Origin of the sequence: Streptomyces sp. NPDC048361, assembly GCF_040651795.1 — a bacterium.
GTDB lineage: Bacteria > Actinomycetota > Actinomycetes > Streptomycetales > Streptomycetaceae > Streptomyces.
The window spans coordinates 1-110,329 of sequence record NZ_JBEZKW010000022.1 but is presented as its reverse complement, the minus strand read 5'-3'; the positions used below and the strand labels follow the sequence as shown (position 1 = coordinate 110,329).

Here is a 110,329-nt window from a genome sequence, read left to right as displayed (position 1 = left end):
CCCCAGGGAGCCGCACCCTCAAGTCGCCGCACGGGTGGGTGGGTGGGAAAACACGCCGACGGGACCCCCAGGGGGCAGCCGGCTGGCACGCTGGGCAACTGCAACCCCGTACCCCGCACACCCCGCCGGAGGTATTCGCATGAGCCTCACCAGACGCACCCTGCTGACCGCCACCGCCGGCACCGCGGGCACGGCCAGGCTCCGCGACAACCCCGCCGCCCCGCCCAAACCCACCCGCACCGGCTTCGACCACCTCGCCGCCACCCACTACGCCCCCCTCGCCGGCCAGGCGACCGGCATCGTCACCAACCCCACAGGCGTGACCCGCGACATCCGCCACGTCGTGGACGTCATGCACGCCGACCCCCACGTCGACCTCACCGCCGTCTTCGGCCCCGAGCACGGCTTCCGCGGCACCGCCCAGGCCGGCGGCTCCGAGGGCCGTTACGACGACCCTGCGACCGGGCTGCCCGTGTACGACACGTACACCAAGAGCGGTCGGGCCCTCGCCGACATCTTCACGGCCTCCGCCGTGGACACCGTCCTCTTCGACATCCAGGACGTCGGCGCCCGCTTCTACACCTACATCTGGACCCTCTACGACTGCATGGAGGCCGCCGCCCTCGCCGGCAAGCGGTTCGTCGTCCTCGACCGGCCGAACCCGGTGACGGGCCGCGCGGCGTACGGCCCGGTCCTCGACCCGGCGTTCGCGACGTTCGTCGGGCGGCAGCCCATCGCCCAGGCGCACGGCATGACCGCGGCCGAACTCGCGCGGCTCTTCAACGCCGAGTTCCTGGGCGGCAAGGTGCGGCTCACGACCCTCCCCATGACCGGCTGGCAACGCACGGACTTCTTCGACGCCACCGGTCTGCCCTGGGTGCCGCCGAGCCCCAACATGCCGACCCCCGACACCGCTCTCGTCTACTCCGGCACCTGTCTCTTCGAAGGGACCAACCTGTCGGAGGGACGCGGCACGACCCGCCCCTTCGAACTGCTCGGCGCCGAGGGGATCGACGGCCGCTGGGCAGCCGCGCTCAACGAACTCGCCCTGCCCGGCGTCCGGTTCCGCGAGGCGTACTTCGCACCGACGTTCTCCAAGTTCGAAAGCCGGACGGTGGGTGGCGTTCAACTACACGTCCATGCACGGGATTTGTTCGACCCGGTGCGCACCGGCATCGCGCTGCTCGTGACCGCGAAGCGGGTGTGGAGCGGCTTCGCCTGGCGGGCGGACCACTGGATCGACAAGCTCACGGGCTCGGCCCTGGTACGCACGATGGTCGACGCGGGGGCCGGCACGGATGAGATCGTGGCCGCCTGGCAGCCGGGGCTCGCGGCGTTCCGTACCGTACGCGCGAAGTACCTGCTGTACCGCTGAGCTGCGAAGTACCTGCTGTACCGCTGAGCTGCGAAGTACCTGCTGTACCGCTGAGCTGCGAAGTACCTGCTGTACCGCTGAGCTGCGCGGTACCGCCGCGCCGGGCCGTGCCCGCACCGCGCCGCCGCACATCCGTGCCGTCCGGCATATGGCCAGGTCCGTGCTGCCGCAGGACGATGGGGACGCTCATCGTCGAGCGGACCGGAGGTCGGGTCATGACGGACATCGGGGTCGAGCCGTACCGGGAGATCACCTTTGACGCGGACGGCGACGCCGATCCCGCCGAGCGCGCCGCCCTCACCGGCGTGGACGCCACGGATCTGGTGCTGTTCGCGCACGGCTGGAACAACACCCCCACCACGGCACGGAACCTGTACCGGGCGTTCTTCGCCGTGTTCCCCCCGCTACTCACCGCCGCGCCCGGGGTGCGGCTCGCGTACGGCGGTGTCACCTGGCCCTCGATCCGCTTCACCGACGAGAGCATTCCCGACTTCCCGCACGCCCTCGCGCAGACCGCGGACCCCGGCCTGGACACCGCGACCGTCTCGGCGCTCAAGGGCTTCTTCCCCGGCCAGGACGCGGCCGTCGACACCATCGCCGGCTATCTCCGTGAACAGCCCGACTCCGAAGCAGCGTTCACCGACTTCGGGCGACTGACCCGGCAGCTGGTGACGTCGGCGACGTCGGTGGGTTCAGCAACCCGGGGCCGGCCCGGCGGCGGCGACCTCGCCCTGGAGGACGCCCCCGGCGCCGCGCCCGCGCTCCTCATGGACCCCATCGTGGAGCTGTGCCAACGGTTCACGTCCGCGCTGGCCGAGACCGGCATGGACGTACAGCCCGAGCAGCCCGGACCGCCCGAGCCGCCCGGACCGTCGTTCTCGATCGGTGGTTCGCTCAAGCATCTCTGGAACGGCGCGAAGGAGGTGCTGCGCCAGACGACCTACTACGAGATGAAGCACCGCGCCGGCACGGTGGGACAGAACGGGCTCGGGCCGCTGATCGGTCAACTGGCCACCACACGACCGGACTTGCGCGTCCATCTCGTCGGCCACAGCCAAGGCGCGCGGCTGGTCGCGTTCGCACTGAAAGGGCTGCCGCAGGGCGCGCGCAACCTGAAGTCGGTGACCCTGCTGGAAGGGGCCTTCTCGCACTACGTCTTCGCCGAACGGCTGCCGGACGGGCTGTCGGGACCGGGCGCCCTGAGCGACGCGCAGGCGCGGCTCGACGGGCCGGTCGTCTCCTGCTACTCGCACTTCGACACCGCACTCGGCGTCATCTACCCGCTGGCCTCCGCGCTCTCCGGCGACTACGCGAGCGAGCTGCCCGGCCTGGACAGACGGTGGTGGGCGATCGGCCACGACGGGATCCAGGCGGTGAGCCCCTGTACCATGCTCACCCTCGCCGAGGCGTTGCGCGACGGCGTGCCCGACTCGGGGTGTGTGAGCGTCGACGTGGCCGCCGTGGTGAAGAGCGGCGGGCCGCCCACCGGCGCGCACAGTGACATCTGCCACCCGGAGCTCGCCCGAGTGGTGCTGGCCGCGGGCCGGATCGTCTCGGTCTGACCCGCGGCCGGGCACCGTCTAGCGGTGACTCGGGAACTCGACGACCTGCTGGTAGGTCGGCCGGTTCTGCCAGTTGATCGCGGACTGGGTGATGCCGCCGAGCGGGCGCTGCACGATGGAGTCGGCGCACCACTGGTCACCGGCCGTGCAGCCCGCGTCCCCCGGGTAGACCTGGGCCGGGGTCTTGGCTGCGGCCTGTTTCAGGGTGCTGAGCAGGCTCTCGCGGCAGGCGTCCACCTGGCCGTTGCCGCAGTACGCGCGGGCCAGCGGGCCGGCGACGGGCTCCCCGAGCACCGTACGCAGGTCCTTGTCGACATAGCTCCACCAGCCGTACTGGAAGGCGGATCCGGCGTGCGACCCGGTCGGGCCGTGCCCGGCGGAGGGCGCCTCGTCGATGCCGAGGTTGGCGGTCAGGGCCGAGTAGAGGGGGTCGCCGAGTCCGGGACGGAACTCGGCCTCGACGAGCAGCGGCCACCACGCGTCCATCAGGCGCACCGCGTCGGGATGGGTGTAGGTGTGCGAGCCCTGCGCGGTCTCACGGCGCTGTGTGCCGTCGGCCTGCCAGGACTCCAACTGCTGCACCGCGGTGGATAGTTGAGGGTCGGTGATGGGCGCGCTGCGCACCACCTTGAGCAGCTCGGGCAGGACGTCTTCGCCGCGCAGGTCGGTGACGGCGGCCTGCGCCATCGCCCGGGTGAGCGAGGAGCGGGTGACACCGCCCTGGGCGACCAGCGCCTTCACCCGGTCGTCGAGCAGGTTGACCCGGTGTACGGATCCGTCACCGAAGCCGGCCGTCGCATAGTCCTTGGCCTGCTTGTTGTTCCAGGAGACGTAGTAGTCCTGGCCGACGGACTGGGGGTGCTGGGCGGGCGGGGTGTAGGCCGCCGTGTTGGCGGCGGGGTCGAAGCCCTGCCATTCGTAGGCCTGCTGCGCCAGGACGGGCAGCGAGGGGTCGACGTTCGGGTTGCGCACCGGGTTGAGGCCGCTGTTGTAGTAGGCGGCGGTGCGGGAGTCCGCGTAGAACCAGTTGAAGGTGTAGTCGACGGACTGGGCTGCCTGCTGGAAGGACTTGGCGTCCTTGACGAACGTGGGGTCGTTCATCATCTGGAAGCCGATGATCGAGTCGGCGTCGTGCCGGTAGGTGGAGCGCAGCGAGGTGTAGGCGACGGGTTTGCCGCCGACGGTGGCGCGTGCGGTGACGATGCCGTAGTTGGTGCGCCAGACCTGCATCCGGTAGGAGCCGGCCGCGGTGGTGTCGGCGACCGTCGGCTTCCAGGTGTTGGTCTTCTCCATCTTCTCCATGGGCGTGCACACGCCCCGGTAGAGGTAGTGGGTGGCGTCCTGGCAGAGCTCCACGGCGTACGTGTCGGTGATGTCCTGGCCCGCCGACGTGGCCGACCAGGCGTAGTCCTGGCCGCGCCCGAGCTGGACGTACATGCCGACGCCGGCGAACGAGGCGCCGCGGGCGCTGATGCCGGGCCCCTGGATCTCCTGGAGCATCAGCAACTGTGGCGCGAAGTAGCCGGTTTGAGGGCCGAACACCGCCACGGGGTTCCCGCTCGCGGTGTGCGAGCCGGACACGACGAGCGCGTTGGACATGCCGCGCGGCTTGCCGAGGTCGACGCCGGGGAGCGCGCCGGTGTCGTACATGCCCTTCAGCGGCTTCAGTTTCTGCGGGACCTTCACGTCGGCCTTGGCGCCCGTGACCGCCGAGCCCGTGCGGTCGTAGACGAGCTGTTCGGGGACGACGGAGCCCGGGTCGGGCATCGCGGCGCCCTTGGCGTCGGCCGGTTTGCCCGCGTAGGGGAAGCTGGTGCCGTCGTGGACGGTGAGCGCGGCCTCGGGGTCGTTGCGCTCGCGGAAGGACTCCCAGACCTTGGTGCCGTCGGCCAGGCCGTACTTGGCCTGCGCGGCCTGGAGCGAGAGCGCGGCCTGCACCTCGCCGCCCCCGCCGCCGCCGAAGAGACCGCCCACCACGGAGGCGAGCGCGATCAGGTCGGTGAGTTTGAAGGGCTGGATCTCCCCCACGTTGGTGATGGCGTCGATCTTGCCGGTGAGAACGTACTCGCCGGGGAAGTAGCGGCCGTCCTTGGACTGCTTGGCGTAGGCGTTGATGCCGTCCACATAGGCCTGGGCATCGGCCATGGCCTGTTCGCCGCGGGGGCCGTTCGCGGTGCGGATGCGGTCGACCTGCGCCTGGAGATCGGCTTCGGTGTACGGGGCCTGCGGCCAGAATTCCTGCTCAAGCCCCTGGTTGGCGAGGGCGCCGCCGGCGAAGGAGGTGAGTTCGCCGCGCCCGATGTGGCGGAACAGGTCCATGAGCCAGAGCCGGTCCTGCCCGGCCGCGTACCCGGCGCCGTACTCGGTCCCGTACCGCGTGGTGCCCTTGATGTGCGGCACGCCCGTCGCCTTGTCGCGGGTGATGGTGACGTCGGGGCGGGGCGAAGTGGCCGACTGCGCCTGCCCGTTCGGGACGCCGAAGGAGGCGTCGTTGAAGAAGGTGTTGAGCTTGTCGTCGGTGAGCGAGGACTGGCCGGCGACGAGGGCGTCGTACTTGCCGAGCTCGTCGTCGCTGTGGGCGGGGTGGGTCCCGAACACCTTGTTCGCGAGGATCTCGGCGAGGGTGGCGTTGCCGTTGGCGCCGGGGGGCAGGATGTCCGAACACTGCCCCTGGCAGTGGTCGCCGTCGGTCGGCTCGGCGGCGCCGGCCGGCACCACGGGGCCGAGCAGGGCGGCACAGAGGGCGGTCACGGTGGCGGCGCAGGCGGCGGCCCTGCCCCGTCCGATGCCGCCCGTCAGGCGCCGAAGTCCCTTGGATGTGCGGGTGGGTTGACGATCGGTTCTGAGCCTTGCGGTGCGTCGTCGCATGCGCGCTCCTAGTGGGGGCCGATGCGCGGGAGGCTACTCAGGAGTACGACGCTGCGTAAGGTGAACATGCGTCACCTTCTCCGAATCCTTACACGCCCGCACACACCCGTCCGATCACCTCGGGCGGCAGCGGGGCTCCGCGGAGCGGAGGAATACCCAAGATGCCTCTGGTGCCCAAGCACCCCTGGAGAACAGACCGGTTGAAGGGATTCCCGTTGCGCCGGAGGCTTGGTGTCGCGGCGTCCGGTGCCGCCCGGGGATCCGCCCCGAACCCGTGCTCTGCCTGGCGGTTCGGCCGTTCCGGCAGGTCGGCGGGGCGACCGCTGCATATGGGCCACGTTCCGAGGAAGTCGTGAGAAACCGATTCCAATTCTTGGGACAGGGTAGGCGAAACCCCCGTAATGGACGTCATCGGAAATTCGATGGAGCCGGATCGCCTTCGGGTACGTCCATTCCTCGACGCCGAAGTACGAGCGACGGAGGTGGCAGGGCCATGGCTGGATTCCGCAGTCTGGCAAGACAGGTGCGAGACCCGCGCAACGATCTCGCGCTGCGGCGGTACTCGCTGCGCAAGTGCCTTGAGCGGTTCGCCCCTTACGGACACCGGGCGACTTGGGACCATCTGTGCGGCAGGCACCGCATCGGACCCGAGGACCGGGCCCCCGATCCGGCGCGGCTGGTGGCCGCGCTCGACGAGCTGGAGGCGGCGCGGGCCGTCTGGCTCGCCTACGAAGTGGAGTTCGCCAAGCGCAGGAAGCGCGAGAAGCACGCCGGGCTGCGCCGCCCTGGCTCCTTCGACGACTGGCACCGGCGCACCTGGGGCGGTTTCGGGGTGGCATGGTGCGACGACCCCCGGACCCACCCCACCGAACCGCTGGCCGACGTCCTCGGCCGCATGATCTCGGCGCTGCGGGCCGAGCCCGGCACGCACTGTCCCGTGTGCGACGAGAACCGTCTGGTGTGGAGCCAGGACCTGGACCACGATCCCTGGTTCGGACCGGTCTGCTCGGGATGCGGAATCCTGGTCCCGCAACCGGTGCTGACCTGCGAGGCGCTGGCGCGGGCGAAGGCGGCACGGCGCCGAGAGCTGGCATCGGTGGCGTGAGCCGCGCGGGGGCGAGCCGGCTCTCCCCCGCGTGGTCGCCGAGCCATGACACATGACACATGAGCCATGACGCAGATCCGCCCCCACGGGGTGCGAGGCGCGGAGGACGGCACTGGGCCGCCCGCAGGAGGCGGCGGGCCGTGCGGGCGGGGCCCCGTCAGGTCTTGCGCTCCGCCAGGAGTCGGGAGCCGGCCAGCCCGGTGCCGAATACGTCGTCCGGGTTGGACAGGACGCAGGTGTCCAGGGAGAGGCAGCCGCAGCCGATGCAGTCCGTGAGGTGATCGCGCAGGCGGCCCAACTGCGCTATGCGCCGGTCGAGTTCGGACCGCCACGTCTCGGAGAGCCGCGCCCAGTCCTCCCTCGTGGGGGTGCGCTCCTCGGGAAGCTCGGCCAGCGCGTCCCGGATCGTTGCCAGCGGAATTCCCACGCGCTGCGCGGCCCGCACGAAGGCGACGCGGCGCAGGGTGTCCCTGCCGTAGCGGCGCTGGTTGCCCGAGGTGCGGCGGCTGGTGATGAGGCCCTTGGACTCGTAGAAGTGCAGGGCGGACACGGCCGCCCCGCTGCGTGCGGACAGCTGCCCGACCGTGAGTTCGTGGATCTTCTCTGGAATCTGCGGCACCCCTCGAACCCTACTGGCCGCGCCCGCGCCGCCCACCGCCTCCTTACCGCTTCCCCGTCCCGTACGTCGGGTCCCGTACGTCGTTGACAGGACAGGCGGCCCCAACCATGCTGAGGTGGCTGAGCAAGCGCTTGGACATGACCGCGAGAGCGTCGCGAGAGGCAGGGACCAGGGACATGGCAGAGCCGAGGATCTTCACGTCCGCCGAGGAGCTGAAGGCCGGTGTGGGCGAGCAGCTCGGGCACAGTGACTGGCTGGAGATCGACCAGAAGCGGATCGACCTTTTCGCCGATGCCACCGGCGACCACCAGTGGATCCACGTCGACCCGGAGCGGGCCGCGGCCGGACCGTTCAAGACGACGATCGCGCACGGCTACCTCACGCTCTCGCTGCTGCCGACGCTGGTCCCGCAGGTGCTGCGCGTCGAGGGCATGAAGATGGGCATCAACTACGGCACCGACAAGGTCCGTTTCCCCGCGCCCGTGCCGGTCGGCTCGCGGCTGCGCGCCACGGCCGAGCTGACGCAGGTCGTGGAGGCCGGCGGCGGCGTCCAGGTCACCGCGAAGGTCACCGTGGAGCGCGAGGGCGGCGACAAGCCGGTGTGCGTGGCGGAATCGGTCTCGCGCTACTTCTTCTGAGCCGACTTCTTCTGCGCGCACTTCATCGGAGCCGACTTCTTTGGCGCGCACTTCCTCGGAGCGGACTTTTTCTGCACTAACCCGTCGCCTTCGCCCGAGCCGGCCCCTCGGGCCCGGTTCGCCCGCTCGGGGCGGCCGGGCCCTGCTCCGTCACTTCTGGACGCCCACCATGCGCAGCACGAGGTCGGCGTAGAGCGCGCCGACCTCGTCGGGTGTGCGTCGGCCCTCGGTGTTGAACCAGCGGGCCACGTCGATGCAGAGCGAGAGCACGGCGAGCGTGGTGCCCGGTACGTCCGGCACGTCGAACTCGCCCGCCGCCACACCCTCGTTGAGGATGCGGCGCACCGCGGCATCGCTCCGCCTGCGCAGCTCCACGATCTCGGCCCGGTGCTCGGCGCCGAGCGCGTCGAGCTCGTACTGGACCACACGGGCCGTCATGTGATGGCCCGCGTGCCAGCGGACGAAGGAGCGCACCGCGGCGGCGAGCCGGTCGGCGGCGCCGCCTTCTCCGTCGGCCGCGGACTCGAGGATCTCCAGTGCCTTGTCGTGGCCGATCCGGCTGATCCGGTGGAGCAGCTCTTCCTTGGTCTTGTAGTGGATGTAGAGCGCGGCCGGGCTCATGCCGGCCCGGCCCGCGATGTCACGGGTCGTGGTGGCGTGGTAGCCGCGCTCGGCGAACGCCTCGACGGCGGCGACGAGCAGCCGCCTGGCAGCCTCGGGCGTGACCTCGCCCCACGGCTTCTCCTCGCCGCCGGCCGTCTCGTCAGTCACGTCAGCCATGCCCATCGCTCGCCCCTCTCGTCCGTCCGCGCTTCGTCCAGCAGGACGAACACCATACCCCGAGGGTGAGCAAGCGCTTAGAGCTTCTGGAACGGGTCGTGCTCGGCGAGGAGCTTCTCCAGGCGTGCCTGGTCGACGCGGCTGACGATCTGGCCGGCTTCCTGACGGTCCCTGATCACCTTGGCCAGGGTGAAGGCGGACGTCACGAGGTAGAGGACGGCCATGGCGAGAAAGGCGCGGACCCAGGCGTCGGCCTGGAGACGGAGGATGCCGACCGCGGTGGCGCCGAGCGCGATGGCGAAGGCGGCGACGGCCTGCCCGTAGTAGGCACCGGTGTTCTGCTGCTTGACCTGTGTCTCACTCATGGCAGACAGCATCGGGCGGATGTGGCACGCGCCACATCCGCTCTCGTACTCACTTCGTACTCAGACGGGTCGCACTCGGACGGGCCGGTTCAGAAGGCGGAGACCCCGGTCTCGGCGCGGCCGATGATCAGCTTCTGGATCTGGCTGGTGCCCTCGTACAGGGTCATCACACGGGCGTCGCGCAGCAGCTTCCCGACCGGGTACTCGTCGATGTAGCCATAGCCGCCGAAGACCTGGAGGGCGTTGTTGGCGGCGCGGACCGCGGCCTCGGAGGCGAACAGTTTCGCCTTGGACGCGGCGGTCGCGAACTCCTGGCCGCGGTCGACGAGATCGGCGACCCGCCAGGTGAGCAGCCGGGCCGCGTCGACGTCGACGGAGATGTCGCTGATCAGCTCCTGGACGAGCTGGTAGTGCGCGATCGGCTTGCCGAACTGCTCGCGTTCGCCGGCGTACCGGACGGCCGCGTCCAGGGCGGCCTGGGCGATGCCGACACAGCCGGCCGCCACCGACATCCGCCCCTTGGCGAGTGCGGACATGGCGATGGAGAAGCCCTTGCCCTCCGGGCCGACGAGGGCGCTCGCCGGGACGCGTACGCCGTCGAGGGAGAGCTCGGCGGTGGCCTGGCCGCGCAGGCCCAGCTTGCCGTGGATGGTCCGGCGGGTCAGGCCGGGGGTGTCGGTGGGGACGAGGAAGGCGGAGACGCCGCGGTGGCCGGGGGTGTCGTTGGTGCGGGCGAAGAGCAGCACGACGTCGGCCCAGGTGCCGTTGGTGATGAACATCTTGGCGCCGTCGATGACGTAGTCGTCGCCGTCGCGGACCGCTTTGGTCGTGAGGTTGCCCGCGTCCGATCCCGTGCCGGGCTCGGTGAGGCCGAAGCAGCCGATGGCGTCGCCGGAGGTGAGCCGGGGCAGCCACGCGCGCTTCTGCTCCTCGCTCCCCCAGGACGCGATCGTCTTGGCGACCAGGCCCAGCGAGACCGAGACGATGCCGCGGACCGAGGAGTCGCCTCGGCCGAGCTCCTCGGTGACCAGGCAGTACGCGAGGTGGTCGCCGCCCGAACCGCCGTACTCCTCGTCGATGGTGAGCCCGAGGAAGCCGAGCGCGCCGAGCTTCTTCACGATCGACTTGTCGACGTTCTCGGAGCGGTCCCAGTCGACGACGTGCGGGGTGATCTCACGGTCGACGAAGTCCTTGGCGAGCCGGCGTACGGCTTCCTGTTCCTCGCTCAGCTCCAGGTTCATGTCCCTGCACCCCCAATTTAATTACCACTGCTAGTTTTCGGTTGGCAGGCCTACTATGTGCCGCATGGCCCGACCGCGCAAGCCCCTCCTGAGCACCGACCGCATCGTCGCGGCGGCGAGTGCGCTCGTGGACGCGGAGGGCCTCGCGGCCGTGTCGACGCGCCGTCTCGCGGCCGAGCTGGGGGTCAGCGGACCCTCGCTCTACAACCACTTCCGCACCAAGGACGAGATCCTGGAGGCCGTCGCGGACGCCACATCGGCCCAGGTCGACCTGTCGATGTTCGACGAGGACGACGGACGCGACTGGCGCTCCGCGCTGCACGACTGGGCCGTCGCCTACCGCGCGGTCCTGACCCGGCATCCCCACATCGTCCCGGTACTCGCGCAGGGCCCGGGGCGCCGCCCGGCCGGGCTGCGGCTCGCGGACGCCGTGTTCGGCGCGATGGTGGCGGCGGGCTGGCCGCCCGCCCAGGCCACCCGCATCGGCGCACTGATGCGGTACTTCATCATGGGCTCGGCGCTCGGCTCCTTCGCCCGCGGCTTCGTGGACGACGAGGCGGCGTACGACCCCGCGGCCTACCCGCACCTGGGCCAGGCCCACCTCCTCGCCGAGCAACAGGAGAAGATCGACGAGGGCGCCTTCGAGACGGGGCTCCGGGCGCTCCTCGACGGGCTCGCGCTGCAGTACGAGGCGCTGGGGGCCTGACTGGGTCCGCAGTATGAGGCGCTGGGGGCCCGACTGGGTCCGTGCGGGGGGCATGCCGGGTCCATGACGAGCCGGGTTCGTGGAGCACGGATGAAATTCCGCGAGGGCCAAAGCATCCTGTGCTTACTGTCCTCGCATGACGAACTCCTCCTCCGAGCACCGTTCCGCTCGGCTCGCCCTCGTCGCCGCGGGGGTCTCCGTGGTGCTGTGGGCCTCCGCCTTCGTGTCCATCCGCAGCGCCGGAGCCGCCTACTCCCCCGGCGCGCTCGCCCTGGGCCGGCTGCTCGCCGGAACGGCCGTGCTCGGTCTCCTGCTGCTCATACGCCGCGAGGGACTGCCACCGCGGGCCGCCTGGCCGGGCATCGTGGCCTCCGGTGTGCTGTGGTTCGCCTGCTACATGGTGGCCCTCAACTGGGGTGAGCAGCAGGTCGACGCGGGGACCGCCGCGATGATCGTGAACATCGGCCCCATCCTCATGGCGCTGCTCGCCTCGCGCTTCCTCGGCGAGGCGCTGCCGCCGCGGCTGATCGCGGGCATGGCGGTCTCGTTCGTCGGCGCGGTCGCGGTGGGGCTCTCGATGTCGGGCGACGGGCACGCGTCCGTGCTCGGCGTGGTGCTGTGCCTGGTCGCGGCGGCGACGTACGCGGCCGGCGTCGTGCTGCAGAAGCCGGCGCTGCGCCACGGCAGCCCGCTCCAAGTGACCTTCTTCAGCTGCCTGGTGGGGGCGGTGGCCTGCCTTCCGTTCAGCGGGCAACTGGCGTCGGACGCGGCGCACGCACCCGTGTCGGCGACGCTCAACGTGGTGTACCTCGGCGTGTTCCCCACGGCGCTCGCCTTCACCACGTGGGCCTACGCGCTGGCCCGTACCTCGGCGAGCCGGATGGGCGCGACGACGTATGTGGTGCCCGCGATGGTCGTGCTGATGTCGTGGGCGGTGCTCGACGAGGTGCCGGGGGCGCTGACGCTGGTGGGCGGGGCGATCTGCCTTGCGGGGGTGGCGGTTTCGCGCTCGCGCGCGCGGGCGCGTGCCGCGGGCGGGGGTGCGGTGGTGGCTGGGCCGGCCCCGGTTTCCCCTTCCTCTGCCGAGGGGGGCTCCGGCGAGGCGGCGGGGGTCTCTGGCGAGGAGGCCGGGGAGACGGGTGCGGGACGGGTCAACTGAGGGTGGGCGGGGGCCGGTTGGGGGGAACTGGGTGGGCGAGTGCGGACCGTGTGTTGCTGGGCGCGCAGTTCCCCGCGCCCCTCTTGACGCCGGCCCGCCCCCCAACGGCGGGCCCAGCCCTCGCGCTCCCGCCGGTTTGCTTGTCCGGTGCGGGCCGTCCCTGGCTGAGCGCGCAGTTCCCCACGCCCCTATCGGTGCCGAGCCGCCCCGAAACGGCGGGCCGGCCCCCGGCCCGCCCGGACAGCAACCTCCTAGAACACCACCAGCGCTCGGCCGCCCTTGCCCGCCAGCATGTTGTCGAAGGCGGTCGGGATGGCGTCCAGGGGGATGTGTTCGGAGACCAGGGTGCTCAGGTCCAGGCGGCCCGCTCGGATGTGGTCGGCCAGGATGGGGAGGTCGGTCGCCGGGTCGCAGTTGCCGTAGACGCAGCCCGCGAGGGTGCGGCCCCAGTGGAAGATCTCCAGGGCGTTGAACGTGACCTGCTGGTCCTTGCCGCCGATGCCGACGACCGTCGTGCGGCCACCGCGCCGGGTCGACTCCCAAGCCGTACGGATCGTCACGGCGCGGCCCACGCATTCGACGGCCACGTCCGTGCCGTGACCGCCGGTGAGCCGGCGGATGTCCTTGGCCGTGGTTTCCGACGCGACGACGAAGTCGGTGGCTCCGGCCTTGCGGGCCAGCTCCTCCTTGTCGGGGGAGACGTCGACCGCGATGATCTGCCCCGCACCCGCGATCCGCGCGGCCTGGAGCGTGGCCAGGCCCACGCCGCCCGCGCCGAACACCGCGACCGTCTCGCCCTGGCGCACCCGCGCCGAGTGGTGGATCGCCCCGTACCCCGTGAGCACCGCGCAGCCCAGCAGCGCCGCCTCGGTGAGGGGGACGCCGGCCGGGAGCGGGATCAGGCAGTTCTCGGCGACGACGGTCTCCTCGGCGAACGCGGCCACGTTCAGGCCCGGGTGGAGCTCCGTACCGTCGGCGGTGCGGGCGTACACCGAGGCCGCGCCGTTCAGGGCGTTGACGCAGAGCCACACCTCGCCGAGCGAGCAGGGGTGACAACTGCCGCAGGAGGGTGCCCAGTTGAGGACGACCTCGGCGCCGGGCGCGACAGAGGTGACGCCCTCGCCGACGGCGACGACCGTGCCCGCGCCCTCATGGCCGAGGACGGCCGGGACGGGGACCCTCATGGTGCCGTTGGTGAGGGAGAGGTCGGAGTGGCAGACCCCGGCGGCGGCCAGGCGGACTCGCACCTGGCCGGGGCCGGGCTCGGGGAGTTCGATGTCGGTGATCTCCAGCGGAGAGCCGACGGCGGGCAGTACGGCGGCGCGAACCATGGCGGGCTTGACTCCTGAGCGAGCGGTGGGAAGCGGGGAGGCCTGGAACGGCCTAGAACTGGAGCGACTTCGTCTGGAGGTACTCGGTGAGGCCGTGCACACCGAGTTCGCGGCCGACCCCCGACTGCTTGTAACCCCCGAACGGGGCAAGGGGGTTGAAGCGTCCGCCGTTGATGTCGACCTGGCCGGTGTCCATGCGGCGGGCGAAGGCGACGGCCTCGGCCTCGTCGCCCGCCCAGACCGCGCCGGCCAGGCCGTACACCGTGCCGTTGGCGATCCGCAGGGCGTCGTCCTCGTCCTCGTACTTGATGAGCGAGACGACCGGGCCGAAGATCTCCTCCTGGGCGATGGTCATCTCGGGGGTGACGTCCGCGAAGACCGTCGGCGCGACGTAGTAGCCCTGCTCCAGGGGCGCGTCGGCGCCTCCGGCGACGATGCGGGCACCCTCCCCCACGCCGGTGTCGATGTAGCCGCGCACCCGCTCGCGCTGCTTGGCGTTGACGAGCGGGCCGACGCGGTCGCCGACGGTGTACTTGGCCGCGGCGGCGGCGGCGAGCTCGACGGCCTCGTCGTACTGGTCGGCGTGGACCAGCATGCGCGTCCAGGCGCTGCACGTCTGGCCGGAGTTGCTCATCACATTGGCGACGCCCACGCTGACCGCCTTCGCGAGGTCGGCCGAGGGCAGGATGACGTTGGCGGACTTGCCACCCAGCTCAAGGGCGACCCGCTTGACCGCGGCGCCGGCCGTCGCGCCGATCTGCTTGCCGACGGCCGTGGAGCCGGTGAAGGAGACGAGGTCGACGTCCTCGTGCTCGGCGAGCGCCTGGCCGGCGACCGGTCCGAGGCCCGTGACGAGGTTGAACACACCGGCGGGCAGGCCGGCTTCGTGGACCGCTTCGGCGAAGAGCTGCGCGGTCAGGGGCGTGTCCTCGGCGGGCTTGAGGACGACCGTGCAGCCCGCGGCCAGCGCGGGTGCCACCTTGTTGACGATCTGGTGCAGCGGATAGTTCCAGGGCGTGATCGCGCCGACCACGCCGACCGGCTCCTGGTAGACCGTGGAGTTACCGACCTTCTCTTCGAAGGCGTACGTGGCCGCGAGCTCGGCGTAGGTACCGGCGACCGCGATCGGCAGGCCCGCCTGCACGGCCTGGGCGAACGCGGGCGGGGCGCCCAGTTCGGCGCTGATGGTCTCGGCGATCTCGTCCTTGCGGGCGGCCAGCCGGTCGCGGAGCGCCCCGAGCTTCGCCGCGCGCTCGGCCGGCGCGGTCACGGCCCAGGCGGGCAGGGCGGCGCGTGCGGCGCGAACCGCGGCGTCGATGTCCTCGGCCGTACCGGCCGGGACCTCGGCGATGACCTGTTCGTCGGCCGGGTTCACCACCGTGATGCCGTCATGGCCCGCGGCGGCTCGCCACGCGCCGTCGATGTACATGCCGTCGTGGGCCTTCATCGCGTTTCCTCCCGAGCGGAGCCGGTGTCGTCTTCGGAACCAGTGTCGTCCGTCGCTCAAACTAGCGCTGTTAGTTTTTGGGCGCCAGGGGCAGCCGGCGGGACCGGACCGAGCGAGGAGTCAGATGATGCCGAACAGGATGCCCGATCCCAGTACGACGAGACAGGTCAGGGCCGCCCACTTCACGGTGAAGCGGGTGTGGTCGCCGAACTCCACCTTGGCCATGCCGACCAGGACGTACACCGCCGGGACCAGCGGGCTCGACATGTGCAGGGCCTGGCCGGCGAGCGAGGCGCGGGCGATCTCAAGGGAGGAGACCCCGTGCGCGGCGCCCGCCTCGGCGAGGACCGGCACCACGCCGAAGTAGAAGCCGTCGTTCGACATGAAGTACGTGAGCGGCAGGCTGAGTACCCCGGTGACCAGGCCCATGTGCGAGCCCATGCTGTCCGGCACCACGCCGACCAGCCAGTCGGCCATGTGCTTGACCATGCCGGTGCCGTTCAGCACGCCGGTGAAGACGGCGGCCGCGAAGACCATGCCGGAGACGTTGACCACATTGTCGGCGTGGGCGGCGATGCGGGCCTTCTGGGCCGGGATGTGCGGGAAGTTCACGCTCAGCGCGAGGGCGGCGCCGATGAGGAAGAGCACCGGGATCGGCAGCCACTCCATGATCATGGAGGTGAGCAGGGCGACGGTGAGGGCCGCGTTGAACCAGTACAGCTTGGGGCGCAGGGTCTCGCGTGCGGAGTCCAGGCCCTGGAAGTCGTCGTCGCTCTGGACGCCGTCGCCGCCCTCGGAAGCGTCCGTGCCGGTCGCGCCGCCCGAGAGGCGCGGGGACTCGCCGGAGCCCGCCGTACGCGGGGTCTGGCCGGAACCCCCGACGCCCACGAGCACCGTCTCGGCCTCCGGTGCGAGGACCTTGTCGAGGGAGAGGTGGCCGACGCGCTTGCGCTCGCGCATGCCGAGTACGTACGACAGGACGAGGACGGCGACCAGGCCGACCGCGAGCGCGGGGATCATCGGCACGAAGATGTCGGAGGCGTCCACCTTGAGCGCGGTCGCGGCGCGGGCGGTCGGGCCGCCCCAGGGCAGGGTGTTCATCACGCCGTTGGCGATCGCGGCGACGCCGGTCATCACGACGAGGCTCATCCCGAGCCGCTTGTAGAGCGGATACATCGCCGAGACGGTGATCATGAAAGTGGTGGAGCCGTCGCCGTCGAGGGAGACGATCGCGGCGAGCACCGCCGTGCCGACCACCACCCGCATCGGGTCGGCCTTGCAGAAGCGCAGGATGCCGCGGACGATCGGGTCGAAGAGGCCGACGTCGATCATCACGCCGAAGTAGATGATCGCGAACATGAGCATCGCGGCGGTCGGCGCGAGCGAGCCGACGCCCTTGATCACGTAGTCGCCGAGATGGGCTCCCTTGCCGACGAAGACACAGAAGAGAGCGGGGATCAGAACCAGCGCCGCGATCGGCGACATCTTCTTCAGCATGATCAGGACCAGGAAGGTCGCGATCATGGCGAAGCCGAGGATGGTCAGCATGGAGGACACCTAACGTTCACCCTTGAACTCCCACCAGGGGCTGGCGGTCCGGATGACGCTAGGGGGCCGTTTCCCTCCTTAACAAGACGTTGACACCTGAGCAATACGAGCAAAACTCCAGGTCACGGCAGGGGTGTGAGGGCGACGGGGAATCCGTTGAGCACGGCGGTCCCCGACAGGGGGTCGAGCCGTGAGCCGTCCAGGAGCTGGTTGACGTTGACGCCGGGACGGCCCTCGGCGACCGTGAGCCGGCTGCCGGCCCTGCTGTGTCCCCAGCCGTGCGGCAGGCTGACGACGCCCTCGCGGACGCTGTCGGTGATCTCCACCGGCGCCACGACCGCTCCGCCGTCCGCCGTGATCCGTACGTCGGCGCCGTCGGCGAGGCCGTGCCGGGCCGCGTCCTCGGGGTGGATCTGGAGGGTGCAGCGGTTGGAACCGCCGCTCAGGGCGGGGATGTTGTGCAGCCAGCTGTTGTTGGAGCGCAGATGGCGCCGGCCGACCAGGACAAGCGCGTCGGGCCGTTCACCGAGGGTGGCGCGCAGCCGGGGCAGATCGGCGGCGATGGGGGCGGGAAGGAGCTCGATCCGGCCGCTGCGGGTCCTGAGCACCTGCGCGAGGCGGGGCCCCAGCGGTCCGAGGTCGATGCCGTGGGGGTGGGCGAGCACCCGGTCCAGGGTCAGGCCGTCCGGGTCCGCGCCGAAGCCGTCGCCGTAGGGGCCGAGCCTGAGCATGAGGTCGAGGCGGCGCTCGGGGCCGCTCGCGCCGGTGAGGCGGCCGGCGAGTGAGCCGGCGTCCTGGCCGTGGACGGGCGAGTGGGGGTCGGCGACGGCCTTCGCGAGGGTGCGCTCGACGATCATCGCGTCGACGGCCGCCGGGTCGGCGCCGTGCATGCCGCTGACGGCGAGCACGAGGCGGGCGTGGATCTCGCACTCGTCCATGCGTCCTTCGGCGAGCGGCACGGCCGGCCGGGTGTAACGGACCTGGTTGCGGACGGCGAAGGCGTTGAACGCGAAGTCGAAGTGGGCACTCTGTGAGGGCGGCGGCGGAGGGAGCACGACGTCGGCGTGGAGCGAGGTCTCGTTCAGGTACGGGTCGATGCTGACCATGAAGTCGAGCCCCCCGAGCGCCCGGTCGAGCCGGTCGCCGTCGGGTGCGGAAAGCACCGGGTTGGCGGCGGACGCGATGAGCACGCGGATCTGCCCGTCGCCCGGGGTCTCGATCTCCTCGGCGAGCGCGGCGAGCGGCAGTTCGGACTTCACCTCGGGGTGGTGGCCGACGCGGCTGTGCCAGCGCCCGAGCGCGAAGCCCTTGCCGGGGGCGGCGGGGCGGGGTGCCCGGTCGGTGGCGGAGAGCGGGAAGAGCGCGCCGCCGGGCCGGTCGAGGTTGCCGGTGAGGATGTTCAGTACGTCGACGAGCCAGCTGGCCAGGGTGCCGTGCTCGACGGTGCAGCTGCCGATGCGTCCGTAGACGGCGGCGGTGGGCGCGGCGGCGAGTTCGCGGGCGATGGCCCGGATGTCGTCCGGCTCCACATCGCACCGGGGGGCGACCGCCTCGGGCGTGAACTCCCGTACCACCTCTGCCACTTCGTCGAGCCCCTCGACCTGGGCTTCGAGGTCGCCGGGTGCGGTGAGCTTCTCCGCGCAGAGCACCTGGGCGAGCGAGGCGAGCAGCAGGGCGTCGGTGCCGGGCCGGATCGCCACGTGCCGGTCGGCGAGCTTGGCCGTACGGGTGCGGCGCGGGTCGATGACGGTGAGGGTGCCGCCGCGTCGGCGCAGGGCCCGCAGCTTCCCCGCGAAGTCGGGTGCGGTGCAGAGGCTGCCGTTGGACTCCAGCGGGTTGGCGCCGAGCAGCAGCAGATGGCCGGTGCGGTCGAGATCGGGCACCGGGATGGCGAACGGGTCGCCGAACAGGAGCCCGCTGGAGACGTGCTTGGGCATCTGGTCGAGGGTGCTCGCGGTGAACAGGTTGCGGGTGCGCACCGCGCCGAGCAGGGCGGGCGGGTAGAGGGCGCCGGCCATGGTGTGGACGTTGGGGTTGCCGAGCACCACGCCGACCGCGTTCGGCCCGTACTGCTCGATCACCGGGCGCACCCGGGCCGCGATCAGGTCGAAGGCTTCGGACCAACTGGCCTTACGCAGCACGCCGTCCCGGCGTACGAGCGGGCCGCTCAGCCGGTCGGGGTCGGCGTCGATCTCCCCGAAGGAGGCGCCCTTGGGGCAGATGAACCCCTGGCTGAACACGTCGTCCGCGTCGCCGCGCGCTCCGGTGACCCGGGTTCCCTCGACGGTGAGGCTCAGCCCGCAGGTGGCTTCGCAGAGCGGGCAGATACGCAGGGCGGTGCGGGACATTCGTCCTCCCGGGGCGGCGACGCACGAGCCATCGGAGCATACCGACCGGTAGGCATGTACGGGAGCCCCCGGGCGGGGTCAGTCGTCCAGGGTGCGGGCGAGGTAGGCGTGCAGAAGCTGCCGGGTCTCGGCGACGATGTGCGGGTCGCCCTGGGGATTGGTGCGGAAGGCAAGGCGCAGGGTGGCGTCGGCCGCCTCCACCGCGACCAGGATGGTGCGGCGCAGATCCGCGTCGAGGGTGCGGCCGAACTGTGCCGGCAGGAGCTCGGCGAGGCGTGCGGCCAGGAGGTGGTTGGCGTCGGCGTCCGGGTCGGACACCGGCTGGGGGCCGCCGAAGTCGACCAGGTTGAACCCCGGCACCGTCTGTTTCAGGACGAGGTACTCGTCCAGGACGGCATCGACGGCGCCCCGCCAGTCGGCCGCGTCGATCGCTTCGAGACGCGTATTGATCATGCCGGCGTAACGGTCGAGATTGCGGGCGGCGAGCGCCTCGGCCATGGCGCGCTTGTTGCCGAAGAAGCGGTAGACCGAGCCGATGGGCACGCCCGCCCGCTGGGCCACGGCCCGCGTGGAGAGGTCTTCGTAACCGGTTTCGTCGAGGAGCTCGGCGCAGGCGTCGAGTATCCGGGACAGCCGCTCGGCGCTGCGTTGCTGCACGGGCGCCCGGCGGAGGTTGGCGTGGAGTTCAGGAGCAGGAGACACGCGCCCATCATCCCCCGGGCGGCCGGTTTTCCCGTTGACGCGACCGCATCGTAATCCTACGGTTAAGCATAGGATTCCGGCACGGGAGCAGGAGAGCGCGCGATGACGACATCGACCGGCGAGCAGGCGGGGAAGATCGCGGAGGGCCTTGGCTACTCCCGCGGTTTCGGCAATGAGCACAGCTCGGAGGCGGTCCCCGGCGCCCTTCCGCACGGCCGCAACGCGCCGCAACGCGCCCCCCTCGGCCTCTATGCGGAGCAGCTGAGCGGTTCCGCCTTCACCGAGCCGCGCGCCACCAACCACCGCTCCTGGCTGTACCGGATCCGGCCATCGGCCGCGCACCCGCCGTTCACCCGCGCCGACAACGGCCGCATCCGCACGGCGCCCTTCACGGAGTCCGTGCCCGACCCCAACCGGCTGCGCTGGAACCCGCTGCCCGAGCCCCCCGCCGGTACCGACTGGCTGGCCGGCCTGTGGACGCTCGGCGGCAACGGCGACGCCACCCGGCGCACCGGCATGGCCGTGCACCTCTACCACGCCAACTCTTCAATGGAATCAAGGGTGTTCAGCGACGCGGACGGCGAGCTTTTGATCGTCCCCGAACACGGCGGCCTGCTGCTGCGCACCGAGCTCGGCCTGCTCGCCGCCCGCCCCGGCGAGGTCGCCCTGATCCCGCGCGGGGTCCGCTTCCGCGTCGAGCTGCTCGACGCGAGCGCCCGCGGTTACGTCTGCGAGAACTACGGCCGCCCCTTCGAGCTGCCCGAACTGGGCCCGATCGGCGCCAACGGTCTCGCCAACGCCCGGGACTTCCGGGCACCCCTCGCCGCGTACGAGGACGTCGAGCGCCCGGTCGAGGTGGTCAACAAGTTCTGCGGCAACCTCTGGACCGCGACCTATGACCACTCGCCGCTCGACGTGGTCGCCTGGCACGGCAGCCACACGCCATACGTCTACGACCTGCGCACCTTCAATGTGATCGGCTCCATCAGCTACGACCACCCCGACCCGTCGATCTTCACGGTGCTCACCTCGCCGTCCGACACCCCGGGCCTGGCCGGCGTCGACTTCGTGGTGTTCGCGCCGCGCTGGCTGGTCGGCGAGGACACCTTCCGCCCGCCGTACTTCCACCGCAATGTGATGAGCGAGTACATGGGCCTCATCGAGGGCGCCTACGACGCCAAGACTGCCGGTGAAGGGGGCTTCGTGCCCGGCGGCGGCTCGCTGCACAACATGATGTCGGCGCACGGGCCCGACCGGGAGACCTTCGACCGGGCGAGCGCCGCCGAGTTGAAGCCGCAGAAGATCGACGACGGCCTTGCCTTCATGTTCGAGACGCGCTGGCCGGTCACCGCCACCGGGCAGGCGGCCACCGCCGACCACCTCCAGACGGGCTACGACGACGTGTGGCAGGGTCTTCAGCGCCACTTCCGCTCCTGAGCACCACCTGATACGGAGTCCCTGTGACCTCCTCCTTCGCGCCCGACTCACTGCTCCTGAACCGGAAGCTCCCGCTCTGGTATCAGGTGTCCCAGTCGCTGCGCGCCTCGATACTGGGGCGCTCCCCCGACGCCTCGCTGCGCCTGCCCACCGAGGAACAGCTGGCGGCGCACTACGGGGTGAGCGTGCTCACGATGCGCCAGGCGCTCAAGGAGCTGGAGGAGGAGGGCCTGATCAGCAGGCACCGGCGGCGCGGCACGTTCATCGAGCCGTCCGCCCGCCGGGCCTCCCCGGTCCGGCTGCTCGGCTCGATCGACGCGATCGTGGCCCAGCAGTCGGGCGAGCGCACCACGATCCTGGGCCACGGCACGGAACCGGTGCCGGGCGACCTCGCGGAGTTCTTCCCCGGGTGCGCGGAAGTCGTGACGTACCGGCGGCTGCGCTGCGACGACGAGAGCGGCGAGCCCACCAACTGGGCCTGCAACGCGGTCCGTCCGGAGGTGGCCGCCGCGATCGACCTCGCCGACCTCACGCGCTGGCCGATGACCAAGGTGCTGCGCGACGCGGTCGGGGTGGACATCGCACGCATCACGGACACGGTGGAGGCCCGCCTCGCCGACCCGGTCACCGCCGAACTGCTCCAGGTGCCGCTGCTCTCCCCGATCCTGCACTACACCGGGGTCACCTACGACGGGAAGGGCCGGGTCGTCGACGTCGCCCGGATCCACTACCGCGGCGACCGCTTCTCGTTCTCGATGACGGTCGAGGCCCACTGACCGTTTCTCACAGGGCTTTGCAGACACCCTGCTGCGCCGGCCGGTCATCGGTCCCCAGACGACAAGCCCACCTGACGCAGCACTAATAGCATGCTGGGCGTGAGCGAAGACCTGCCTCTCCTCGACGACCTGATGCCCTGGTCGGTGGCGCCGCTGCGGCTGGGCCGCGGCTGGGTGGTGGCGCCGGACGCGCGGACCCTGCGTACCCGCTGGGATCTGCTCCTGCGCTCCGAAGGGGCCGAGCGGGAGCGGTTGTTCGAGCCGTCCCGCTCCCGGGCGCTCTCGTCCTCGGTCGCCGCGCTGCCCGGCCGCACCGGCGTCACGGGAGCGCTCGCGCGGGAGCGCGGCGCCTGCCCCGACCCGGTGCGTGTCCAGTACGGGCCCTTCGACGAGCAGTGGCTGATACCGGACCAGCGGCTCATCGACGCCGCCCGGCCGGAGCTGTGGCGGGTGGCGGACGAGCGGCAGCTCTTCGTGGTGGAGCAGGGGTATGTGCCTGCGGGAGCGGACGACGCGCTGACCGTCTCGGCGGTGCTGCCCGACGGCCGCTCCCCCGCAGGGCGCCCGGGCCGCATCCGTCCGCTCTACCGTCGCCCCGGCGCTCTCGAACCGAACCTCGCGCCGGGGCTGCCCGCCTTCCTCTCCACGGCGTACGGGAGTGTCGTCACCGCGCCCGATGTGCTCGCCTGGGCGGTGGCGGCCGCCCGTCCCGGCGCGGCGGGATACGTGGTTCCGTTGCCGCGCGACCCTCAACTCTGGGCCGCCGGCGTCGAGTTGGGCCGTCGGCTGACCGCGCTCATGACCCGCGGGGCGCGCGAGGGCGGCAAGCCCCGGCTGCCCGGCGGACGCCGTCCGTACGTACGGGCGGCGCTGCCGGCCCGGCCGCTGGAGCTGCGCTACGACGCGGCGGACGAGGTCCTGTACGTGGGTGAGGTGGGCCGGATCTCACCCGTGCCGCCCGCGGCCTGGGAGTTCCAGGCGGGCGGGGTACGGGTGCTCGCATGGTGGTTCCAGCGGCGCACCGAGCCCGCCGAACCGGGCACGCTCGCCGCGGTCGGACCGGCCGACTGGCCCCAGGAATGGACCTCGGACCTGCTCGAACTGATCACGGTGCTCGCGCTCCTGGGCGAGCTGCGCCCGCAGCGGGCCGAGTTGACCGATGCCGTCACCACACCGCTGACGCGGGGCGAGCTCCGCGCCGCCGGAGTCCTGCCCGTACCGGACGCGGCCCGGCGCCCGGCGTCCGTACTGGATCACCACGAGGAGGGCCCCGGGGGTCAGTTCGCCCTCATCTGACGCGTCACGTACTGGCGCAGGACGCGCAGCCGCTCAGGCCGCGGTCCTGCTCAGGCCGCGTACTCGGTCAGGCCGCGTACTCGGTCAGGTCGATGGAGTGGATGTTGAGGGCGTGCCCGAACACCGGGTGGACCGTCTCGCGCTCCAGCTTCATGCCGAGCTTGCGCATCACGTTCTCGGAGGCGTCGTTGCCCACGCGGGAGATGCTGATGACCCGCTCGAGCCCGCGGTCCTGGAGCGCGAACTCCAGCGAGGCGTGCGCCGCCTCGGACGCGTACCCCTGGCCCCAGAAGGGCTGGCCGAGCCGCCAGCCGATCTCCACCTCGTGCTCGGCCTCGGGCAGGAAGTGGGGCACGGAGAGGCCGGTGAAGCCGATCATCTCGCCGGAGCCGAGGAGCTCGACGGCGAAGAGCCCGAAGCCCTCGTCGTCCCACTCCTCCTCCCACCGCTCGATGTTCTCGGCGGTCAGGTCGAGGTCGCGGACCGAACCGTCGCCGATCCAGCGCATGACCTCCGGGTCGGCGTTGATCTCGGCCATGGGGACGAGGTCGTCGTCGGTCCAGCGGCGCAGCAGGAGGCGGGGGGTGCGGATCTCGGTCATGGGGCCATCCTGCACGGCATGGTGCCCGAGCCGGAAATCGTTCCTGCGCAAGCGTCCTTCGGCTGTGTGATCGAGCGTCCCCTTCGGCGGCCGGTCGCGGCTCTGCGCCGCCACGTCCGGAGGACCGCGACCACACGCCGGCCGGCGGTCGGCGGTCGGCGGTCGGCGGTCGCTGGACGCCGGCCCACAGCCCACAGCCCACAGCCCACAGCCCGCAGCCCGCAGCCCGCAGCCCGCAGCTCAGTAGTACGCGCGCATGATCTCCGTCGCCCACTCCGGCTGTGTCGTGGCCTCGCGTGGGGCGAACTCCGTCATGTAGGGCTTGATGTCGAGGACCGGCGTGCCGTCGACCGCGTCCAGGCCCTGGACGTGGAGGTCGAGCCCCTCGACGCGCACCAGCCGGCAGCGGGAGACCCCGAGCCGGTTGGGCCGGTTCTTGCCGCGCTGGGCGAAGATGCCGACGAGGGGCCAGTCCGTGTTGCCCCGCGGGTGCCGGGCCCCGGTCTCCACCTTGTCGACCGGTACCCGGTCGAAGTGGTAGACGATCTCCACGTGGGAGAAGGAGTCGAGGCCGGCGAGGGCCTCGGGTCCGAACCGCGTTCCGTCGAGGCGGATCACGGCGGACACCTCGCCCCATTCGTCGTCGCGGACCTCGGCCCGGCCGCCCGTCACCCGGCCGACCGGGTCGGACACGACCTCGCTCCGGCTGCTGCTCTCCGACATGTGCTGCGCCTTTCGCGAGACGGGAGCGATCATGATCCACCGTACGCCGGAGGCACGGGCACCCGGTAGGGGCCGGCCTTCAGGCGTCGGGCCGGCCGCGCCCGCCGTCCCGCCGGGGGAACGTCACCCTGCGCACCGGGCCGGGGCCGTCCCGCCTGGTGGCGCCGGGGTGACAAGAGCCGCCCCCGCGCGATAGGTACGGCTGTCATGAGCACACAGCCACTGCCTCTCGAAGGCATCACCGTCGTCGCCGTCGAACAGGCCGTCTCCGCACCGTTCGCGACGCGGCAGCTCGCCGATCTCGGCGCTCGCGTCATCAAGATCGAGCGCATCGACGGCGGCGACTTCGCCCGCGGCTACGACACCGCGGCCCGGGGCCTCGCCTCGCACTTCGTGTGGTGCAACCGCGGCAAGGAGTCGGTGGCCCTCGACCTCAAGGATCCGCGCGGACTCGACATCCTGCGCCAACTCGTCGCGGGCGCCGACGTGTTCGTGCAGAACCTGGCGCAGGGCGCGGCGGCCCGGCTCGGCCTGGACGCGGCCACCCTGTGCGCCGCCCACCCGCGGCTCGTGGCGGTCGACATCTCCGGTTACGGCGCCGAAGGCCCGTACGCGCACAAGCGGGCCTACGACATGCTGGTGCAGTGCGAGGCGGGCTTGGTGTCGGTCACCGGGACGCCCGGGCAGCCCGTGAAGGCGGGTATCCCCGCCGCCGACATCGCGGCCGCCATGTACGCCTTCTCGGGCGTCCTGGCCGCCCTGGTGCGGCGCGGTACGACGGGGCGTGGCGGGCCGGTCGAGATCTCGATGCTGGAGGCGCTCGCCGAGTGGCTCGGTCATCCCCTGCACCATGTGATGCACGGGGGCAGCGAACCGGCGCGCACCGGGGTCGCGCACGCCGTGATCGCGCCGTACGACGCGTATGTCACGGCCGACGGCGGGCAGGTGCTGCTGTCGGTGCAGAACGACCGTGAGTGGCGCCGCCTCGCCGAACTGGTTCTCGGGCGCGCCGAGTTGGCTCACGACGCGGCCTTCGCCACCAATGCGGCACGGGTCGCGCACCGGGCGCGGACGGACGAGGTGGTGGCGGGGGCACTGGCCGGGCTGACCGCGGCCGAAGCGGTGGAGCGTCTGGAGGGCGCCGGGATCGCGTGCGCGAGGCTCAACACGGTCGGCGAGGTCGCCGCGCACCCCCAGCTCGCTGCGCGCGGCCGCTGGCGGGAGGTGGACTCACCGGTGGGGCCGCTGAGGGCGCTGCTGCCGCCCATCAATCTGGGCGGCAGCCAGGAGGCTCGGATGGGTGCGGTTCCCGCGCTCGGCGAGCACACCCGCGCAACCCTGCGGGCCCTGGGAATGACGGACGAGCAGATGGCCGGGTTGCGCCGGGACGGCGTGATCGTCTGAACGAACGCGGTGCGCGTGGCGTCGGGGGTGGGTTCAGCCGCGGCTGCCGAAGAGTGAGCGGCGCAGCCGCCGCAGTGGCGCGAAGAGCGAGACGCGAGCGGTCTTGCTCCTGCGGGTGTGCGCGACGTCACGCGAGGTCAGCTCCCGCATCAGCAAGGTCGCCTCGGCCGCCTCGCGGTGCGGGACGGCGGGACCGCCGAGCACCGAGAGGTGGCGGTCGAGCCGCGAGCTGGTCGCGCCGCTTCCGCAGGTGATCGCAGGGACTCGCGCCCTGCTGCGCACTGTTATCTGTTCCATGTCACTCCCCACCCGTACGAGGGCACCCGGCCCCGGGCAGGGTAACCCTACCGCCCCGGGTTCACACGCGTGTATCCCGGTGACGCGATTCACCTGGAGGGGGCGCAGGTTGACGATGATGCTCCGAATACATGTGATTCCAGGGCGAGTTGGACAGTTCGCCGACTGCCCCTCACGCTCCGTCGCGGCCCGTGTTCGTACTGAGTGTGCAATGCCGTTCAAGGGGGCGGCAACCGTGCGGCCCAGGGTTAACGTGGAAGGGTTTCTCCGCCGCGGATGGGGGGCTCGCCAGTGAGCGAAGTGCCGGGCAGTGAGCGGCGATTGATCGCGGGACGCTACCGGCTCCTCTCCCCTCTGGGCCGCGGCGGCATGGGCGTGGTGTGGCGGGCGCGGGACGAGGTCCTGGGGCGCGAGGTGGCCGTCAAGGAGGTCAGGGCGCCGGCCGGCCTCGACACCCCCGAGGTGCGGCGGTTGTACGCGCGGCTCGAGCGCGAGGCGTGGGCCGCGGCGCGGATCTCGCACCGCAACGTGGTGACGGTGTACGACGTGGCGGCCGAGGACGGGCGGCCCTGGATCGTCATGGAGCTGGTACGCGGCCTCGCCCTGTCCGACGTGCTCGAAGCGGAGGGCCCGCTGGGCCCGCAGCGCGTCGCGCGTATCGGCGCCGAGGTGCTCGCCGCGCTGCGGGCGGCACACGAGGCCGGGGTGGTGCACCGCGATGTGAAGCCGGCGAACGTGCTGCTCGCCAACGACGGGCGGGTCGTCCTGACCGACTTCGGCATCGCGACGGTGGCGGGCAGCCAGACACTCACGATGACGGGGGAGGTCGTCGGTTCGCCTGAATTCCTGGCGCCCGAACGGGCGTTGGGGCACACGCCGGGCCCCGCGTCGGACCTGTGGTCGCTCGGGGTGCTGCTGTACGCAGCGGTGGAGGGCCACTCCCCCTTCCGGCAGGAGACCCCGCTGTCCACGCTGCGGGCGGTGGTCGACGACGCGCCGGCGCCGCCCCGGCTGGCGGGAGCGCTGGCGCCGGTGATCGAGGGGCTGCTGCGCAAGGAGCCCGCGGAGCGGCTGCCGGCCGAGGAGGCGGAGCACCAGTTGCGCCTGGTGGCCGCGGGCGGCAGCGTGGCGGGCCGGACGCAGGCGACGACGATCGTGGCCGGGGCTCCCGGGCCCCCGCCGGATTCCGTCCCGCCGACGTCCGCGCTGCCGTACCCCGCGGCGGAACCCGCCGGCGCCACGGCCGCGACGGCCCGGGACGGCGAAGAGGCGCGGCACACCGGTGCCGTCCTGCTGGCCGGAGCGCTGGTCCTGTTGCTCGTACTGGGGTGGCTGGTCTGGCTGCTCGTGCACGACAACTCCGTTGAGGGGCGGGGAGGTTCGTCGTCGTTGCCGCCGGGGCCTTCCGTGCCGCACTCCTCGCCGGCGACCAAGGCGACCCCCAGCACGGCGAGCAGCGGGCCGTCCACCCCCTCGGCGTCCGCGAGCACCGCAGGGAGCAGCCGCTCTCCCTCATCGACGCCGGCCCAGTCGGTGGAGCTCACCCTGCAGGTGGTGCGCGGGAGTTACCGGGGTGCGTGTCCGGCGCCCGTGGCGTCGGCGCCCGAGGTGGTCGTCGCGTTCACCGTGGGGCGTACGCCGGCTCAGGTGGAGTACCGCTGGGTCACCCGGGACGGCCGCTCGTCCGACCCGGGGTGGAAGACGCTCTCCTTCGCCGCGGACGGGCCGCGGACCCGGCAGGTGGCGCACACCGAGTCACCGGCGCACAGCGGTTCCAACGAGGTCCATGTCGAGGTGCGCGCACCGGTGAAGGGCTCGTCCGACGCGGTGGCGTACTCGGTGACGTGCGATGAGGAGACCCCGACGGGCGGGCCCTCCTCATCGCCGACGCCGACGGGCGCTTCGTCGCCGCCCGCCGGCTGAGCGAGATCGGGCGCGCCCGGATCCGGGCGCGCCGGGTGGGGTGCTGGATCAGGCGGCGCGGGTGAAGGCGGGCAGGTACGCGCCCGACTGACCGGCCGCGGTGGGGTGGTAGGACTCGCCGATGTTGGTCCACATGACGCTGTTGAGCCACGGGCTGCTGGAGCAGATCTCGTGGTTGGTGAAGCCCGCCACGACGTCCGCGAAGCTGAAGCCGTGGTCGGCGGCGCGCTTGGCGGTCACCGAGTTGAGCTCGTCGGCGGCGCCGTTGATGGCCGAGCGGGAGTTCTCGCTGAGTCCGGCGATGCAGCTGCCGCCGATCTTGTAGAAGTGCGGGTAGCCGATGACGACGACGTGGGCGTTGGGGGCCTTGGATCTGATCGCCGAGTACACCGAGTCGAGCAGGCCCGGCAGGGTCGAGTCGACGTAGGCGCGGGCCGCCGCCACCTTGCCGAGGCAGGTGGACTCCGAGTACAGGACGCAGTTGGTCATGACGTCCGAGAAGCCGGCGTCGTTGCCTCCGATGGTGATCGAGACGAGGTCCGTGGTGGAGCTGAGCGGGCCGAGCTGGCTCGCCGTCACATCACCCGTACGAGCGCCCGAGCAAGCGGTGAAGTTGAACGAGGCGGGTGAATGCGCTGCCGCCCACAGGGCCGGATAGGCCTTGGTCGAACGCTTGCAGCTGCCGCTCGAACTGTCGTAACTCCCGGAGCCCACACCGGAAGAGTACGAGTCGCCGAGGGCCACGTAGTGGGACCCGGCCGCCTGGGTTGCCGCTGCCGCCACGCCGGCCCCGGTGAGGGAAAGCGCGACTGCCAGCACGAGCGCCCATGCATATGCCGCGATTCGGGACAGTTTCATGGAACCTCCTTGTAGCGGGTTTTCCGCCACGGCAGTGGTACCAGCCAGTACGTGTCGCGGGAAGTGTCCATGCCAAGAACGTCGGACGGACATCTGTGCTTATCCGGTGATCCGTCAGCAACTCGCGAGTAATCCTTCACCGGAGCGCCACACTCCGCTGACGGACCGTCAATTTACGTTCACCCGGAGCCGATCGCCGTCTTGACGGGACTGTCCGGACTGCGCCACATTGAAGCCTCGCATCCGGCGCATCGGGGGGAACCGTCGCCAATGCAGACCATCAGTGACAGATCGGCAGGGAGTGCGTCGTTGGACGCCGACCTGCTGCCCGTCCTCGCGGGGGCGGCACTCGCCGTTTCGGCCACCGGCGCGGCCCTGGTCTTCTTCGACCCGGACTCCGCGCTGCGCGCCCCGCTCGCGCTCTTCTACCTGGTGGCCGCGCCCGCCGAGGCCTGCGCGTTCCTGCTGCGCCGCCTGGAACCGCTCGCACGGGTGACGGTGTCTTTGTCGGGGGCGGTCGTCATCGACCTCCTGACCGCCGAAAGCATGGCCGGACTGCATCTCTGGTCGGTGCCGGCCGGTGTCACGGCGGTCGGCGTGATCAGTCTTCTCCTTTTCCTGCAGGGGCTTTTGCCCGGCACCCGGCGGGGAACGGAGGTGCCGCGCGGGACCCGATAGGGGAAATTCGGCGCACATCACAGAAAAGTAAGGCTTGGATACAGGCCTTGCTCTACAGTCCCAAGCATCAATACCGTCTACATCCACCCGCACCGGTCCATCAGGCAAAGCGGCACTGGGGGAGGGCTCTCGCGTCGCGATGGATACCGGAACGGGGCGCGGTAGGGGGGTGCCGTAACCGGTCTTCGCCTTGCGGGGACCGGGCCACGGGCCGCGCGGCCGGCAAAGCCAAGCTCACCCGAAGAATGCGGTGTGCCATGCCGTCATGACCGGCGTGAGAACCCCCCTTTCGTCACCGGAAACTCAGCCGGACCGCCCGGGGGCGGGCGGTCCACCGGACGAGAGGGACAGTGAATCACCATGACTCCTTCCGTGCGCCCGGCCATCCCGGGCCAAGATCAATTAATCGGGGAATCCCCGGATCGCGAACCGGCCGTCGCGACGGACAGCCGAATATCCCGTGCTTACCGACCGGTTTCGGCGAATTTCGCCATTGCGCCGCCGGTGAGCGTCGTGATCCCGGCGATGAACGAGGCCGAAAATCTTCCCCATGTGTTCAAGACGCTTCCCCATTGGATTCACGAAGTCGTCCTGGTCGACGGGAATTCGACCGACGACACGGTGCGCGTCGCCCGTGAGCTGCGGCCGGACGTCAAGGTCGTCAAGCAGGTCGGCAAAGGCAAGGGAGACGCCCTCATCAGCGGCTTCGCCGCCTGCACCGGCGACATCATCGTCATGGTCGACGCGGACGGTTCCGCGGACGGCGACGAGATCGTCAGCTATGTCTCGGCCCTGGTCGGCGGCGCCGACTTCGCCAAGGGCTCCCGCTTCGCCAACGGCGGCGGCACCGACGACATGACGCCGATCCGCAGGCTCGGCAACGCGGTCCTGTGCGGCATCGTCAACCGCAAGTTCGGCGCCCGCTACACCGACCTCTGCTACGGCTACAACGCCTTCTGGAAGCGGTGCCTGGACACGATCGTGCTCGACTGCTCCGGGTTCGAGATCGAGACCCTGATCAACATCCGGATCGTCAAGGCGGGACTGCGCGTCCAGGAGGTCCCGAGCTACGAGTACAACCGGATCCACGGCGTCTCCAACCTCAGCGCCGTGCACGACGGCATCCGCGTGCTCAAGGTGATCCTCAAGGAGAAGGCCGTGCCCCGTGCGCTCCGGCGCACCCAGGCCGTCTTCCTCAACGCACGGCGAGGAGAGGTCATTTGACGCAGCGTCGCTTCTCCGTGGTGATCTGTGTGTACACCGAGGACCGCTGGGAGGACATCCTCGCGGCGGTCTCCTCGGTGCGCGCGCAGTCCCGGCCGGCCCTGGAGACGCTGCTCGTCGTGGACCACAACGAGCGCCTCCGCGACCGGCTCGCCCGGGAGTACGGGGAACGCATCGCGTCGGGAGAGGTGCGGGTGCTCGCCAACGCGGGCCCTCGCGGCCTGTCGGCCGGCCGCAACACCGCAATCGCGGTGGCCCGGGGCGAGTTCGTGGCCTTCCTCGACGACGACGCGGTGGCCGAGCGCGACTGGCTGCGCCACCTCGCCGAGGGGTACGCCGACCCCCGGGTGATGGCGGTCGGCGGTCGCACGATGCCGGCCTGGGCCTCGGGGCGCAGGCCCGCGTGGTTCCCCGAGGAGTTCGACTGGATCGTCGGCTGCACCTACCGCGGCCTGCCGCCGGGCCGGGTCGCGGTCCGTAATGTGCTGGGCGGCAACGCGTCCTTCCGCGCCGCGGCGTTCGAGGCGGCGGGCGGCTTCGCCACCGGCATCGGCCGCGACGGCGACAAGCGGCCGCTGGGCTGCGAGGAGACGGAGCTGTGCATCCGCCTGAGCAAGGCACTGCCCGGCGCCGTGCTGCTCATCGACGACCGCGCCGTGATCCACCACCGGGTGCCCGCCGCCCGCGAACGCTTCGGATACTTCCGTACGAGGGCGTACGCGGAGGGCCTCTCCAAAGCCTTGGTCGCGCGAAGTGTGGGCTCCAGCAAGGGACTTGAGTCCGAGCGGCGCTACACCGGGCGAGTCCTTCCGGCCGGCGTGGCACGCGGCGTACGGGACGCGGTGCTCGGGCGACCCGGCGGCGCGGGTCGCGCGGGCGCGATCGTGACCGGCGTCGCGGCGGCGGCCGGCGGCTATCTGCTCGGTACGCTGCGGGCCCGCAGGGGCGGGACGGCGTTCACGGTCGCCCCCATCGAGCGGACGGGGCGGGCGGGCCCCGTCGAGGAGGGCGAGGCGGGCGAGGCGAGCCTGATGAGCAAGCGGCCGGGACCGGACGGAGAGGGCGGGACGGCATGACCGGCACCACGCGCACGCTGCCCGTGCCGATCCTCATGTACCACGCCGTGGCGCACTCCCCCGCGCAGACCGCGTACGGACTCTCCGTCACACCGGAGGCCTTCGCGGACCAGATGGAGCTGCTCGCCGAACTCGGCTGCACCCCGGTCACCACGGCCGGGCTCGCACACGCCTGGCGCACCGCGGGCGCGCTGCCGCGCCGGCCCGTCCTGATCACCTTCGACGACGGCTACGAAGGGGTGCACCGCCACGCCCTGCCGGTGCTCGCCGGATACGGCTTCGCCTCCACGGTGTTCGTCACGACGGGCTGGCTTCGCGGTGCCCACGACGAGGGCGGCGCCCTGGACACCATGCTGGACTGGGACCAGGTGCGCCAACTCGCCGCGGCGGGCGCCGAGATCGGCGCACACAGCCACAGCCACCCGCAGCTGGACCAGCTCACCGATGACCGGCTCCGGTTCGAGACGATGCGCTGCAAGGAGATCCTCACCGAGGAGCTGGGCCGCCCGCCGTCCTCCTTCGCCTACCCGTACGGCTACTCCAGCCGCCGGGTGCGGCGCACGGTGCGGTCGGCCGGGTTCGGCCAGGCGCTCGCCGTGGGCAACGCGCTCGCCCAGCGCCGTCAAGGACCGTACGCGCTTGAGCGGGTGACGGTCCGCCGCTCCACCGGACTCGATGAATTCGAGCGGCTCGTCGCCGGCACCGGCCGCGACATCGCGCGCACCTTCGCCGCGGACCGGGCCCTGACGAAGGGGTACGCCCTGGTCCGCGGGGCCCGCAGGGCCGGACGCGCACTCGGCGGTCCCTGACGAGGGACCGGAACACGACCGACCGGAACCAGAAGGTGAGCGGTACCCGTGAGTGACGTGAGCACCGCCCAAGGGAGCCCCACCGCACCGGCACCGGACGAGCGCCGGGGCCTCCCGCTCTTCCGCAACGCCTACGCGCTGATGCTCAACACCGGGATCAGCGCGGTGCTCGGGCTCGGGTTCTGGCTGATCGCCGCCCGGTACTACACCGACGACGCGGTCGGTCAGGGCTCGGCGGCGATCGCCGCCATGAAGTTCCTCGCCGGGCTGACCGCGCTCACCCTGGCCGGGACGATGGCACGGTTCATCCCGGTGTCGGGCGCCGCCACCGGCCGGCTCGTGCTCCGAACGTACGCGGTGAGCGCGTGCGTCGTCGGTGCGGCCGCGGTGGTCTTCGTGACGACGCTGGACTTCTGGGGGCCCTCGTACCGCTTTCTGCACGGCACGCTCAACGGGCTCGGCTTCATCGCGGCCGTGGTCGCCTGGTCGGTCCTCACCTTGCAGGACGGGGTGCTCACGGGGCTGCGGAGCGCGTTCTGGGTGCCGGTCGGCAACACCGCGTTCTCGGCGGTCAAGCTGCTGCTTCTGGTGGCGATCGCCACGTCGTTGCCGACGAGCGGTGTCTTCGTGTCGTGGGTCGCGGCGATCACCGTGTCGGTGCTGCCGCTGGGCTGGCTGGTGTTCCGGCGCCTGATCCCCGGCCATGTGGAGCTGACCGCGCACATCGCGCGGCCGCCGGCCTACCGGCAGATGGGGCGCTTCCTGGCCGGGGACTGCACGGGGTCGCTCTTCGCGCTGGCCGTGGTCTATCTGGTGCCGGTGATCGTGGCCTCCCGGATCAGCCCGGCCGACAACGCGTACTTCTACATCACGGCGACCATCGGCGGCACCGTCGAACTGCTCGCCGTCAACATGGGAGCCTCGCTGACCGTCGAGGGTGCCCACGATCCCGAGCGCCTGGGGCGCAACGCGCGGGCGGCGCTGGTCCGGATGGTCACGATCGTGCTGCCGGTCTGCACCTTCCTGTTCGTCTTCGCGCCGCACATCCTGCACGTGTTCGGCGAGGGGTACGCCCGCCACGCCACGGCGCTGCTGCGCTGGCTGGTGGTCGGGGCGCTGCTGCGGGTGGTGATCGAGCTGTACTTCGCGGTGCTGCGCGCGCAGAGCCGCACCGCCGGACTGGCGCTGCTCCAGGGCGTGTTGTGCGTGCTGGTGCTCGGTTCCACACCGGCGCTGCTGCACCCGCTCGGCCTCGCCGGGGTGGGCATCGCGGAGGTCGCGAGCCTGTCGGTGATCGCGACGGTCGCGGCGGTGAAGCTGTTCGGGGTGCTGCGCTCCCCCCGCACTCAGCGGGTCAGCCAGCGCACCTCATAGGCGGCCATCGAGAACGACCGGCCGTCGACCTTCGCGTCGATGGCACGGTCGAGGGTGTTGACGACGAGTACGGCCTTGTCGCTCGCGAGCACACGGACGTTCGGTACGTCGTCGGGGGCGACGGAGACGGTGGTGAAGCGGGTGCCCGGCGGGAAGGCGGCGGCGAACGCGGCGATGAGCGCGTACATCGGCAACTGCCGTCCCCCGTCGGCGTGTTGGGTCGGACTCCACAGACAGCCGGGGCACGGTCCGCTCTGCCGTTCGGGGCTCCAGTAGAAGGCGGTGCCGGTCCCGCCGCGAGCCAGGGCGGCCAGACCGGCGGCCTGGGTGGCGACGCGCCGCTGCTCGCTCCAGCCCGACGCGTCGGGCTCGACGTAGTACTCCGCCCACCACAGGGGCAGCCCGCTCTGCTCGCGCACCCAGTCGCTGACGGCCGTCAGCTTGTCGGTGGCGGCAAAGGCGTCGGGCAGCAGCTGGTTGGTGCGGGTGAAGCTGGCGCCGTCGACGACCACGAAGTCGGCGCCCCTCTTGTGCTTGTTCCAGTACGTGAAGGCGTCCAGGACCCGCTGGTCGACCGAGCCCCAGGGGCCCTTGAGCGAGGACGCGTACGACTGGTCCTGCGGCCCGTAACTGTCCATCGCCAGATAGGGGCCGCCGACGAGGTTGGCCTGGTCGGCCTGTTTCAGGGCGTCGTAGACCTGGTTGTACAGCTGGGTGTAGCCCTCGTAGTTCCAGCGCCTGCGGGTGTCGTCGAAGAAACCCTTGAACTCGTTCCACACGACGAAGTGGCGTACGTCCGGATAGCGCGCGGCGACGGTGGCGGCGAGAGCGGCGAAGTCCTTGTAGTGCGCGGGGAGCGGCGCCGTCTCCAGGGACTTCACGCTCCAGTCCGTGCCGCTTGCCCCGGCCTTGCCGCCCTTCATCCAGTCGGGCGCGCAGCACAGGGTGATGACGGGAGTGGCGCCGGTGGAGCGGATGTAGGAGATGCGCCGGTCGAGGTCGGAGAAGTCGTAGCTGCCGGGCGAGGGTTCGGGGTTGCCCGCGCCCCACCCCATGATCGCCTGGTCCTGCGGCAGGCCCCGCCCCGAGAGCAGCTCGCGGGCGCGCGCCACGGCGTCGTCGTCTCCGGTGTCGGCGCTGTACTGGGTGTGGGTGAAGCCCCAGCCGAGCGCCGGATCGGTGTTGCTCGGGCCGGTCGGGCCGGGGCCGGGGCCCGGCCCGCCGGTGTCGCGGTGCGTGCCCGTGCACCCGGTGAGGGCGAGCGCGGCGAGGAGCAGGGCGGCCAGGACGAGCGAGAGCCGGCGCCGCGCCGCAGCGCCCGAGCCGTGCCCGCGCAGGCGGCCGGATGTGCTGCGGGAGCCGCGCCCGTGCCCCGGCCGGCGGTCCGTGCGGCCCGAGCCGGGCCCGGCTCGGCGGCCGGACGGACCGGCGCCCCGGGCGGTGTTTTCACGGTCGCGTTCCATCAACGGCGAGCGTATCGGCGGCAGTTGGCAGTCCGGCCAGTTTTACCGGATCGGGTACGGAACGCCCCCGGGCCATCAACGGGACAAAGCGCGTGCGGGGAAGGGCCCGGTGCCGGATCATGGGCGGCATGTCTGCGAACCCAGAGGCCGCGCTGCCGATTCGGCTGACCATGGACGACAGCGACTCGCCGTCCGACGTCGTCGACGCACTCTTCCTCGGCCGCTTCGCCACGGGCGAGCAGCCGTTCTCGTGCAGCTCCTCCATCGACCGGGTCAAGAAGGGGGTCAGCCTGCTGCCGCCGGCCGCGAAGGTGCTGCGGTCCGCCCGCGACGACGACCGCAGCGCGACGCTGGCCGAGGGCGTGGGCTGGACGCTTTTGGTGTCACGCTGGAACCGGGGCGCGGACGTGACGGTGACCGCGACCAGCGAGGAGCTGGCCGAACAGGTGCTCAAACAGGCCACCGAGGGCGCCGAGGACGAGCCCGAGCCGCAGCCCGAGAACGTCACGATGGGCTTCTGGTACGTGTCGCCGCGGCGCGGCCCGCACCGCACGACGCGGCAGATCGCGGCCGGCACGTGGCAGGAGGTGCGGCCCAACTACACGGCGCCGGTGGCCGACGCGCTCGATCGTCTGATGAAGGTGACCCCGGACGACATCGCGGGCCGGCTCCTGCTGCTGCACGGGCCGCCGGGCACCGGCAAGACGTCGGCGCTGCGCACCCTGGCCCGCTCCTGGCGCGACTGGTGCCAGGTGGACTGTGTGCTCGACCCGGAGCGGCTCTTCAACGACGTCGGCTATCTGATGGACATCGCCATCGGTGAGGACGACGGCAGCGCGAAGGGCCGCTGGCGGCTGCTCCTCCTGGAGGACTGCGACGAACTGATCCGCGGCGAGGCCAAGCACACGGCGGGGCAGGCCCTTTCGAGGCTGCTCAATCTGACGGACGGGCTGCTTGGGCAGGGCCGCAACGTTCTGGTGGGGGTCACCACCAACGAGGATCTGGAGCGCCTGCACCCGGCGGTGGTGCGCCCGGGCCGCTGCCTCGCGCGCATCGAGGTCGGCGCGCTGACCCGGGCGGAGGCGGTCGGCTGGCTGGGCACGGACGAGGGCGTCCCGCGCGACGGCGCGACCCTGGCCGAGCTGTACGCCCTGCGGCGCGGCACGTCCCCGGCGTCCCTGCCGGACCAGCGCGACTCGGACGCGGGTCTCTACCTGTAGCCGCCACGGCCGCCTGACGCCTGCCCCGGGCCACCGATACGGCCCGGAGCCTCGTAGTGCGGGCGGACCGGGGCCATCCCGGGCTGCCAGGGGCGGGGCCGGTCCCGGGATCCCAGGGGCGGGGCCGGTCCCGGGATCCCAGGGGCGGGGCCGGTCCCGGGATGCCAGGGGTGGGGCCGGTCCCGGGCTGCCAGGGGCGGGGCCGGTCCCGGGATGCCGCGGTTGGGGCCGGTCCCGGGATGCCAGGGGCGGGGCCGGGGATTCGCGGCCGCTACTTCCCGTACGTCGCCCGCAGCGCGTCCTCGACCACGGCGCGGGCGGCGTCGCGGGCGAGGCCGAGACGGTGGGCCTCCCTCGCATAGGTGGCCGCGGCGGTCGCGGCGAGCCGCGCCGACGCGTCCCCCGCGGCCGCGACGAACGTCCCGTTGCGGCCCCGGGTCTCGATGACTCCGTCCGCCTCCAGAGCCCGGTACGCCTTGGCCACCGTGTTCGTGGCGAGCCCGAGCTCCTCGGCGAGCCCGCGGACCGTGGGCAGCTTGTAGCCGACGGGCAGTCTGCCGGAACGGGCCCGCCCGGCGATCTGGGCGCGCAGTTGCTCGTACGGCGCGTCGGGCGCGCCCTGGTCAATCACGATCTTGAGGGTCACAGCCCGATTCTCCCCCGCGTCGCGCCCCGCGAAAACGGGAGGCGCCGGCGCGGGGGCCCGGCTTGGCGTGGACACCATGCCCACGAGCTCGGCCGAGAACGGCGCCCTCCTTCATGTCGGGCCGGTCAAGGCAGGCGCACGAAGCTCCGCCTGGACGAGGACGAGTTCGCCGCGAGCGGTCTGGCCGAGCGCGACCCGCGGGCCGCGGCCCGCGCCGTGGCCGCGCTCGATGAGCTCGAACTCCTCGCCGAATTCGGGCACTTCACGGCGCTCATCGAATGAGGCGTCATCCGCCGGCGGGCGCCCCGGCGACCACCACGTACCGTTCGTCGTCCACTTCGCGCCCCCACAACCGCGCGTCCCCGGAGAGCCGTTCATAGCGCGTCTCCGCGGTCAGCGGGGCGAGCGATGCAAGGAGGCGCTCGGCGGGTATGCCGGCCCCGCCCCACACCCCCTCGACCAGGATCAGCCGACCGCCCGGGCGCAGCAGCGACCACCAGCGCCGCAGGGCGGCTTCGGGGTCGGGCAGGATCCACACCACGTGGCGGGCGAGGATCACGTCGAAGGTGCGCCCTTCGACGGGCGGCTTCGCCGCGTCCCCGGTCAGCACCTCGGCGCCGGTGCCGGCCAGCTTGGCGCGGGCCAGCTCCGTCATCCGGGGCGACAGATCGACGGCCGTGACCCGGTACCCCCGCTCGGCGGCGAGCAGCGACAGGCTTCCGGTGCCGCAGCCGAGGTCGAGGAACTCGCCCGCCCGGTCCGGCAGCCAGCCCGCGAGGTGCTCGTCCCAGGCGGCGCGCACCAGGGGGTCGCGCAGCCCGTGGTCGGGGTCCTCGTCGAAGGTGGCGGCGGCCTCGTCCCAGTCGATGGTCATGTCTGCATCCATGTCTCGATCGTGCCGGCCGCCACTGACAATCGGCCGGGCGATCAGTTCCGGTCCGCCTCGCCGTCGCCGCCGGAGGGGCCCAGCACCTTGCGGTAGTGCAGGCGGTCGTAGGGCCCGTCCACGCGGCGCTCGACGAGTTCGTACCCGTACCGCGGATAGATCCGCTGGTTCTCCCACATCAACGCGTTGGTGTAGGGCCGCACTTCGGGCAGGCCGAGGGCGCGCGCGTGCTCGTCGACGAAGTGCAGCAGCCGCCGGCCGAGGCCCGTGCCCCTGGCGGCCGGGTGGACGGCGATCGAGTCGAGGAAGAGATGGCCGGTCTTCGCGACGAGGACCCCCACGACCGGGTCACCGGCGACGAAGACCCGCCCCGCAGCGACATCGGCCGCGTGGTCGGCCTCCATGGGCACCGGCACGACCCCGATGCGCTCGATGTAGGGCCGGTAGGCGGCGTCGGTGACCTCCTTCACCCGGGGCACGTCGGCGGCGTTCGCGGGTCGGATCTCCTCGTTCACGGGGACACGGTACGCCGTGCGGGAGCCCGTTCTTAATCGGCTCTGAGGGGCTCCTTAAACGCACCATAAGGATCACCATCCCCCGCTCCCAGCAGGGGATTTCGCGCTTTCCTGGGGCTAGCGTGCTGATCGCCGGACGGGACATCCGGCCGTTCACCACCCCCACGCCCCCACTTGCCCGTGCACCACCGAAGGAGTACGTCACGATGACCTTCCCCCAGCTCTCCACCGCGTCCGAGCAGCGGGGACCCCGTCGGCGCAGGACCGCCGCCGTCGTCGTCGCGGCCGGCTTCGTGCCGCTCGCCCTGACGGGGCTCGCGGCCGGGCCCGCCGCCGCGCACGGTTCCATGACGGATCCGGTCAGCCGGGTCTCGGCCTGTTACGCGGAGGGCCCGGAGAGCCCGAAGTCGGCGGCGTGCAAGGCCGCCGTCGCGGCCAGTGGCGCGCAGGCCTTCTACGACTGGGCCGCGGTGAACATGGCCAACGCCGCGGGCAAGTCGAAGGAGATCATCCCTGACGGTCAGCTGTGCAGCGGCGGCAACGCCAAGTACAAGGGCCTCGACCTGCCGCGCGCGGACTGGCCGGCCTCCAAGCTGTCGGCGGGCAACCACACCTTCCGCTACAAGGGGACGGCCCCGCACAAGGGCTCGTTCGAGCTGTACATCACCAAGGACGGCTACGACCCGTCGAAGCCGCTCAAGTGGTCGGACCTGGAGGCGATTCCGTTCGTCAAGGTCACCGATCCGCCGATGCAGGGCGGCGACTACGTCTTCGACGGGAAGATCCCGGCCCGCTCCGGCCGCCACCTGATCTACTCGATCTGGCAGCGTTCGGACAGCCCCGAGGCCTTCTACACCTGCTCCGACGTGGTGTTCGGCAAGGACAGCGGCACGGCGGGCGCCCCCGCTCCGACGGCCTCCGCGCCCACCGAGCAGGAGATCGCGGACGGCGCCGGCAAGTCGACGGTCCAGCACCACCACGGCTCCGCCGCCCCGAGCACACAGCCGGGAGCGGCCGCGGCCGCCGGGGCCCAGCCCCCCGCCAACCAGCCGCAGCCGGAAGGCTCCGCGGCGGCCACCCCGGTCGACGCGACCGGCACCACGGGGACATCCGGCACCACCGGCACCACCGGCACGCAGAACCTCGCCGAGACCGGGGGCGACGGCACCACCCCGTACCTCGCCATCGGCGGCGCGGGCGCGATCGCCGTCGGCGCCGCGGCGCTGTTCGCGACGCTGCGCCGCAGGTCGGTGGCGGCCGGCCGGCACGGCCGCTGACCGCACGGCACACCCGCACCGCCCCCTCCCGGCTGCCGGGAGGGGGCGGTGCGGTCGCGTGGAGCGGGACGGGGTGACGGCGGGTCAGCCGATGACGGAGGCGCAGGTGGTGGGGGTGGCGTGCGCCGGGTCGAGCGCGTTGGCCACCTCGTGGTAGGCGACGCGGTCGGTCAGGCCGATCGCCACGTGTTCGGAGAGGTCGAGCGCGCACTTGTCCTGGATGAGGACGTTGTGGACGTCGGGGCCGTTCAGGAACTGCGTGCGGTAGGGGGTGACCACCTCGTCGTACTTGCTCGCGATGACCGTGTAGTGGACGCCGGGGACGGTGTCGCCGCCCTGGTTCAGCTGGGTGACGAAGGGCGAGCCGGCCATCTGGTCCGCGAGTCCCGGGGTGGCGAGCGTCAGCAGGTTCTCGGCGCCGGGGAAGTACGGCAGCAGCTGGGTGAGGCCGTCGAGGGTGGTGCCGTGGTTGTCGGGGGCGATCCCGACGAGGGCGTTGACCTTGGCGGCGCCGCCGAGGAACTTCAGGTACCAGCGCGGCATCATGCCGCCCTGGGAGTGGCCGACCACATCGGCCTTGGGGGTGCCGGTGGCGGCGAGCACCTTGTCGACGAAGGTGGCGAGTTGGGCGGCGGACTTGTCGATGGGGCCGAGCCCGTCGAAGAGGGGCACGCCGGGAAGCTGGCCGTAGTCGAGGGAGAAGACGCAGTACCCGCGGTCGACCAGGTACGGAGCGAGGGCCAGCCAGTTGTCGGTGCCGTTGCCGAAGGTGCCGTGCACCAGGACGACGGGGCGGGGGTGGGCGGCGGAGGGCTTGCAGGAGTAGTTGTTCCAGCCACTGCTCGGCGCGGACTGGGCCTGTGCGGCGGTCGCCGGGGCCAGCGCAGCCGCGGCGGCGAGCAGTAGCGCGGACAGGGGTCTGAGCACACGTTTCCAGGGCAGCATCGGGTGATCTCCTTGCGGCTCAAGGGAGTTGCGATGGGGATGTCGCGATGGGAATGTCGCGATGGGGGAATCGCCCTGCGGCCCGGACCACAAGTGAGGTGCCGTACGAGGTGTGTACGGGGCGTGCTCACGCCAAATTACGCACGGGTAGCGTAGGAGTGAAGTTACGCGTCGGTAAAACTTGTGGCACCGGCCCGGGCCGTACCGATGGCGCGGTGTACGGACGGAGTGCTCGTGCGCCGCGGGGGCGGGACCGGAGGCGGGCTGCACGGAGAGGCTCATGCGGCGGGGGTCGCACCGGAGGCCGGGTGCACGAAGGGCCCGCGCGGGGACGTCTCGCTGACCGCGAACGCCGCGGACGAGGAGCCCGCCAACGGGTCGAAGGGCGGCCGGCGTTGGATCGCCGCCGACGGCCAGAGCGTCGCCGCGGGCGACGGCGCCGCGTCCAAGGTGTCGGTACGCGGCTACGACGGGGCGGGCGCGATCGAGCCCGGCACCTCCCAGCTGCGCTCCGAGGCCTTTGACCTGACGCCACGTCAGGCGAGCGGAGGCGGCACCCTCCTCTACACGGACGCCACGGGGACCGAGAACCGCTGGAAGATCCCGGCCGTCGACTCCGGACCGCGGTCGCCGACGTCAGGAAGGGGTTGGTTGCTCCCTGAGGGCGCTCCGGGCTCGGCTCAGCCCTCGTCACCGCGAGCCCGGGCGGCGCCTTCCAGCCGTGCCGCCGGGTTCGCTCAGGCCGCGTCCGACAGCGAGCCCGGGATGATGGCGCGGGGGCCGAACTTGGCGCGGGCGCGGTCGGCCACCGCCTCGATGCGGCGCGCCCGTTCGTCCTGGGGGTCGAACGTGAGCTGGTGCGCGGCGAGTTCGGCCGTCGCGAGCCCCTCGGCCCGCAGGGAGATGCCGCGCACCCTGGCGCGTTGCAGGCCCAGTGCCGTGTGGAGGGCGTAGGCCAGGTCGGCCAGTGCGGGCGAGTGGGCCGACGGCTCGCGCAGGGCGCGGGTGCGGGTCGTGGTGGACCGGTCGGCATAGCGCACGGTAAGGCTGAGGGAACGGCACACCTGGTCGGCGCCGCGCAGCCGGACACCCAGCTCCTCCGCGAGGGAGAGCAACGCCCTGCGGTGCCGTACCGGGTCCAACTCATCGCGGGGGAAGGTGCGTTCGGCGGCGATGGAGCGGGCGGAGGCGTTCGGGACGACGGGGGTACGGTCGATGCCGCGGGCGCGTTCCTGGAGGTCGCGGCCCTGCTTCGCGCCGAGGATCCGCTGGACGGTGCCGGGCGGGGCGTCGGCGAGACGCCCGGCCGTGTCGAGTCCGTACGCGCAGAGGGTGCGGGCGGTCGATCGGCCGACGCCGTCGAGGGCGCGGACCGGCAGCGTGGCGAGGTAGCGGTCCACCTCGTCGGGGCGGACCGTCCGGGTTGTCCCGGGCCCGGCGTCGCGGGCCGCCATTCTGGCCAGCATCGGGTTGGGTGCGAGCCCGATGGCGCACTCCAGGCCGAAGTGGGCGAGGGCGCGCACCCGCAGGACCGCGGCGAGCTGTCCCGCGTCCTGGCCGAAGTACTTCTCGGCGCCGCCCAGGTCGGCGAGGAGCCCGTCGGGCGGCAGCGCCTGGACGACCGGGGTGAGGTTCTCGGTCAGCGCGATCAGTGGGGGAAGCACCGCTCCCGCGTCCGCGAGGGCGAACCGTGCACAGAGGATCATCCCGCGCTCCCTGGACTTGAGTGCCACAACTTCCGCCCGGTGGGGGCTCCTTCGCCCGCCGGGCGCAGGTCGGCCCAGGGGTTCAGTTCGTAGCCGTTGGCCAGGTGGATGCGGCGGCCGTTGCCGGTGGACGGGCCGGCCGTCGCCGCGGCAGCCGGTTCGGCCGCGCCGCCGGAGCGTCCGGCAGGGTCGGCCGGTTCGGCGGGGCCGGTCCGTTCGGGCGGGGCGGCGAGGCGGGCCGCGACCGCGTCGAGGCCGCCTTCGCGGCGCAGCTCCGCGAGTTCGGCGAGGTTCCAGGCGCGGGCGCCCACCACGCTGAGGCTGCGCGGGCCGCGCCGCTGCACCACACCGCGTACGAGGAGGAGCCAGGAGTGGAAGACGGTGTAGGCGCAGGTGTCGTGGCTGTCCTCGAAGAAGGCCAGGTCGACCAGGCCGGTGCCGTCGTCCAGGGTGCTGAAGACGACGCGCTTGCCGGAGCGGATCGGCGGGGTCTGGGTGGCCGCCTTGGCGCCCGCGACCAGGACGGTCTGCCCGTGTTCGGCGGCGCGCAACCGCTTGGCGGAGACCACGCCGAGTTCGCGCAGGAAGGTGGTGTGGTCCTCCATCAGATGGCGGGAGGTGTCCATGCCGAGGACGCCGAGTTCGGCGCTGAGCCGTTCTGCCTCGTCCAGGTCGGGCAGGCCCGCACCGGCCGTCAAGGCGCCTCCGTCCAGGGGGAGTTGGCCGCCGGCGGCGTGGCGGGTGCCGTGGAGTTCGGAGAGGTGGAGGAGCAGGTCGCGCCGGTTGCCGCCGAACGCGTCGAGCGCGCCGATCCGGGCGAGCCGTTCGGCGACCGGGCGGCTCGGCCTTGCCCGCTGCCAGAAGTCACGCAGCGAGGCGTAGGGCCGGCCGGCCTCGATGCGGGCGCTCTCGGCCTCGCTGATGCCGTGGACGTCGCAGAGCGCGAGCCGCACCCCCCACTTACCGGACACCAGTTCGATTGTGTGGGCGACCGACGATCGGTTCACATCCACCGGCAGGATCGGCACGCCGCGGCGCCGCGCGTCCGCGAGCAGCAGCCGCTTCGGGTACATCCCGGGGTCGTGGGTGAGCAGCCCGGCGTAGAAGGCGGCCGGGTGGTGCGCCTTGAGCCAGGCCGACTGGTAGGTGGGTACGGCGAAGGCGACGGCGTGCGCCTTGCAGAAGCCGTACGACCCGAAGGCCTCGACGATCTCCCAGGTGCGGGCGATCACCTCGGGCGCGTAGCCGCGCTCCCGGGCGAGCTGGGCGAACCAGACCTTGATGCGCGCCTGGGACTCCGGGTCGGAGAGCCCGCGCCGCACCCGGTCGGCCTCGCCGCGGCCGCAGCCGGTCATGATGTTCACGATCTCGATGATCTGCTCGTGGAAAACGACCACGCCGTAGGTGTCGCGCAGCGCGTCGGCCAGGTCGGGGTGGGGGAAGCGGGCCGGGGCCCGCCCGTGCCGGGCCTCGATGAAGGGGCGCACCATGTCGGCGGCGACCGGGCCCGGCCGGAACAGCGAGATGTCGACGACGAGGTCGTGGAAGGTGGAGGGCTGGAGCCGTCCGACCAGGTCGCGCTGGCCGGGGGACTCGATCTGGAAACAGCCCAACGTCTCGGTGGAGGCGATGAGTTGATAGGTCTTGGCGTCGCCCGGCGGGACCTGCGCCGGGTCGTCGAGGTCGAGCCTCTCGCCGGTGGTCCGGCCGATCTCGGTGACCGCGTGGGCCATCGCGGACTGCATCCGTACGCCCAGAACGTCCAGCTTGAGCAGGCCGAGGTCCTCGACGTCCTCCTTGTCGAACTGGGACATGGGGAAGCCCTCGCCGCTGGTGGGCATCACGGGGGTGCGGCGCAGCAGTGAGGCGTCGGAGAGGAGCACGCCGCAGGGGTGCATGGCGATGCCGCGCGGCAGGGCGTCCAGCGCTTCGACGAGCTCCCAGAGCTTGCCGTACTTCTCCATCTCCCCTGCCAGAGAACGCAGTTCGGGAAGTTCCTGCAGGGCGGTGCGGGCGTCGCGGGCCCGGATGTGCGGGAAGGACTTGGCGATCTCGTCGATGACGGCCGGGTCCATGGACAGGGCGGCGCCCACGTCCCGGATGGCGTGCCGCACCCGGTAGGTCTCGGGCATGGAGACGGTGGCGACCCGCTCGGTGCCGAAGCGGCCGATGATCGCGCGGTAGACGTCGAGCCGGCGGGCGGACTCCACGTCGATGTCGATGTCGGGCAGCACCGGCCGCTGCTTGGACAGGAAGCGCTCCATCAGGAGGCCGTTCTCGACGGGGTCGGCGTGGGCGATGCCGAGGAGGTGGTTGACGAGCGAGCCCGCGCCGGAGCCGCGCGCCGCGACCCGGATGCCCATCTCCCGTACGTCGTCGACGACTTGGGCGACGGTGAGGAAGTACGAGGCGAACCCCCAGTGCGCGATGATGTCCAGCTCGTGGTGCATCCGCTCCCAGTACGCGCGCCGGCCTGCGTAGCCGCGCAGCACCATGCCGGCGGCGGCCCGCGAGGCGAGGACGCGCTGCGGGGTGCGGTCGGCCGCGCCGACCAGGTGCGGCTCGGGGAAGTAGGCGAAGGTCTTGATGCCGAGGTCGTCCTGGGGGTCGACGAGGCACTCGGCGGCGGTCTCCTCGGTCATGGCGAGCAGCCGGTGCGCCACCTCGCGCCGCCAGCCGGCCGCCTCGGCGACCCGCTCGGCGATCTTGAACATGGCAGCCGGGTCCTTGAGCCAGCGCTCGCCACTGTCGAACGGCGGCCGCACCGGCACCAGCCGCCGGGCCGCGTCGAGCACATCGGCGACCGGGCCCTGCCCGGGGTCGGCGTAGCGCGCGGCGTTGGTCAGGACGGCGCGTACGCCCTGGTCGGCGGCGAAGCCGACGGTGCGCGCGGCGAGCCGGAGCGAGCCGGGGCCCGTCCCCCGCAGGCCGTGGTGGACCGCTTCGAGGCGGAGCGCGTCACCGTAGAGCTCCCGCCAGGGCGCGAGCAGTTTCGCGGCGCGGTCGGGGCGGCCCGCGCTCAGCGCCCGGCCGATCTCGGAGGCCGGGCCGAGCAGCACGGTGAGCCCTTCGGCGGGCAGGTCGGCGTGGGTGAGGGCCGGGCGGCCCGCGGCGGTGTGGGCCGCGCTGACCAGGCGGCACAGTTCGGCCCAGCCGGCCGCGCCGTCGCGGGCGAGGAAGGTGACACGAGGTGCGGATTCGTCGACGAAGGCGCCGCCCCGTACGGGGGTGCGCCGGGCCTGCCCCCGGGTGGTCTCCGGGACGCCGAGGTGGTCCGGCACGGCGAGGTCGACTCCGAACAGCGGCCGGATGCCCGCCTTGGCGCAGGCCTTGGCGAAGCGGACCGTGCCCGCGAGGGTGTCCCGGTCGGTCAGGGCGAGGGCGTCCATGCCGCGGTCGGCGGCGCGTTCGGCCAGCCGTTCCGGGTGGGATGCCCCATACCGCAGGGAGAACCCCGAAACGGTGTGCAGGTGCGTGAAGCCGGGCATCCGCACCTCCTACCGATCCGTTCTCACCTCCCCCTCCCTTCCACCATAGACCAGTTTCGAACGTACGTGCGACATGTTCGAACGGCCACCTGCCGGACGGCTCCGGCAGGTGGCCGCCGGGGTCAGGCCGTGGCGCTCTTGATGACCGCGAACGGGGCGCCGAACGGGTCGAGCATCATCGCGATCCGCCCCGCGCCCGGGGTCTCCATGGCCCCGATGATGACGGTCGCCCCGAGCTCCTGGGCGGCGGCCACCGCGGCGTCGCAGTCCTCGACCTCGAAGTAGGGGTGCCATTCGGAGTCCGAGCCGGCGTCCAGGTTCTCCCGGGGCAGCTGCATGATGCCGCCGTGCATGGTGCGCTCGCCGCCCCCGGCGGGCCCGGCGATCGAGTAGACGAGATCCCCGCCCATGGGCATGTCACGGGTCTCCCACGACAGGACCGAGCCGTAGAAGGCCTTCACCGCGGCGGCGTCGGTGGTGTAGAGCTCGATCCAGCTGACGCTGCCGGGGTCGTTGACGAGTTCCAGGCCGTCGGTGTCCCGTGGCTGCCACACGGCGAACTCGGCGCCCGCCGGATCGGTGAAGCCCGCCATCCGGCCGGCCGTGAAGACGTCCATGGGCGGGACGCGGACGGTGCCGCCCGCCTGCTCGACCGCCTTGGCGGTGGCGTCGGCGTCGGCGGTACGGAAGTACACCGTCCAGGCCGAGTTCGCGCCCTCCTCGGTCAGCGGGCCGAGCGCGCCGACGGTCCTGCCGTCCTTCTGCAGGAAGCCGTAACCCCCGGCTTCCGGCCCCGCGGGCTGGAACCGCCAGTCGAACAGGCCGGTGTAGAAGGCGACGGCAGCGTCGATGTCGGGGGTCCCCAGGTCGAGCCAGGTCAGTCCGCCCGGTACCTGTGTGGAGGTCAGCATGGGTGCTCCTGTCGCGTACGTCGATCCCGCCCCGGGAACGGCGGCCCCGGGCGCCTGGGTCGTGTCTTCACCGTCCCAGCGTGGCAGCGGGCGCCACCCGCCGACAGCCGAACGGCTCCGCTCAGCCATTCGGCCCCGCCCCGCCTGCGCGGGGGCACGGCACGGCCGAGCGTGGGGGCATGACTTTCGTCGACGAGGTGAAGAACGCCGTCAGTGTGCGGGCCGCTCTGCTGGTCACCGGCGTACTGGGCCTGATGGTCGCTTTCATCGCGTCCTACGCCGGCGCCTTCCACAGCCCCAAGCCGAAGGACATCCCCTTCGCCTTGGTCGCGCCCCAGCAGATCAGCGGGCAGCTCACCCAGCGCCTCGGCTCCCTGCCCGGCGACCCCCTCGACGTACGCACCGCCAAGAACGACGCCGACGCCCTGCGGCAGATGCGCGACCGCAGCATCGACGGGGCGCTGCTCGTCGACCCCCGGAGCACCACCGACCGGCTGCTCGTGGCGAGCGGCGGCGGGGCCTCGCTCGCGCAGGCCGTGGAGGCGATCACGACGGCGGCCGAGAAGGCGCAGCAGCGCACCGTCAAGGTGATCGACATCGCCCCCGCCGCCGAGGGCGACTCGCGCACGCTGTCCGCGTTCTACCTCGTCGTCGGCTGGTGCGTGGGCGGCTATCTGTGTGCGGCGATCCTGGCGATCAGTGCGGGCGCCCGGCCCGCCAACACCCATCGCGCGCTGATCCGGCTCGCGGTGCTCGCGGTGTACTCGATCGCCGCGGGGCTGCTCGGCTCGCTCATCATCGGTCCGGTGCTCGGCGCACTGCCGGGCAGCTACATCGGCCTGGCCGGACTCGGCGCGCTCGTCGTGTTCGCGGTGGGCGCCACCACGCTCGCCTTCCAGGGGCTCGCCGGTGTCGTCGGCATCGGCCTCGCGATCCTGGTCATCGTCGTCCTCGGCAATCCGAGCGCGGGCGGCGCCTATCCGTATCCGCTGCTCCCGCCGTTCTGGCGGACGATCGGACCGGGGCTGCCGCCCGGTGCCGGCACGTGGTCGGCGCGCTCCATCGCCTACTTCAGGGGCGAGGCGGTCACCGGGCCGCTCCTGGTGCTCTCGATCTGGGCGGTGGCCGGCGCCGTCATCACCATCGTCCTGGCCGGCCTGAACCGCGACCGCGCCGAGCGACCGGTCGGCGTCTGAGCCTCCCGCGCCACTCGGCGCTTCGAGCGGCCGGTCGGCGTCTGACCTCCCGCGCCACTCGGCGCTTCGAGCGGCCGGTCGGCGTCTGAGCCTCCGTGCCGCTCGGCGTTCGGCCGGGTCTACTTGCCGTAGTACGCCCGCGTCATGAGCTCCTTCATGTCGTCGATCATCGGCATCCGGGGGTTGGCCGGGGCGCACTGGTCGGCGTAGGCGTTCATCGCCTGGACCGGCAGCGCCTCGATGAAGGCGGTCTCGTCCACGCCTTCCTCCTGGAAGGAGGCGGGGATGCCGCACTTGGTACGCAGTTCCTCGACGGCACGGGCGTAGGACTCGACGCCCTCGGCGGGGGTCGCGGCCGGCAGGCCCAGCATCTTCGCGATCTCCTGGAAGCGTTCCGGGGCCCGGTAGACCTCGGCCTTCGGCCACGGGGTCGCCTTGCCGCAGACCTGGCCGTTGTGCCGGATGACGTGCGGCAGGAGCAGCGCGTTGGTGCGGCCGTGGGCGACGTGAAAGGTGTTGCCGAGGGTGTGCGCCATGGCGTGCACCAGGCCGAGGAAGGCGTTGGCGAAGGCCATGCCGGCCACCGTGGAGGCGTTGTGCATCTTCTCGCGCGCCTCGGGGTCGGCCGCGCCGTCCACGACGCAGCGCTCCAGGTTCTCGAAGATCAGCTTGATGGCCTGGAGGCAGAGGCCGTCGGTGTAGTCGTTGGAGTACACCGAGACGTACGCCTCGGTGGCGTGGGTCAGGGCGTCGAAGCCGGAGTCGGCGGTCACGGTGGCGGGCAGGTGCAGGGGGAGCACCGGGTCGACGATCGCGACGTTCGGGGTCAGCGCGTAGTCGGCCAGCGGGTACTTCTGCGCGGCCTCCGGGTCGGAGATGACCGCGAACGGGGTGACCTCGCTGCCTGTGCCCGACGTGGTCGGGATGGCGACCAGTTGCGCCTTCTCGCCGAGCGCCGGGAAGGTGTAGGCGCGCTTGCGGATGTCGAAGAACTTCTCCTTGGTGTCCGCGAACTCGACCTCCGGGTGCTCGTACATCAGCCACATGATCTTGGCGGCGTCCATGGCCGAGCCGCCGCCGAGCGCGACGATCGTGTCCGGCTCGAAGTCGCGCATCATCGCGGCCCCGGCCCGCACGGTCGACAGCTCCGGGTTGGGCTCGACGGTGTCGATGACCTGGAGGACGACCGGCTGGGGGCGGGTCTGGAGGATGTCGGTGACCTTCTGGACGAAACCGAGCGTGCCCATCGTCTTGTCGGTGACGATCGTGACCCGCTTCAGGCCGTCCATCTCGCCGAGGTAACGCAGCGAGTTGCGCTCGAAGTAGATCTTCGGCGGGACCTTGAACCACTGCATGTTGTTGGTGCGCCGTCCGATCCGCTTGATGTTGATCAGGTTGACCGCGGAGACGTTGTCGGACACCGAGTTGTGTCCGTACGAGCCGCAGCCGAGGGTGAGGGAGGGCAGGAAGGCGTTGTAGACGTCGCCTATGCCACCGAAGGTGGAGGGCGCGTTGACGATCACGCGGATCGCCTTGACGCGCCTGCCGAACTCCTCGGCGAGCTCGTCGTTCTCGGTGTGGATGGCGGCGCTGTGGCCCAGACCGTGGAACTCGACCATCTGCGCGGCGAGTTGGAGGCCGTGCTCGGTGGAGCCGGCCTTGAGGGCGGCGAGGACCGGGGAGAGCTTCTCGCGGGTCAGCGGCTCGGCCTCGCCGACCTCCGCGCACTCGGCGAGCAGGATCGAGGTAGCCTCCGGCACCTCGAAGCCGGCCTGTTCGGCGATCCACTGCGGCGACCTGCCGACCACGTCGGCGTTGAGCTTGGCGCCGGCGCAGTCGCTCGCGAAGGCGGTGGTGCCGAAGACGAACTCCTCCAGCTTGGTCTTCTCGGCCGCGCTCAGGACGTACGCGCCCAGCCGCTGGAACTCGGCGAGGCCCCGCTCGTACACCTCCTGGTCGAGGATGACGGCCTGTTCGGAGGCGCAGATCATGCCGTGGTCGAAGGACTTGGAGAGCACGATGTCGTGCACGGCCCGGGCGAGCTTGCCGCTGCGGGTGACGTACGCGGGGACGTTGCCCGCGCCTACGCCGAGGGCGGGCTTGCCGCAGGAGTAGGCGGCCTTGACCATCGCGTTGCCGCCGGTCGCGAGGATGGTGGAGACACCCTCGTGGTGCATCAGGAGACCGGTGGCCTCCATCGACGGGGTCTCGATCCACTGCACACAGCCTTCGGGCGCCCCGGCCTCGATCGCGGCGTCGCGCACCACGCGGGCTGCGGCGGCCGAGCAGTGCTGCGCGGAGGGGTGGAAGGCGAAGACGATCGGGTTACGGGTCTTCAGGGCGATCAGCGCCTTGAAGAGGGTGGTGGAGGTGGGGTTGGTCACGGGGGTCATCGCGCAGACGACGCCGACCGGTTCGGCGATCTCGGTGATGCCGTTCAGCTCGTCGCGGCTGATCACCCCGGCCGTCTTCAGACCCCGCATCGAATGGACGACGTGCTCGCAGGCGAAGAGGTTCTTGACGGCCTTGTCCTCGAAGAGGCCGCGGCCGGTCTCCTCGACGGCGAGCCGGGCCAGTTCGCCGTGCTCGCTCAGCGCGGCGAGCGAAGCCTTCTTGACGATGTGGTCGACCTGCTCCTGGGTGAACGTCTCGAACCGGGCGAGGGCCTCCTGGGCGCCACGCACCAGCCGGTCGACCATGTCCTCGGTGTTCGTCGCCTCCATGGCAGGAACTCCTTCTGTCGAGCACGGGCATCGCGTGTGTCGCGCTGCTTTCCGATGTCTCCATTCGACATCCGTTCACCGTGCCCGCGGGCCCGACAAAGCCCTGTCCCCGAGGGTCGAACGTCCTGCCACATGACCGCATGTCACCGAAAAAACGTCGCTGAGCTGCACCTATGCTGGGTGGCTTTCGCCCTCTGCGCGCTTGTGAAAACTTTCACAAGTTTTCCGGCGGGGTGTGCCCCTCCCCCATGACCTCCGAGTGCGCCTGCGCCGGAGGGACGGCCGGAGCGGCCGGTGTTCCGGGGGGTTCGACGGGCGTCGCTTCCGGTGCGGGCCGCGTCTCGCCCGGTGCGGGCCCCGCCTGCTGCGCGGCGCGTTCCAGGAACCTCAGGAGCTCCACCGGGAACGGCAGTACCAAGGTCGAGTTCTTCTCGGCGGCCACCGCCACCACCGTCTGCAACAGCCGCAGCTGGAGTGCGGCCGGCTCCTTCGACATCACCCCGGCCGCCTCGGCCAGCTTCTTCGATGCCTGGAGCTCGGCGTCCGCGTTGATCACCCGTGCCCGCCGCTCACGGTCGGCCTCGGCCTGGCGGGCCATCGAGCGCTTCATCGTCTCCGGCAGCGACACGTCCTTGATCTCGACGCGGTCGATCTGCACACCCCAGCCGATGGCCGGGCTGTCGATCATCAGCTCAAGGCCCTGGTTGAGCTTCTCCCTGTTCGACAGGAGGTCGTCCAGGTCGCTCTTGCCGATGATGGACCGCAGCGAGGTCTGCGCCATCTGCGCGACCGCGAACTGGTAGTCCTCGACCTGGATGACAGCGTCCGTCGGCTCGATCACCTTGAAGTAGATCACCGCGTCCACCCGGACCGTGACGTTGTCCCGTGTGATGCCGTCCTGGGCGGGCACCGGCATCGTCACGATCTGCATGTTCACTTTGTGCAGACGGTCGACGAAGGGGACGATCATCGTCAGGCCGGGCCCGCGCACCGCGTGCTTCAGCCGGCCAAGACGCAGCACCACTCCCCGCTCGTACTGCTTGACGACCCGGGCCGCCGCAAGCAAGTAGACGACGCCGGCGGAGCCGACGGCGATGCCCGCCGTTACGAGTGCCTCGACCATCACGGCCCCCAAGGGTGGGCGAATCGGGCGTGTCCTTCGACGGTAACTCCGCTCGACGCCCAGAGGGGAGCCCCCGGGAGGCGCCCTCTCACCCCCGGCGCCGTGCGAGGGGGCGGTGGCGCGACGGTCAGAGGGGTCAGGGACGGTTGGCGGCCATCCAGACCGCCGCGTGGTCGACGGCCGCCCGGATGGGGAAGAGCGCCGCCTCACCCCGGCCCAGGGCGCCTCGGCGTACGTGCCGGGCGGGGAAGTCCGCGCCGATGCGGGCGAAGTCGCCGTCGTCGAGCGCGGCGTCCTGATAGGTGAACCAGACGGCCTCGCCCCGCTCGTCCCTGATCACCGCCCGGTACGTACGCACCGGGCGCGGCGGCACCCGATATTCGGCGACGTGGAAGGCGGTGCACACCTCGAACCCCACGTCGACGAGGAGGACCTGCGCGTCGGCGGCGATCAGGCGGGCGAGGGGCGAGTCCTCGCCGAAGTGACAGTCGAGGGCGTGCCCCTTCATGAACTCGGCGGCCCGGGCGCCGAGCGCCGCGAAGGAGGTCTGGGGGTGGTCGCTGCGGGCGGCGCCGGGGGTGGTCCTGACGCGTTCGGCGAGGCGGCCCATCCCCGGGCAGGGGGTGCGGTCGGGATCGAACGGCGCCATCGCGGCCCGGAAGGCAGCCGCGTCGGGGGCCCGGCTCACCAGGGCGAGGTGGGCCGGGGAGGTGTCGGAGTTCTCGGGGGTGAACGCGGGGACCACCAGCGTCCCCCAGGGCCCCAGCACCGTACGCAGCGCGCCCAGGAGCACGCCGTCGCCCAGCCCGGTGCCGCGCAGGGAGGCGTGGACGAGGAGGGCCCCGCCTTCCGCGACCCCCAGGGCCCGCAACTGCGCGACCGGGTCCGCCCCGCCCCCGGCCCGGGTCACGCCCTCGGCGCCGATGCCGGCGGTGTCCTCGGCCACGCGCGTCCCCTTCTCATTCCTGCCCGCTCGCCACACGGCCCCCGCCGGACCGGCCGCCCAAGGGGGAGCATGGACGTCAACAGCCGCTCCTGTGCGCGGAGTTGTGCCCCGTTGCAGTGTCGGCGGGACGACTTTACTCTCGTCCCCACCGGCGGATGGACCACACGAACGAGGCGCACACCTGCCATCCCCCGGCACGAAGGAAAACAACCGCAGACGGGGGTGCACGTGACGGCGATTCCCGGCCCATCGCAGAGCATGGTCTTCCGGAACGCGGATCTGCCGGGCCTCTTTCACCACGCGGACACGCTGGCGGTCGGCCGCCGGCAGTCGGCGGTCAAGCTGACCCGTACGCAACTCTCGCTCCTGGTGACGGGCGCCCTGGCGGCGGCGCTGCCGCAGGTGCGCGTCGGCCAGGACTTCCAGCTGCTCAGCGCGGTCAGTGCGTTCGCCTACGCGGGGGTGCTGCTCACGAGTTTCGGCGCGGCCCGGCGCCATGCCGCGTCGCACTGGCAGCTCAACCGGTCCGCGGCCGAGTTCATCAAGTCGATGTGCTGGCGCTACGCCGTGCATGGCGTTCCCTTCGATCTCGCCTCCCCCGATCCGGACGCGCTGTTCGTCACGCGGGTCGAGGAGGGGCTGCGGGAGCTGCGGAAGGTGGGCTGGCGCGACCCGCGCGACGGGGCCGGCGCCGAGGCACAAGGCCTGATCACCCCGGGCATGCGGGAGTTACGGGCCAAGCCGTTCGCCGTACGCAAGGAGACGTACGTACGCGACCGGCTGATCGAGCAGCGCAACTGGTACCGGCGCCGCCAGGAGACCTCGCGGCGCGCGACCCGGCTGTGGTCGACGGCGATCACGCTGCTGACCCTCCTCGCGCTCGTCTTCGCGCTGCTGCAGAGCTTCTCCGTCGCGGAGCGGCTGAACATGGCGGGCGTGCTGTCGGCGTCGGCCGCGGCCTGCCTCGCCTGGAGCGAGATCCGCCGCCACCAGCCGCTGATATCGGCCCACGCGCTGGTGGAGCAGGACCTCATGGAGATGCATGTGGCGATGGAGAACATGGTGACCGAGCGGCAGTGGCCGCAGGCCGTGTACGAGACCGAGCGCGTGGTCTCGCCCCAGCACACCGACTGGCTGGCCCGGCTGCGGAGTTGACCCGGCACGATCCGTGGAGCGGGTGAGCCGCCGGGCCGGGCCCGGCGGCTCACGCCCTGCGGCTGCCCTCGCGCCAGACGACGGTAACCGGGCGGCCGAGACTGCGGGCGTACTGCACGATGTCCCCGGTGCCGCCGAGTCCGCGGGCCGGCAGGCCGTCCCAGACGGCGACGAGACGGTCGCAGTTGTCCGCGATGTAGGCGCCCGCCGCGTAGTACGCCTCGTCGGTGGAGTGCGGGTAGCCGAGCGCCACCTCCTGGCTCGCCCGGCGTTTCAGGCCCCGGTAGCGGGCCAGTTCGGCGGCGTCCGCGAAGTCCGTCTCGTAGTCGCCGCTGGGGACCACCACGGTGAGGGCGGCGCCGCAGTCGAGGGCGATGCCGGCGAAGAGCTGGTCGGCGCCGGTGGCGAGGCTGGAGAGCGCTTCGAAGGAACCGTCGTGGCCGCGGAGCAGCGTGCGCAGCCGGTCGCGGATCTCCTCGAAGGCGTCGGGCGGGATGTCGCGGTGGCCGGTCACTCCGATGCGCTTCAATGCGTCTCACCCCGTGTGTCCGGCGCCGGTCACCGGCGGACCCGTCGAGCGTTCCGCCCCTTGCACATCCTCTCAAATCAGCGCAACACGTCCAGATGGAAAACCCCCGTCCGGTTCTCCCGGACGGGGGCCCGGCCGCGGTGGGCCGACGTGCGTCATGCCCTCAGAAGAGGCTCACGCCATAGGCGTTCATGGCTTCGAGCACCGGCTGGAAGAACGTGGTTCCGCCGGAGGAGCAGTTGCCGCTGCCGCCCGAGGTCAGTCCGAGCGCGGTGGAGCCGGAGTAGAGCGGGCCGCCGGAGTCGCCGGGCTCGGCGCACACGGTGGTCTTGATGAGGCCGGAGACGATGTCGCCGTTGCCGTAGTTGACCGTCTGGTTGAGCGCGGTGACCTTGCCGCTGTGGACGCCGGTGGTCGAGCCGCGCCGGGTGACCGTCTGGCCGACCGTCGGGTTGGCGGCGCTGGAGATGTGCTGGCTGCCCACCGCGCTCGGGTGCGCGAGCGAGGTGTTGGTGTACTGGACGAGCCCGTAGTCGTTGCCGGGGAAGCTGGTGCCGACCGTCGGGCCGATGCTCGTCGAGTCGGAGGAGTTGGTGTAGTAGTTCGGGTAGCCCTCGGTGCAGTGACCCGCCGTCAGGAAGTAGTACGTGGAGCCCTTCCTGACGTTGAAGCCGAGGGAGCAGCGCCAGCTGCTGGTGTAGATGGCGTCGCCGCCGGAGAGCAGCTTGGTGAACTTTCCGGGGGTCCGCTCGACGCGTATCGCGTCCGCGTTGGCCCCGGCCGCGTGTCTGATCCTGGCGAGGTCCGCCGCCGAGACGGTCGAGTCGGCGGTGAGGAGGACCTTTCCGGTCGTGCTGTCCACGCTCCAGGCAGTTCCCGCGACATCGGCGCCGCGGACGGCGTCGCTCGCGGCGTTCAGGGCGGCGGCGCTGAAGGTGTGGGTGGGCGCGGCACTGGCGTTGGGTACGGCGATGGCCACGGCGGCGAGCAGTCCGGTGGCGACGGCACCGATCTTGGCGCGTCTCGCCAGACCGGAGGGGGATGTGGGGGTGGTGCGCTTGATCCTCACTTCTTTTCCTCCCGAGGGGAATCGAGGGGCCCGTGAAATGGGGGGACCCGTGAGGCGCAGCCAAGGGTCACGGCAGCACAGAAGGACGCCGACCGTGCTCCTGACAAGCGCTGCGGAGGAGTATTCGGGGGGCCGGCCGGGGCGCGCAAGGGCGCCTTCTGGCCGGATCCCGCAGGGCCGCGCACGCCGGTGCGGGTCGGCGCGCACGGAGCGCTCCCCCGGCCCGCGCCCGCCACCTGCACCGCGGCACCCCGTACGGCCGGAGAGGGCCGGGCGGTCCGCCCCGCGGAGGAGGAGGGTTACACGGCCGAGAACCACCGGGAGATGACCTGAGGATCAACTACACGTGACATTAAGGAGGTTGAGCCCATTACTGCGTCAGCAGCTGGCGCAGCTGAGGCACTCGCAGCACTCACAGCACTGGCATGCCTCGCAGCAACCGCAGTCACAGTCGCAGTCGCAGTCGGCACAGCAGCCCTCGCGCCGCTTGCGCGACCAGGGGCCCTCGTACTCGTCGGCGCAGCACATCTTGCAGGTGCAGCACAGCCCGACGAAGGCGGCGCAGCCGGCGAGGAAGCCGCGGCCCTCGGGGGCCGGCGGTTCGGGGGCGTAGTGCTTGCGGAAGGGGTCGTCGCGCTGGGGCGGCTGGGCGTGCGAGCCGTGCTGTTCGTGGGGGCCGTGCTGCTCGTGAGGGCCGTGCTGCTTGTGAGGGCCGTGCTGCTCGTGAGGGCCGTGCTGCTCGTGGGGGCCGTGCTGCTCGTGGGAGTCGTGCGCGGCTTCCTGCCCGGCGCCCTCGGTGTCGGTGTGGCCGCAGGCCGTCGTGCGGAACGAGCGGTTCACCGACTGGTCGAGCTCATGGGCGAGCAGGACATGTGCGAGGCGTGCGTCCACGAAGTCGACCTCGCGCAGGGCGAGCCGGATGCCGTGCACCGCGTCGTCGGCGAGCCTGCGGGCCTCGGCCAGGCTCGTGCCGGTCGCCGCAAGGGGGTTCCAGGCGCCCGACGCGGCGTCAGTTTCCCGGTCCTCCACGGCGTCCAGGAGGTGCGCGAGCCGCCCGAAGAGCCGGCCCGCCTCGGCGAGGGGCTCGGCGTTGTGCGGCTTGCCCGCCAGCACGGCGGTGTGCGCGAAGGCGGCGGCGGTGGCCGTCTCGGTGGGCTCGGTGACCGTGAGGAGCGGGGTGCCGGGCCCTGCGAGCGCCTCGATGCCGGCCTGCCGCCCGACGGCGTCGACCAGCACGGCGGTGTCGAAGCCGAGCGAGGCGCCGGTGCGGGCGCCCGCACGGTCCCAGCCACGGGCCACCCGGCCCGCGGCGAGCGCGACCGGCTTGCGCCGCAACAGGCCGTCCCCGTCGGCGACGTGGTCGCGGACCTTGGCCGACGCGAGGACCAGGGAGACGGCGGCGGCGAGACGGGCTCCCTCACCCCGGGCGACCGGGGCGGTCTTCATCGCGCGCAGGGGGCAGGGGCCGGCCGTGCGCCGTCCGTCGGCGGTGCGCTCGGCCTGAGCCTCCGTCAGAACCGAGACGATCAGGCCGTCGTAGTTGGTCGCGACCCGGGCGAGCTGCCCGTGATCGGCACGAAGTGCCAGGCACAGCCCGCAGAGATGGGCCATCCACTCGGTACGCAGGCCCTCGGTGAGCCGGTGCGAGCACGGCCTGACCATTCCGAACACAGCTCTCCCCGCGTGCCGTCGAGCACGGGGCTCGCGCGTCGTTCTTCAGTGCGCCACGCATCGTATCGAGTGATCCGTTCACCCGTACGACCCCCGCTTCACTCATGTGGAGGGGGATTCGTCATTTTGTTACACCGGACTTCCCGTACCGGCCGTATCCCAGAAGTTTCCTGACGAATCGCCACATCCTCTGTGCCAGTACCGTCACGAATCACCTGCGCGGCGACTATCCACTTGGCGCGGGATCCGCATCATGGACGACCATAGGGATAGGGAACAGAAGAAGTCGCAAGAAGAAGACCGCTGCGAGAGGAGGCGTCCATGGGATCGGTGCGCAAGGCGAGTGCTTGGCTGGGACTTGTCGAGGACAACGACGACCGCTACTACGACGACGAGTACACCGAAGGTGCCGCCGCCGAACCCGGCCAGGCCTGGGTGACGGACCCGCGGGTGCGGGTGGCCTCCGAGTCGGCCGAGGAACAGGGCCGCCGGATCGCCACCGTCACGCCGGACGGCTTCCGGGATGCGCGGGGCATCGGCGAGCTGTTCCGCGAGGGCGTCCCGGTGATCGTCAACCTGACGGCGATGGACGCCGGGGACGCCAAGCGCGTCGTCGACTTCGCCGCGGGTCTCACCTTCGGGCTGCGCGGCTCCATCGAACGCGTGGCGACCAGAGTCTTCCTGCTGACCCCCGCCGACACCGAAATCGTCAACGGTGAGGCCGCCGGCCGCCAGACCGGCGGTTTCTTCAACCAGAGCTGAGCTCTTGAGCCGATCCACCGATGAGCTGATCCACTGAAGACGCCTCCCGGTCGGGGGGCCGGACCACGGCGTGATTCGCCGTGGGGCACGGCACCCCCGGGAGCCGACCGCGCGCGCCGCCCGACGGGGCGGGCCGGATCGGGCCGACGGGGGCGGCCGGGTCGGAACGGGCCGCTCAGCGGAAGGCGTCGAGTCCGGTGAGCGCCTTGCCGAGCACCAGCTGGTGCATCTCGACGGTGCCCTCGTACGTGAGCACCGATTCGAGGTTGGTGGCGTGCCGCATCACCGGGTACTCCAGCGAAATCCCGTTCGCGCCGAGGATCGTGCGCGAGGTGCGGCAGATCTCGATCGCCTCCCGTACGTTGTTGAGCTTTCCGAAGCTGACCTGTTCCGGGCGGAGCCGGCCCGCGTCCATGCGGCGGCCCAAGTGGTGGGCGAGCAGGATGCCCTTGTGCAGTTCGAGCGCCATGTCGGCGAGCTTGGCCTGAGTGAGCTGGAAGCCGCCGATGGGCCTGCCGAACTGCTCGCGGGTCTTCGCGTAGTCGAGCGCCGCCTCGAAGGAGGAGCGGGCCGCGCCCATCGCGCCCCAGACGATTCCGTACCGGGCGTGCGAGAGACAGCTGAGCGGGCCCTTGAGGCCGGTGACGCCGGGCAGTACGGCGTCGGCGGGCAACCGGACCTCGTCCATGACCAGTTCGCTGGTGACGCTGGCCCGCAGCGACCACTTGTGCTTGATCTCGGGGGCCGAGAAACCGGGGGCGTCGGTCGGCACGGCGAAGCCGCGGATGCCGTCGTCGGTCTGGGCCCAGACCACGGCGACCCCCGCCACCGAACCGTTGGTGATCCACATCTTGCGGCCGCTCAGGACCCAGTCGGCGCCGTCCTTCTTGGCGTACGTGCGCATGCCGGCCGGGTCGGAGCCGTGGTCGGGTTCGGTCAGGCCGAAGCAGCCGATGATCTCGCCCGCCGCCATGCCCGGCAGCCAGCGCTGCTTCTGCTCCTCGGAGCCGAACCGCCAGATCGCGTACATGGCGAGCGAGCCCTGCACGGAGACGAGGGAGCGGATGCCGGAGTCGGCGGCCTCCAGCTCCAGGCAGGCGAGCCCGTACTGGACGGCGGTGGCGCCGGCGCAGCCGTAGCCGGTGAGGGACATGCCGAGCGCGCCGATCGAGCCGAGTTCGCGGGCCAGTTCATGGATGCCGGGCAGCTCGCCGTTCTCGTACCACTCGGCGATGTGCGGCAGGACCCGGTCGGCGGCCCAGGAGCGCACGGTGGCGCGGATCGCGAGGTCTTCGGGGCTCAACAGGTCGTCGATGCCGAGCGGGTCGGCCGGTTCGAAGGGGGGCAGCTTGGAGGAAGGAGCGGACATGGGGGCGCCTCCGCGGCTCTCGCTCAACTAAAACTAGCAGTGTTAGTTATTACTGAGCGCTGACGTTACGGGTCAGTGTCGCGTGCGTCCAGACTCCACGGCCGCCACATCACCCGGCCGCGCCGGGGAGGGCAGCTTCATGCCGAGCTGCTGCTGCGACGGGCTCTGCTCGGGGCGGGTGCCGGGGTGCGGCTCAAGGCGGGTGCCGGGACTCTGCTCAGGGCGGGTGCCGGGGGGCGGCTCGGAGTGTGTCTCGGAGCGCGGCTCGAACTCGGGCTCGCACCCGCGGTCCTGGCCTGCCACCGAGCAGTCCATGATGCGGGGCAGCCGCAGCCCGGCCACCGCGCCGAGGAGCAGCATGCCGGCGCTGACGAACAGGGTGACGTGCAGGCCGTGGACGAACGAGTGGCGTGCCGCGGTGCGCAGCGCGGTGCCGGCCGGGCCGCCGAGGCGGGCGGCCACCTCGTAGGCCTCGCCCAGTGAGTTGGACGCGGCGCCCGACGCGGGCGCGGGGACCCCGTTGACGGAGGCGAGGCCGGGCGCGTAGGCGGCGTTCATGACGCTGCCGAGCAGGGCGATGCCGATACCCGCGCCGAGCTGGTAGGAGGTCTCGCCGATGGCGGCCGCGCCGCCGGCCCGCTCGGGCGGGGCTTCGCTGAGCATCGATTCGTACGCGGCGAACAGGGTGGTCTGGAGGCCGAAGCCGAGCACGACGAACGAGACGGTCATCAGCATCGGCCAGTCGGTCTGGCCCATCGGAACGAGCAGCAGGACGGCGGCCGCCACCAGGACGAAGCCCGTGCAGACCATCCGGCGCGGGCCGAGCCTGCGCAGGGTGTACGAGCCGGTCGCGCCCGCCGCCATCGCGGCGAAGGTCAGCGGCAGCATGCGCAGACCGGTCTGGAGCGGGGAGAGGCCGAGGACGAGCTGGAGGTACTGGACGGCTATGAGTTCCAGACCGACCAGCGCCAGCATGGCGATGATGATGCAGCCGACGGAGGTCGCGAAGGCGGGCCGGGAGAAAAGCCGGATGTCGATCAGCGGATGGGTGCGGCGGCGCTGCCTGCGGACGAAGACGATGAGCAGCGCGGCGCCGACGCACAGGGCGGCCAGGGTGGGGCCGTCGAGGACGCCGTCTCCGGCGCCGAGCCGCTTCACGCCGAAGACGACGGCGAGTATGCCGCCGGCCGCCATCAGCGCACCGAGCACGTCCCAGGGCCCGTCGGAGCTGCCCTTGGACTCGGGCAGGATCCAGCGGCCGAGCGGCAGCATCAGCGCCATCAGCGGGATGTTGACGAGGAAGACCGAGCCCCACCAGTAGTGCTGGACGAGGAAGCCGCCGAGCACCGGCCCGACGGCGGCGCCGATCGCCGCCACCGCCGTCCAGATGCCGATGGCGGTGGCCCGCTCCCGGCGGTCGGGGAAGACGACGCGCAGGATGGAGAGGGTGGCGGGCATGATCATCGCGCCGCCGATGCCGAGCAGCGCGCGGGCCACGATGAGCACCGGTGCCGAGTCGGCGAGGGCGGCGACCGCGGAGGCCGCGCCGAAGATCGCGTAGCCGAGCAGCAGGACGCGGCGCCGGCCCACCCGGTCGCCCAGCGTGCCGAAGAGGATGAGGAGCGCGGCGCAGACCAGGGGGTAGGCGTCGACGACCCACAGCAGTTCCACGGGGCCCGGCCGCAGGTCCTCGGTGACGGAGGGGATCGCGACGTGCAGGACGGTGGCGTCGAGCGCCACGAACAGCAGGCTCACGCAGAGGACGACGAGGATGACCCAGCGGTTGGCGCCGCCTGCGGCGGCACGCGCTCGTGCACCGGCCGTGGTCGTCCCTGTCATGTAGGTACCTCCCAGTACTGCGGGCTCCGCGGCCCGGGACGGCTCTGCCGCCGCGGACCGGTGCGTCACCGCTCTCGCGGTCGGCGGGCCCGGGGACCCGGTGGCTCGCGGCCAGGACCTGAGCGGAACGGTCCGTCCGGGGGCCGGCGTCGACGGGCGAGTGATTGGTCAGCGTACGCGAGTTCGTGCGGGTGGCGCGTGGTCCACCTCTCACCGCACGGCCACCCCGGGTGTGGTGTACGCCACGCGGGGGGACCCCGGAGTGATCTTTACGCTGCGTACCGGGCCGGTGACTGAAGGATTAATTCCACTCCCCCGCCCGGCAAAGGGAATTCTTCGGCATACCGAAAAATGCGTTCCGGAACGGGCGTGGACGAATGGAACGGGCGGCCCGGGGGTATTCTGCGGCGCCAGGAATAAAAGGCCGGGTGAGACATACTCCACATCACATCGTCATCACGAAGATCCTGGATCGGCCTGGACACTCTCTCACTCGCTGTAACGTCGATTGAGTGCGTACTGACCGAATCTTCGCCCGCCTGGACCGGGAGCCCGAGCCACCGAAGATAGAGATCCCGCGGATGAGCCGTCACCGCGTGGTCCTCTTCGGCGCGACGTTGGCGTTCTACCTCGCCATCGTCGTGGCCGTGCTCGGGTCGTCCTGGCTCGTCGAGCTGGACTGGAAGGTCATGCTGTTCCGGCCGTACGAGCGGTGGCCCCAGCTGCACGCCTTCCTGGACTACTTCGTGGTCCTCGGCCAGCGCGGGCCCACCGCCGTGATGGTGATGGCCTGGCTCGGCTGGCGCTCCTGGCGCCAGCACACACTGCGGCCGCTCCTGAGCCTCGGGGCGGCCCTTCTGCTGCTCAACATGACGGTCGGTTCGGTCAAGCTCGGTCTCGGCAGGCTCGGCCCGCACTACGCCACGCAGATAGGGTCCGCGGAGCTCTTCGCGGGCGGCGACATATTTCCCTCGGGGCACACCGCCAACGCGGTCGTGACCTGGGGCATCCTCGGCTATCTCGCCACCACCCCGCGCGCGAGACGCTGGCTGTCGGTCACCTCGGCCATGGTCGCCCTCGGCGTGGGGGCGACCACCGTCTACCTGGGCACCCACTGGGTGAGCGACGTGTTGCTCGGCTGGGCGGCGGGGCTGCTGATCCTGCTGGCGCTGCCCTGGTTCGAGCCGCTGATCGCCCGCGCCGAGGCCTTCGTCTTCGCGGTGCGCGAGAAGATCCGCGAGCGCCTGCGCTCCCGCGGCGTGGCGCTCCCGGTCCCGGTGCCGGCGTCGCCGGTGCCCGCGATGGTGCCCCCGCGCGGCCACGACGAGGACGTCGAGGCGCCGCTGCGCGAGCCGGTCGGCGTGGCCGGCGGCCGCGGCTCCACCCGCCCCATGCCGGCCAGGCCCCACCAGCCGGCCCGCTCGGAGCGACCCCCGGTCGTCCCCGCCGGCACCCGGCGCCCCCCGCACACCGAGCGGACCCCGCGCACCGCGCCGGCCCGGCCCCTGGGCGGCTGACGGCGCGGGCCCACGGCCCGGTACGCGACAGCACGAAGGCCCCCGGTATGCCCCGGGGGCCTTCGTCGTATCCGCGCCAGGCGTGGGCGGTACAGCGGCTCAGCCGTGCCAGCAGCGGGTCACGGTGCCGGCTTCGACCTCGAAGTTCAGCCGCCCCGCCATGTACTCCATCGTGATGACCGAGCCCGGTGGCAGTGACCTGACGGTCGACCAGCCGCGGGCGGCAGCGATCCGCTCGGCATCGTGGGAGTCGAGTCCGACATAGGACTCGGGGGCGTCGTCGGGACGGGCGGGCTGGGACGGTGTCGGTGCCATACGACCCACCGTAGGCGGAGCCGCCGGGTGACGGAAGTGGGGCTCCCGGCGGCCCGCAGGACCGGCGCGCGACCCGCTGGTTGTCCGCCCCCGGTGCCCCGCCAGTCACACTTCTGTCACAGGATCCGGGTCCGGTCCCGGCTCGAACTCCGTCACTCGTACGGGCAGTTCCTGACCCCTTGCCCGGTTATCGCACTGGGCTGTTCCGGCAGGTGGAACGCATTTCAAGGAGGACCACAATTCTTTCACGCAATCCCGGCCGAATTCCAACTCCATGGTGCTCCGCACGGAATTGACGAGGCGTGGGGAATTCACCGTCCCGGTCCCCGTTCGCGCTCCCGCCGTCTCACGGCCGTACCCCCTCGGCGGCCGGCCGGATCGCGCAGGCCCTCTGTTGCGGCGGCCCGAGGCGCGCGCATCATGGCCCCTGGCCCGACGCCGAGGACCCCTGGGGACGCCATGGACACGCAGACGGAGACCCCCGCGGCACGGCCCGCACGACCCGGCCGGCGGGGTGCGGTGGTCGTGGAGTGGCTGACCACCACGGACCACAAGAGGATCGGCCACCTCTACCTGATCACGTCGTTCGTCTTCTTCCTCGTGGCCGGACTGATGGCGCTCCTGATGCGGGCCGAACTGGCCCGCCCCGGGCTCCAGGTCATGAGCAACGAGCAGTACAACCAGCTCTTCACGCTGCACGGCACGATCATGCTGCTGCTCTTCGCGACGCCGACCTTCGCCGGGTTCGCCAACGCGATCATGCCGCTGCAGATCGGCTCCCCCGACGTGGCCTTCCCGCGGCTCAACATGCTCGCGTACTGGCTCTTCCTCTTCGGCGGGCTGATCGTGCTCGGCTCGGTGCTGCTGCCGTCCGGGCCCGCGAGCTTCGGCTGGTTCGCCTATGCCCCGCTCAACTCGCTGAACCACTCCCCCGGCGCCGGCGCCGACCTGTGGATCATGGGCCTCGCGCTCTCCGGGTTCGGCACGATCCTCGGCGCCGTCAACTTCCTGACCACCATCATCGGCATGCGCGCGCCCGGCATGACGATGTTCCGGATGCCGGTCTTCACCTGGAACGTCCTGTTCACCTCGATCCTGGTGCTCATCGCGTTCCCGGTGCTCGCGGCGGCGCTGCTCGTCCTGGAGGCGGACCGCCGGTTCGGCGCGGTGGTCTTCGAGGCGCAGAACGGCGGCGCGCTGCTGTGGCAGCACCTCTTCTGGTTCTTCGGCCATCCCGAGGTCTACATCATCGCGCTGCCGTTCTTCGGCATCATCACGGAGATCATCCCGGTCTTCTCGCGCAAACCGATCTTCGGCTACACGGCGCTGATCGGGGCGACGGCGGCCATCACCGGGCTCTCCATCGTGGTGTGGGCGCACCACATGTTCGCCACCGGGGCGGTGTTGCTGCCGTTCTTCTCGTTCATGTCGTTCCTGATCGCGGTGCCCACCGGAGTGAAGTTCTTCAACTGGACCGGCACGATGCTGCGCGGCTCGCTGAGCTTCGAGACGCCGATGCTGTGGTCGGTCGGCTTCCTCGTGAGCTTCCTCTTCGGCGGCCTGACCGGCGTCATCCTCGCCTCGCCCCCGCTGGACTTCCACGTCACGGACTCGTACTTCGTGGTCGCCCACTTCCACTACGTGGTGTTCGGCACGGTGGTCTTCGCGACCTTCGGCGGCTTCTACTTCTGGTGGCCGAAACTGACCGGGCGGATGCTCGACGAACGGCTCGGCAAGATCCACTTCTGGACGCTCTTCATCGGCTTCCACACCACGTTCCTGGTCCAGCACTGGCTGGGTGCGGAGGGCATGCCGCGCCGGTACGCGGACTATCTGGCGGCGGACGGCTTCACGGCGCTCAACACGATCTCCTCGATCGGGGCGTTCCTGCTCGGCCTGTCCACGCTGCCGTTCTTCTACAACGTCTGGAAGACGGCGAAGTACGGCAGGAAGGTGGAGGTCGACGACCCGTGGGGGTTCGGCCGCTCGCTCGAGTGGGCCACGTCCTGTCCACCGCCGCGGCACAACTTCGTGACGCTTCCCCGCATCCGCACCGAGTCCCCCGCCTTCGACCTGCACCACCCGGAGTTCGCCCCGTTCCGCGACGATCTGGTGCCCGGGGAGGAACCGGTCGCGATGCCGTCGTCGTCACGAGGGCCGGGCGGCACGGAGGTCGCGGACGGCGCGGGCGGCGGCTGAGCGGGGCGGGCGGCGGCTGACTGAGCCCGGCGCGTCTACTTCCGTACCGCGTCGACCCGGACGCTCAGGTCGTTGGTGCCCGTGTAGTACGGGCGGACCACACCGGGGCCCACCGTCGAACCCGGGTACACGAAGATCACCTGCTTCATGGGCACGTCGTCCAGGAGCCGGGCGAGGCGGACCGCACCGCCCTCGGTGCCGGTGAGCAGCCACAGGTCCCACAGCCACTCCTTCGCGTCGAGCCCGTCGCAGAGCGGCGCGTACGGCAGCGTGAAGGTGAAGCCGCCGCTCTCTCCGTCGGCGGTCGCCGGGACGCGGTGGACGCGGCCGCCCCCGCCCCGCCGGCGCGCCTCGACCACGGCGGAGGGGCCGAGCGTCGTTCCGTACAGCCGTCCGTGCACCGTGACGGTGTCCGCGCCGAAATTGATCGTGCCGGTCTCGGCGTGGGGTCTGCGCAGCCAGCTGCGCACCACGAGCGCTCCGGACCCATCGGCGTGGGGGATGCGGACGGCCACCCCGTCGGCGTCGGGCCCCGGCTCCCGGTCGACCAGCGCGCGCAGATCCCGTACGCCAGGCTCAAGGCGCTGCTCGGCGCCCTCGCCCAGGCGCAGATGCGCGTCCCAGAGGCCTTCGGGGAGGCCGACCGTGCTGGGCAGCACCGCCCTGAGCACCCCCTCGGCGGCCGGGGTGAGGGGCAGCAGCACATCGGCGCCCGGGTCGGCGGCGCGCCGGCGAAGGACCAGCGTGGCGCCCGGCTGCCCGGCGCCCGTGACGTCGAAGGTCACCCCACCCGCGGAGTCGGCTATGCAGTGGGCGCGCGGCGCCGCGGGGGCGTTGCCCGTGTCGGGGGACTCGGCGGTGGTGGTCATGCGGTCTGCCCTTTCCGGAGCACGGAGACGGCCTTGCGGCGCAGGGTGTACGCCCCGTCGAGGGCGGTGCTGCGGGCCCGGTGCAGGGAGCCGCGCAGCAGCCCGGCGGAACGGCCCGCGCCGCCCTGGGCGTACAGCGCCTCGAAGAGCGTCTCGTGGTGTTCGGCGGTGCCGACGGGGTCGAACCGTGCGGAGTTCTCCAGGGCCGCCTTGGCCATGCGGTGGCGCAGTGCGTCGTCCTGGATCAGTTCGAGCAGGGCCGAGGCCACAGCGTCGGCGTTGCCCGTCTCGACGAGCCGGCCGTCCACGCCGTCGTCGATGATCTCGCGTGGCCCCTGGGGGCAGTCCGTGGAGACGACGGGCAGCCCGCAGCGCATCGCCTCGACGATGGTCATGCCGAAGGACTCGTGGCTTGAGGTGACGGCCGCGACGGAGCCCTTGACCCACTCGCTGTCGAGGTCGCCGGCCAGGCCCATGAGGAACACGTTGTTGTAGAGGCCGAGATCGTCGATGAGGTTGCGCAGGGCGTCGCGTTCATTGCCGAACGCGTCGCCCGAGCCGTAGATCCGCAGCCGCCAGTCGGGGCGCACGGCGGCCACCTGCGCGAAGGCCCGCACCAGCAGGTCGTACCGCTTGACCGGGGTGAGGCGGCCGGCCGCGACGACCAGCTTGCCGTCGCCGGAGGCGGGTTCGACGGCCGGGGCGGGCACGGCGTTGGGTATCGCGTCGATGCGGACGCCGGGCAGCTTCAGCTCCTGGTAGGCCGCCGCGTCGGCGCGGGTGACCGTGGTGATCGCGTCGAGCAGGGGGTAGGAGTGGGCTATCTCGCGGCGCAGCCGGTAGTTGTGCCCGTCGAGGGTCAGGTGTTCCTGGCCGACGCGGATCACGCCGGGCCGCGTCTCCTGAGCTATGTGCACATTGAGGCCCGGCCGGGTGCCGATGACGACGTCCGCCTCGGTGCCGCGCAGATGGGCGCCTATGCGGGCGTCGGTGAGCCGGCTGTACTGGCGGTGCCGGCCGTCGCCGCGCGGGAAGACCCTGGCCGGCTGCTTGTGCTGGGGGTGCTCGCCCTCGTAACCGGGGCTGTGGGTGCGCAGGTCCACGAGGTGCCGGATGCGGACGCCTTCGGGCGCGGCCAGGGTGGGCTCGTCGCGGTGGCGGAAGACCGAGACGATCTCGACGTCGTGGCGCCGGGCCAGCTCACCGGCGAGGTTGAAGGTGGACCGGATGGTTCCGCCCAGGCTGTACGCGTTGTGCAGCAGGAAGGAGAGGAGCATGCGCCACGCGTCCCTTTGGTCGTTCGGTCGTTCCGTCGATCCCACGCTTGATCATCCGGCCGACCGGGTCGGTCGGATTCGAAACCCTTCGGTCTCGAACGGACTGTACTTGGGTTGGCCGCGTCCGCGCGCCGACGGGGTATCACCGCTGGTCAGGGCGGGGTCCTCCGTACCGGCGGAGAGCGTGTCACCGCCCCTGACGGTGTACGAGCCGGCCGGCGACGACGGCGCGCTTCCGGTGCACGGCTGAGCGGTGTGCGCTTCCATTCCGTTCGCCCTCGCGCGTGACCCCGGCCGCGGATCGTCCGTTGTCGTTCGTACGAGAGAAGCCGGGAACCGCCCGGCGCATCCACTCAGTTCCTAGGAGCCACCCGTGCCGCGCATGCTCGACGTCAGTGAGGACGTCCGCGCCGAGATCGGCGACGAAGAAGCCGAGCGGCTGCTCGCCGGCGAGAACGCCCCGGGCAGCTACGACTGCACCTCCTGCCGGACGCCGGGCGACTCCGAGCAGGAGCGCACCAGCACCGTCCTGTTCGTCGGCGAGGAAACGGCCGTCCTCGCCTTCGCCCATGCCAGCTGCATCCCCTCGCAGGTCGTCCAGGTCGCCGAGGAGCAGCTCCAGGGCGCCGTACGGTCGATCACGGGCGAGGAGCCGGCCGGCGGATCTGAGCAGGCGGTGCTCGGCATCACCAGCGGTCTGGTGCTGATCGAGGGCGATCTGCATCCCGCGCTCGTCGTGGAGCCGACCGCCCCGATCGCCCGCCCGGGCTCGGGCGGCACCAGCGACGAGTTCCTGCCGCTCCTCATCGAGCAGGGCTTCGTGCCGGTCACCGACATGGGGCGGCTGCCCTCGGTGCTGCCGGGCTGGTCCGTGCTGCTCGCGATGGGCCAGCTGCACGCCGTCCTGCAGCCCGGCACCGGTGGCAGCGGCTCGGTCTCGTGGTGGCAGGCGCACCAGCCGCTCCAGGTGACCGACGGCTGGCGTGCCGCCGCCAACAAGTCGCAGCGTGTGCTGGTCTTCGCCGTTCCGGTCGGCGTGATCGGCCAGCAGCCCCGCGAGGACCTGCTGAGGGACGCCCTGGAGAAGGCCGCCGCCGACGGCCGCCTGGTCGCCGCCGCGATGCCGCTGGCCGGCACCTGAGACCACGCGGGGGAGCGCGGGGCCCTGGCCCCGACCTGGCCGCCCCCCGAGCCCTCAGACCGACCGCCGAGCGGCCCCCCGAGCCCTCAGACCGACCGCCGAGCCGCCCCACGGGGCCGCAGGCCGACCACAACCGAGTCTCCCCGTGCGACCCCGTGGTGACCCGAACCGCCCGTGCGACCCCGGGATCCGGCCCGCCGCACGGCGCCGCCGCTCTGCGCCGCTGGGAACCACGCCCGACGCGCCCCTTCCGTGCTCTGCCGGGCCCTCCGAGGGTCCGGCGGGGGCCGAGAGGGGCGTGTGGCGTTTCCGTGCCGCGCTACCGATAAGCGGAAATACCCCGCAACCCCGGCCCCACGGGGTCGTTGGCACAGACGTGCACTCATACGACCCCTCCCGCCAGCAGTACCAGTCCCAGATCCCCGCGATGCGCCCTTCGGGCGACGCATCGGGAGCCCACTCCCCCACGCCGATCTACGACGCGCTGTACTCGGAGTACCTCCGGTCCTTCCGCGCCCTGCCCGGCGACCGGTCGGGCGAGGAGGATCTCGGGTTCGTCGGCTTCGGGGCGCTCGGCACCGGTTTCGTCCCGGTGATGCACGGCTCCCGCACCGGCCAGCCGAGCCACCAGACCCAGCACTTCCCGGCGACGTACGCGGGGAACTGGCATGTGCACCCCGCGATGAACGCGAACGGGCGGCAGTACGCCGGGCAGCATCAGCTCCCGGCGGCCCTGCCGCCCGGGCCCCGCAGGGGGCTCTGAACCTCTCGCGTACGGGCTCGCTCCCGTGAGGACGTCACACCCTCACGGGCCCCGTACCGGCGTTACTTCTTGCGCCCGCGCTTCTCGCGCACCCGCACCGAGATGTGGATCGGGGTGCCCTCGAAGCCGAACTCCTCGCGCAGCCGGCGCTCGATGAAGCGCCGGTAGCCGGCCTCGATGAAGCCGGAGGCGAAGAGCACGAACCGCGGCGGCTTGGTGCCCGCCTGCGTACCGAACAGGATGCGCGGCTGCTTTCCGCCGCGGATCGGGTGCGGGTGGCCGGCCACGAGCTCGCCGAGGAAGGCGTTGAGGCGGCCGGTGGGGACCCGGGTCTCCCAGCCCGCCAGGGCCGTCTCGATCGCCGGGACCAGCTTCTCCATGTGGCGGCCGGTCAGCGCGGAGACATTGACACGGGGCGCCCAGGCGACCTGCTGCATCTCCGTCTCGATCTCGCGCTCCAGGTAGTAGCGCCGCTCCTCGTCGAGGGTGTCCCACTTGTTGTACGCGATGACGACGGCGCGCCCGGCCTCGACGGCCATGGTGATGATGCGCTGGTCCTGCACGGAGATCGACTCGCTGGTGTCGATGAGAATGACCGCGACCTCCGCCTTCTCGACGGCGGCGGCGGTACGCAGCGAGGCGTAGTAGTCGGCGCCTTCCTGGAGGTGGACGCGACGGCGGATGCCGGCCGTGTCGACGAACTTCCAGGTGATGCCGCCCAGTTCGATGAGCTCGTCGACCGGGTCGCGGGTGGTGCCGGACTGGGCGTTGACGACGACGCGGTCCTCCTTCGCGACCTGGTTCAGGAGCGAGGACTTGCCGACGTTCGGACGGCCGATGAGGGCGATGCGGCGCGGGCCGCCCACCGCGGTGCCGAAGCGCTGCGCCGGGGCCTCGGGGAGCGCCTTGAGGATTTCGTCCAGCAGGTCGCCGGTGCCGCGGCCGTGCAGCGCGGAGATCGGGTACGGCTCGCCGAGGCCCAGCGACCACAGGGCCGCGGCGTCGGACTCGCCGGACATGCCGTCGACCTTGTTGGCGGCGAGCACCACGGGCTTGCCGGACCGGCGAAGGAGCCGCACGACGGCCTCGTCGGTGTCGGTGGCGCCCACGGTGGCGTCGACGACGAAGACCACGGCGTCGGCGGCCTCGATGGCGTACTCGGCCTGGGCGGCGACGGAGGCGTCGAGGCCGAGGACGTCCTGCTCCCAGCCGCCGGTGTCGACGACCTTGAAGCGGCGGCCCGCCCACTCGGCCTCGTAGGTGACGCGGTCACGGGTGACGCCGGGCTTGTCCTGGACGACGGCCTCGCGGCGGCCGATGATCCGGTTCACCAGGGTCGACTTGCCGACATTGGGGCGGCCGACGACGGCGAGGGCCGGGAGCGGGCCGTGGCCGGCTTCGTCGAGGGCGTCCTCGATGTCCTCGGCGTCGAAGCCCTCCTCGGCGGCGAGCTCCATGAACTCCGCGAACTCGGCGTCGCCGAGTGCTCCGTGGTCGTGCTGGTCGTTCATGAAGTCCGTACCTCGTTCATCGTCGTGATCGGTGGACCGCGATCGAGCGGTCCACTACTGAAAGTCTGGCCTAGCGCCCGGTCAGGCGCCTGGCGTTCGCCAGGTGGCCGGTGAGCCGGTCCTGGATGCGGACGGTGGCCTCGTCGAGCGCCTTGCGGGTCCGGCGTCCGCTGCCGTCCCCCGCAGGGAAAGGGTCTCCGAAGACCACGTCGACGCGGCTGCGCAGCGGGGGCAGCGCCTTTATCAACCGTCCGCGGCGCTCGGTGCTTCCCAGGACGGCCACCGGGACGATGGGCGCCCCCGACCGTACGGCGAAGTAGGCGAGGCCTGCCCGCAGCGACGCGAAGTCGCCGTCGCCGCGGGTGCCCTCGGGGAAGATCCCGAGGACGCCGCCACGGTCGAGCACGGCCAGCGCGTCGGTGATCGCGGTGCGGTCGGCGACCGTCCGGTCCACCTTGAGCTGGCCGATGCCTTCGAGGAAGGGGCCGAGCGGCCCGATGAAGGCTTCCTTCTTGATCAGGAAGTGGGTGCCGCGCGGGGCGGTGCCCATGACCATCGGGCCGTCGATGTTGTGGGAGTGGTTGACGGCGAAGATCACCGGACCACCCGCCGGAACGCGCCAGGCGCCGAGCACCCGGGGCTTGAACAGCCCGTACATCAGACCGACACCGATGCGGCGCCCGATCTCGGCGCCTCGGTTCGAGGGAACCGTCACTTGGCGGCCCGCTTCTCCTCGATGAGGGTGACGACGCACTCGATGACCTGGTCGAGCGTGAGCTCGGTGGTGTCCACCTCGACGGCGTCGTCGGCCTTGGCGAGCGGGGAGGTCTTACGGCCGGAGTCGGCCGCGTCCCGCTTGATCAGGGCCTGCTTGGTGGCGGCCACGTCGGCGCCCTTGATCTCGCCGCTGCGGCGGGCCGCGCGCGCCTCGGGCGAGGCGGTGAGGAACACCTTGAGGTCGGCGTCGGGCAGCACGGTCGTACCGATGTCACGGCCCTCGACCACGATGCCGTGCCCCGCGCCGGCCGCGATGTCCCGCTGGAGCTGGGTGATCAGGGTGCGCACCTCGGGGACGGCGCTGACCGCGCTGACCTTGGAGGTGACCTCCTGGGTGCGGATCGGGCCCGACGCGTCCTCACCGTCGACGGTGATGGTCGGCGCCGACGGGTCGGTGCCGGAGACGATCACGGGCTTGGCCGCGGCGACGGCGATCTCCGCCGGGTCGGCGATGTCGATCCCGTTGGTGATCATCCACCAGGTGATCGCCCGGTACTGGGCTCCGGTGTCCAGATAGTTCAGCCCCAGCTTGGCGGCGACCGCCTTGGAGGTGCTGGACTTGCCGGTGCCGGAGGGGCCGTCGATGGCGACAATCACTGCTGCCGGAGCGGTCCGGGCGGCGGTTTCCACGGTGACGGACACCTTCCTTGTACGGGGCGGGGATGCTCGGGACGCAAATCCGCCCCGTACAAGGTTACTGGCTCGTGCGGGCCCGCCGTCCCGCCCGGTCGGGAGTACCGCCTCACCGCGTGACCGCGCCACCGCCTGACCGCGTCACCATCTGACCGCGCCACTGCCTGACCGCGCCACTGCCTGACCCCGTCACCGCCTGACCGCGTCACCATCTGACCGCGCCACTGCCTGACCCCGCCACTGCCTGACCCCGTTTCTGCCTGACCGCGTCACTGCCTGATGGACCAGCCCCGCTCGCGCAGCGCCGCGGTCAGGCCCGCGGCCGCCGTCGGCTCGACCATCAGCTGGACCAGGCCGGCCTGCTGACCGGTGGCGTGCTCGATGCGCACGTCCTCGATGTTGACCCCGGCCCGGCCCGCGTCCGCGAAGAGCCGCGCGAGGCCGCCCGGCTCGTCGCTGAGCAGCACGGCGACGATCTCGTACGTGGCGGGGGCCGCGCCGTGCTTGCCGGGCACCCGGACCCGGCCGGCGTTGCCGCGCCGCAGCACGTCCTCGATGCCGGCCGCGCCGCCGCGCCGCTTGTCCTCGTCGGCGGATTCCAGGGAGCGCAGGGCGCGCACCGTCTCGTCGAGGTCGGCGGCGATGCCGGACAGGACGTCGGCGACCGGGCCCGGGTTGGCGGAGAGGATCTCGACCCACATGCCGGGATCGGAGGCCGCGATGCGGGTGACGTCGCGGATGCCCTGGCCGCACAGGCGTACCGCCGTCTCGTCGGCCTCCTCCAGACGGGCGGCGACCATCGAGGAGACCAGCTGCGGGGTGTGCGAGACGAGGGCCACGGCCCGGTCGTGGGCGTCGGCGTCCATGACGACCGGCACGGCACGGCACAGCGCGACCAGTTCGAGCGCGAGGTTGAGCACCTCGGTGTCGGTGTCGCGGGTCGGGGTGAGCACCCAGGGCCGGCCCTCGAAGAGGTCGGCGGTGGCGGCGAGGGGACCCGAGCGCTCCTTGCCGGCCATCGGATGCGTACCGATGTAGGAGCCCAGGTCGCAGCCGAGGGCGAGCAGCTCGCGGCGCGGGCCGCCCTTGACGCTGGCCACGTCGATGTAGGCGCGGGCCACCCCGTCGCGGATCGCCCCGGCCAGGGTGGCGGCCACGTGCGCGGGCGGCACGGCGATCACGGCGAGGTCGACCCGCCCCTCGGGCGCCTCGTCCGTGCCGGCGCCGAGCGCGGCGGCGGTGCGGGCCTGGCCGGGGTCGTGGTCGGCGAGGTGCACGGCGATCCCGCGGCTCGCGAGGGCCAGCGCGGCGGAGGTGCCGATCAGGCCGGTACCGATGACGAGGGCGGTTCTCACTGGGCGATGTCCTTGCGGAGGGCGGCGGCGGCGCCGAGGTAGACATGGGCGATCTCGGACCGGTCGAGATAGGTCTCGATGTGCGCGAGGACGCGCACCACGCGGGGCATGGCACCGGCGATGTCCAGCTCCTGCGCGCAGATCAGGGGTACGTCGGCGAGACCGAGCCGGCGCGCGGCGGCGGCCGGGAAGTCGCTGTGCAGATCGGGGGTGGCCGTGAACCAGACACTGATGAGGTCGTCCGGGGTCAGCCCGTTGCGCTCCAGGATCTCGGTGAGGACCTGGCCGACCTGCTCGTCCATGTGCGCGGCCTCGTCCCGCTCCAGCTGGACGGCCCCGCGGACCGCTCGTACCGCCACGACGTACTCCTCGGACTCCGGCCATCGATCGTTCTTCCCGTCCAGCGTAGTCAGCGCCGCCGTCGCCCGGACGCGGCGGCCGCCCCTCGGACGGGGGGGACCCGGCCTGGTCGGCGATGTGACGGAGGGTGTCGCCGGTGAGCGCCTGCTTGACCTGTCCGCGCCGGGCTTGCGGTGGACCGGGCGTGCGGTGAACCGGGCATGCGGAAGGCTGGGCGTGCGGTAGAACCGACGAATGATCCTGCATGTGGTTCCCCTGGACGAGTGGTCGGCCGCCCCCGGCCGGCCCTACGCGCCGCGCTCGTTGGCCGCCGAGGGTTTTGTGCACTGCTCGGCGGACGGGCTGTCGGCGCTGGCCGTCGCCGATGCCCACTACCGGGAGGTGCCGGGCCCGCTCCTGGTGCTGTGCGTCGAGGAGTCGGCGCTCACCGCCGAGGTCCGCTGGGAGGGCCCGGGAGAGGTGCTGTTCCCGCATGTGTACGGGCCCGTCGAGCGGGCGGCCGTCACGGCCGTCCTCGAAGTGCGCCGGGACGCCGCGGGGCGGGCGGTGGAACTCACCCCCTGGCTGTGACGCGCAAGGGACGCGGGGGGACGCGGGGGCACGCGGAAGGACGCGGGGGCACGCCTGCGCTCAGCGGTCCGGGCCGCGCCGCGCGGACTCCGGGACGCGCAAACGGGGACACCGGCCCCGTCGGTGCTTCGTCCCGGGGGCCGTGGGCGCCAGGATGCTCCTGCCGCGCGTCCTTCCGATGCCGGCGTGACGACCTTGTTCCGATCTGAGGAGCACACAATGGATGCAGTCAACAGCCGCCGGACGGTACTCGTGGCCGCGGGCGCCGCGGCCCTCGCGGGATGCTCCAACTCCGGAGACAGCGGCGGGAGTTCGACCCCCGCCCCGAACACGCCGAACACCCCGGGTACACCGAGCGGCGCATCCTCCGCCACGCCGGGCCAGTCGAGCCCGCCCGCGCGGTCCGGTCAGGTTCTCGGCCAGACCTCGGACATCCCGGTCGGCGGGGGCAAGGTGTTCGCCGAGCAGAAGGTCGTCGTCACCCAGCCGCAGGCCGGCACCTTCAAGGGGTTCTCGGCGATCTGCACCCACCAGGGCTGCACGGTCTCCAGCGTGTCCGACGGCACCATCAACTGCCCCTGCCACGGAAGCAAGTACCGGATCGCGGACGCCTCGGTTGCCCGCGGCCCCGCTCCACGCCCGCTGCCCGCCCGGCAGATCACCGTCGATAAGGATTCGATCCTGCTCCCCTGACCGGCGACGATGGGTGTCATGACGCCCGAGGAACTCGTCGCCGGCCACACCGTCTACTCCTGTGTCATGGGCTCGCGCGCCTTCGGGCTCGCGACCGAGGACAGCGACACCGACGTCCGCGGGATCTATCTCGCGCCGACCCCGCTCTTCTGGCGCTTCGAGAAGCCGCCGACCCATGTGGAGGGCCCGGCCGACGAGCAGTTCAGCTGGGAGCTGGAGCGGTTCTGCGAACTGGCCCTGCGCGCCAACCCGAACGTACTGGAGTGTCTGCACTCCCCACTGGTCGAGCACATCGACGCCACCGGGCGGGAACTCCTGGCGCTGCGCGGGGCGTTCCTCTCCCGGCAGGCACACGAGACCTTCGCACGCTACGCGCTGGGCCAGCGCAGGAAGCTCGACGCCGACATGCGGCAGCACGGTGTGCCGCGGTGGAAGCACGCCATGCATCTGCTGCGGCTGCTCATGAGCTGCCGCGACCTGCTGCGCACCGGCGTGCTCACGATCGACGTAGGCGCCGAGCGCGAGCGGCTCCTCGCGGTCAAGCGCGGTGAGGTGTCCTGGCCCGAGGTGGAGTCCAGGATGGCCCGCCTGGCGGCCGAGTCCGACGCGGCGGCCGCCCGCAGCCCCCTGCCCGCCGGGCCCGACCGGGCCCGGGTCGCGGAGTTCCTGTTCCGGGTACGCCGCGAGTCGGCCCTGACGCGGGCGGTGTAGGCCGCCGATCACCGCGCGGGTGTACGGGCCGGTGGCTCAGGCGTCCCAGAGCGCCCCCAGGGTCAGGAGTTCGCTGCGGTACTCGATGCGCTCGGCCCACTCCTCGGGCCAGGCCCGGGCCCCCAGGTGGGCGCCCGCGAAAGCGCCGGCCAGGCAGGCGATCGAGTCCGAGTCGCCCTGGGTGCACGCGGCCCTGCGCAGGGCGGTGAGCGGCTCGTCGGGGAAGAGCAGGAAGCAGAGCAGGGCCGTGGCGAGGGCCTCCTCCGCCACCCAGCCGTCACCGGTGTCCAGGCACGGGTCGGTTTCGGGCGAGGGGGCGCGGAGCGCCTTGAGCACGCGGTCGAGTGCGTCGAGGCAGTCGTCCCAGCCGCGGGCGATGAAGTGCGCCGGGCTCGGGTCCTGGGCGTGCGTCCACAGGTCGCCGAGCCAGCGCTCGTGGTACCGGGTGCGGTTCTCGTACGCGTACGACCGGAGCAGGCCGACCAGGGCCGCCGGGTCGGCGCCCTGGGCGAGCAGGTACACGGCGCGTGCGGTGAGGTCGGATGCGGCGAGCGCGGTCGGGTGGCCGTGGGTGAGCGCGGACTGCAACTGGGCGGCACCCGCCCGCTGCTCCTCGCTCAGGCCCGGCACGAGCCCGATGGGCGCGACCCGCATGTTGGCGCCGCACCCCTTGGAGCCGATCTCGCTCGCCCGCTGCCAGGGCAGCTTGCTGTCGAGCCGGGCGCACGCCACCAGGCAGGTGCGGCCGGGCGCGCGGTTGTTCTCGGGCGAGTGGTACCAGTGGACGAACTCGGCGCGGACCGGCCCTTCGAGGCGGCTCGGGTCGAGCAGGCCGCGGGCCATGGCGGTGCGGATGCCCCGGCCGAGCGCGAGCGTCATCTGGGTGTCGTCGGTGACGATCGCGGGGTCGGGCAGCGTCATCGCGCGCCATGGGCCGCACTTGGCGAGGATCGCGGGTACGTCGTTGAACTCGGTGGGGAAGCCGAGGGCGTCCCCCAGGGCGAGGCCGATCAGGGCTCCGGTGGCGGTTCGTTGCGCGGCACGGTTCATGTCTGTCGTCCTTCCGGGCGCAGCAGGGGCGGGTGCAGCGCGGTCGCGGGGCCCGCCCGGTGGAGCGCGGCCGGTTTGCCCCGGCCGCCGGTCAGCCGCGACGCGCCTGCCACCTGCTCGACGAAGCCGGGCGTGGCGAGGACCTTGCGGCGGAAGTTGGGGCGGTCGAGGACGGTGCCCCACACCGTCTCGTACACCTGCTGGAGCTCGCCGAGGGTGAACTCGGGCGGGCAGAACGACGTGGCGAGGCAGGTGTATTCGAGCTTGGCGCCGATGCGTTCGTGGGCGTCGGCGAGGATGTCGGCGTGGTCGAAAGCGAGCCGGCCCTCGCGGCCGAAGGCGACCCATTCGGCGTGCGCCGCGTCGCCCCCGCCGCGCGGTTCGGGCAGGTCGGGCACGAGCGCGGTGTACGCCACCGACACGACCCGCATCCGGGGGTCGCGGTCGGGCTCGCTGTAGGTGCGCAACTGTTCCAGGTGGAGCGTCGCGACGACGTCCTCGGCGAGCCCGGTCTCCTCGGCCAGTTCGCGCCGGGCCGCGAGTTCGGCGGACTCGCGCGGCAGCACGAACCCGCCGGGCAGTGCCCACGCCCCCGCGTACGGGTCCTGGCCGCGCCGGATGAGCAGGGCGTGCAGGGCGCCGTCGCGCACGGTGAAGACGGCGAGGTCCACGGTGACGGCGAACGGCTCGAAGGCGTGCGGGTCGTATCCCTCGGGCACGTTGGCCGCGGGCACGGTGGCCTCGGGCACGGTGAGCTGGGGCGCCGCGGCATCCGGCACCGCGACCTCCGGCGACGCGCCTTCCCCAGCAGGGCTCTTGGGCCTCCCGCCACCAGGGCCGTGCACCTCCCCCCGCGCGGGCCGGGCGCGGTCTGCCTCCGGGCCGCGGGCCCCGGCCGTGCTCACCGTCGCTCCGGGAGCGGGTCGGCGAGAGCCCAGCCGCGGTCGAGGAGGGCGTCCACGGCGGCGACCGCGGTGGCCAGGCGCTCCTCGTGCGGGCCGTGCAGTTCGATGAACTCCCGCCCGGTGCGGGTGAGTTCGGACCGGAAGCGCTCGGTCATCCAGGGCCGCAGCTCCTCCCCGTCGCGCAGCCCGTCGTCCTCGAAGGGCACGCCGGCGTGGTCGGTGAGCAGCCACAGGTGGTGGGGTGCGGCCCGCTCGGCGACCGCGTCGACGCGCGGGTTGCGCCCGCCCATGTAGCGCTCATGCCAGACGGTGGTGGCGAAGGAGTCGGTGTCGCAGAACAGCACGGGCGAGCCGAGCCCGGCCGCCGCGTTCTCGCGCTCGTTCTGCCGCTCGGCGATCACCGGGAACTCGTCCGAGCCGAACTCGGCGTCCTCCCACTGGGCTTCGGGGAAGCGGGCGCGCAGCGCGGCCAGCTTGCCCTCGCTGTACTCGCGCCCGTACTCCTCGACCCACCGGGTGCCGGCCCAGACCCCGCCGCGCGCCCGGTAGTGCTCGGCGAGGGCGCGGGCCATGGTGGTGGTGCCGGTGGACTCGGCGCCGAGCACGACCACGCGCCGGGCGAGCCAGGCCCGTACGGGCTGTTCGAGGAAGTCCCAGCTGCCCGCGGGGTCCTTGCGCACGGCGGTGCCGGAGACCGGGAAGGCGGTGCGGTCGAGGTCGACGAGGACGTGCTCGGCGCCGAAACGCCGGGCCAGTTCATCGCCGTACGGCTCCGAGGTGAAGACGGCGTCGACGCGCTCGGGGACGGCGCCGTGGAAGACGGCCATGTGCGCGTCCCATATCGCCGGGTCGTTCAGGTCCATCTCGGTGTCGTCGACGGCGCCCACGATCCGCGCGTCCGGGTGCACCTGCCGCATCCACCGCACCCGCTCGGCCAGCGGGATCGTCTCGACGGAGGCCGCGCACACCAGCACGGTGAGCCGTTCGCAGTGTTCGGCGGCGGTACGCACCAGGTGGTGGTGGCCGGCGTGCGGCGGGTAGAACTTGCCGAGGACGAGGCCGTGTTCGTGGCTCTTCACGCCGTCGCCTCCACGAGCCGCGCCGGATGTGCGCCGAGCTCACGCCGCCAGCCCCGCAGGCCGATCAGGCACAGGGCGAGGAATCCGACGTACAGGAGCGAGGTCAGATAGAGCCCCTTGGAGGCGTAGAGCGGGATGTAGACCACGTCGGCCGCGATCCACAGCCACCAGGACTCGACGAGCTTCTTGCACTGTCCGTACGTCGCCGCCAGGGAGAGCGCGGTGGTGAGCGCGTCCCAGAACGGGACGGTCGAGTCGGTGGCCGCGCCGAGCAGGAAGGTCAGTGCGACGGTCCCCACCGCCCCCGCCGCGAGCAGCCACAGCCACTCGGTGCGGGTCGTCCGCCGCACCGGCAGCGTGCCGGGACCTGGTCCACCCCCGTGGGCCCAGGTCCACCAGCCGTACACGGCGAGGGCGATGAAGACGACTTGGAGTCCGGCGTCCGCGTACAGGCCCGCCTGGAGGAACAGCACGATGAAGAACACGTTGTTGGCAAGCCCCACCGGCCAGTTGGCGATGTGCTGCCGGGCCACCAGCCACACGCAGAGCGCGCCACTGGCGAAGCCGAGGATTTCCGTCCAGCTGAGGCTCACGCCGGTCTCCTTAATGGTCACCCTGACTATAAAGGCCCCCGGGGCCGGCGCACAAGCCCGTTCGAACGGGCGCACGGGGATTCGGGGGGCGCATACGACGACAGAGCCCGGCTCCCCGTACAGGACGGGAAGCCGGGCTCTGTGTTAGGCAGGTGGTGAGGACTAGAGGTCGACCTCGCGCATCAGCATGCCGACCTCGGTGTTGGTGAGGCGGCGCAGCCAGCCGGACTTCTGGTCGCCGAGGCCGATCGGGCCGAAGGCGACGCGTACAAGCTTCTCGACGGGGAAGCCGGCCTCGGCCATCATGCGGCGCACGATGTGCTTGCGGCCCTCGTGCAGCTCGATCTCGACGAGGTAGTTCTTGCCGGTCTGCTGCACGACCCGGAAGGCGTCGGCGCGTGCGTAGCCGTCTTCCAGCTGGATGCCCTCCTTGAGCCGCTTGCCGATCTCGCGCGGCAGCGGGCCCGTGATGGCGGCCAGGTAGGTCTTCTTCACGCCGTACTTGGGGTGGGTCAGACGGTGGGCCAGCTCGCCGTGGTTGGTGAGCAGGATGATGCCCTCGGTCTCGGTGTCGAGCCGGCCGACGTGGAAGAGCCGGGTCTCGCGATTGGTGACGTAGTCACCGAGGCACTGGCGGCCGTCGGGGTCCTCCATGGTGGAGACGACACCGGCCGGCTTGTTCAGGGCGAAGAACAGGTGCGACTGGGTGGCGACGGTCAGGCCGTCCACCTTGATCTCGTCCTTGTCGGGGTCAACGCGCTTGCCCTGTTCGAGCACGATCTCGCCGTTGACCTCGACGCGGGACTGCTCGATGAGCTCCTCGCAGGCGCGGCGCGAGCCCATGCCGGCCCGGGCGAGCACCTTCTGCAACCGCTCGCCCTCCTGCTCGGCGCCGGGGAAGGTCTTGGGGGTCTTCACGTCGGGCTTGTCCGCGTACCGGTCGCGGTTGCGCTGCTCGATCTTGGCGTCGAGCTCGCGCGGGCGGGCCGCGCCGAGCCGCTGGCCGTGCGGGCCGCGACGGACGGGGGTGCCGCCCTGCGGCGCCTTCGGGCCACCCTTGGCGCCGCCGCGCGCGGAGGCGCCGCGACCGCTGCGGGGTGCGCCTCCCCTGTCGTCGAAGCCCACGTCGTACGTGCGCTCCTCGGGGCGCAGGGGACGCGGCTTGCCGCTGCCGCTCTGGCGCGGACCGCCGCTCTTGCCCTGGCCGTCCCGGCCGCCGCCGACGCCCCAGCCGCCGCCACCGCTCTTGCCCTGGCCGTCGCGGCCACCGCCGCCGGCGGGCCGGCCGCCGCGCTGGTCGTCGCGCCCGCCGCCACCGGCGCCCCGGCTGCCGCCCCGGCCGCCGGCACCACCACTGCTGCCGCGGCCGCCGCTGTTGCCACCACGGCTCCCGCCGTTGTTTCCGCTGCTGTCCCTGCCGCTGCTGCTTCGCATCACATTTCCGTCTTGTCGTCTGCGTGGGTTTCCGGCGCGTCAGGCGCGTCCGGGTCGAACGACGGAACACCCTCCAGCGTCTCGGCCTCGATCGCCTCCGCCTCGGGGAGGAAGGGCGCCAGCTCCGGGAGCTCGTCCAGGCCGCGCAGGCCCATCCGCTCCAGAAAGTAGTTCGTCGTCCTGTACAGGATCGCACCTGTTTCGGGTTCCGTGCCCGCCTCGTCGACCAGACCCCGCTGGAGCAGGGTCCGCATGACCCCGTCACAGTTGACTCCGCGCACCGCGGAGACCCGCGAGCGGCTCACCGGCTGCCGGTAGGCGACGACCGCCAGCGTCTCCAGGGCCGCCTGGGTGAGCCGGGCGTGCTGGCCGTCCAGGACGAAGCCCTCGACGGCGTCGGCGTACGCCGCCCGGCTGTAGAACCGCCAGCCGCCCGCCACGAGCCTCAGCTCGAAGCCGCGGCCCTGGACGGTGTACTCGTCGGCCAGCTCCCGCAGGGCGTCCGCCACGGCATGTCTGGGGCGTTCCAGGATCTTGGCGAGGTGTTCCTCGGTGGCCGGCTCGTCGACGACCATGAGGACGGCTTCCAGGGCCGGCTTGAGCGCCAGTTCCGCAGTCACTCCCCTCGCTCACGCCTGCTCCTCCGTCACCACGTGGTCGAATTCGTCGGTCACCTTGGGCGTCCCGTCGCCCTCGCCGCCGCTCCAGCGCACCATCAGCTCCCCGAGCGCCTCGTCCTGGTCGAGGACGACGGCCTTCTCGCGGTACAGCTCCAGGAGCGCCAAGAACCGGGCGACGACGGTGAGGGTGTCCGGGGCGTCCTCGGCGAGCACCCGGAAGCTCACCTCCCCGGCTTCCCGCAGCCGGGCCACCACGATCTCCGCCTGCTCGCGCACCGAGACGAGCGGGGCGTGGATGTGGTCGACGTACACCTGAGGTTTGGCCCTGGGCTGCATGGCCTTGACGGCCAGCTTGGCGAACCCCTCGGCGCCGACGCTGATGACGACGTCCGGCAGCAGCTCCGCGAGGTGCGCCTCCAGGCCGACGGTACGCGGATATCTGCGCCCCTCGGTGTCGAGCCGCTCGCTGAAGATGTCCGCGATGCGTTTGTACGCCCGGTACTGGAGCAGCCGCGCGAACAGCAGGTCCCGGGCCTCCAGGAGCGCGAGGTCGGCCTCGTCCTCCACCTCGGCGGCGGGCAGCAGCCGGGCGGCCTTGAGGTCGAGCAGGGTGGCGGCGACGACGAGGAACTCGGTGGTCTGGTCCAGGTCCCAGTCGGCGCCCATGGCCCGGATGTGCGCCATGAACTCGTCGGTGACCTTGGAGAGCGCGATCTCCGTGACGTCCATCTTGTGCTTGGAGATCAGCTGGAGCAGGAGATCGAAGGGCCCCTCGAAGTTGGCCAGCCGAATGGTGAACCGGCCGTCGGATGGCCCGGTCCCGCTCGGGGGTTCCTCGGGGCCGGCCTCGGCCTCTTCCGCGCCGGCTGAAGGAAGATCGGTCTCTCCGGCGCTGGACGGGCAGGGGTCCGGGGATGGCGCCCCCGGACCCGGCCCCAGCGCACGCCGTGCCGCTCGCGCAACGGGAACGTCGGGCTCGTCAGCAGGCGGCAAGGGTGGTCCAGGGGAGAAAAGGGCGGGCGGGCGGCGCGAAAGGGCTCCGCCGCAGGCTAACGGCTACCGCCCCCGAAGACGCCGTACGAGAATGCTCGCGTCGCCCCGCGACTCCAGGTCGGCGAGGACGACGGCGACCGCTTCGCGCACGATCCGCCCGCGGTCGACCGCGAGGCCGTGCTCCCCGCGCAGGACCAGGCGCGCGTGCTCCAGGTCCATCAGCTCCTCCGCGGAGACGTACACGGTGATCTTCTCGTCGTGCCGCTCGCGTCCGCTGGGCCGCCGGTTGGCCGCCCGCTGGCGGCGCCGTTGCTGCGCGGTGCCCGAGCCGCCCTGTGCGGGCGTACGACGGGCCTTGGCGGCCTCCGCCTCGGCGGCGCCACGGCTGCGCGGCTCGCCGGCCCCGGAGTCCTCCCCCGCGGCGGTGTGCTCCGCCTCGGCGGCCTCGGCGACGGGGTCGCTCTCGCCCGCCGGGGACGGCACCCGGGCCTCACCGTTGGTCCCCCGCCTCGGGGCGGACGGCGAGAGCGCCATCCCCCCGGTCGTACGGAACAGCTCGTCGGCCCCGGGCAGACTCACTCGGCGTGACACCGGGCGAGCACCTCCCTGGCGAGCTGACGGTAGGCGGCCGCGCCGACGGAGTTGGAGGCGTACGTCGTGATCGGCTCACCGGCGACCGTGGTCTCCGGGAAGCGCACGGTCCGGCCGATGACCGTGTGGTAGACGTGGTCGTCGAAGGCCTCGACCACACGGGCCAGGACCTCACGGCTGTGCACCGTGCGCGAGTCGTACATCGTGGCGAGGATGCCGTCCAACTCCAGGTCGGGGTTGAGACGTTCCTGCACCTTCTCGATGGTCTCGGTGAGCAGCGCGACACCGCGCAGCGCGAAGAACTCGCACTCCAGCGGCACGATCACCTTGTGCGCCGCCGTCAGGGCGTTGACGGTCAGCAGGCCGAGCGAGGGCTGACAGTCGATCACGATGTAGTCGTAGTCCTGCATCAGCGGCTTGAGCGCCCGCTGGAGCGTGGACTCGCGCGCGACCTCGCTCACCAGCTGCACCTCGGCGGCGGACAGGTCGATGTTGCTCGGAAGGAGGTCCATGTTGGGGACCGCGGTCTTGAGCAGCACCTCGTCGGCCGACATGCCCCGCTCCATGAGCAGGTTGTAGACGGTGAGGTCGAGTTCCATCGGGTTGACGCCGAGACCGACCGACAGGGCTCCCTGCGGGTCGAAGTCGACGAGCAGCACGCGCCGTCCGTACTCCGCGAGCGCGGCACCCAGGTTGATGGTCGACGTCGTCTTGCCCACGCCGCCCTTCTGGTTGCACATCGCGATGATCTTCGCGGGACCGTGGTCGGTCAGCGGACCCGGGATCGGGAAGTACGGCAGCGGCCGTCCGGTCGGACCGATCCGCTCGCGACGCTGGCGTGCGGCGTCGGGCGCGAGGGTGGCCGCGTACTCGGGGTCGGGCTCGTACTCGGCGTCGGGGTCGTAGAAGTGCGCCTGCGGCACTTCCTCAAAGTCGGCGAGAGCGGCGGTGTCCCGGCCGCTCTCGTTGCCGGCCGTGGCGTTCACGTGTAGGCCGTCCATCATCCGTGGGGCTGTCGTCATGTGCTGGGTGGGGACCATCCCCGCGTGCGCGGGGACCAGAGTGGTTTCGGAGGTCCGGACCGCGACGGAGCCGACAGCCTCGGGCCCCGAAGGGCGCTGGCCCCGTACGGACATCCCCGCAGGGATTCCTGACTGACCACCTCCGGGAGTAAATGTCGACTCATTCACAAGTCGTCTTACCTCCTTGGATGTGACCAGGAAACTTTATCGATAGGTCAGCGTGGCACCATGCCGACGGTTGGCGACTCTATGGCGTGTCACCGGTCCGCAGCAACACAATCCGCCGGACCGGGCCCGATGTGTCGGCAACCGAACACCACTCTGTCAAGGGCGTGCGGGCACTCAAGCGCACGTTTCACCACTGCTCGAAACGGTTAAAGGGTTACGTTCGAGGCGAGTTGAGCGGGCCCGTCACGGGCGGTCGGTAGTGTCGCGATACACATCCGGCCGGACCTTGGTCGACAAGGTCCGGCCGGATGTACGGGGTTGACGGTCCGCGTTGACGAACCGGCTTGTGACTAGCCGATGAGCGAGTGCAGCTCGACCTGGTCCAGGCCGTGGGCCTCGGCGACCGGGCCGTAAACGACCTGGCCGTCATGGGTGTTGAGGCCGAGCGCGAGCGCGGCGTCGCGGCGCAGCGCCTCGACCCAGCCGTTGTTCGCCAGCGACACGATGTAGGGCAGCGTGGCGTTGGTGAGGGCGTAGGTGGAGGTGTTCGGAACCGCGCCCGGCATGTTGGCGACGCAGTAGAAGACCGAGTTGTGGACCATGAAGGTCGGCTCGGCGTGGGTGGTCGGACGCGAGTCCTCGAAGCAGCCGCCCTGGTCGATCGCGATGTCGACAAGGACACTTCCGGGCTTCATCTTGGCGACGAGCTCGTTGGTGACCAGCTTCGGGGCCTTGGCGCCGGGGATGAGCACCGCGCCGACGACGAGGTCGGCCTCGACGACGGCCTTCTCCAGCTCGTAGGCGTTGGAGACGATCGTCTGCACCTTCGTGCCGAAGATCTTGTCGGCCTCGCGGAGCTTGTTGATGTCCTTGTCGAGCAGGGTCACGTGGAAGCCCATGCCGACGGCGATCTGCGTGGCGTTCCAGCCGGAGACGCCGCCGCCGATGACGACGGCCTTGCCGGCGTGGGTGCCGGGGACGCCGCCGGGGAGCACGCCGCGGCCGCCGGCCGAGCGCATCAGGTGGTAGGCGCCGACCTGCGGGGCGAGCCGGCCCGCGACCTCGGACATCGGGGCGAGCAGCGGCAGCTGGCGGCCGGCCGTCTCGACGGTCTCGTACGCGATCGCGGTGGTGCCGGACTCCAGGAGGGCGTCCGTGCACGCGCGGGAGGCGGCGAGGTGCAGGTAGGTGAAGAGCGTCTGGTCCTTGCGGAGGCGGTGGTACTCCTCCGCGATGGGCTCCTTGACCTTGAGCAGCAGGTCCGCGGTGGCCCAGACCTCGTCGGCGGTGGGGAGGATCTCCGCACCGGCGCCGACGTACTCGGCGTCCGTGATCGAGGAGCCGACGCCGGCGTTCTGCTCGACGAAGACCTGGTGGCCGTTGCGCACCAGCTCGTGCACACCGGCGGGGGTGATGGCCACCCGGAACTCGTTGTTCTTGACCTCGCGGGGGATACCGACCTTCACGTCGATCACGGTCCTTGGCTCAGGGAAAAGGGGGGCAATGCCATACATACCCGGACGCACGACGGCACACCGGGAGGCACCGCAGTAAGTTGCGGCAGAGCCAGTCTAATGAAGGTTTTCTCGCTGTCTACCCTTACAAAGCTCTAATCTTTGGCTGGAGCGCTACGGATTTCGCAGGTCCCTTGGGGCTGCTGCCTCATCTTCCAGAAGTCGATCGGCCGTCGCGCGGTGCAATCGTGCCGCCGTGGGGTCGCCGAGCCGGTCGAGGGTGTCGGCGAGCCGGAGCTGGAGCGCGGCCTGCAAGCGCAGATCACCGGCCTTGCGTGCCTGCTCCACCGCCTCCCGGCAGGTGCGCAGCGATTCCTCGGGGCGCCCGGCGTACTCCTGGACCCGGGCCGCCTCGCTCAACGCCCTTGCCTGGCTGGGGAGATCGCCGAGCCGTCGGTATCCGGCCACCGCCGCGCGCCAGCCGCGCAACGCCTCGCCGTAGCGGCCCGCGTAGGTGTGCACGGTGGCGAGCCGTCCGTACAGCCTCGCTTCGTCGGCGCGCTCGCCGCGGGCGAGCCGCTGCGACAGGGCGCGCCCGTACCAGTCGGAGGCCCGCGGCCAGTCCCCCAGCTCCTGGTGGGCGCCGCCTACGGATTCCATCGCGCGGCCCGTGGCGTACGGGTCGTTCGCCGCGCGGCCGGCGTCCAGGGCGAGCCGGTAGCGGGCCAGCGCGTCGAGAGTGCGGCCGGTCTGCGCGTCCAGGTCGCCCAGGTTGAGCAGGGCCGCCGCCTTCTCGCGGTGCAGATCGCGCCGCTCGGCGACGTCCAGGACGAGCTGGTGCAGGCCGTACAGGTCGGGGGCGGCCGCATCGGCGCCCCGGTGGGCGGCGAGCGCCCGCACCAGGGCGGCGACCAGGCGCCGCGCGAGGGTGTCGAGCTCGCCGTCCTCCACCGCCAGGCGCGCGGCGGCGAGCAGCGCGGGCCTGCGGCTGTCCAGCCATGCCGCGGCGTGGGCGGCGCTCGGGAAGCGCAGGGCGCGCGGCAGGCCGGCCAGCCGCTTGCGCGCGGGTGAGCCCTCGGGCTCGGTGACCGCGCGGCAGGACTGGAGCAGCCGCACGGTCCGCTCCAGCATCCGGGCGCGGGCCAGCTGCACCTCGCCGGGCCGGTCGACGCTGTCGCACAGGGCGCGCAGCAGCGGCGCGAGCGCGCCGGGCACCCGGTACTGCTCGGGCACGTCGGGGTCCCTGCGCAGCAGCCCGTACGCCACGAAGTCGTTCAGGGCGGCCTGGGCGCCGGAGACCGAGCAGCCGGCCAGCGCGGAGGCGGTGTGGGCGTCGGCGATTCCGGCGGGGGCGAGGGCGAGCAGTCGCAGTATCCGCGCGGCCGGCTGCGAGAGGGAGTCGTACACGAGCCGGAAGGCGCGGGCCAACGGCTGTGCGGCGCTGGGCAGTTCGGCCACGTCGTCGGAGAGGGCGCGCAGCTGCTTGGCCACGTCGGAGACGGCGGCCTTGGGGCGGGCGGCGAGCCAGCCGCCGACCAGGACGAGGGCGGCGGGCTGTCCCGCGCACACTTCGACGAGGGTCTCGGCGGCGCGCGGGTCGACCGTCACGCGCACGGAGCCGGTGAAGCTCTCCAGGAGCTCGACGCCCGATTTGGTGTCGAGGCCGCCGAGGGTGCAGGGGCGGACGTCCGGGATACCGGTGAGCGGTCCCGCGGCGGTCGCCACGATCAGACAGCGGGAGGTGTCGGGCAGGAGCGGGCCGACCTGTTCGGCGTCGGCCGCGTCGTCGAGGAGCACGATCGCCCGGCGGTCCGCGAGCGCCCCCCGGACCCGTTCGGTCAGCTCGTCCTGGCCGGCTCCGGGCGGCGCCGGCACCTCCAGCGCGTCCAGGAGGTCGCGGGCGACCCGGTCGGCCGGGATCCGGGCTCCGCCGGGTTCGCTGAGCGCGGCGCGCAGCACCCCGTCGGGGTACTCGCCTGCGACCCTGCGGGCCAGTTCGGCGGCGAGCGCGGTGCGGCCGGAGCCGGGCCGGCCCGCGATGAGCAGGACCCTGGCCCGGGGCGACTTCCTGCCCGAGAGGGTGTCGAGCCCGGCCCGTTCGATGTCGGCCCTGAGTTCCTTCAACTCCCGGTGCCTGCCCAGGAATTCCCCCGTGCACTGCCCGGCGGCAGCGCCACCCACGTCCACCGCCTGATCCGTCACGGGCCACGCTCCGTCCGCCTGCGCACCTGGAGACCGTGCGGGTATCCGCACGGGCAGTCCGAGCGTAGTTCACGCTTCGTGACCGTTTGGGTGGAGCGCGGCGGGGATGTCGCCCGATCGGATCAGCGGATTTTCAGATCGGAGGGGAGAGGGGTGGGCCCGCGGGCGCGGCAGGCACCCGGCTCACGCCTCGAAGGGGCGCACCGGCCACGAGACCCGTGGGCGCGGCAGGCACCCGGCTCACGCCTCGAAGGGGCCGTCGGGTTCAGGCCTCGAAGGGCCGCGCCGGCCACGGCGCCTCGGCCGGGCGCAGCGCCTCGACGCCGTCACCGTCGCCGTCGCCGCGCAGGACCGCCGAGAGCGCGAGCACCCCGACCACGAGACACGTGTTGTGCAGCTCCCCCGCGAGGACACCCCGCACCAGCTCGTCGAGCGGCACCCGGGCCAGCTCCATGTCGGCCTCCTCCTCGGCGACCTCGAAACGCTCGCCGTCGGCCTCCGAGAGGTCCCGGGCCAGGAAGATCCGTACCGCTTCGTCACTGCCGCCGGGGCTGGTGAACACATCGGTCAGGACCTGCCAGCGCTCGGCCTTGACGTGCGCCTCCTCGTACAGCTCGCGCTGGGCGGCGTGCAGCGGGTTCTCGCCGGGCACGTCGAGGAGCCCAGCCGGGATCTCCCAGAGCTTGTGGCGCACGGGGTGGCGGTACTGGCGCAGCACCAGGACCCGGCCCTCGTCGTCCAGGGCGAGGATCGCCACCGAGCCGGGGTGGACCTGGTAGTCGCGCTGGTGGACGGCGCCGTCGGGCATCACCACGTCGTCGGTGCGGACGCTGGTCTTGTGGCCGGTGAAGGGGGTGGCGGTCGCCACGATCTGCCAGTGTTCGGCGGTGTCCTCGATGGCCATGTCGGCGTCCTCCACAGTGCTCGCGCAAAAAACAGAAACCGGGGTACGGGCCCCGGAAGGCTCGTACCCCGGCAACGGTAACTCTCGCGGGAGCGCCCGGTCCTACTTGGCGGGCTTGCCCGTCTTGCGCGCTTCCTCCTGCCGCTGCACGGCCGCCTTGACCAGGCCCGCGAAGAGCGGGTGGGGGCGCGTGGGACGCGAGCGGAGCTCCGGGTGGGCCTGGGTGGCGACGAGGTAGGGGTGGACCTCGCGCGGGTACTCGACGTACTCGACGAGCTTGTTGTCCGGGGAGGTGCCCGAGAAGACGAGGCCCGCCTTCTTCTCCAGCTCCGCGCGGTAGGCGTTGTTCACCTCGTAGCGGTGGCGGTGGCGCTCCTCGACGTAGGGCTGGTCGTCGTAGACCTCACGGACGATGGAGCCCTCGGTGAGCTTCGCCGGGTACAGGCCCAGGCGCATCGTGCCGCCCAGGTCGCCCGCGCCCTCGACGTAGGCCAGCTGCTCCTCCATCGTCGAGATGACGGGGTGGCCGGTCGCGGCGTCGAACTCGGTGGAGTTGGCGTCGGGGTTGCCGGCCAGGTTGCGCGCGGCCTCGATGACGATGCACTGCAGGCCCAGGCAGATGCCGAGCAGCGGCACCTTGTTCTCACGGGCGTACTGGATCGCGCCGATCTTGCCGTTGACCCCCCGGTCGCCGAAGCCGCCCGGGACGAGGATCGCGTCGACGTCGCCGAGGTGCTTCTTGGCGCCGGCCGGGGTCTTGCAGTCGTCGGAGGTGACCCACTTGACCTTGACGCGGGCCTTGTTGGCGAAGCCGCCGGCGCGCATGGCCTCGGTGATCGAGAGGTAGGCGTCGGGCAGGTCGATGTACTTGCCGACCAGCGCGACGGTCACCTCGTGCAGCGGGTTGTGGACCCGGTCGAGCAGATCGTCCCACTGCGTCCAGTCCACGTCGCGGAACGGCAGGTCCAGCTTGCGCACGACGTAGGCGTCGAGGCCCTCGGTGTGCAGCACCTTGGGGATGTCGTAGATCGACTTGGCGTCGATGGCGGCGACCACGGCGGCCTCGTCCACGTCGCACATCAGCGAGATCTTGCGCTTGATGGACAGCGGCACCTCACGGTCGGCGCGCAGCACGATCGCGTCGGGCTGGATGCCGATGTTGCGCAGGGCGGCGACCGAATGCTGGGTCGGCTTGGTCTTCAGCTCACCCGAGGGGCCGATGTAGGGCAGCAGCGAGATGTGCACGACGAAGACGTTGTCGCGGCCGACCTCGTGGCGGACCTGGCGGACGGTCTCCAGGAACGGCAGCGACTCGATGTCGCCGACCGTGCCGCCGACCTCGGTGATGACGACGTCGACGTCGTCGGTGGCCATGCGGCGGATGCGGTGCTTGATCTCGTTGGTGATGTGCGGGATGACCTGCACGGTGTCGCCCAGGTACTCGCCGCGCCGCTCCTTGGCGATGACCTGCGAGTAGACCTGGCCGGTCGTCACGTTGGCGGAGCCGTCGAGGTCGACGTCGAGGAAACGCTCGTAGTGGCCGATGTCCAGGTCGGTCTCGGCGCCGTCGTTGGTGACGAACACCTCACCGTGCTGGAACGGGTTCATCGTGCCGGGGTCGACGTTGAGGTACGGGTCGAGCTTCTGCATCGTGACCCGAAGGCCTCGCGCCTTGAGGAGCGCACCCAGGCTGGAGGCAGTCAGACCCTTGCCGAGGGAAGAGGCGACACCCCCGGTGACGAAGATGTGCTTGGTCGTCGAGGATGCCAAGGATCGAGTCTGCATGGCCAAGAGGGGGCTCCCGTGGTCGCTGTCTGGAGTGCGTACCGGTCACCCTGTGTGGATCTTGTGCGAGATTCCGCGCGATTACGCGATATCTCCGAGGGTGCCGTCGCTGCGGTTCGGGGCTTTTTTCAGCACCCGGCCACGGGCTACCAGGGTATCAGCGCCAGCGGGAGAGCGCGTCCGGCCACGCTCTGTATGCCGCTGGTCAGCCCTGCGTACGAGCCTCACTCGTTCGGCCCAGTGGCGTTCGATGAAGGCTCCAGCAGATCACTGAGGTGCGTCGTATCCTGCTCGGACACTCGCTTGCCGAGCCGCCTGGTAGCACGGCACCACCCCGCCCGTCATCCGGAACATGCGCTCGTTGGCGAACCCTTGACCGCTGTCGCTGTAAGCGCCCCCAGGGGGCGACGTGGCCGTTCGACTGGAGATTGCACGTGGCCGGGCGCATCGAGGATTACGCACTCATCGGAGACATGCAGACCGCCGCACTGGTCTGCCGGGACGGCACGGCGGACTGGCTCTGCCTGCCCCGCTTCGACTCGCACGCCATCTTCGCCGGACTGCTCGGCACCGAGGAACACGGCTTCTGGCGGGTCGGTCCTGCACACAACGGAGACGACCCGCCGCCGACCGCCGACCGCCGCCGGTACCGGGGCGACTCGCTCATCCTGGAATCGGAGTGGGACACCCCGCGCGGCACGGTCCGGGTGACCGATTTCATGCCGCCGCGTGATGGCGCCCCGCAGCTGATCCGCATCGTGGAGGGCGTCACCGGCCGGGTGCCGATGCGCTCCACCCTGCGCATGCGGTTCAGTTACGGGCGTATCACCCCGTGGGTGCACAAGGTCGACGGCCGTACGGTCGCCGTCGCCGGGCCCGACTCGGTGTGGCTCGACACCGAGGCGGAGACGTACGGCAAGAACCTCACCACGTACTCCGACTTCACCGTCTCGCCCGGCGAGCGGGTCGCCTTCACCATCAGCTGGCAGCCCTCGCACCGCGAGCCGCCGGCCCTGCCCGAGCCGGAAACGTCCCTGGAGGCGACCGAGGACTTCTGGCGCGAGTGGGTGGACCACGGCACCTACCACGGGCCCTACCGCGAGGCGGTGGTCCGCTCCCTGATCACCCTGAAGGCGCTGACCTACGCCCCGACCGGCGGCATCGTGGCCGCGCCCACCACGTCGCTGCCCGAGCACATCGGCGGCGAGCGCAACTGGGACTACCGCTACACCTGGCTGCGGGACGCCGCGATCACCCTGTCGTCGCTGCTGCGCACCGGCTACCGCGAGGAGGCCCGCGCCTGGCGCGAGTGGCTGCTCAGGTCGGTCGCGGGCGACCCCGAGAACCTGCAGATCATGTACGGGATCGCGGGCGAGCGCGAGCTCGGCGAGACCGAGCTGGACTGGCTGCCGGGGTACGAGAACTCCACCCCGGTCCGGGCCGGGAACGGCGCCGCCCACCAGCTCCAGCTCGATGTGTACGGCGAGGTCACCGAGGCGCTGCACCTGGCGCACATGACGGGTCTGGCCCGCAACGACTACGCCTCGCTGCTCCAGCTGAAGCTGATCCGCTACCTGGAGAGCCACTGGGACCAGCCGGACGAGGGCATCTGGGAGGTGCGCGGCCCGCGCCGCCACTTCGTGCACTCCAAGGTGATGGCCTGGGTGGCCGTCGACCGCACGATCAAGCTGATCGAGTCCGGTGACGCCGACGGCCCGCTCGACAAGTGGCGCCAGCTGCGCGACGACATCCACCGGGACGTGTGCGAGAAGGGCTACGACAAGGAACGCAACACCTTCACGCAGTCCTACGGCTCGCAGGAACTGGACGCCTCGCTGCTCCTGATCCCGCAGATGGGCTTCCTGCCGCCGGACGACAAGCGCGTCATCGGCACCATCGAGGCGATCCAGCGCGAGCTGTCCACGCGGGACGGGTTCATCCTGCGCTACCCGACGACGGGCGGCGACGAGGACAACCTGGACGGCCTCGAAGGCGAGGAAGGCGCGTTCCTGGCCTGCTCGTTCTGGATGGCGGACGACCTCGCGATGATCGGCCGGGTCGACGAGGCCCGCAAGCTCTTCGAGAAGCTGCTCGCGCTCCGCAACGACCTGGGGCTGCTGGCCGAGGAGTGGGACCCCCACCTCCAGCGCCAGGTGGGCAACTTTCCGCAGGCCTTCAGCCACGTTCCGCTGATCGACACGGCGCTGCGGCTGACCGCGTCGGGTGCCTACGGCGGCTGACGGACCGGCGCGCGGGACCACGAACCCGCCCCGCGCGCGCCGGGTCCCGGCGCGACCCGCCCGGGTGCCCGCGCGACCCGCGTGAGGTGTGCCACACGGGGCGGGTTTCGGGACGTAACCGCAGGTAGCGTCCGCCGCATGCGGTGTCGGCCCGGGGTCGGGCCCCGGGTTCCCGCAGGACGAAAGGTGGGCGCAGTGGACACGCAGGGCGGGATCACCGTGCAGCGGGCCCTGGAGCTGCCGGGGTTGCGCGGCGGCCTCCCGGAGGTCGTGGCGGGCGCCGACCGGCTCCAGCGGACCGTGCGCTGGGTGCACGCCGGCGAGGTGCCCAACATCGCCTCCCTGCTCAAGGGCGGCGAGCTGCTCCTGACCACCGGCCTCGGCCTCGGCACCCGACCCGCCGAGCAGCGCGCGTTCGTACGGCGGCTCGCGGACCGGGGCATCGCCGCCCTCGTCGTCGAGCTCGGGCCGCGCTTCGCCCGGCTCCCCGCGACCCTGGTCGAGACCGCGCGCGCCGCCGGGCTGCCCCTGGTCCAGCTCCACCGCGAGGTGCCGTTCGTCACGGTGACCGAGGAGATCCACACCGAGATCGTCAACGGCCACTACGCCCTGCTGCAACGCGCCGAGGAGGTCCACCGGCGCTGTACGGGCGCGTTGCTCGGCGGCGGCGGAATCCCCCAAGTCCTCGGCATCCTGGCCGACTTCACCGCCAATCCGGTCTTCCTCGAAACCCCCGACGGACAGCTCCTGTACGCCGCCGGCTGCGAGGCGGGCGACGCGGCCGCCGATCCGCTCCAGGTCTGGGAGGGGCTGCGCGGCCAGCGTGAGACCCGCGCGTCGGGGCCGCCGGTGGGCGCGGTCCTGGTGGACGTGCCGGGCGGCGGTCACGGCGCCGGATCCGTACGGGCCCGCCTCGCGCTCCTCGCCGTCGGCCCGGCCCTGCTGCCGGTGCACCGCATGGCCGCCGAGCGGGCGGCGGGCATCCTCGCGGTCGTCCTCATGCAGGCCCGCCAGGAGGAGGAGCTCGCCGCGCGCGGCCGGGGCGACTTCCTCACCGACCTCGCCGAGGGCCGCATCACCCCCGAGGACGCGCCCGGCCAGGCCAAGGTCCTCGGCTTCCGGCCCGGCGAAGGTCCGCTGCTCCCCGTGGTGATGCGGCTCGCGTCCGAACTCGCCCCGACGGGCAACTGGGCGGTCCTCGCCCGCGCCGTCCTCGAAGAACTGTCCTCGGTGGGCGTGCCCGTGCTGCTCGGCGTACGCCCCGTCGAGGGCCGGGTGCCGCTGCTGCTGGGGCTGCGCTCGGAGTCGGAGCGCACCGCCGTCGCCGACCGGGTCGCGGCGGCCCTGCGCGCCGGTGTCGAGCGGGCCGGCCTGATGGGCGCGCGGGCCGGCACCCAGCCCGTGGTCGTGGCAGGCGTGGCGGGCAGCTGGGCGGCGGCGGGCGCGGGGCTGCGGCACGCGGCGGAGACCGCGGCGGCCGCGCAGGGCCTGCCCGAGCGGCCCTGGTACGACGCCCGGCGTCTCGACATCGACCTGCTGCTGTGGCGGCTGCGCGAACACCCCGACCTGGCGGCGTTCGTGGAGCGGGCGATCGGCCCGATCCAGGCCCACGACCGCGTATCGCGGCCGCCCCTGCTGCCCACCCTGGAGAGCTACCTCGCGCACGCGGGCCGCAAGGCGGAGACCGCACGCGAACTTCACCTCAACCGGCAGACCCTCTACAACCGTCTGGCCCGCATAGCGGACCTCCTGGGCACCGACCTGGACGACCCGCAGACGGTGCTCGCCCTGTCTCTGGCACTCCGGGCACGCCGGCACGCGACGGGGTAGCGGGCGGCGGGGCGGGGTGGCCGGCTGCGCGGCGCGGCGGGTAGCCGGCGGGTCAGGTAGGTCCGGCGGGTCATGTGGGCCAGACGGGTCAGGCGCCCGCCAACTCGTCGTAGACGGCGAGGACTTGGGCCACGGTCTCGTCCTCGGTCGGCCAGCTCGCCGCCTGCGCGCGCCCCGCGTCGGCGAGTGCGCGGCGTGCCTCGGGGTCCGCGAGGAGTCCCATGACGGCCGCGGCAAGCGCCTTCGCGTCGCCGTACGGGACGAGCAGCGCCGCGTCCCCGACCAGCTCCGGCACCCCGCCCACCGCCGTGGCGACCAGCGGCACGCCCAGGCGCAGGGCGTCCTGGGCGAGGAGCGAGCGGGCCTCCCAACGGCTGGGAAGGACCGCGACGTCGGCGGCGGCGAGCAGTTCGGTGATGTCGTCGCGCCGGCCGACGAGCCTGACCGGCAGGGACTCCGCCTCGATACGCCGTTGCAGCGCGGGCCGCCCGCGCCCCTCCCCCGCGATGACGAGCAGCGGTACGACGTCGAGATCGCGCCAGGCGCGGGCCGCGTCGAGCAGTACCTCGTAGCCGCGGTGCTCGACCAGGCTGCCCACGGCCATGACCAACGGCCGCTCCACGGCGCCGAGTTCGGCCCGCGCCTTGCCGTCGGAGCGCCCGGCGGGCAGCCGGGGCACGGGGATGGCGACCGCGGCGAGCCGGGCATCGCGTGCGCCGCGGTCGCGGGCCCGGTCGACGAGGTCGGACGAGGTGGCGAGCACGACCGCGGCGGCCCGCGAGACCCGGCGCTCAAGCAGGCGGAGCACGTGGCCGCGGGCACCCTCGGCGTGCGCGCGGGTGTGCCAGGTGACGACCAGGGGCACGCCCCTGCGGCCGCGCAGCGCGAGGGCGGCGCGGACGGCGGCGTGCAGGCCGTGCGCGTGCACGACGTCGGCGTCGGCGCAGGCGGCGCGGAGCGCGCCGACAGCCGCGGGGTCGCCGCGCCGCGCCACCGGCACGAAGAGGGCGCCCGCGCCGGGGAAGTCGTACTCCCGCTCCAGCTCGGCGGGGGCGCAGACGGTGACGCGTACGCCCCGGGCGACAAGGCCGGCCGCGAGTGACCTGACATGCGCGCTGCTGCCCGCGCTGCCGCCGCCCAGCACTTGGACCGTACGCAGCTGTGACACGTGAACAGGCTCCCGGAGCGGACGGGTCGGCGGTGGAGGTGGGTGGTTCCCGGCCAAGGATGCCAGTCCGTACGGGCGTTCCGGGCCCGTCCGGGGGTTCCTGCCGTGCCGGGCCGGGAAGATCGCCACGGCCGACCACCCACACGGGTGAACGCGAGCGGGTCGCACCCCGGCGCCGGACCACCCTGTGCCGGGCCGCATTCGCCTCCCCCGCCCGTCCGGCGGTGGCGGGGTGGGGCATCTCCCGGGGTCTGGGGCGGAGCCCCAGGAACCCCCGGCCGGCCGTCGGGTGCGGACCCGTGCACGGCTGGGCGCGCGGTTCCCCGCGCCCCTGGCGGTGCTGGTGCCGGGCGGCATGCCGAGGGTCCGCGCCCCCGCGGCGAAGCCGCGGGGGTCAGCCGTCCGCGCGGGCCGTGGCGAGGAGCTCCTCCGCGTGCGCCCGGGCCGTCTCGGAGTCCTCCTGCCCGGCCAGCATGCGCGACAGCTCCCGCACCCGGTCCTCGCCCTCCAGGACGGTGACACCGGAGCGGGTGACCGTGCCGTCGTTGGTCTTCTCGACCAGGAGCTGGCGGTCGGCGAACGCCGCCACCTGCGGCAGGTGCGTGACGACCACGACCTGCGCCGACTTGGCGAGCTTGGCGAGCCTGCGGCCGATCTCGACCGCCGCCTTGCCGCCGACCCCCGCGTCGACCTCGTCGAAGAGATACGTCGGCACCGGGTCGGTGCCCGCGAAGACGACCTCGACGGCGAGCATCACCCGGGAGAGCTCACCGCCGGACGCGCCCTTGGCGATCGGCCGGGGCGGGGCGCCCGGGTGGGGCGCGAGCAGCAGCTCGACCTCGTCCGCGCCGGTCGGCCCGTACGCCACGCTCCGCCCGCCGACCTCGACGCCCGAAGCCTCGTCGACGGACTCGCTCTGGCCGACCGCGAACGACACCCGCGCGTGCGGCATCGCGAGGGAGGCCAGCTCGGCGGTGACGGCCTCGGCGAACCGGTCGGCGGCCTCGGTGCGCGCGTCCGTCAACTCCTGCGCCAGGACGGACAGTTCGTCACGGAGCCCGTCCCGCTCGGCGATCAGCTGCTCGATCCGGTCGTCGTCGCCGTCGAGTTCGGTCAGCCGTGCCGCGCTCTCCTGCGACCAGGCGAGCACGGCCGTGATGTCCTCGCCGTACTTACGGGTCAGGGAGGTCAGCGCGGCCCGGCGCTCCTCGACCGCGGCGAGCCGCAGCGGATCGGCGTCCAGATCGTCGGCGTACCCGGCGAGTTCGCCGGCCACGTCGCCGAGCAGGATCGCGACCTCGCCGATGCGTTCGGCGAGCGCCGCGAGGGCGGGGTCGTGGGAGCGTACGGCCTCCAGGGCCCGGTGAGCGCCGGCGACGAGGGTCGTCGCGTCCACGCTCTCCGGGTCCTCGGGGTTGCCGGCCAGCGCGGCGTGGCCGACCGCGGCGGCCGAGGCGAGGGCCTCCGCGTGGCCGAGCCGCTCGGCCTCGGCCGCGAGTTCGGCGTCCTCGCCGGGCAACGGCTCGACGGCGGCGATCTCGTCCAGCCCGAAGCGCAGCAGATCGGCCTCCTGCGCCCGCTCGCGCGCCCGCGTGGTCAGCTCCTCCACCTCGACGGCGACGGCCCGCAGCCGGCGGTAGGCGCCGGCGTACTTGGCCAGGGGGCCCGCCACCGCCTCACCGGCGTACCGGTCGAGCGCCTCGCGCTGTCTGGCCGGGCGCAGCAGGCCCTGCTGGTCGGTCTGGCCGTGCACCGCGACGAGTTCGTCGGCGAGTTCGGCGAGCATCCCCACCGGCACCGAGCGCCCGCCGAGGTACGCCCGTGAGCGGCCCTCCGCGGAAACGGTACGGCTGACGAGCAGCGCGCCGTCGTCCAGCTCGGCTCCGGCCTCCTCGGCCCGCAGCACCGCCGAGCTTCCGGGCCGCAGCGCGATCCGTCCCTCGACGACCGCCGCCTTGGCGCCGATCCGCACGAGCGCGGGATCGGCGCGGCCGCCGAGCAGCAGCCCCAGGCTGGTGACGACCATGGTCTTGCCCGCGCCGGTCTCGCCGGTCACCGCGGTGAAACCGGGTGACAGCTCCACGACAGCGTCGTCGATGACCCCGAGCGACCGTATCCGCATCTCCTCCAACACGGACACGACCTTACGAGGTCCGGGGCCCTGTGTGCGACGTGCCCCGTGCCGTCACCCTCTCGTGGTGCCCGAACCGTCGGCGCGGAGGACGACCTCCGCGTGATCGGAAGGCCCCGGTCGGTCCCCACGACCCCTACCGGGGGGAGCTCGCGGGCTGCCACGCGAGAGCGGTGCCCATCCTCGACGCGATGGCGAAAATCGACATGTGGACGGGGCCGACGAAGAGCGGCATCAGGCACCCTGCCGGGCGACGGACGTTCGACAGCGACGCCGATGCCGACCGCTTCCGTGGCTGCCCGGCTGCTCGACGTGCCGGCCGCGCCCGCCGGATGGGCCTCAGGACGCTCGCCGCGTCCTGAGGCCCGCCCGGCCGGGACCGGTCAGTGCGGCGCCCCGCGCCACCCCTGCACCGGCAGCGCGAACTTGGCGACCAGACGGTCGGTGAACGAGGCGTGGTGCAGCCGCGCGAGCCGCACCGGAACGGCGCCCCGCCGCACCTCCACCCGCGCCCCCGAGGGGAGTTCGACCGTACGACGCCCGTCGCACCACAGCACTCCGTGCGGCGTGTGCGGCTGCACCTCGACCGCGAGCACCGAGTTCGGCGAGGTGACCAGGGGCTTGGCGAACAGGGCGTGTGCGCTGATCGGCACCATGAGCAGCGCCTCGACCTCGGGCCACACCACGGGCCCGCCGGCCGAGAAGGCGTACGCCGTCGAACCGGTCGGGGTGGCACACACAATGCCGTCGCAGCCGAACCCGGTGACCGGGCGGCCGTCGATCTCCAGGACGACCTCCAGCATCCGCTCGGGTGACACCTTCTGGACGGCGGCCTCGTTGAGCGCCCAGTCGCGGTGCACCACATCGCCGTTGTTGTGCACGACGACGTCGAGAGTCATCCGCTCCTCGACCTCGTAGGCGCGCGTCACCACACGGTCGACGACCTTGTCCAGGTCGTCGCGCTCGGCCTCCGCGAGGAAACCGACGCGGCCGAGGTTGACGCCGAGCATCGGCACGCCGGACGCGCGGGCCAGCTCCGCGCCGCGCAGCAGGGTGCCGTCGCCGCCGAGGACGATGAGCAGCTCACAGGCGTCCAGACAGGCGGGGATGGCGTCCTCGACGATCTCCGCCTCGACGGGCAGCGGCAGGTCGGCCGCCTCGGCCCGTAGCACCCGCACGCCGATGCCGCTGCGCAGCAGGCCGCGCACGACGAGCTCCGCGCTGCGGATGGCCGCGGGTCTGCCGGTGTGCGCCAGCAGGAAGACAGTGCGCGGCGCACCGGCACCACGCTCCGAGCCGGCTGCACCACTTTCCTCACTCATGTTCTCCGACGAACTCACCGGGGTCCCTCCGCCACTGCGCGCTCCACGTCCGCGGGATCGAGCGCGGGCGCTCCGGCCCGCAGCCACAGAAAGTACTCGACGTTGCCGGACGGCCCGGGCAGCGGGCTCGCGGTCACGCCGACCACGCCGAGCCCGAGGCCGGCCGCCTGCGCCGCCACCGTCCGCACCGTCTCGGCGCGCAGCTCGGGACTGCGCACGACGCCGCCGCTGCCGAGCCGTTCCTTGCCGATCTCGAACTGCGGCTTGACCATGAGGACCAGGTCCGCGTCGGGCGCCGAGCAGCGTACGAGGGCGGGCAGCACCAGGCCGAGCGCGATGAAGGAGAGGTCGCCCACGACGAGGTCGGCGGGGTGCCCTTCGAGGTCGTCGAGCGTCAACTCGCGTACGTTCGTACGGTCCTTCACGGTGACCCGGTCGTCACTCTGCAGGGACCAGGCGAGCTGTCCGTAGCCGACGTCGACGGCGACGACATGGCCGGCGCCGGCGCGCAGCAGCACGTCGGTGAAGCCGCCCGTGGAGGCGCCCGCGTCGAGCGCCCGCCGCCCCTCGATCTTGAGCCCCTGCGGGACGAAGGCCTCGAACGCCCCGGCCAGCTTGTGGCCGCCGCGCGAGACGTAGTCGGGATCGCTGTCGTCGTCCACCACCACGATCGCGGCGGCGGTCTCGACCTGGGTGGCGGATTTGGTGGCGACGGTCTTGCCGACGCTCACCCGCCCCGCGGCGATCAGCTGGGCGGCGTGCTCCCGCGACCGCGCGAGTTTCCGGCGCACCAGCTCGGCGTCGAGGCGGCGGCGTGCCACTCCTGCCACGTTCGGTTCAGCTCCTGTAGTCGTAGTTCGTCAGCGGCCGGGCGGCTCGTAGTCGGGCTCCCGAGGTCCCTGTCCCGCGGGGTCCCGAGCCTGTCTGGCCTGTAGGACGCTAAGGCCGCTGGTCGGCCAACGGCCGGCCCGGCCCGGATGTTCCCGGCCCGGATGTTCCCGGCCCGGATGTTCCCGGCCCGGGCGGCCCCTGGCGGGCGTCCAGCGCGGTCAGCGCGGAGCGCAGCCCCCGGTGTACATCCTCGTACACCCCGAGGTGACCGTCGGTACCGAGGTGGTCGACGTCCCCGAGCCGCTCGACGAGGGCGTCGACACCCGGGTGTCCGGTAGGGCTACGGTCCACGCCGAGAGGCGAGGGACCGAGGTCATCATCAGCCGCGAGGACGTCTCCCACCCGCACGTCCTCGGCGATCGCATCTCCCGGGTCGGACGCCGGCATCGAGTCGCTCATGCCGAAACGCTACCGCGAAGCCCTGGGGTACGGTCGGTGGCGATGGCGACCATGGAAGAGTGCCGCGCCGCACTCGACAGACTTTCGGACAATCTGGCCCGCGCGGGCGGCGACGTGCATGCCGCCGCCGCGCTGGACCGCTCACTGAGCTGCCACGTCACGGACTTGGACGCCACGTTCGCGGGGCGCCTCCGCTCCGGCCGCATCGAGGTCGGCGACGCGGTGCCGGGGCCGCCCCGGGAGAAGGCGCAGATCCGGCTCGCGATGACGGGGGACGATCTGGTGGCGATGGTCGGCGGCGAGCTGAACTTCGCGAAGGCGTGGGCGTCGGGCAGGGTCCGCCTGGAAGCAGGCTTCCGCGACCTGCTCCGCCTCCGCACGCTGCTCTGACCGAGCGAGGCTCACACGGTGAGGAGCGGACCGTACGCGCTTGCTCCCGCCCCCTGTACTGGTGCCGAGCAACACACCCACCCTCACCCCGTCCGGCTGCTCGGCGCCGGGTGACATGGGCAACCTCAGCCCGTCATGGGGGTCCCCCCTGGCCCTTAAGGCCTTGGGGGAGTTTGAGGACGAGCGCCCTCAAGGCGCGAACGGGGTCTGGGGCGGAGCCCCAGGAGGTTGGGGGCCCACTCACCTTCACCGTCACCCCTTGCGGGACGCTCCGCGTCGAGCCGCCCGCACCACCAGCGGCGTCCCCGTCTCAGGATCGGGAATCACCTGGCACCGCACCCCGAACACCCGCTCCACCAACTCCGCGGTAACCACCACCGAAGGCGCCCCCTCAGCCACCACCTCCCCCTCCCTCATCGCAATGAGATGCGTGGCATACCGAGCCGCCTGGTTGAGGTCGTGCAACACGGCCACCAGCGTCCGCCCCTGCTCCTCGTGGAGCTGGGCACAGAGATCCAGCACCTCGAACTGGTGCTGGATGTCCAGAAACGTCGTCGGCTCGTCGAGCAGCAGCAACGGCGTCTGCTGAGCCAGCGCCATCGCGATCCAGACCCGCTGCCGCTGCCCACCGGACAGCTCGTCGACGTATCGCTGCCCCAGCCCCCCGACCCCCGTCGCCTCCATGGACTCCCGCACGATCCGCTCGTCCTCGGGCGACCACTGCCGCAGCAGCCCCTGGTGGGGGTAGCGTCCGCGCGCCACGAGGTCGCCCACCGTGATCCCGTCCGGCGCGATGGAGGACTGCGGGAGCAGCCCGAGCGTCCGGGCGACCTTCTTCGACGGCAGCGAGTGGATGGACTGTCCGTCGAGCAGCACCCGCCCCTCGCTCGGCTTGAGCATCCGCGACAGCGCCCGAAGGAGCGTGGACTTGCCGCACGCGTTGGGCCCGACGATCACCGTGAACGAGTGGTCCGGGATCTCGACCGACAGATCCTCGGCGATCACCCGCTGGTCATAGCCGAGGGTGACCGCTTCGGCGCTGAGGCGTTGCATGCTCGTACTCCTGCTGGAAGAACCGGAACCCGTAAGGGAGTTGGGGACGGAAGACGCGGCGGCCGCGGAGGGCACGAAAGACGCGGCGGGAGCGGAAGACGCGGCGCCCGAACCCGCCGCGGATCGGGGCCTCATATCCGGCCCGCCCTGCGCTCGGCCACGAGCAGCCACAGCAGGTAGACCCCGCCGACCATCCCGGTCAGCACCCCCACCGGCAGCGTGCTCTCGCCGAACAGCCGCTGCGCGCCCCAGTCCGCGACAACGAGGAGCGCCGCACCCGTCAACGCGGAGGCGAGGACGTTGGGCCCGGTCGCGCGGGTGAGGCGCCGGGCCAGTTGGGGCGCGGTCAGCGCGACGAAGGCGATGGGGCCGGCGGCCGCCGTCGCGGCGGCGTTGAGGAGTACGGCGCTGAGCATCAGGACCGTACGGGCCCGCTGCACGGGCACACCCAGCGCGTACGCCGCGTCGTCGCCCATCTCCAGCATCCGCAGGGGCCGCGCGTAGAGAAGGACCACCGGCAGGATCACCACGAACAGCACGAGCAGCGGCCAGACCTGCGCCCAGTCGCGGCCGTCGAGGGAGCCGGTGAGCCACACCATCGAGCGGGCCGCGTCGACCAGGGTGGACTTGGTGAGCAGATAGTGGATGCAGGCGGTGAGCATCGCGGCGGCGCCGATGCCCACGAGGACGAGCCGGTAGCCGTGCACACCCTTCTTCCACGCCAGCAGATAGACCGCCACACCGGTCGCCAGTCCGCCGGCCAGCGCGCCGAGCGAGACCGCGTACGCGCCCCCGTGGAAGAACACGATGACGGTGAGCGCCCCGACGGACGAGCCCTGCCCGAAGCCGATGACGTCGGGGCTGCCCAGCGGGTTGCGGGAGATGGACTGGAAGAGCGCCCCGGAGATTCCGAGGGAGGCTCCGACCAGGAGCGCCACGAGTACGCGCGGCAGCCGCAGTTCGTTGATGATGAAGTCCTGCGCGGCCGTGCCCGATCCGAGCAGGCTGCGGACCACGTCGACGGGGCCGATGGCGAAGTCGCCGGTGCCGATGAGGAGGACGGCCGCGGCGAGCGTCACCAGGGCCAGCGCGCCGAGCACGGCAAGGGCGCGCGGCTCGGCCCGGAAGGAGAGCCCGCCGGGGGTACGTATCGCCTTCACGGCGGGGCCGCCCACGTACCCGCGGGTCACCTTCACGGCGGGGCCGCCCACATACCCACGGGTCGCCTTCACAGCCGGGCGATCCTGTCGCCTGCGTATCACCTTCACAGCTGAGCCATCCTCCTGCGCCGTACGAGGTGGATGAAGACGGGCCCGCCGATGAGTGCGGTGACGATGCCGACCTGGAGTTCGGCGGGCCGTGTGACGACGCGTCCGACCACGTCGGAGCCGAGCAGCAGCACGGGTGCGAGGACGGCCGCGTACGGCAGGATCCACCGCAGATCGGGCCCGGTGATCGCGCGCACGATGTGCGGGACCATCAGCCCGACGAACACGATCGGCCCGCAGGCGGCGGTCGCGGCCCCGCACAGCAGGGTGATCACGACCATGGACGCCACGCGGGTGCGGGTCAGGTGGGCGCCGAGCGCGCGGGCGGTGTCGTCGCCCATGGCCAACGCGTTGAGCGGGCGGGCGAGCAGCAGCGCGACGACCACGCCGACGACGATGAACGGCGCGACCTTGCGCACGGTCGCCATGTCCGCCGACGCGAGCGAGCCGACCTGCCAGAACCGGAGCTGGTTGAGGGCCGCGGAGTCGGTGAGCTGGACGGCGTTGATGTAGCCGTAGAGCGCGGCGCCGGCCGCCGTGCCCGCGAGCGCGAGCCGCACGGGTGTCGCGGCCCGGCTGCCGCCCAGCAGATAGACCGCCGCCGAGACGACCCCCGCGCCGAGGAACGCGAACCACACATAGCCGCTAAGGGAGTTGACCCCGAGGAAACTGATGGCCGACACGACCGCGGCGGCCGCTCCCGCGTTGACCCCGAGGATGCCGGGCTCGGCGAGCGGGTTGCGGGTGAGCGCCTGCATGACCGCGCCGGCGAGCCCGAGCGCGGCCCCCACGAGCAGACCCAGCAGCGTACGCGGCACTCGTACGTCATGGACGAGTACGTCGTTGGCGGTGCCCGAGCCGTGGAAGAGGCCGTGCCAGACATCGCCGAGCGGCATGGGTTTGGCACCGATCGCGATGCTGGCGACGGCGACGAGCGCGAGCACGCCCGCCGACGCGAACAGACCGGCGGCGCGCAGCGTACGGCGTTTCGCGGTCGGGGCCGGGGGCGCGGATGGGGTCCCGTCGCGCGGCTGAGGAGGACTGTCTACCAACACGAAAGTTAGGTTAGCCTACCCTGCACTTTCCGGGCCGCCTCCCTGGCGCGGCCTAACAGGCCCAGGCGCTCCACCAGCACCCCCAGTGCGCCTGAGGCAGAAAGCCCAGATCCCTCACAGACCCAAGCGCTCAAGCACCTTCGCCGCGTCCACGTCACAGACACCGTCCCCGGCATGGCTCCAGGCCGCCGCGCACAACGCCCGCAGCCCGTCCATCGCCTCCCCGCCCCCGTCGAGCGCAAACGCCCCGTCCGTGACGGATGCGCTCCAGCCTCCGCACACGAACCCGTCACCCTTTCCGGTCACATCGGGCTGCCCGGTCAGCAGCCCCCGCAGATCGGCGTCGACGAAGGTGGGCCGGTGCTCGGGCCGCGCGGCCAGCAGCTGGGCACCGTCCGTCACCCCGGTCAGCACGAGCAGCGAGTCGACACCGCCGTTGAAGGCACCCTCGATGTCCGTGTCGAGCCGGTCCCCCACCACGAGCGGCCGCTCGGCCCCGGTCCGCAGCACCGTCTCGCGGTGCATCGGCGGCAGCGGCTTTCCGGCCACCTGAGGGTCGGCGCCGGTGGCGATGCGTACGACCTCGACCGCCGCGCCGTTGCCCGGCGCGATCCCCCGCCCGCTTGGAATCGTCAAGTCGACATTGGAAGCGAACCAGGGCAGGCCGCGGTTGACGGCGTACGAGGCCTCCGCCAACCGGGACCAGGTAAGGTCCGGCCCCCCGTACCCCTGCACGACGGCGGCCGGGTCGTCGTCGGCGGACTCCACCGGCACCAGCCCGCGCTCGTCCAGCGCGACCCGCAGCCCTTCGCCGCCGATCACCAACACCCTTGATCCCTCAGGGAGTTGGTCCGCCATCAGCCGGGCCACCGCCTGCGCCGAGGTGATCACATCGGTGGCCTCGGCGGGCACCCCCAGCTCCGTCAGATGCTCGGCCACCGCGTCCGGCGTCCGCAGCGCGTTGTTGGTCACATAGGCGAGGTGCATCCCGCCGTCCCGTGCCTCGGCGAGCGCGTCGACGGCGTGGTCGATCGCGGCACCGCCCGCGTAGACGACCCCGTCCAGATCCAGCAGAGCCGTGTCGTAGGCCTCGTTCAGCGCCCGTGCGCTGCCACTGGGCATGATCCGGCCGGTCTGGCTCATCTTCATCCACTCCTCGATCGCTGCTTCGCCCCCGATCATCGCGCATGCCCCCACCCCACATACCATGCACGGATGAGCACAACTGGGCGTGCGGACCTCGGGCTGCGCCTGATCCCGTTCCGCGGACTGCGCTATGTTCCCGAGCGGGTCGGCAGCCTCGCCGCCGTGACGTCACCGCCGTACGACGTGGTGGTGCGCCCCGACGGCCTGCTCCACCTGGAGTCGGCGGACCCCTACAACATCGTCCGGCTGATCCTGCCGCAGGCCAGCTCTCCGGCCGCCCGCAACCAGCAGGCCGCGCTGACCCTGGACGACTGGCTCGACGAGGGCGTCCTCGCCCCCGACGCCGAGCCGGCGCTCTACGTGTACGAGCAGGAGGGCGACGGCATCCTGCAGCGGGGCCTGATCGGCGCGCTCGCCCTGTCCGCACCGGAAGAGGGCGTCGTCCTGCCGCACGAGGACGTCATGCCGCACGTCGTGGAGGACCGCGCCGCGCTCATGCGCACCACCGCGGCCCACCTCGAACCGCTGCTCCTCACCTACCGCGGCAACGCCACCCCGACGGGCGCGACCGCCGTCATCGACCGCGCCATCGAGCGCGAGCCGCTCCTGCGCACCACCACGGAGGACGGTTTCCGCCACCGCCTGTGGGCCCTCACGGATCCGGCCGATCTCGCGGAGGTCCAGGCCGACCTGACCGCCCACCAGGCGGTCATCGCCGACGGCCACCACCGCTGGGCCACCTATCTGCGCCTGCGCGACGAGCAGAGCTCGCCCGGCCCCTGGGACTTCGGCCTCGTCCTCCTGGTCGACACGGCCCGCTACCCGCTGCGCGTCCGCGCGATCCACCGCCTGCTGCACCGTCTGCCGGTGGCCAAGGCGCTCGCCGCGGTCACGGCGTCCGGCGCCTTCCGTGTCCGCACCCTCGACGTCCCGCTCGCCGGCGCCATGGAGGCGCTCGCGCGGGCGGCCGCCGAAGGAAACGCGTTCCTGCTCGCGGGCGACGGCCGCTTCCACCTCCTGGACCGCCCGGACGAGGCCCTGCTCACCCGTACGATCCGCGCCGACCGGCCGCCGGCCTGGCGCTCGCTCGACGCGACGGTCCTGCACGCGACCTTGCTGGACGAGATCTGGCGCATCCCGGACACGCCGGAGGAGATCGCGTACATCCACGACACGGCCGCGGCGGTCGAGCAGGCGGAGCGCCACAACAAGACGGCGGTCCTGATGCACCCGGTCCGCGAGGAAGTCGTACGCGACCTTGCGCGGCAAGGCGTCACGATGCCCCGCAAGTCGACGTCGTTCGGCCCGAAACCGGCGTCGGGCCTGGTACTGCGCAGTCTGACGGTGAACTGACCCGGGCGAAGCCGACGGGCCCAGAAACAAGAGAGAGGCGGCGCCCCTGGGGGCACCGCCTCTCTCTGATTCCGTCACCCCTCGGACGTCACACGCCCGGGGGTTCCGTACTCCTCACCGTCAGGCGTCCTTGTCGGTGCCCGCGTCCTTGTCGTCGTGCTTGACGTCGCGCTTGTCGTCCGCGTCAGCATCCGCGTCCACGGCCGTGGCGCCCGCGACCGTCACGGCCGCGTCCTTCACCGGCTCGGCGGCGACAGGCTCGTCCTTCACGGACTCGGCTTCGACAGGCTCGGCGTCGGCGGTCTCGGTGGCGGCCCGCACGATGTCGGTGTCGTCGCCCTCGAAGTCGTCCTCCTCCTCGCCCTCGTCATCGAAGTCGGGGTCGAGGTCGGCGGCGGCCGACAGGTCCTCGGCCGCCGCGCGCGGCGCCTGGGCGTCGCCGTCCACCTCGTCGTCGTCCTCGACCATGGCGTCGACGAAGTCGACCCCGTCGAGCTCGGCGAGGCGGTCGGATGCGTCGGTCGTGCCGTCCTTGTCCGCCTCAAGTGCCTTGGCGAACCACTCGCGGGCCTCGTCCTCACGCGTCGCCGCGAGCAGCGCGTCGGCGTACGCGTACCGCAGGCGCGCGGTCCACGGCTGTACGGAGTTCGACGCCAGCTCGGGGCTCTGCAGGGTCACGATGGCGGCGTCCAGCTGCCCCATGTCCCGGCGCGCTCCGGCCACGACGAGCCGCATTTCGACCTGTCCCGGCTTGTCGAGCTTCTGCACTTCGGGCTCGCCGGCCATCGCGAGCGCGCGCTCGGGCCGCCCGAGCCCTCGCTCGCAGTCGGCCATGACGGGCCACAGCTCCACGGACCCGGTCATGCGCCGCGCGGCACGGAACTCCGCGAGCGCCTCCGAGTACTTCTGCGTCGCGTACGCCGCGAACCCGGCGGCCTCGCGCACGGCTGCCACACGGGAGGCGAGCCGCAGCGCGATGCGGGAGTACGCGTACGCCTGCTCGGGCTCGTCGTCGATGAGCCGGGCCACCATGACCAGGTTGCACGCGACCTCTTCGGCGAGCCCCTTGGGCAGGCTCATGAGCTCCTGACGCACGCCCTCGTCGATCTCGTTGCCGGTGACGTCCTCGTCGATCGGCAGCCGCTTGACGGGCTCGCGGTCGCGGTCACGATCGCGGTCGTCCCGGCGGCCGTAGCCACCCCGGTCGTCACGGCCACCTCGGTCGTCACGGCCGCCCCGGTCGTCGCGGCCGCGGTAGCCACCACGGTCACCCCGGTCGCCACGGTCATCGCGGCGGAACCCACCACGGTCGTCATCGCGACGCGGCGCGGGACGGTCGTCGCGACGGAAGCCAGCGCCGTCGTCAGCACGGCGCGGGGCCGGACGGTCGTCGTCGCGGCGCGGGGCCGGACGGTCGTCGCGACGGCCGTACGAGCCACCGCCGCCACCACGGTTGTCGTCGCGGCGGAACCCGCCACGGTCATCGTCGCGACGGGGCGCGGGACGGTCGTCCCGGCGGAACCCACCACGGTCGTCATCACGCCGCGGGGCCGGACGGTCATCGCGACGGGGGTACGAGCTGCCACCGCCGGCGGAACCACCACGGCTGTCGTCACGACGCCCATAGGAGCCACCGCCACCACCACGGTTGTCGTCGCGGCGGAACCCGCCGCCACCGCCCCGGTTGTCGTCACGACGGAACCCACCACGGTCATCGTCACGTCGAGGAGCCGGACGGTCATCACGACGGGGGTACGAGCTGCCACCGCCGGCCGGGCGACCACCACGGTCGTCGCGGCGGAAGCCACCGCGGTCGTCGTCACGGCGCGGGGCCGGACGGTCATCACGACGCCCGTACGAGCTGCCACCGCCGGCGGAGCCACCACGGCTGTCATCACGACGCCCATAGGAGCTGCTGCCGCCACCACGGTTGTCGTCGCGGCGGAACCCGCCACGGTCATCGTCGCGACGGGGCGCGGGACGGTCGTCCCGGCGGAACCCACCACGGTCGTCATCACGGCGAGGGGCCGGACGGTCATCGCGACGGGGGTACGAGCTGCCACCGCCGGCGGAGCCACCACGGCTGTCATCACGACGCCCATAGGAGCTGCCGCCACCGCGATTGTCGTCACGGCGGAACCCACCACGGTCGTCATCGCGACGGGGAGCCGGGCGGTCGTCGCGACGGCCGTATGAGCCACCGCCGCCACCGCGGTTGTCGTCACGACGGAACCCACCACGGTCATCGTCACGGCGCGGGGCCGGACGGTCATCACGACGCCCGTACGAGCTGCCACCGCCGGCGGAGCCACCACGGCTGTCATCACGACGCCCATAGGAGCTGCTGCCACCGCGGTTGTCGTCACGGCGAGGGGCCGGACGATCGTCACGACGCCCGTACGAGCTGCCACCGCCGGCGGAGCCACCGCCGCCGGCCGGGCGACCGCCGCGGTCGTCGCGACGCGGGTACCCGCCGCCGGTGGCACCACTGGAGGAGCCACCACGACTGTCGTCACGACGCCCGCCGTAGGCACCTCGGTCGTTGTCACGCCGCGGACCCCGGTCGTCTCGACCACCGCGGTAGCCGCCCCGGTCGCCACCGTCCTGACGGCGCGGCTCGCGCTCCGAACGATCGTCGGGAGAGTTGGTGGACATCGTGACTCCTAGTCTTCGGGTACTGCAGTCATTCTCGCGCAGTCGGCTGCCCGACGCGCTTCGGCAAAGCAAAGCGGAAAAACAAAAGGACCCTTGGTCCCAGCATGAACGCTGGGACCAAGGGTCCTGAAATATTGTTCGGCGGCGTCCTACTCTCCCACAGGGTCCCCCCTGCAGTACCATCGGCGCTGAAAGGCTTAGCTTCCGGGTTCGGAATGTAACCGGGCG

Annotated in this window: 93 protein-coding genes, 1 rRNA gene and 3 pseudogenes; 34 read left to right on the top strand and 63 right to left on the bottom strand. The window is 72.1% G+C overall.

Annotated elements, in window-relative coordinates:
* Positions 1-139: 139 nt before the first annotated feature.
* Together AB0D31_RS15625 and AB0D31_RS15620 are read left to right on the top strand one after the other, a co-directional pair.
* Entirely contained in the window at positions 140-1,375 is a 1,236-nt protein-coding gene (locus AB0D31_RS15625) for a DUF1343 domain-containing protein (protein ID WP_362722394.1), read from the top strand.
* A 215-nt stretch (positions 1,376-1,590) separates the two neighbouring features.
* Complete coding sequence (locus AB0D31_RS15620; RefSeq protein WP_362722392.1) at positions 1,591-2,937, top strand: serine-threonine protein kinase; 1,347 nt, start codon at positions 1,591-1,593, stop codon at positions 2,935-2,937.
* 18 nt (positions 2,938-2,955) lie between these two features.
* On the opposite strand, the gene AB0D31_RS15615 is transcribed toward AB0D31_RS15620, so the two are convergent.
* Complete coding sequence (locus AB0D31_RS15615; protein ID WP_362722389.1) at positions 2,956-5,805, bottom strand: penicillin acylase family protein; 2,850 nt, start codon at positions 5,803-5,805, stop codon at positions 2,956-2,958.
* 493 nt (positions 5,806-6,298) lie between these two features.
* Between AB0D31_RS15615 and AB0D31_RS15610 the strand changes: the two genes are divergently transcribed.
* Positions 6,299-6,910, top strand: coding sequence for a hypothetical protein (locus tag AB0D31_RS15610; RefSeq protein WP_362722387.1), 612 nt, complete (start codon positions 6,299-6,301; stop codon positions 6,908-6,910).
* A gap of 157 nt (positions 6,911-7,067) precedes the next feature.
* Here the strand turns inward: AB0D31_RS15610 and soxR are convergent, their stop codons facing one another.
* Positions 7,068-7,529, bottom strand: a complete 462-nt coding sequence (gene soxR, locus AB0D31_RS15605; RefSeq protein WP_362722384.1) for a redox-sensitive transcriptional activator SoxR — start codon at positions 7,527-7,529, stop codon at positions 7,068-7,070.
* 176 nt (positions 7,530-7,705) lie between these two features.
* On the opposite strand from soxR, the gene AB0D31_RS15600 reads away from it, so the two are divergent.
* Positions 7,706-8,167, top strand: coding sequence for a MaoC family dehydratase (locus AB0D31_RS15600; RefSeq protein ID WP_362722381.1), 462 nt, complete (start codon positions 7,706-7,708; stop codon positions 8,165-8,167).
* A 150-nt stretch (positions 8,168-8,317) separates the two neighbouring features.
* On the opposite strand, the gene AB0D31_RS15595 is transcribed toward AB0D31_RS15600, so the two are convergent.
* The 3 genes from AB0D31_RS15595 to AB0D31_RS15585 all read right to left on the bottom strand — a co-directional run bounded on the left by AB0D31_RS15595 (position 8,318) and on the right by AB0D31_RS15585 (position 10,553).
* Positions 8,318-8,947 carry a TetR/AcrR family transcriptional regulator gene (locus AB0D31_RS15595; protein WP_362722378.1) on the bottom strand — a complete coding sequence of 210 codons (630 nt, stop codon included), beginning with the start codon at positions 8,945-8,947 and terminating at the stop codon, positions 8,318-8,320.
* A 77-nt stretch (positions 8,948-9,024) separates the two neighbouring features.
* On the bottom strand, positions 9,025-9,312 hold the full coding sequence (locus tag AB0D31_RS15590) for a YiaA/YiaB family inner membrane protein (protein WP_362722375.1): 288 nt from the start codon (positions 9,310-9,312) through the stop codon (positions 9,025-9,027).
* Positions 9,313-9,401: 89 nt separating this feature from the next.
* The gene (locus tag AB0D31_RS15585; protein ID WP_362722373.1) at positions 9,402-10,553 is read right to left on the bottom strand and encodes an acyl-CoA dehydrogenase family protein; all 1,152 of its coding nucleotides are present in this window, start codon (positions 10,551-10,553) and stop codon (positions 9,402-9,404) included.
* A 55-nt stretch (positions 10,554-10,608) separates the two neighbouring features.
* Here AB0D31_RS15585 and AB0D31_RS15580 point away from each other — a divergent pair, with 55 nt between their 5' ends.
* Complete coding sequence (locus AB0D31_RS15580; RefSeq protein WP_362722371.1) at positions 10,609-11,259, top strand: TetR/AcrR family transcriptional regulator; 651 nt, start codon at positions 10,609-10,611, stop codon at positions 11,257-11,259.
* Between the two features lie 136 nt (positions 11,260-11,395).
* Entirely contained in the window at positions 11,396-12,418 is a 1,023-nt protein-coding gene (locus tag AB0D31_RS15575; protein ID WP_362722368.1) for a DMT family transporter, read from the top strand.
* A 251-nt stretch (positions 12,419-12,669) separates the two neighbouring features.
* Here AB0D31_RS15575 and AB0D31_RS15570 read toward each other — a convergent pair whose 3' ends face one another.
* The 5 genes from AB0D31_RS15570 to AB0D31_RS15550 all read right to left on the bottom strand — a co-directional run bounded on the left by AB0D31_RS15570 (position 12,670) and on the right by AB0D31_RS15550 (position 19,794).
* A complete protein-coding gene (locus tag AB0D31_RS15570) occupies positions 12,670-13,749 on the bottom strand; it encodes a Zn-dependent alcohol dehydrogenase (RefSeq protein ID WP_362722366.1) in 1,080 nt (359 codons plus the stop codon).
* 52 nt (positions 13,750-13,801) lie between these two features.
* Positions 13,802-15,196: an aldehyde dehydrogenase family protein gene (locus AB0D31_RS15565; RefSeq protein WP_362722363.1), complete on the bottom strand. Its 1,395-nt coding sequence runs from the start codon at positions 15,194-15,196 to the stop codon at positions 13,802-13,804.
* A 120-nt stretch (positions 15,197-15,316) separates the two neighbouring features.
* Positions 15,317-16,744 carry a CitMHS family transporter gene (locus tag AB0D31_RS15560; protein WP_362722360.1) on the bottom strand — a complete coding sequence of 476 codons (1,428 nt, stop codon included), beginning with the start codon at positions 16,742-16,744 and terminating at the stop codon, positions 15,317-15,319.
* Between the two features lie 122 nt (positions 16,745-16,866).
* Positions 16,867-19,092: a molybdopterin-dependent oxidoreductase gene (locus AB0D31_RS15555; RefSeq protein ID WP_362722357.1), complete on the bottom strand. Its 2,226-nt coding sequence runs from the start codon at positions 19,090-19,092 to the stop codon at positions 16,867-16,869.
* A 78-nt stretch (positions 19,093-19,170) separates the two neighbouring features.
* Positions 19,171-19,794: a TetR/AcrR family transcriptional regulator gene (locus AB0D31_RS15550; RefSeq protein ID WP_362722354.1), complete on the bottom strand. Its 624-nt coding sequence runs from the start codon at positions 19,792-19,794 to the stop codon at positions 19,171-19,173.
* A gap of 102 nt (positions 19,795-19,896) precedes the next feature.
* Between AB0D31_RS15550 and hmgA the strand changes: the two genes are divergently transcribed.
* The 3 genes from hmgA to AB0D31_RS15535 all read left to right on the top strand — a co-directional run bounded on the left by hmgA (position 19,897) and on the right by AB0D31_RS15535 (position 23,303).
* Entirely contained in the window at positions 19,897-21,231 is a 1,335-nt protein-coding gene (gene hmgA / locus AB0D31_RS15545; protein ID WP_362722352.1) for a homogentisate 1,2-dioxygenase, read from the top strand.
* A gap of 23 nt (positions 21,232-21,254) precedes the next feature.
* A complete protein-coding gene (locus AB0D31_RS15540) occupies positions 21,255-22,007 on the top strand; it encodes a GntR family transcriptional regulator (RefSeq protein ID WP_362722349.1) in 753 nt (250 codons plus the stop codon).
* A 90-nt stretch (positions 22,008-22,097) separates the two neighbouring features.
* Positions 22,098-23,303: a type ISP restriction/modification enzyme gene (locus AB0D31_RS15535; RefSeq protein ID WP_362722347.1), complete on the top strand. Its 1,206-nt coding sequence runs from the start codon at positions 22,098-22,100 to the stop codon at positions 23,301-23,303.
* A gap of 67 nt (positions 23,304-23,370) precedes the next feature.
* Here the strand turns inward: AB0D31_RS15535 and AB0D31_RS15530 are convergent, their stop codons facing one another.
* Together AB0D31_RS15530 and AB0D31_RS15525 are read right to left on the bottom strand one after the other, a co-directional pair.
* Complete coding sequence (locus AB0D31_RS15530) at positions 23,371-23,904, bottom strand: GNAT family N-acetyltransferase (protein ID WP_362722344.1); 534 nt, start codon at positions 23,902-23,904, stop codon at positions 23,371-23,373.
* Positions 23,905-24,144: 240 nt separating this feature from the next.
* A complete protein-coding gene (locus AB0D31_RS15525; protein ID WP_362722341.1) occupies positions 24,145-24,627 on the bottom strand; it encodes an SAM-dependent methyltransferase in 483 nt (160 codons plus the stop codon).
* Between the two features lie 207 nt (positions 24,628-24,834).
* Here AB0D31_RS15525 and AB0D31_RS15520 point away from each other — a divergent pair, with 207 nt between their 5' ends.
* A complete protein-coding gene (locus AB0D31_RS15520) occupies positions 24,835-26,031 on the top strand; it encodes a CaiB/BaiF CoA-transferase family protein (RefSeq protein ID WP_362722338.1) in 1,197 nt (398 codons plus the stop codon).
* 33 nt (positions 26,032-26,064) lie between these two features.
* Here AB0D31_RS15520 and AB0D31_RS15515 read toward each other — a convergent pair whose 3' ends face one another.
* Entirely contained in the window at positions 26,065-26,328 is a 264-nt protein-coding gene (locus AB0D31_RS15515) for a hypothetical protein (RefSeq protein ID WP_362722335.1), read from the bottom strand.
* A 276-nt stretch (positions 26,329-26,604) separates the two neighbouring features.
* On the opposite strand from AB0D31_RS15515, the gene AB0D31_RS15510 reads away from it, so the two are divergent.
* On the top strand, positions 26,605-28,251 hold the full coding sequence (locus AB0D31_RS15510; protein WP_362722333.1) for a serine/threonine-protein kinase: 1,647 nt from the start codon (positions 26,605-26,607) through the stop codon (positions 28,249-28,251).
* A 48-nt stretch (positions 28,252-28,299) separates the two neighbouring features.
* Here AB0D31_RS15510 and AB0D31_RS15505 read toward each other — a convergent pair whose 3' ends face one another.
* Positions 28,300-29,109, bottom strand: coding sequence for an SGNH/GDSL hydrolase family protein (locus AB0D31_RS15505; RefSeq protein ID WP_362722330.1), 810 nt, complete (start codon positions 29,107-29,109; stop codon positions 28,300-28,302).
* Between the two features lie 309 nt (positions 29,110-29,418).
* On the opposite strand from AB0D31_RS15505, the gene AB0D31_RS15500 reads away from it, so the two are divergent.
* The 5 genes and pseudogenes from AB0D31_RS15500 to AB0D31_RS15480 all read left to right on the top strand — a co-directional run.
* On the top strand, positions 29,419-29,787 hold the full coding sequence (locus tag AB0D31_RS15500) for a hypothetical protein (RefSeq protein ID WP_362722328.1): 369 nt from the start codon (positions 29,419-29,421) through the stop codon (positions 29,785-29,787).
* A gap of 360 nt (positions 29,788-30,147) precedes the next feature.
* On the top strand, positions 30,148-31,011 hold the full coding sequence (locus tag AB0D31_RS15495; protein ID WP_362722325.1) for a glycosyltransferase family 2 protein: 864 nt from the start codon (positions 30,148-30,150) through the stop codon (positions 31,009-31,011).
* On the top strand, positions 31,008-32,087 hold the full coding sequence (locus AB0D31_RS15490) for a glycosyltransferase family 2 protein (RefSeq protein WP_362722322.1): 1,080 nt from the start codon (positions 31,008-31,010) through the stop codon (positions 32,085-32,087). The genes AB0D31_RS15495 and AB0D31_RS15490 overlap by 4 nt, the downstream gene beginning before the upstream one ends.
* Positions 32,084-32,896 (top strand): polysaccharide deacetylase family protein, encoded by an 813-nt coding sequence (locus tag AB0D31_RS15485; protein WP_362722319.1) that lies wholly within the window; start codon positions 32,084-32,086, stop codon positions 32,894-32,896. Before AB0D31_RS15490 ends, AB0D31_RS15485 begins: the two co-directional genes overlap by 4 nt.
* A 141-nt stretch (positions 32,897-33,037) precedes the next feature.
* Positions 33,038-34,234, top strand: a pseudogene (locus tag AB0D31_RS15480) (MATE family efflux transporter); the annotation flags it as partial.
* Positions 34,235-34,242: 8 nt separating this feature from the next.
* Here AB0D31_RS15480 and AB0D31_RS15475 read toward each other — a convergent pair.
* The gene (locus AB0D31_RS15475) at positions 34,243-35,733 is read right to left on the bottom strand and encodes a xylan 1,4-beta-xylosidase (protein WP_362722316.1); all 1,491 of its coding nucleotides are present in this window, start codon (positions 35,731-35,733) and stop codon (positions 34,243-34,245) included.
* Positions 35,734-35,861: 128 nt separating this feature from the next.
* Between AB0D31_RS15475 and AB0D31_RS15470 the strand changes: the two genes are divergently transcribed.
* Positions 35,862-36,953 (top strand): DUF5925 domain-containing protein, encoded by a 1,092-nt coding sequence (locus tag AB0D31_RS15470; RefSeq protein WP_362722314.1) that lies wholly within the window; start codon positions 35,862-35,864, stop codon positions 36,951-36,953.
* A gap of 271 nt (positions 36,954-37,224) precedes the next feature.
* Here the strand turns inward: AB0D31_RS15470 and AB0D31_RS15465 are convergent, their stop codons facing one another.
* On the bottom strand, positions 37,225-37,599 hold the full coding sequence (locus tag AB0D31_RS15465) for a GntR family transcriptional regulator (protein WP_362722312.1): 375 nt from the start codon (positions 37,597-37,599) through the stop codon (positions 37,225-37,227).
* Between the two features lie 144 nt (positions 37,600-37,743).
* Here AB0D31_RS15465 and AB0D31_RS15460 point away from each other — a divergent pair.
* A pseudogene (locus AB0D31_RS15460) lies at positions 37,744-37,881 on the top strand (DUF402 domain-containing protein); the annotation flags it as partial.
* A 4-nt stretch (positions 37,882-37,885) separates the two neighbouring features.
* On the opposite strand, the gene AB0D31_RS15455 reads toward AB0D31_RS15460, so the two are convergent.
* Both AB0D31_RS15455 and AB0D31_RS15450 read right to left on the bottom strand, forming a co-directional pair.
* Complete coding sequence (locus AB0D31_RS15455; protein WP_362722309.1) at positions 37,886-38,485, bottom strand: class I SAM-dependent methyltransferase; 600 nt, start codon at positions 38,483-38,485, stop codon at positions 37,886-37,888.
* A 41-nt stretch (positions 38,486-38,526) separates the two neighbouring features.
* Positions 38,527-39,000, bottom strand: a complete 474-nt coding sequence (locus AB0D31_RS15450; RefSeq protein ID WP_362722306.1) for a GNAT family N-acetyltransferase — start codon at positions 38,998-39,000, stop codon at positions 38,527-38,529.
* Positions 39,001-39,206: 206 nt separating this feature from the next.
* On the opposite strand from AB0D31_RS15450, the gene AB0D31_RS15445 reads away from it, so the two are divergent.
* The gene (locus AB0D31_RS15445) at positions 39,207-40,277 is read left to right on the top strand and encodes a lytic polysaccharide monooxygenase (protein ID WP_362722304.1); all 1,071 of its coding nucleotides are present in this window, start codon (positions 39,207-39,209) and stop codon (positions 40,275-40,277) included.
* A gap of 84 nt (positions 40,278-40,361) precedes the next feature.
* On the opposite strand, the gene AB0D31_RS15440 is transcribed toward AB0D31_RS15445, so the two are convergent.
* The 4 genes from AB0D31_RS15440 to AB0D31_RS15425 form a co-directional block, all read right to left on the bottom strand.
* Positions 40,362-41,222, bottom strand: a complete 861-nt coding sequence (locus tag AB0D31_RS15440) for an alpha/beta fold hydrolase (RefSeq protein ID WP_362722301.1) — start codon at positions 41,220-41,222, stop codon at positions 40,362-40,364.
* A gap of 737 nt (positions 41,223-41,959) precedes the next feature.
* Complete coding sequence (locus AB0D31_RS15435; protein ID WP_362722298.1) at positions 41,960-42,928, bottom strand: hypothetical protein; 969 nt, start codon at positions 42,926-42,928, stop codon at positions 41,960-41,962.
* Positions 42,925-46,416, bottom strand: a complete 3,492-nt coding sequence (locus AB0D31_RS15430) for a DNA polymerase III subunit alpha (RefSeq protein ID WP_362722295.1) — start codon at positions 46,414-46,416, stop codon at positions 42,925-42,927. The genes AB0D31_RS15435 and AB0D31_RS15430 overlap by 4 nt, the downstream gene beginning before the upstream one ends.
* Before the next feature lie 122 nt (positions 46,417-46,538).
* Entirely contained in the window at positions 46,539-47,327 is a 789-nt protein-coding gene (locus tag AB0D31_RS15425; RefSeq protein ID WP_362722293.1) for a VOC family protein, read from the bottom strand.
* 179 nt (positions 47,328-47,506) lie between these two features.
* On the opposite strand from AB0D31_RS15425, the gene AB0D31_RS15420 reads away from it, so the two are divergent.
* On the top strand, positions 47,507-48,523 hold the full coding sequence (locus AB0D31_RS15420; RefSeq protein ID WP_362722290.1) for a DUF3533 domain-containing protein: 1,017 nt from the start codon (positions 47,507-47,509) through the stop codon (positions 48,521-48,523).
* Between the two features lie 119 nt (positions 48,524-48,642).
* Here the strand turns inward: AB0D31_RS15420 and adhE are convergent, their stop codons facing one another.
* From adhE to AB0D31_RS15405, 3 genes are all read right to left on the bottom strand, one after another.
* A complete protein-coding gene (gene adhE / locus AB0D31_RS15415; protein WP_362722287.1) occupies positions 48,643-51,246 on the bottom strand; it encodes a bifunctional acetaldehyde-CoA/alcohol dehydrogenase in 2,604 nt (867 codons plus the stop codon).
* Positions 51,247-51,460: 214 nt separating this feature from the next.
* A complete protein-coding gene (locus tag AB0D31_RS15410; protein ID WP_362722422.1) occupies positions 51,461-52,369 on the bottom strand; it encodes a slipin family protein in 909 nt (302 codons plus the stop codon).
* 136 nt (positions 52,370-52,505) lie between these two features.
* A complete protein-coding gene (locus AB0D31_RS15405; protein WP_362722284.1) occupies positions 52,506-53,315 on the bottom strand; it encodes an AAC(3) family N-acetyltransferase in 810 nt (269 codons plus the stop codon).
* A gap of 258 nt (positions 53,316-53,573) precedes the next feature.
* Between AB0D31_RS15405 and AB0D31_RS15400 the strand changes: the two genes are divergently transcribed.
* Positions 53,574-54,470: a DUF4231 domain-containing protein gene (locus AB0D31_RS15400; protein ID WP_362722419.1), complete on the top strand. Its 897-nt coding sequence runs from the start codon at positions 53,574-53,576 to the stop codon at positions 54,468-54,470.
* Positions 54,471-54,519: 49 nt separating this feature from the next.
* On the opposite strand, the gene AB0D31_RS15395 is transcribed toward AB0D31_RS15400, so the two are convergent.
* The 3 genes from AB0D31_RS15395 to AB0D31_RS15385 all read right to left on the bottom strand — a co-directional run bounded on the left by AB0D31_RS15395 (position 54,520) and on the right by AB0D31_RS15385 (position 57,739).
* Positions 54,520-54,999, bottom strand: coding sequence for a hypothetical protein (locus tag AB0D31_RS15395; protein WP_362722281.1), 480 nt, complete (start codon positions 54,997-54,999; stop codon positions 54,520-54,522).
* Positions 55,000-55,162: 163 nt separating this feature from the next.
* Complete coding sequence (locus AB0D31_RS15390; protein WP_362722279.1) at positions 55,163-56,068, bottom strand: S1 family peptidase; 906 nt, start codon at positions 56,066-56,068, stop codon at positions 55,163-55,165.
* Between the two features lie 378 nt (positions 56,069-56,446).
* Positions 56,447-57,739, bottom strand: a complete 1,293-nt coding sequence (locus AB0D31_RS15385) for a DUF5685 family protein (protein ID WP_362722277.1) — start codon at positions 57,737-57,739, stop codon at positions 56,447-56,449.
* A 321-nt stretch (positions 57,740-58,060) separates the two neighbouring features.
* Between AB0D31_RS15385 and sepF the strand changes: the two genes are divergently transcribed.
* Complete coding sequence (gene sepF, locus AB0D31_RS15380) at positions 58,061-58,501, top strand: cell division protein SepF (protein ID WP_362722275.1); 441 nt, start codon at positions 58,061-58,063, stop codon at positions 58,499-58,501.
* Between the two features lie 175 nt (positions 58,502-58,676).
* Here sepF and AB0D31_RS15375 read toward each other — a convergent pair whose 3' ends face one another.
* Together AB0D31_RS15375 and AB0D31_RS15370 are read right to left on the bottom strand one after the other, a co-directional pair.
* Positions 58,677-59,870 (bottom strand): acyl-CoA dehydrogenase family protein, encoded by a 1,194-nt coding sequence (locus AB0D31_RS15375; protein ID WP_362722273.1) that lies wholly within the window; start codon positions 59,868-59,870, stop codon positions 58,677-58,679.
* 72 nt (positions 59,871-59,942) lie between these two features.
* A complete protein-coding gene (locus AB0D31_RS15370; RefSeq protein ID WP_362722271.1) occupies positions 59,943-61,709 on the bottom strand; it encodes an MFS transporter in 1,767 nt (588 codons plus the stop codon).
* A 512-nt stretch (positions 61,710-62,221) separates the two neighbouring features.
* Between AB0D31_RS15370 and AB0D31_RS15365 the strand changes: the two genes are divergently transcribed.
* A complete protein-coding gene (locus tag AB0D31_RS15365; protein WP_362722269.1) occupies positions 62,222-63,226 on the top strand; it encodes a phosphatase PAP2 family protein in 1,005 nt (334 codons plus the stop codon).
* 99 nt (positions 63,227-63,325) lie between these two features.
* Here AB0D31_RS15365 and AB0D31_RS15360 read toward each other — a convergent pair whose 3' ends face one another.
* Positions 63,326-63,541: an I78 family peptidase inhibitor gene (locus AB0D31_RS15360; protein WP_362722267.1), complete on the bottom strand. Its 216-nt coding sequence runs from the start codon at positions 63,539-63,541 to the stop codon at positions 63,326-63,328.
* A 459-nt stretch (positions 63,542-64,000) separates the two neighbouring features.
* Here AB0D31_RS15360 and ctaD point away from each other — a divergent pair, with 459 nt between their 5' ends.
* Positions 64,001-65,740 carry a cytochrome c oxidase subunit I gene (ctaD, locus tag AB0D31_RS15355; protein ID WP_362722265.1) on the top strand — a complete coding sequence of 580 codons (1,740 nt, stop codon included), beginning with the start codon at positions 64,001-64,003 and terminating at the stop codon, positions 65,738-65,740.
* A gap of 35 nt (positions 65,741-65,775) precedes the next feature.
* Here ctaD and AB0D31_RS15350 read toward each other — a convergent pair whose 3' ends face one another.
* Together AB0D31_RS15350 and AB0D31_RS15345 are read right to left on the bottom strand one after the other, a co-directional pair.
* A complete protein-coding gene (locus tag AB0D31_RS15350) occupies positions 65,776-66,609 on the bottom strand; it encodes a hypothetical protein (protein ID WP_362722264.1) in 834 nt (277 codons plus the stop codon).
* The gene (locus tag AB0D31_RS15345) at positions 66,606-67,886 is read right to left on the bottom strand and encodes a glycosyltransferase family 4 protein (protein ID WP_362722262.1); all 1,281 of its coding nucleotides are present in this window, start codon (positions 67,884-67,886) and stop codon (positions 66,606-66,608) included. The genes AB0D31_RS15350 and AB0D31_RS15345 overlap by 4 nt, the downstream gene beginning before the upstream one ends.
* 373 nt (positions 67,887-68,259) lie before the next feature.
* On the opposite strand from AB0D31_RS15345, the gene AB0D31_RS15340 reads away from it, so the two are divergent.
* Complete coding sequence (locus AB0D31_RS15340; protein WP_362722259.1) at positions 68,260-69,027, top strand: hypothetical protein; 768 nt, start codon at positions 68,260-68,262, stop codon at positions 69,025-69,027.
* 376 nt (positions 69,028-69,403) lie between these two features.
* Positions 69,404-69,790: a hypothetical protein gene (locus AB0D31_RS15335; RefSeq protein ID WP_362722256.1), complete on the top strand. Its 387-nt coding sequence runs from the start codon at positions 69,404-69,406 to the stop codon at positions 69,788-69,790.
* A 62-nt stretch (positions 69,791-69,852) separates the two neighbouring features.
* On the opposite strand, the gene der is transcribed toward AB0D31_RS15335, so the two are convergent.
* From der to aroH, 5 genes are all read right to left on the bottom strand, one after another.
* On the bottom strand, positions 69,853-71,301 hold the full coding sequence (gene der / locus AB0D31_RS15330) for a ribosome biogenesis GTPase Der (RefSeq protein ID WP_362722253.1): 1,449 nt from the start codon (positions 71,299-71,301) through the stop codon (positions 69,853-69,855).
* Positions 71,302-71,371: 70 nt separating this feature from the next.
* Positions 71,372-71,959 (bottom strand): lysophospholipid acyltransferase family protein, encoded by a 588-nt coding sequence (locus AB0D31_RS15325; RefSeq protein WP_362722416.1) that lies wholly within the window; start codon positions 71,957-71,959, stop codon positions 71,372-71,374.
* Positions 71,960-72,012: 53 nt separating this feature from the next.
* Positions 72,013-72,720 carry a (d)CMP kinase gene (gene cmk, locus AB0D31_RS15320; protein ID WP_362722250.1) on the bottom strand — a complete coding sequence of 236 codons (708 nt, stop codon included), beginning with the start codon at positions 72,718-72,720 and terminating at the stop codon, positions 72,013-72,015.
* Between the two features lie 260 nt (positions 72,721-72,980).
* Entirely contained in the window at positions 72,981-74,066 is a 1,086-nt protein-coding gene (locus tag AB0D31_RS15315; protein ID WP_362722248.1) for a prephenate dehydrogenase, read from the bottom strand.
* A complete protein-coding gene (gene aroH, locus AB0D31_RS15310; protein WP_362722245.1) occupies positions 74,063-74,425 on the bottom strand; it encodes a chorismate mutase in 363 nt (120 codons plus the stop codon). The genes AB0D31_RS15315 and aroH overlap by 4 nt, the downstream gene beginning before the upstream one ends.
* A 235-nt stretch (positions 74,426-74,660) precedes the next feature.
* Between aroH and AB0D31_RS15305 the strand changes: the two genes are divergently transcribed.
* The 3 genes from AB0D31_RS15305 (at position 74,661) to AB0D31_RS15295 (ending at position 76,400) form a co-directional block, all read left to right on the top strand.
* Positions 74,661-74,996, top strand: coding sequence for a DUF952 domain-containing protein (locus AB0D31_RS15305; RefSeq protein WP_362722242.1), 336 nt, complete (start codon positions 74,661-74,663; stop codon positions 74,994-74,996).
* A gap of 219 nt (positions 74,997-75,215) precedes the next feature.
* On the top strand, positions 75,216-75,689 hold the full coding sequence (locus AB0D31_RS15300; protein WP_362722239.1) for a Rieske (2Fe-2S) protein: 474 nt from the start codon (positions 75,216-75,218) through the stop codon (positions 75,687-75,689).
* Between the two features lie 18 nt (positions 75,690-75,707).
* Positions 75,708-76,400, top strand: coding sequence for a nucleotidyltransferase domain-containing protein (locus AB0D31_RS15295; protein ID WP_362722236.1), 693 nt, complete (start codon positions 75,708-75,710; stop codon positions 76,398-76,400).
* Positions 76,401-76,436: 36 nt separating this feature from the next.
* Here AB0D31_RS15295 and AB0D31_RS15290 read toward each other — a convergent pair whose 3' ends face one another.
* The 13 genes from AB0D31_RS15290 to AB0D31_RS15230 form a co-directional block, all read right to left on the bottom strand.
* Positions 76,437-77,450 carry an ADP-ribosylglycohydrolase family protein gene (locus tag AB0D31_RS15290; protein WP_362722234.1) on the bottom strand — a complete coding sequence of 338 codons (1,014 nt, stop codon included), beginning with the start codon at positions 77,448-77,450 and terminating at the stop codon, positions 76,437-76,439.
* Complete coding sequence (locus tag AB0D31_RS15285; RefSeq protein WP_362722413.1) at positions 77,447-78,184, bottom strand: NUDIX domain-containing protein; 738 nt, start codon at positions 78,182-78,184, stop codon at positions 77,447-77,449. The genes AB0D31_RS15290 and AB0D31_RS15285 overlap by 4 nt, the downstream gene beginning before the upstream one ends.
* 167 nt (positions 78,185-78,351) lie before the next feature.
* Positions 78,352-79,434, bottom strand: a complete 1,083-nt coding sequence (locus tag AB0D31_RS15280; RefSeq protein WP_362722232.1) for an AAA family ATPase — start codon at positions 79,432-79,434, stop codon at positions 78,352-78,354.
* Positions 79,431-80,057, bottom strand: coding sequence for a nicotinamide riboside transporter PnuC (gene pnuC, locus AB0D31_RS15275; RefSeq protein WP_362722411.1), 627 nt, complete (start codon positions 80,055-80,057; stop codon positions 79,431-79,433). The genes AB0D31_RS15280 and pnuC overlap by 4 nt, the downstream gene beginning before the upstream one ends.
* Before the next feature lie 132 nt (positions 80,058-80,189).
* Positions 80,190-81,461: a pseudouridine synthase gene (locus tag AB0D31_RS15270; protein WP_362722229.1), complete on the bottom strand. Its 1,272-nt coding sequence runs from the start codon at positions 81,459-81,461 to the stop codon at positions 80,190-80,192.
* Positions 81,461-82,081 carry an SMC-Scp complex subunit ScpB gene (gene scpB, locus AB0D31_RS15265; protein WP_362722226.1) on the bottom strand — a complete coding sequence of 207 codons (621 nt, stop codon included), beginning with the start codon at positions 82,079-82,081 and terminating at the stop codon, positions 81,461-81,463. Before scpB ends, AB0D31_RS15270 begins: the two co-directional genes overlap by 1 nt.
* A 9-nt stretch (positions 82,082-82,090) precedes the next feature.
* Positions 82,091-83,074, bottom strand: coding sequence for a segregation/condensation protein A (locus AB0D31_RS15260; protein ID WP_362722223.1), 984 nt, complete (start codon positions 83,072-83,074; stop codon positions 82,091-82,093).
* Positions 83,075-83,137: 63 nt separating this feature from the next.
* Positions 83,138-83,665 (bottom strand): hypothetical protein, encoded by a 528-nt coding sequence (locus AB0D31_RS15255; RefSeq protein WP_362722220.1) that lies wholly within the window; start codon positions 83,663-83,665, stop codon positions 83,138-83,140.
* Entirely contained in the window at positions 83,650-84,801 is a 1,152-nt protein-coding gene (locus AB0D31_RS15250; RefSeq protein ID WP_362722217.1) for a ParA family protein, read from the bottom strand. The genes AB0D31_RS15255 and AB0D31_RS15250 overlap by 16 nt, the downstream gene beginning before the upstream one ends.
* 404 nt (positions 84,802-85,205) lie before the next feature.
* Positions 85,206-86,321 carry an alanine dehydrogenase gene (gene ald, locus AB0D31_RS15245; RefSeq protein ID WP_362722409.1) on the bottom strand — a complete coding sequence of 372 codons (1,116 nt, stop codon included), beginning with the start codon at positions 86,319-86,321 and terminating at the stop codon, positions 85,206-85,208.
* Positions 86,322-86,483: 162 nt separating this feature from the next.
* On the bottom strand, positions 86,484-88,496 hold the full coding sequence (locus tag AB0D31_RS15240) for a tetratricopeptide repeat protein (RefSeq protein ID WP_362722406.1): 2,013 nt from the start codon (positions 88,494-88,496) through the stop codon (positions 86,484-86,486).
* A gap of 280 nt (positions 88,497-88,776) precedes the next feature.
* Positions 88,777-89,415 carry an NUDIX hydrolase gene (locus AB0D31_RS15235; protein WP_362722214.1) on the bottom strand — a complete coding sequence of 213 codons (639 nt, stop codon included), beginning with the start codon at positions 89,413-89,415 and terminating at the stop codon, positions 88,777-88,779.
* Between the two features lie 102 nt (positions 89,416-89,517).
* Positions 89,518-91,200 (bottom strand): CTP synthase, encoded by a 1,683-nt coding sequence (locus AB0D31_RS15230; RefSeq protein ID WP_362722211.1) that lies wholly within the window; start codon positions 91,198-91,200, stop codon positions 89,518-89,520.
* Between the two features lie 473 nt (positions 91,201-91,673).
* Between AB0D31_RS15230 and AB0D31_RS15225 the strand changes: the two genes are divergently transcribed.
* Together AB0D31_RS15225 and AB0D31_RS15220 are read left to right on the top strand one after the other, a co-directional pair.
* Positions 91,674-93,440, top strand: coding sequence for a glycoside hydrolase family 15 protein (locus AB0D31_RS15225; protein WP_362722403.1), 1,767 nt, complete (start codon positions 91,674-91,676; stop codon positions 93,438-93,440).
* Positions 93,441-93,635: 195 nt separating this feature from the next.
* Positions 93,636-95,270, top strand: a complete 1,635-nt coding sequence (locus AB0D31_RS15220) for a PucR family transcriptional regulator (protein WP_362722208.1) — start codon at positions 93,636-93,638, stop codon at positions 95,268-95,270.
* Between the two features lie 88 nt (positions 95,271-95,358).
* Here AB0D31_RS15220 and AB0D31_RS15215 read toward each other — a convergent pair whose 3' ends face one another.
* Complete coding sequence (locus tag AB0D31_RS15215) at positions 95,359-96,438, bottom strand: glycosyltransferase family 4 protein (protein ID WP_362722205.1); 1,080 nt, start codon at positions 96,436-96,438, stop codon at positions 95,359-95,361.
* Positions 96,439-96,832: 394 nt separating this feature from the next.
* A complete protein-coding gene (gene recN / locus AB0D31_RS15210) occupies positions 96,833-98,578 on the bottom strand; it encodes a DNA repair protein RecN (RefSeq protein WP_362722202.1) in 1,746 nt (581 codons plus the stop codon).
* A 164-nt stretch (positions 98,579-98,742) separates the two neighbouring features.
* Here recN and AB0D31_RS15205 point away from each other — a divergent pair, with 164 nt between their 5' ends.
* Positions 98,743-98,931: a hypothetical protein gene (locus AB0D31_RS15205; RefSeq protein WP_362722199.1), complete on the top strand. Its 189-nt coding sequence runs from the start codon at positions 98,743-98,745 to the stop codon at positions 98,929-98,931.
* A 21-nt stretch (positions 98,932-98,952) separates the two neighbouring features.
* On the opposite strand, the gene AB0D31_RS15200 is transcribed toward AB0D31_RS15205, so the two are convergent.
* The 3 genes from AB0D31_RS15200 to AB0D31_RS15190 all read right to left on the bottom strand — a co-directional run bounded on the left by AB0D31_RS15200 (position 98,953) and on the right by AB0D31_RS15190 (position 101,181).
* Positions 98,953-99,891 carry an NAD kinase gene (locus AB0D31_RS15200; protein ID WP_362722197.1) on the bottom strand — a complete coding sequence of 313 codons (939 nt, stop codon included), beginning with the start codon at positions 99,889-99,891 and terminating at the stop codon, positions 98,953-98,955.
* Between the two features lie 14 nt (positions 99,892-99,905).
* Positions 99,906-100,721 (bottom strand): TlyA family RNA methyltransferase, encoded by an 816-nt coding sequence (locus AB0D31_RS15195; protein WP_362722194.1) that lies wholly within the window; start codon positions 100,719-100,721, stop codon positions 99,906-99,908.
* Between the two features lie 109 nt (positions 100,722-100,830).
* Positions 100,831-101,181, bottom strand: a complete 351-nt coding sequence (locus tag AB0D31_RS15190) for a hypothetical protein (RefSeq protein ID WP_362722192.1) — start codon at positions 101,179-101,181, stop codon at positions 100,831-100,833.
* A gap of 42 nt (positions 101,182-101,223) precedes the next feature.
* On the opposite strand from AB0D31_RS15190, the gene AB0D31_RS15185 reads away from it, so the two are divergent.
* Positions 101,224-101,571 (top strand): SCP2 sterol-binding domain-containing protein, encoded by a 348-nt coding sequence (locus tag AB0D31_RS15185; RefSeq protein WP_362722189.1) that lies wholly within the window; start codon positions 101,224-101,226, stop codon positions 101,569-101,571.
* Between the two features lie 252 nt (positions 101,572-101,823).
* Here the strand turns inward: AB0D31_RS15185 and AB0D31_RS15180 are convergent, their stop codons facing one another.
* The 4 genes from AB0D31_RS15180 to AB0D31_RS15165 all read right to left on the bottom strand — a co-directional run bounded on the left by AB0D31_RS15180 (position 101,824) and on the right by AB0D31_RS15165 (position 106,090).
* Positions 101,824-102,624, bottom strand: a complete 801-nt coding sequence (locus AB0D31_RS15180) for an ABC transporter ATP-binding protein (protein WP_362722187.1) — start codon at positions 102,622-102,624, stop codon at positions 101,824-101,826.
* Positions 102,625-102,755: 131 nt separating this feature from the next.
* Positions 102,756-103,799, bottom strand: coding sequence for an iron chelate uptake ABC transporter family permease subunit (locus tag AB0D31_RS15175; RefSeq protein ID WP_362722400.1), 1,044 nt, complete (start codon positions 103,797-103,799; stop codon positions 102,756-102,758).
* An 89-nt stretch (positions 103,800-103,888) separates the two neighbouring features.
* Positions 103,889-104,947, bottom strand: coding sequence for an iron chelate uptake ABC transporter family permease subunit (locus AB0D31_RS15170; protein ID WP_362722184.1), 1,059 nt, complete (start codon positions 104,945-104,947; stop codon positions 103,889-103,891).
* A 114-nt stretch (positions 104,948-105,061) separates the two neighbouring features.
* Positions 105,062-106,090, bottom strand: coding sequence for an HAD-IIA family hydrolase (locus tag AB0D31_RS15165; protein WP_362722182.1), 1,029 nt, complete (start codon positions 106,088-106,090; stop codon positions 105,062-105,064).
* A 72-nt stretch (positions 106,091-106,162) separates the two neighbouring features.
* Here AB0D31_RS15165 and AB0D31_RS15160 point away from each other — a divergent pair, with 72 nt between their 5' ends.
* Positions 106,163-107,446, top strand: coding sequence for a DUF1015 domain-containing protein (locus AB0D31_RS15160; protein ID WP_362722180.1), 1,284 nt, complete (start codon positions 106,163-106,165; stop codon positions 107,444-107,446).
* Positions 107,447-107,566: 120 nt separating this feature from the next.
* Here the strand turns inward: AB0D31_RS15160 and AB0D31_RS15155 are convergent, their stop codons facing one another.
* From AB0D31_RS15155 to rrf, 3 genes and pseudogenes are all read right to left on the bottom strand, one after another.
* Positions 107,567-108,541: a hypothetical protein gene (locus AB0D31_RS15155; protein WP_362722397.1), complete on the bottom strand. Its 975-nt coding sequence runs from the start codon at positions 108,539-108,541 to the stop codon at positions 107,567-107,569.
* 297 nt (positions 108,542-108,838) lie between these two features.
* Positions 108,839-109,609, bottom strand: a pseudogene (locus AB0D31_RS15150) (hypothetical protein); the annotation flags it as partial.
* Positions 109,610-110,237: 628 nt separating this feature from the next.
* Positions 110,238-110,329: ribosomal RNA gene (gene rrf / locus AB0D31_RS15145) — 5S ribosomal RNA — on the bottom strand; the annotation flags it as partial.

Bases quoted from the DNA above. Each gene is read 5' to 3' on its own strand.
- ctaD (WP_362722265.1), top strand. From the start codon at position 64,001: ATGGACACGCAGACGGAGACCCCCGCGGCACGGCCCGCACGACCCGGC.
- AB0D31_RS15485 (WP_362722319.1), top strand. From the start codon at position 32,084: ATGACCGGCACCACGCGCACGCTGCCCGTGCCGATCCTCATGTACCAC.
- sepF (WP_362722275.1), top strand. From the start codon at position 58,061: ATGGGATCGGTGCGCAAGGCGAGTGCTTGGCTGGGACTTGTCGAGGAC.
- der (WP_362722253.1), bottom strand. From the start codon at position 71,301: ATGAACGACCAGCACGACCACGGAGCACTCGGCGACGCCGAGTTCGCG.
- AB0D31_RS15375 (WP_362722273.1), bottom strand. From the start codon at position 59,870: ATGTCCGCTCCTTCCTCCAAGCTGCCCCCCTTCGAACCGGCCGACCCG.
- AB0D31_RS15430 (WP_362722295.1), bottom strand. From the start codon at position 46,416: ATGCCCGGCTTCACGCACCTGCACACCGTTTCGGGGTTCTCCCTGCGG.
- AB0D31_RS15625 (WP_362722394.1), top strand. From the start codon at position 140: ATGAGCCTCACCAGACGCACCCTGCTGACCGCCACCGCCGGCACCGCG.
- AB0D31_RS15620 (WP_362722392.1), top strand. From the start codon at position 1,591: ATGACGGACATCGGGGTCGAGCCGTACCGGGAGATCACCTTTGACGCG.
- AB0D31_RS15455 (WP_362722309.1), bottom strand. From the start codon at position 38,485: ATGGATGCAGACATGACCATCGACTGGGACGAGGCCGCCGCCACCTTC.
- AB0D31_RS15325 (WP_362722416.1), bottom strand. From the start codon at position 71,959: ATGTACGGGCTGTTCAAGCCCCGGGTGCTCGGCGCCTGGCGCGTTCCG.
- AB0D31_RS15225 (WP_362722403.1), top strand. From the start codon at position 91,674: ATGCAGACCGCCGCACTGGTCTGCCGGGACGGCACGGCGGACTGGCTC.
- AB0D31_RS15230 (WP_362722211.1), bottom strand. From the start codon at position 91,200: ATGCAGACTCGATCCTTGGCATCCTCGACGACCAAGCACATCTTCGTC.
- AB0D31_RS15165 (WP_362722182.1), bottom strand. From the start codon at position 106,090: ATGAGCCAGACCGGCCGGATCATGCCCAGTGGCAGCGCACGGGCGCTG.
- AB0D31_RS15235 (WP_362722214.1), bottom strand. From the start codon at position 89,415: ATGGCCATCGAGGACACCGCCGAACACTGGCAGATCGTGGCGACCGCC.
- AB0D31_RS15305 (WP_362722242.1), top strand. From the start codon at position 74,661: ATGATCCTGCATGTGGTTCCCCTGGACGAGTGGTCGGCCGCCCCCGGC.
- AB0D31_RS15190 (WP_362722192.1), bottom strand. From the start codon at position 101,181: ATGAGCGACTCGATGCCGGCGTCCGACCCGGGAGATGCGATCGCCGAG.
- AB0D31_RS15525 (WP_362722341.1), bottom strand. From the start codon at position 24,627: ATGTCGGAGAGCAGCAGCCGGAGCGAGGTCGTGTCCGACCCGGTCGGC.
- AB0D31_RS15360 (WP_362722267.1), bottom strand. From the start codon at position 63,541: ATGGCACCGACACCGTCCCAGCCCGCCCGTCCCGACGACGCCCCCGAG.
- AB0D31_RS15425 (WP_362722293.1), bottom strand. From the start codon at position 47,327: ATGCTGACCTCCACACAGGTACCGGGCGGACTGACCTGGCTCGACCTG.
- AB0D31_RS15575 (WP_362722368.1), top strand. From the start codon at position 11,396: ATGACGAACTCCTCCTCCGAGCACCGTTCCGCTCGGCTCGCCCTCGTC.
- AB0D31_RS15570 (WP_362722366.1), bottom strand. From the start codon at position 13,749: ATGGTTCGCGCCGCCGTACTGCCCGCCGTCGGCTCTCCGCTGGAGATC.
- AB0D31_RS15350 (WP_362722264.1), bottom strand. From the start codon at position 66,609: ATGACCACCACCGCCGAGTCCCCCGACACGGGCAACGCCCCCGCGGCG.
- AB0D31_RS15515 (WP_362722335.1), bottom strand. From the start codon at position 26,328: ATGGAACAGATAACAGTGCGCAGCAGGGCGCGAGTCCCTGCGATCACC.
- AB0D31_RS15615 (WP_362722389.1), bottom strand. From the start codon at position 5,805: ATGCGACGACGCACCGCAAGGCTCAGAACCGATCGTCAACCCACCCGC.
- adhE (WP_362722287.1), bottom strand. From the start codon at position 51,246: ATGGAGGCGACGAACACCGAGGACATGGTCGACCGGCTGGTGCGTGGC.
- AB0D31_RS15370 (WP_362722271.1), bottom strand. From the start codon at position 61,709: ATGACAGGGACGACCACGGCCGGTGCACGAGCGCGTGCCGCCGCAGGC.
- hmgA (WP_362722352.1), top strand. From the start codon at position 19,897: ATGACGACATCGACCGGCGAGCAGGCGGGGAAGATCGCGGAGGGCCTT.
- AB0D31_RS15160 (WP_362722180.1), top strand. From the start codon at position 106,163: ATGAGCACAACTGGGCGTGCGGACCTCGGGCTGCGCCTGATCCCGTTC.
- AB0D31_RS15565 (WP_362722363.1), bottom strand. From the start codon at position 15,196: ATGAAGGCCCACGACGGCATGTACATCGACGGCGCGTGGCGAGCCGCC.
- AB0D31_RS15200 (WP_362722197.1), bottom strand. From the start codon at position 99,891: ATGAGTGAGGAAAGTGGTGCAGCCGGCTCGGAGCGTGGTGCCGGTGCG.
- AB0D31_RS15270 (WP_362722229.1), bottom strand. From the start codon at position 81,461: ATGCGAAGCAGCAGCGGCAGGGACAGCAGCGGAAACAACGGCGGGAGC.
- AB0D31_RS15435 (WP_362722298.1), bottom strand. From the start codon at position 42,928: ATGATCCTCTGTGCACGGTTCGCCCTCGCGGACGCGGGAGCGGTGCTT.
- AB0D31_RS15530 (WP_362722344.1), bottom strand. From the start codon at position 23,904: ATGACCGAGATCCGCACCCCCCGCCTCCTGCTGCGCCGCTGGACCGAC.
- AB0D31_RS15495 (WP_362722325.1), top strand. From the start codon at position 30,148: ATGACTCCTTCCGTGCGCCCGGCCATCCCGGGCCAAGATCAATTAATC.
- AB0D31_RS15345 (WP_362722262.1), bottom strand. From the start codon at position 67,886: ATGCTCCTCTCCTTCCTGCTGCACAACGCGTACAGCCTGGGCGGAACC.
- AB0D31_RS15595 (WP_362722378.1), bottom strand. From the start codon at position 8,947: ATGGCTGACGTGACTGACGAGACGGCCGGCGGCGAGGAGAAGCCGTGG.
- AB0D31_RS15445 (WP_362722304.1), top strand. From the start codon at position 39,207: ATGACCTTCCCCCAGCTCTCCACCGCGTCCGAGCAGCGGGGACCCCGT.
- AB0D31_RS15290 (WP_362722234.1), bottom strand. From the start codon at position 77,450: ATGAACCGTGCCGCGCAACGAACCGCCACCGGAGCCCTGATCGGCCTC.
- AB0D31_RS15505 (WP_362722330.1), bottom strand. From the start codon at position 29,109: ATGAAACTGTCCCGAATCGCGGCATATGCATGGGCGCTCGTGCTGGCA.
- AB0D31_RS15510 (WP_362722333.1), top strand. From the start codon at position 26,605: ATGGGGGGCTCGCCAGTGAGCGAAGTGCCGGGCAGTGAGCGGCGATTG.
- AB0D31_RS15600 (WP_362722381.1), top strand. From the start codon at position 7,706: ATGGCAGAGCCGAGGATCTTCACGTCCGCCGAGGAGCTGAAGGCCGGT.
- AB0D31_RS15400 (WP_362722419.1), top strand. From the start codon at position 53,574: ATGGTCTTCCGGAACGCGGATCTGCCGGGCCTCTTTCACCACGCGGAC.
- AB0D31_RS15535 (WP_362722347.1), top strand. From the start codon at position 22,098: ATGCTGGGCGTGAGCGAAGACCTGCCTCTCCTCGACGACCTGATGCCC.
- AB0D31_RS15300 (WP_362722239.1), top strand. From the start codon at position 75,216: ATGGATGCAGTCAACAGCCGCCGGACGGTACTCGTGGCCGCGGGCGCC.
- AB0D31_RS15470 (WP_362722314.1), top strand. From the start codon at position 35,862: ATGTCTGCGAACCCAGAGGCCGCGCTGCCGATTCGGCTGACCATGGAC.
- AB0D31_RS15555 (WP_362722357.1), bottom strand. From the start codon at position 19,092: ATGTCCCGCACCGCCCTGCGTATCTGCCCGCTCTGCGAAGCCACCTGC.
- AB0D31_RS15440 (WP_362722301.1), bottom strand. From the start codon at position 41,222: ATGCTGCCCTGGAAACGTGTGCTCAGACCCCTGTCCGCGCTACTGCTC.
- AB0D31_RS15410 (WP_362722422.1), bottom strand. From the start codon at position 52,369: ATGGTCGAGGCACTCGTAACGGCGGGCATCGCCGTCGGCTCCGCCGGC.
- AB0D31_RS15475 (WP_362722316.1), bottom strand. From the start codon at position 35,733: ATGGAACGCGACCGTGAAAACACCGCCCGGGGCGCCGGTCCGTCCGGC.
- AB0D31_RS15585 (WP_362722373.1), bottom strand. From the start codon at position 10,553: ATGAACCTGGAGCTGAGCGAGGAACAGGAAGCCGTACGCCGGCTCGCC.
- AB0D31_RS15420 (WP_362722290.1), top strand. From the start codon at position 47,507: ATGACTTTCGTCGACGAGGTGAAGAACGCCGTCAGTGTGCGGGCCGCT.
- AB0D31_RS15610 (WP_362722387.1), top strand. From the start codon at position 6,299: ATGGCTGGATTCCGCAGTCTGGCAAGACAGGTGCGAGACCCGCGCAAC.
- AB0D31_RS15590 (WP_362722375.1), bottom strand. From the start codon at position 9,312: ATGAGTGAGACACAGGTCAAGCAGCAGAACACCGGTGCCTACTACGGG.
- AB0D31_RS15520 (WP_362722338.1), top strand. From the start codon at position 24,835: ATGAGCACACAGCCACTGCCTCTCGAAGGCATCACCGTCGTCGCCGTC.
- AB0D31_RS15580 (WP_362722371.1), top strand. From the start codon at position 10,609: ATGTGCCGCATGGCCCGACCGCGCAAGCCCCTCCTGAGCACCGACCGC.
- AB0D31_RS15180 (WP_362722187.1), bottom strand. From the start codon at position 102,624: ATGCAACGCCTCAGCGCCGAAGCGGTCACCCTCGGCTATGACCAGCGG.
- AB0D31_RS15250 (WP_362722217.1), bottom strand. From the start codon at position 84,801: ATGTCCGTACGGGGCCAGCGCCCTTCGGGGCCCGAGGCTGTCGGCTCC.
- AB0D31_RS15560 (WP_362722360.1), bottom strand. From the start codon at position 16,744: ATGCTGACCATCCTCGGCTTCGCCATGATCGCGACCTTCCTGGTCCTG.
- AB0D31_RS15295 (WP_362722236.1), top strand. From the start codon at position 75,708: ATGACGCCCGAGGAACTCGTCGCCGGCCACACCGTCTACTCCTGTGTC.
- AB0D31_RS15185 (WP_362722189.1), top strand. From the start codon at position 101,224: ATGGCGACCATGGAAGAGTGCCGCGCCGCACTCGACAGACTTTCGGAC.